At 56.8% G+C, this 112217-nt stretch carries 114 protein-coding genes, 3 tRNA genes and 1 other RNA gene (2 of these 118 cut by a window edge); 46 read left to right on the top strand and 72 right to left on the bottom strand.

Annotation, left to right across the window (positions count from 1 at the left end):
- Positions 1–447, bottom strand: the 5' end (the start) of a protein-coding gene (locus ACR3FC_RS01125) for an aminotransferase-like domain-containing protein (RefSeq protein WP_480472704.1). 957 nt of this gene lie to the left of the window's left edge; the window shows 447 of its 1404 coding nt (coding positions 1–447); the start codon lies at positions 445–447; its stop codon lies beyond the left edge, outside the window.
- Between the two features lie 98 nt (positions 448–545).
- Here ACR3FC_RS01125 and ACR3FC_RS01120 point away from each other — a divergent pair, with 98 nt between their 5' ends.
- Positions 546–773, top strand: coding sequence for a DUF1127 domain-containing protein (locus tag ACR3FC_RS01120; protein ID WP_480472702.1), 228 nt, complete (start codon positions 546–548; stop codon positions 771–773).
- Positions 774–833: 60 nt separating this feature from the next.
- On the opposite strand, the gene ACR3FC_RS01115 is transcribed toward ACR3FC_RS01120, so the two are convergent.
- A complete protein-coding gene (locus tag ACR3FC_RS01115; RefSeq protein WP_480472700.1) occupies positions 834–1277 on the bottom strand; it encodes a PaaI family thioesterase in 444 nt (147 codons plus the stop codon).
- Between the two features lie 58 nt (positions 1278–1335).
- Between ACR3FC_RS01115 and ACR3FC_RS01110 the strand changes: the two genes are divergently transcribed.
- From ACR3FC_RS01110 to gluQRS, 4 genes are all read left to right on the top strand, one after another.
- A complete protein-coding gene (locus ACR3FC_RS01110) occupies positions 1336–2121 on the top strand; it encodes an enoyl-CoA hydratase (RefSeq protein WP_480472698.1) in 786 nt (261 codons plus the stop codon).
- A gap of 255 nt (positions 2122–2376) precedes the next feature.
- Entirely contained in the window at positions 2377–3717 is a 1341-nt protein-coding gene (gene trmFO, locus ACR3FC_RS01105) for a methylenetetrahydrofolate--tRNA-(uracil(54)-C(5))-methyltransferase (FADH(2)-oxidizing) TrmFO (protein ID WP_480472696.1), read from the top strand.
- A gap of 37 nt (positions 3718–3754) precedes the next feature.
- Positions 3755–4369 (top strand): class I SAM-dependent DNA methyltransferase, encoded by a 615-nt coding sequence (locus ACR3FC_RS01100; RefSeq protein WP_480472694.1) that lies wholly within the window; start codon positions 3755–3757, stop codon positions 4367–4369.
- Positions 4366–5247, top strand: coding sequence for a tRNA glutamyl-Q(34) synthetase GluQRS (gene gluQRS / locus ACR3FC_RS01095; RefSeq protein ID WP_480472692.1), 882 nt, complete (start codon positions 4366–4368; stop codon positions 5245–5247). Before ACR3FC_RS01100 ends, gluQRS begins: the two co-directional genes overlap by 4 nt.
- A gap of 3 nt (positions 5248–5250) precedes the next feature.
- Here the strand turns inward: gluQRS and hisI are convergent, their stop codons facing one another.
- A complete protein-coding gene (gene hisI / locus ACR3FC_RS01090; RefSeq protein ID WP_480472690.1) occupies positions 5251–5640 on the bottom strand; it encodes a phosphoribosyl-AMP cyclohydrolase in 390 nt (129 codons plus the stop codon).
- Between the two features lie 48 nt (positions 5641–5688).
- Here hisI and ACR3FC_RS01085 point away from each other — a divergent pair, with 48 nt between their 5' ends.
- Together ACR3FC_RS01085 and ACR3FC_RS01080 are read left to right on the top strand one after the other, a co-directional pair.
- Entirely contained in the window at positions 5689–6141 is a 453-nt protein-coding gene (locus tag ACR3FC_RS01085; protein WP_480472689.1) for an iron-sulfur cluster assembly scaffold protein, read from the top strand.
- Between the two features lie 58 nt (positions 6142–6199).
- Complete coding sequence (locus ACR3FC_RS01080) at positions 6200–6838, top strand: MarC family protein (protein WP_209596212.1); 639 nt, start codon at positions 6200–6202, stop codon at positions 6836–6838.
- Positions 6839–7022: 184 nt separating this feature from the next.
- On the opposite strand, the gene ACR3FC_RS01075 is transcribed toward ACR3FC_RS01080, so the two are convergent.
- From ACR3FC_RS01075 to sciP, 5 genes are all read right to left on the bottom strand, one after another.
- Entirely contained in the window at positions 7023–7145 is a 123-nt protein-coding gene (locus tag ACR3FC_RS01075) for a hypothetical protein (protein ID WP_267366389.1), read from the bottom strand.
- A gap of 112 nt (positions 7146–7257) precedes the next feature.
- Complete coding sequence (gene recG / locus ACR3FC_RS01070; RefSeq protein ID WP_480472687.1) at positions 7258–9348, bottom strand: ATP-dependent DNA helicase RecG; 2091 nt, start codon at positions 9346–9348, stop codon at positions 7258–7260.
- The gene (gene ligA / locus ACR3FC_RS01065) at positions 9345–11597 is read right to left on the bottom strand and encodes an NAD-dependent DNA ligase LigA (RefSeq protein WP_480472685.1); all 2253 of its coding nucleotides are present in this window, start codon (positions 11595–11597) and stop codon (positions 9345–9347) included. The genes recG and ligA overlap by 4 nt, the downstream gene beginning before the upstream one ends.
- A gap of 123 nt (positions 11598–11720) precedes the next feature.
- Positions 11721–12437: a response regulator transcription factor CtrA gene (gene ctrA / locus ACR3FC_RS01060; RefSeq protein ID WP_480472683.1), complete on the bottom strand. Its 717-nt coding sequence runs from the start codon at positions 12435–12437 to the stop codon at positions 11721–11723.
- 91 nt (positions 12438–12528) lie between these two features.
- Complete coding sequence (sciP, locus tag ACR3FC_RS01055; protein WP_480472681.1) at positions 12529–12816, bottom strand: CtrA inhibitor SciP; 288 nt, start codon at positions 12814–12816, stop codon at positions 12529–12531.
- 128 nt (positions 12817–12944) lie between these two features.
- On the opposite strand from sciP, the gene mnmA reads away from it, so the two are divergent.
- Complete coding sequence (gene mnmA, locus ACR3FC_RS01050) at positions 12945–14090, top strand: tRNA 2-thiouridine(34) synthase MnmA (RefSeq protein ID WP_480472679.1); 1146 nt, start codon at positions 12945–12947, stop codon at positions 14088–14090.
- On the opposite strand, the gene ACR3FC_RS01045 is transcribed toward mnmA, so the two are convergent.
- From ACR3FC_RS01045 to ACR3FC_RS00955, 19 genes are all read right to left on the bottom strand, one after another.
- Complete coding sequence (locus tag ACR3FC_RS01045; RefSeq protein ID WP_480472677.1) at positions 14087–14632, bottom strand: carboxymuconolactone decarboxylase family protein; 546 nt, start codon at positions 14630–14632, stop codon at positions 14087–14089. The genes mnmA and ACR3FC_RS01045 overlap by 4 nt on opposite strands.
- Before the next feature lie 97 nt (positions 14633–14729).
- Positions 14730–15305 carry a hypothetical protein gene (locus ACR3FC_RS01040; RefSeq protein WP_480472675.1) on the bottom strand — a complete coding sequence of 192 codons (576 nt, stop codon included), beginning with the start codon at positions 15303–15305 and terminating at the stop codon, positions 14730–14732.
- Positions 15298–16464 (bottom strand): lipid-A-disaccharide synthase, encoded by a 1167-nt coding sequence (gene lpxB / locus ACR3FC_RS01035; RefSeq protein ID WP_480472673.1) that lies wholly within the window; start codon positions 16462–16464, stop codon positions 15298–15300. The genes ACR3FC_RS01040 and lpxB overlap by 8 nt, the downstream gene beginning before the upstream one ends.
- Positions 16464–17258 (bottom strand): LpxI family protein, encoded by a 795-nt coding sequence (locus ACR3FC_RS01030; protein WP_480472671.1) that lies wholly within the window; start codon positions 17256–17258, stop codon positions 16464–16466. The genes lpxB and ACR3FC_RS01030 overlap by 1 nt, the downstream gene beginning before the upstream one ends.
- 4 nt (positions 17259–17262) lie before the next feature.
- On the bottom strand, positions 17263–18048 hold the full coding sequence (gene lpxA, locus ACR3FC_RS01025; RefSeq protein ID WP_267364736.1) for an acyl-ACP--UDP-N-acetylglucosamine O-acyltransferase: 786 nt from the start codon (positions 18046–18048) through the stop codon (positions 17263–17265).
- A complete protein-coding gene (gene fabZ, locus ACR3FC_RS01020) occupies positions 18045–18518 on the bottom strand; it encodes a 3-hydroxyacyl-ACP dehydratase FabZ (protein ID WP_267364735.1) in 474 nt (157 codons plus the stop codon). The genes lpxA and fabZ overlap by 4 nt, the downstream gene beginning before the upstream one ends.
- 73 nt (positions 18519–18591) lie before the next feature.
- Complete coding sequence (locus tag ACR3FC_RS01015; protein ID WP_480472669.1) at positions 18592–19170, bottom strand: OmpH/Skp family outer membrane protein; 579 nt, start codon at positions 19168–19170, stop codon at positions 18592–18594.
- A 6-nt stretch (positions 19171–19176) separates the two neighbouring features.
- Entirely contained in the window at positions 19177–21537 is a 2361-nt protein-coding gene (bamA, locus tag ACR3FC_RS01010) for an outer membrane protein assembly factor BamA (RefSeq protein WP_480472667.1), read from the bottom strand.
- 128 nt (positions 21538–21665) lie between these two features.
- A complete protein-coding gene (locus ACR3FC_RS01005) occupies positions 21666–21794 on the bottom strand; it encodes a hypothetical protein (protein WP_267364732.1) in 129 nt (42 codons plus the stop codon).
- 79 nt (positions 21795–21873) lie between these two features.
- Positions 21874–23226 (bottom strand): RIP metalloprotease RseP, encoded by a 1353-nt coding sequence (rseP, locus tag ACR3FC_RS01000; RefSeq protein WP_480472665.1) that lies wholly within the window; start codon positions 23224–23226, stop codon positions 21874–21876.
- 4 nt (positions 23227–23230) lie between these two features.
- Positions 23231–24403, bottom strand: coding sequence for a 1-deoxy-D-xylulose-5-phosphate reductoisomerase (gene dxr / locus ACR3FC_RS00995; RefSeq protein WP_480472663.1), 1173 nt, complete (start codon positions 24401–24403; stop codon positions 23231–23233).
- Complete coding sequence (locus tag ACR3FC_RS00990) at positions 24403–25185, bottom strand: phosphatidate cytidylyltransferase (RefSeq protein ID WP_480472661.1); 783 nt, start codon at positions 25183–25185, stop codon at positions 24403–24405. The genes dxr and ACR3FC_RS00990 overlap by 1 nt, the downstream gene beginning before the upstream one ends.
- A complete protein-coding gene (locus ACR3FC_RS00985; RefSeq protein WP_480472659.1) occupies positions 25182–25913 on the bottom strand; it encodes an isoprenyl transferase in 732 nt (243 codons plus the stop codon). The genes ACR3FC_RS00990 and ACR3FC_RS00985 overlap by 4 nt, the downstream gene beginning before the upstream one ends.
- Positions 25914–25922: 9 nt before the next feature.
- The gene (gene frr, locus ACR3FC_RS00980; RefSeq protein ID WP_480472657.1) at positions 25923–26486 is read right to left on the bottom strand and encodes a ribosome recycling factor; all 564 of its coding nucleotides are present in this window, start codon (positions 26484–26486) and stop codon (positions 25923–25925) included.
- A 181-nt stretch (positions 26487–26667) separates the two neighbouring features.
- Positions 26668–27663 (bottom strand): acryloyl-CoA reductase, encoded by a 996-nt coding sequence (gene acuI, locus ACR3FC_RS00975; protein ID WP_480472655.1) that lies wholly within the window; start codon positions 27661–27663, stop codon positions 26668–26670.
- Positions 27664–27769: 106 nt separating this feature from the next.
- Positions 27770–28873: a dimethylsulfoniopropionate demethylase gene (locus tag ACR3FC_RS00970; protein ID WP_480472653.1), complete on the bottom strand. Its 1104-nt coding sequence runs from the start codon at positions 28871–28873 to the stop codon at positions 27770–27772.
- Positions 28874–29008 carry a DinB family protein gene (locus tag ACR3FC_RS00965; RefSeq protein ID WP_480472651.1) on the bottom strand — a complete coding sequence of 45 codons (135 nt, stop codon included), beginning with the start codon at positions 29006–29008 and terminating at the stop codon, positions 28874–28876.
- Positions 29009–29161: 153 nt separating this feature from the next.
- Positions 29162–29866: a DUF1326 domain-containing protein gene (locus tag ACR3FC_RS00960; protein WP_480472649.1), complete on the bottom strand. Its 705-nt coding sequence runs from the start codon at positions 29864–29866 to the stop codon at positions 29162–29164.
- A gap of 4 nt (positions 29867–29870) precedes the next feature.
- On the bottom strand, positions 29871–30635 hold the full coding sequence (locus ACR3FC_RS00955) for a DUF2182 domain-containing protein (RefSeq protein ID WP_480476733.1): 765 nt from the start codon (positions 30633–30635) through the stop codon (positions 29871–29873).
- Positions 30636–30750: 115 nt separating this feature from the next.
- Between ACR3FC_RS00955 and ACR3FC_RS00950 the strand changes: the two genes are divergently transcribed.
- From ACR3FC_RS00950 to ACR3FC_RS00915, 8 genes are all read left to right on the top strand, one after another.
- Positions 30751–31482 (top strand): FadR/GntR family transcriptional regulator, encoded by a 732-nt coding sequence (locus ACR3FC_RS00950; RefSeq protein ID WP_480472647.1) that lies wholly within the window; start codon positions 30751–30753, stop codon positions 31480–31482.
- 117 nt (positions 31483–31599) lie between these two features.
- On the top strand, positions 31600–33000 hold the full coding sequence (locus ACR3FC_RS00945; RefSeq protein WP_480472645.1) for a selenium-binding protein SBP56-related protein: 1401 nt from the start codon (positions 31600–31602) through the stop codon (positions 32998–33000).
- 13 nt (positions 33001–33013) lie between these two features.
- On the top strand, positions 33014–33664 hold the full coding sequence (locus ACR3FC_RS00940; protein ID WP_480472643.1) for a hypothetical protein: 651 nt from the start codon (positions 33014–33016) through the stop codon (positions 33662–33664).
- A 217-nt stretch (positions 33665–33881) separates the two neighbouring features.
- Positions 33882–34228: a transfer-messenger RNA gene (gene ssrA / locus ACR3FC_RS00935) on the top strand.
- 99 nt (positions 34229–34327) lie between these two features.
- A complete protein-coding gene (locus ACR3FC_RS00930) occupies positions 34328–34759 on the top strand; it encodes an ester cyclase (protein ID WP_480472641.1) in 432 nt (143 codons plus the stop codon).
- Positions 34760–34890: 131 nt separating this feature from the next.
- Positions 34891–35706, top strand: coding sequence for a chromate resistance protein ChrB domain-containing protein (locus ACR3FC_RS00925; protein ID WP_480472639.1), 816 nt, complete (start codon positions 34891–34893; stop codon positions 35704–35706).
- Positions 35703–36956, top strand: a complete 1254-nt coding sequence (gene chrA / locus ACR3FC_RS00920) for a chromate efflux transporter (RefSeq protein WP_480472637.1) — start codon at positions 35703–35705, stop codon at positions 36954–36956. The genes ACR3FC_RS00925 and chrA overlap by 4 nt, the downstream gene beginning before the upstream one ends.
- A gap of 76 nt (positions 36957–37032) precedes the next feature.
- Positions 37033–37494, top strand: a complete 462-nt coding sequence (locus ACR3FC_RS00915) for an SspB family protein (RefSeq protein WP_480472635.1) — start codon at positions 37033–37035, stop codon at positions 37492–37494.
- 27 nt (positions 37495–37521) lie between these two features.
- On the opposite strand, the gene ACR3FC_RS00910 is transcribed toward ACR3FC_RS00915, so the two are convergent.
- A complete protein-coding gene (locus ACR3FC_RS00910) occupies positions 37522–38085 on the bottom strand; it encodes a hypothetical protein (protein WP_480472633.1) in 564 nt (187 codons plus the stop codon).
- Positions 38086–38291: 206 nt separating this feature from the next.
- Between ACR3FC_RS00910 and fumC the strand changes: the two genes are divergently transcribed.
- The 4 genes from fumC to ACR3FC_RS00890 are packed head-to-tail and all read left to right on the top strand — an operon-like array spanning position 38292 to position 40742.
- Positions 38292–39686 carry a class II fumarate hydratase gene (gene fumC / locus ACR3FC_RS00905; protein WP_480472631.1) on the top strand — a complete coding sequence of 465 codons (1395 nt, stop codon included), beginning with the start codon at positions 38292–38294 and terminating at the stop codon, positions 39684–39686.
- Positions 39686–39862: a DUF4169 family protein gene (locus tag ACR3FC_RS00900; protein ID WP_480472629.1), complete on the top strand. Its 177-nt coding sequence runs from the start codon at positions 39686–39688 to the stop codon at positions 39860–39862. Before fumC ends, ACR3FC_RS00900 begins: the two co-directional genes overlap by 1 nt.
- Entirely contained in the window at positions 39859–40080 is a 222-nt protein-coding gene (locus ACR3FC_RS00895; RefSeq protein ID WP_209504003.1) for a ribbon-helix-helix domain-containing protein, read from the top strand. Before ACR3FC_RS00900 ends, ACR3FC_RS00895 begins: the two co-directional genes overlap by 4 nt.
- A gap of 59 nt (positions 40081–40139) precedes the next feature.
- Positions 40140–40742: a DNA-3-methyladenine glycosylase I gene (locus tag ACR3FC_RS00890; RefSeq protein ID WP_480472627.1), complete on the top strand. Its 603-nt coding sequence runs from the start codon at positions 40140–40142 to the stop codon at positions 40740–40742.
- A 3-nt stretch (positions 40743–40745) separates the two neighbouring features.
- On the opposite strand, the gene ACR3FC_RS00885 is transcribed toward ACR3FC_RS00890, so the two are convergent.
- The 4 genes from ACR3FC_RS00885 to ACR3FC_RS00870 all read right to left on the bottom strand — a co-directional run bounded on the left by ACR3FC_RS00885 (position 40746) and on the right by ACR3FC_RS00870 (position 45064).
- The gene (locus tag ACR3FC_RS00885) at positions 40746–41627 is read right to left on the bottom strand and encodes a fructose bisphosphate aldolase (RefSeq protein ID WP_480472625.1); all 882 of its coding nucleotides are present in this window, start codon (positions 41625–41627) and stop codon (positions 40746–40748) included.
- A gap of 73 nt (positions 41628–41700) precedes the next feature.
- The gene (locus ACR3FC_RS00880; RefSeq protein ID WP_480472623.1) at positions 41701–43050 is read right to left on the bottom strand and encodes a cytochrome P450; all 1350 of its coding nucleotides are present in this window, start codon (positions 43048–43050) and stop codon (positions 41701–41703) included.
- Complete coding sequence (locus ACR3FC_RS00875; protein ID WP_480472621.1) at positions 43047–44249, bottom strand: hypothetical protein; 1203 nt, start codon at positions 44247–44249, stop codon at positions 43047–43049. Before ACR3FC_RS00875 ends, ACR3FC_RS00880 begins: the two co-directional genes overlap by 4 nt.
- Positions 44250–44311: 62 nt before the next feature.
- Positions 44312–45064, bottom strand: a complete 753-nt coding sequence (locus ACR3FC_RS00870; protein WP_480472619.1) for a cytochrome c biogenesis CcdA family protein — start codon at positions 45062–45064, stop codon at positions 44312–44314.
- A gap of 106 nt (positions 45065–45170) precedes the next feature.
- Here ACR3FC_RS00870 and ACR3FC_RS00865 point away from each other — a divergent pair, with 106 nt between their 5' ends.
- Positions 45171–45404: a sulfurtransferase TusA family protein gene (locus ACR3FC_RS00865; RefSeq protein WP_480472617.1), complete on the top strand. Its 234-nt coding sequence runs from the start codon at positions 45171–45173 to the stop codon at positions 45402–45404.
- Positions 45405–45447: 43 nt separating this feature from the next.
- Here ACR3FC_RS00865 and ACR3FC_RS00860 read toward each other — a convergent pair whose 3' ends face one another.
- The 7 genes from ACR3FC_RS00860 to purC form a co-directional block, all read right to left on the bottom strand.
- Positions 45448–48231 (bottom strand): Rne/Rng family ribonuclease, encoded by a 2784-nt coding sequence (locus tag ACR3FC_RS00860; protein ID WP_480472615.1) that lies wholly within the window; start codon positions 48229–48231, stop codon positions 45448–45450.
- A 505-nt stretch (positions 48232–48736) separates the two neighbouring features.
- Complete coding sequence (locus ACR3FC_RS00855) at positions 48737–50071, bottom strand: sigma-54-dependent transcriptional regulator (RefSeq protein WP_480476731.1); 1335 nt, start codon at positions 50069–50071, stop codon at positions 48737–48739.
- Positions 50072–50083: 12 nt separating this feature from the next.
- The gene (locus ACR3FC_RS00850) at positions 50084–51829 is read right to left on the bottom strand and encodes a sensor histidine kinase (RefSeq protein WP_480476729.1); all 1746 of its coding nucleotides are present in this window, start codon (positions 51827–51829) and stop codon (positions 50084–50086) included.
- A gap of 69 nt (positions 51830–51898) precedes the next feature.
- Complete coding sequence (gene purQ, locus ACR3FC_RS00845) at positions 51899–52567, bottom strand: phosphoribosylformylglycinamidine synthase subunit PurQ (RefSeq protein ID WP_480472613.1); 669 nt, start codon at positions 52565–52567, stop codon at positions 51899–51901.
- A gap of 11 nt (positions 52568–52578) precedes the next feature.
- Entirely contained in the window at positions 52579–53622 is a 1044-nt protein-coding gene (locus tag ACR3FC_RS00840) for a zinc-dependent alcohol dehydrogenase family protein (protein ID WP_480472611.1), read from the bottom strand.
- A gap of 3 nt (positions 53623–53625) precedes the next feature.
- Positions 53626–53856 (bottom strand): phosphoribosylformylglycinamidine synthase subunit PurS, encoded by a 231-nt coding sequence (purS, locus tag ACR3FC_RS00835; RefSeq protein WP_117872765.1) that lies wholly within the window; start codon positions 53854–53856, stop codon positions 53626–53628.
- Positions 53857–54141: 285 nt separating this feature from the next.
- Positions 54142–54897, bottom strand: a complete 756-nt coding sequence (gene purC / locus ACR3FC_RS00830) for a phosphoribosylaminoimidazolesuccinocarboxamide synthase (RefSeq protein WP_209504015.1) — start codon at positions 54895–54897, stop codon at positions 54142–54144.
- Between the two features lie 186 nt (positions 54898–55083).
- Here purC and ACR3FC_RS00825 point away from each other — a divergent pair, with 186 nt between their 5' ends.
- Both ACR3FC_RS00825 and bmt read left to right on the top strand, forming a co-directional pair.
- A complete protein-coding gene (locus tag ACR3FC_RS00825; protein ID WP_480472609.1) occupies positions 55084–55404 on the top strand; it encodes a DUF1476 domain-containing protein in 321 nt (106 codons plus the stop codon).
- 124 nt (positions 55405–55528) lie between these two features.
- Complete coding sequence (gene bmt / locus ACR3FC_RS00820) at positions 55529–56542, top strand: betaine--homocysteine S-methyltransferase (RefSeq protein WP_480472607.1); 1014 nt, start codon at positions 55529–55531, stop codon at positions 56540–56542.
- Between the two features lie 6 nt (positions 56543–56548).
- Here the strand turns inward: bmt and ACR3FC_RS00815 are convergent, their stop codons facing one another.
- The 10 genes from ACR3FC_RS00815 to ACR3FC_RS00770 form a co-directional block, all read right to left on the bottom strand.
- Positions 56549–57325, bottom strand: a complete 777-nt coding sequence (locus tag ACR3FC_RS00815) for an enoyl-CoA hydratase-related protein (protein WP_480472605.1) — start codon at positions 57323–57325, stop codon at positions 56549–56551.
- 75 nt (positions 57326–57400) lie between these two features.
- Entirely contained in the window at positions 57401–57856 is a 456-nt protein-coding gene (locus tag ACR3FC_RS00810; RefSeq protein WP_480472603.1) for a cytochrome c-type biogenesis protein, read from the bottom strand.
- On the bottom strand, positions 57853–59817 hold the full coding sequence (locus ACR3FC_RS00805) for a heme lyase CcmF/NrfE family subunit (RefSeq protein WP_480472601.1): 1965 nt from the start codon (positions 59815–59817) through the stop codon (positions 57853–57855). Before ACR3FC_RS00805 ends, ACR3FC_RS00810 begins: the two co-directional genes overlap by 4 nt.
- Before the next feature lie 75 nt (positions 59818–59892).
- Complete coding sequence (locus tag ACR3FC_RS00800; protein WP_480472599.1) at positions 59893–60471, bottom strand: holin family protein; 579 nt, start codon at positions 60469–60471, stop codon at positions 59893–59895.
- Positions 60462–61073 (bottom strand): holin-associated N-acetylmuramidase, encoded by a 612-nt coding sequence (locus ACR3FC_RS00795; protein ID WP_480472597.1) that lies wholly within the window; start codon positions 61071–61073, stop codon positions 60462–60464. The genes ACR3FC_RS00800 and ACR3FC_RS00795 overlap by 10 nt, the downstream gene beginning before the upstream one ends.
- 116 nt (positions 61074–61189) lie before the next feature.
- Positions 61190–61636 carry a cytochrome c maturation protein CcmE gene (gene ccmE / locus ACR3FC_RS00790; RefSeq protein ID WP_209504023.1) on the bottom strand — a complete coding sequence of 149 codons (447 nt, stop codon included), beginning with the start codon at positions 61634–61636 and terminating at the stop codon, positions 61190–61192.
- A 7-nt stretch (positions 61637–61643) separates the two neighbouring features.
- The gene (argC, locus tag ACR3FC_RS00785; protein ID WP_480472595.1) at positions 61644–62672 is read right to left on the bottom strand and encodes an N-acetyl-gamma-glutamyl-phosphate reductase; all 1029 of its coding nucleotides are present in this window, start codon (positions 62670–62672) and stop codon (positions 61644–61646) included.
- A gap of 94 nt (positions 62673–62766) precedes the next feature.
- Positions 62767–63576, bottom strand: coding sequence for a glutamate racemase (locus tag ACR3FC_RS00780; protein ID WP_480472593.1), 810 nt, complete (start codon positions 63574–63576; stop codon positions 62767–62769).
- Positions 63577–63584: 8 nt separating this feature from the next.
- The gene (locus ACR3FC_RS00775; RefSeq protein WP_480472591.1) at positions 63585–64463 is read right to left on the bottom strand and encodes a lysophospholipid acyltransferase family protein; all 879 of its coding nucleotides are present in this window, start codon (positions 64461–64463) and stop codon (positions 63585–63587) included.
- 78 nt (positions 64464–64541) lie between these two features.
- Positions 64542–67961, bottom strand: coding sequence for an indolepyruvate ferredoxin oxidoreductase family protein (locus tag ACR3FC_RS00770; RefSeq protein WP_480472589.1), 3420 nt, complete (start codon positions 67959–67961; stop codon positions 64542–64544).
- 169 nt (positions 67962–68130) lie between these two features.
- Here ACR3FC_RS00770 and ACR3FC_RS00765 point away from each other — a divergent pair, with 169 nt between their 5' ends.
- The 6 genes from ACR3FC_RS00765 to grxD all read left to right on the top strand — a co-directional run bounded on the left by ACR3FC_RS00765 (position 68131) and on the right by grxD (position 75093).
- Entirely contained in the window at positions 68131–69039 is a 909-nt protein-coding gene (locus ACR3FC_RS00765) for a LysR family transcriptional regulator (RefSeq protein ID WP_480472587.1), read from the top strand.
- A 270-nt stretch (positions 69040–69309) separates the two neighbouring features.
- On the top strand, positions 69310–71556 hold the full coding sequence (locus tag ACR3FC_RS00760) for a mechanosensitive ion channel family protein (RefSeq protein ID WP_480472585.1): 2247 nt from the start codon (positions 69310–69312) through the stop codon (positions 71554–71556).
- Positions 71557–71736: 180 nt separating this feature from the next.
- Positions 71737–73896 carry a phosphoribosylformylglycinamidine synthase subunit PurL gene (gene purL, locus ACR3FC_RS00755; RefSeq protein WP_480472583.1) on the top strand — a complete coding sequence of 720 codons (2160 nt, stop codon included), beginning with the start codon at positions 71737–71739 and terminating at the stop codon, positions 73894–73896.
- Between the two features lie 135 nt (positions 73897–74031).
- Positions 74032–74268 carry a BolA/IbaG family iron-sulfur metabolism protein gene (locus ACR3FC_RS00750; protein WP_480472581.1) on the top strand — a complete coding sequence of 79 codons (237 nt, stop codon included), beginning with the start codon at positions 74032–74034 and terminating at the stop codon, positions 74266–74268.
- A gap of 224 nt (positions 74269–74492) precedes the next feature.
- On the top strand, positions 74493–74744 hold the full coding sequence (locus tag ACR3FC_RS00745) for a hypothetical protein (protein WP_480472579.1): 252 nt from the start codon (positions 74493–74495) through the stop codon (positions 74742–74744).
- Positions 74731–75093, top strand: coding sequence for a Grx4 family monothiol glutaredoxin (gene grxD, locus ACR3FC_RS00740; RefSeq protein WP_480472577.1), 363 nt, complete (start codon positions 74731–74733; stop codon positions 75091–75093). Before ACR3FC_RS00745 ends, grxD begins: the two co-directional genes overlap by 14 nt.
- A 6-nt stretch (positions 75094–75099) precedes the next feature.
- Here the strand turns inward: grxD and ACR3FC_RS00735 are convergent, their stop codons facing one another.
- The 3 genes from ACR3FC_RS00735 to ACR3FC_RS00725 are packed head-to-tail and all read right to left on the bottom strand — an operon-like array spanning position 75100 to position 76582.
- Positions 75100–75447: an MliC family protein gene (locus ACR3FC_RS00735; protein ID WP_480472575.1), complete on the bottom strand. Its 348-nt coding sequence runs from the start codon at positions 75445–75447 to the stop codon at positions 75100–75102.
- Positions 75444–75839: a cell division protein ZapA gene (locus tag ACR3FC_RS00730; protein WP_480472573.1), complete on the bottom strand. Its 396-nt coding sequence runs from the start codon at positions 75837–75839 to the stop codon at positions 75444–75446. Before ACR3FC_RS00730 ends, ACR3FC_RS00735 begins: the two co-directional genes overlap by 4 nt.
- Positions 75839–76582 carry a hypothetical protein gene (locus ACR3FC_RS00725; RefSeq protein ID WP_480472571.1) on the bottom strand — a complete coding sequence of 248 codons (744 nt, stop codon included), beginning with the start codon at positions 76580–76582 and terminating at the stop codon, positions 75839–75841. The genes ACR3FC_RS00730 and ACR3FC_RS00725 overlap by 1 nt, the downstream gene beginning before the upstream one ends.
- A gap of 236 nt (positions 76583–76818) precedes the next feature.
- Here ACR3FC_RS00725 and tkt point away from each other — a divergent pair, with 236 nt between their 5' ends.
- On the top strand, positions 76819–78843 hold the full coding sequence (tkt, locus tag ACR3FC_RS00720; RefSeq protein ID WP_480472569.1) for a transketolase: 2025 nt from the start codon (positions 76819–76821) through the stop codon (positions 78841–78843).
- 55 nt (positions 78844–78898) lie between these two features.
- Here the strand turns inward: tkt and ACR3FC_RS00715 are convergent, their stop codons facing one another.
- Positions 78899–79861, bottom strand: coding sequence for a DUF808 domain-containing protein (locus ACR3FC_RS00715; RefSeq protein ID WP_480472567.1), 963 nt, complete (start codon positions 79859–79861; stop codon positions 78899–78901).
- A 181-nt stretch (positions 79862–80042) separates the two neighbouring features.
- Here ACR3FC_RS00715 and gap (ACR3FC_RS00710) point away from each other — a divergent pair, with 181 nt between their 5' ends.
- The 3 genes from gap (ACR3FC_RS00710) to gap (ACR3FC_RS00700) all read left to right on the top strand — a co-directional run bounded on the left by gap (ACR3FC_RS00710) (position 80043) and on the right by gap (ACR3FC_RS00700) (position 82346).
- Positions 80043–81044 (top strand): type I glyceraldehyde-3-phosphate dehydrogenase, encoded by a 1002-nt coding sequence (gap, locus tag ACR3FC_RS00710; RefSeq protein WP_480472565.1) that lies wholly within the window; start codon positions 80043–80045, stop codon positions 81042–81044.
- A gap of 71 nt (positions 81045–81115) precedes the next feature.
- Positions 81116–81259 carry a hypothetical protein gene (locus tag ACR3FC_RS00705; protein WP_480472563.1) on the top strand — a complete coding sequence of 48 codons (144 nt, stop codon included), beginning with the start codon at positions 81116–81118 and terminating at the stop codon, positions 81257–81259.
- 82 nt (positions 81260–81341) lie between these two features.
- A complete protein-coding gene (gene gap, locus ACR3FC_RS00700; protein WP_480472561.1) occupies positions 81342–82346 on the top strand; it encodes a type I glyceraldehyde-3-phosphate dehydrogenase in 1005 nt (334 codons plus the stop codon).
- On the opposite strand, the gene coaD is transcribed toward gap (ACR3FC_RS00700), so the two are convergent.
- The 3 genes from coaD to ACR3FC_RS00685 all read right to left on the bottom strand — a co-directional run bounded on the left by coaD (position 82338) and on the right by ACR3FC_RS00685 (position 84294).
- Complete coding sequence (gene coaD, locus ACR3FC_RS00695) at positions 82338–82829, bottom strand: pantetheine-phosphate adenylyltransferase (RefSeq protein ID WP_209596116.1); 492 nt, start codon at positions 82827–82829, stop codon at positions 82338–82340. The genes gap (ACR3FC_RS00700) and coaD overlap by 9 nt on opposite strands.
- Positions 82830–82914: 85 nt before the next feature.
- Entirely contained in the window at positions 82915–83352 is a 438-nt protein-coding gene (locus ACR3FC_RS00690) for a CBS domain-containing protein (RefSeq protein ID WP_480472559.1), read from the bottom strand.
- 60 nt (positions 83353–83412) lie between these two features.
- A complete protein-coding gene (locus tag ACR3FC_RS00685) occupies positions 83413–84294 on the bottom strand; it encodes a LysR family transcriptional regulator (RefSeq protein WP_480476727.1) in 882 nt (293 codons plus the stop codon).
- Between the two features lie 125 nt (positions 84295–84419).
- On the opposite strand from ACR3FC_RS00685, the gene ACR3FC_RS00680 reads away from it, so the two are divergent.
- Complete coding sequence (locus tag ACR3FC_RS00680) at positions 84420–85919, top strand: CoA-acylating methylmalonate-semialdehyde dehydrogenase (RefSeq protein WP_209596112.1); 1500 nt, start codon at positions 84420–84422, stop codon at positions 85917–85919.
- Positions 85920–86158: 239 nt separating this feature from the next.
- A complete protein-coding gene (locus ACR3FC_RS00675; protein WP_480472557.1) occupies positions 86159–86704 on the top strand; it encodes a L,D-transpeptidase in 546 nt (181 codons plus the stop codon).
- A 68-nt stretch (positions 86705–86772) separates the two neighbouring features.
- Here ACR3FC_RS00675 and ACR3FC_RS00670 read toward each other — a convergent pair whose 3' ends face one another.
- Both ACR3FC_RS00670 and ACR3FC_RS00665 read right to left on the bottom strand, forming a co-directional pair.
- Entirely contained in the window at positions 86773–87249 is a 477-nt protein-coding gene (locus tag ACR3FC_RS00670; protein WP_480472555.1) for a fasciclin domain-containing protein, read from the bottom strand.
- A gap of 71 nt (positions 87250–87320) precedes the next feature.
- Positions 87321–88172 carry a class I SAM-dependent methyltransferase gene (locus ACR3FC_RS00665; protein ID WP_480472553.1) on the bottom strand — a complete coding sequence of 284 codons (852 nt, stop codon included), beginning with the start codon at positions 88170–88172 and terminating at the stop codon, positions 87321–87323.
- Between the two features lie 137 nt (positions 88173–88309).
- Here ACR3FC_RS00665 and ACR3FC_RS00660 point away from each other — a divergent pair, with 137 nt between their 5' ends.
- From ACR3FC_RS00660 to ACR3FC_RS00640, 5 genes are all read left to right on the top strand, one after another.
- Positions 88310–89425 (top strand): carboxylate-amine ligase, encoded by a 1116-nt coding sequence (locus tag ACR3FC_RS00660; protein WP_480472551.1) that lies wholly within the window; start codon positions 88310–88312, stop codon positions 89423–89425.
- Between the two features lie 110 nt (positions 89426–89535).
- Positions 89536–90678, top strand: a complete 1143-nt coding sequence (locus ACR3FC_RS00655) for an acyl-CoA dehydrogenase family protein (RefSeq protein WP_480472549.1) — start codon at positions 89536–89538, stop codon at positions 90676–90678.
- A gap of 7 nt (positions 90679–90685) precedes the next feature.
- On the top strand, positions 90686–91726 hold the full coding sequence (locus ACR3FC_RS00650; protein WP_480472547.1) for a 3-hydroxyisobutyryl-CoA hydrolase: 1041 nt from the start codon (positions 90686–90688) through the stop codon (positions 91724–91726).
- A 3-nt stretch (positions 91727–91729) separates the two neighbouring features.
- Entirely contained in the window at positions 91730–92602 is an 873-nt protein-coding gene (gene mmsB, locus ACR3FC_RS00645) for a 3-hydroxyisobutyrate dehydrogenase (protein ID WP_480472545.1), read from the top strand.
- Between the two features lie 107 nt (positions 92603–92709).
- Complete coding sequence (locus ACR3FC_RS00640) at positions 92710–93033, top strand: hypothetical protein (RefSeq protein WP_480472543.1); 324 nt, start codon at positions 92710–92712, stop codon at positions 93031–93033.
- A gap of 16 nt (positions 93034–93049) precedes the next feature.
- Here ACR3FC_RS00640 and uvrA read toward each other — a convergent pair whose 3' ends face one another.
- The 3 genes from uvrA to ACR3FC_RS00625 all read right to left on the bottom strand — a co-directional run bounded on the left by uvrA (position 93050) and on the right by ACR3FC_RS00625 (position 96284).
- Positions 93050–95908, bottom strand: a complete 2859-nt coding sequence (gene uvrA, locus ACR3FC_RS00635; protein WP_480472541.1) for an excinuclease ABC subunit UvrA — start codon at positions 95906–95908, stop codon at positions 93050–93052.
- A 177-nt stretch (positions 95909–96085) separates the two neighbouring features.
- Positions 96086–96162: transfer RNA gene (locus ACR3FC_RS00630), tRNA-Asp, on the bottom strand.
- Positions 96163–96207: 45 nt separating this feature from the next.
- Positions 96208–96284, bottom strand: a tRNA-Asp gene (locus ACR3FC_RS00625).
- A gap of 181 nt (positions 96285–96465) precedes the next feature.
- On the opposite strand from ACR3FC_RS00625, the gene ACR3FC_RS00620 reads away from it, so the two are divergent.
- Positions 96466–96540 (top strand) — tRNA-Val (locus ACR3FC_RS00620).
- 138 nt (positions 96541–96678) lie between these two features.
- On the opposite strand, the gene lon is transcribed toward ACR3FC_RS00620, so the two are convergent.
- From lon to ACR3FC_RS00605, 3 genes are all read right to left on the bottom strand, one after another.
- Positions 96679–99087: an endopeptidase La gene (gene lon, locus ACR3FC_RS00615; protein ID WP_480472539.1), complete on the bottom strand. Its 2409-nt coding sequence runs from the start codon at positions 99085–99087 to the stop codon at positions 96679–96681.
- Between the two features lie 279 nt (positions 99088–99366).
- Positions 99367–100497: a tRNA guanosine(34) transglycosylase Tgt gene (gene tgt, locus ACR3FC_RS00610; protein ID WP_480472537.1), complete on the bottom strand. Its 1131-nt coding sequence runs from the start codon at positions 100495–100497 to the stop codon at positions 99367–99369.
- Between the two features lie 63 nt (positions 100498–100560).
- Positions 100561–101472 carry a nucleoside hydrolase gene (locus ACR3FC_RS00605; RefSeq protein WP_480472535.1) on the bottom strand — a complete coding sequence of 304 codons (912 nt, stop codon included), beginning with the start codon at positions 101470–101472 and terminating at the stop codon, positions 100561–100563.
- Between the two features lie 175 nt (positions 101473–101647).
- Between ACR3FC_RS00605 and ACR3FC_RS00600 the strand changes: the two genes are divergently transcribed.
- The 3 genes from ACR3FC_RS00600 to ACR3FC_RS00590 all read left to right on the top strand — a co-directional run bounded on the left by ACR3FC_RS00600 (position 101648) and on the right by ACR3FC_RS00590 (position 103273).
- Positions 101648–102538, top strand: coding sequence for an SPFH domain-containing protein (locus ACR3FC_RS00600; protein WP_480472533.1), 891 nt, complete (start codon positions 101648–101650; stop codon positions 102536–102538).
- Positions 102538–102816 carry an NfeD family protein gene (locus ACR3FC_RS00595; RefSeq protein ID WP_267364499.1) on the top strand — a complete coding sequence of 93 codons (279 nt, stop codon included), beginning with the start codon at positions 102538–102540 and terminating at the stop codon, positions 102814–102816. The genes ACR3FC_RS00600 and ACR3FC_RS00595 overlap by 1 nt, the downstream gene beginning before the upstream one ends.
- A gap of 94 nt (positions 102817–102910) precedes the next feature.
- A complete protein-coding gene (locus tag ACR3FC_RS00590) occupies positions 102911–103273 on the top strand; it encodes an SUF system Fe-S cluster assembly protein (protein ID WP_209504059.1) in 363 nt (120 codons plus the stop codon).
- A 230-nt stretch (positions 103274–103503) separates the two neighbouring features.
- Here the strand turns inward: ACR3FC_RS00590 and ACR3FC_RS00585 are convergent, their stop codons facing one another.
- Entirely contained in the window at positions 103504–103920 is a 417-nt protein-coding gene (locus ACR3FC_RS00585) for a hypothetical protein (RefSeq protein WP_480472531.1), read from the bottom strand.
- A 142-nt stretch (positions 103921–104062) separates the two neighbouring features.
- Between ACR3FC_RS00585 and ACR3FC_RS00580 the strand changes: the two genes are divergently transcribed.
- On the top strand, positions 104063–104428 hold the full coding sequence (locus tag ACR3FC_RS00580) for a HesB/IscA family protein (protein ID WP_480476725.1): 366 nt from the start codon (positions 104063–104065) through the stop codon (positions 104426–104428).
- Between the two features lie 148 nt (positions 104429–104576).
- Positions 104577–105326, top strand: coding sequence for a triose-phosphate isomerase (tpiA, locus tag ACR3FC_RS00575; RefSeq protein WP_480472529.1), 750 nt, complete (start codon positions 104577–104579; stop codon positions 105324–105326).
- A 9-nt stretch (positions 105327–105335) separates the two neighbouring features.
- Here the strand turns inward: tpiA and ACR3FC_RS00570 are convergent, their stop codons facing one another.
- The 7 genes from ACR3FC_RS00570 to ACR3FC_RS00540 all read right to left on the bottom strand — a co-directional run.
- Positions 105336–105782 (bottom strand): nucleoside deaminase, encoded by a 447-nt coding sequence (locus ACR3FC_RS00570; RefSeq protein WP_480472527.1) that lies wholly within the window; start codon positions 105780–105782, stop codon positions 105336–105338.
- A 65-nt stretch (positions 105783–105847) separates the two neighbouring features.
- Positions 105848–106159, bottom strand: a complete 312-nt coding sequence (locus ACR3FC_RS00565; protein WP_480472525.1) for a DMT family transporter — start codon at positions 106157–106159, stop codon at positions 105848–105850.
- 152 nt (positions 106160–106311) lie between these two features.
- Positions 106312–107688 (bottom strand): TRAP transporter large permease, encoded by a 1377-nt coding sequence (locus ACR3FC_RS00560; protein ID WP_480472523.1) that lies wholly within the window; start codon positions 107686–107688, stop codon positions 106312–106314.
- The gene (locus tag ACR3FC_RS00555) at positions 107688–108365 is read right to left on the bottom strand and encodes a TRAP transporter small permease (protein WP_480472521.1); all 678 of its coding nucleotides are present in this window, start codon (positions 108363–108365) and stop codon (positions 107688–107690) included. Before ACR3FC_RS00555 ends, ACR3FC_RS00560 begins: the two co-directional genes overlap by 1 nt.
- A 116-nt stretch (positions 108366–108481) precedes the next feature.
- Positions 108482–109483: a DctP family TRAP transporter solute-binding subunit gene (locus ACR3FC_RS00550; protein ID WP_480472519.1), complete on the bottom strand. Its 1002-nt coding sequence runs from the start codon at positions 109481–109483 to the stop codon at positions 108482–108484.
- 287 nt (positions 109484–109770) lie between these two features.
- Positions 109771–111000 (bottom strand): sigma-54-dependent transcriptional regulator, encoded by a 1230-nt coding sequence (locus ACR3FC_RS00545; RefSeq protein WP_480472517.1) that lies wholly within the window; start codon positions 110998–111000, stop codon positions 109771–109773.
- On the bottom strand, positions 110997–112217 hold the 3' portion of the coding sequence (locus ACR3FC_RS00540) for a sensor histidine kinase (RefSeq protein ID WP_480472515.1). The gene runs 513 nt beyond the window's last position; the window shows 1221 of its 1734 coding nt (coding positions 514–1734); its start codon lies beyond the right edge, outside the window; the stop codon is at positions 110997–110999. Before ACR3FC_RS00540 ends, ACR3FC_RS00545 begins: the two co-directional genes overlap by 4 nt.

The following is a 112217-nucleotide window of genomic DNA, read 5'->3' as shown; positions in this document are numbered from 1 at the left end:
CACGGGCTGGTACGCGTCACGCGTCGGGTAATTCAGAAACAAACCCGGATCGGCTTGCGACACTTTTTTCAGACATTCACGGATCAGGGACACCTGCCCCATATCTGCCAACCTAGGGCTGAACAGACTTACATTGGCATTGTATTTGTCGTCCCGAAGATGCAGTTGCCGCGCCCAAACGTCGTCAAGAATGGGCGATTTTGGCGGCGCAACAAATGTACCACGCCCGACTTCGGCTTGTAACAACCCCTCATCTGTCAGGATTGTATAGGCGCGCGCGACTGTACCAGGCGTTATTTGCAGGCGATACGCCAGTTCGCGCACCGGAGGAAGTTTGACGCCCACTTCCAAAGATTTGTTATCTATGGCTTTTCGAATTGTGTCAGCAACCAGAGTGTATTTCGGTCCTTTGGATTTCGGTAGCGCCTCTGGCCAAATTGTATCCACTACAATTCTTCCTTTGCTTTTGACACAATTTCGAATGTATCAGTCACGTGTACCAAGTACAACTGATTTGTGTCAATACAATTGAAAGGAATTCCGAGATGACACGCACAATGCACACCCCCGCCCTTCTGCTGCTGACCGACAGCCCCCGGCTGCCTCTGGCCGCTGCACTGGCCGTGCGGTTTGCGGCAGCGGTCACTCAATGGGAGCGTCGTCGCCGTAGCCGCGTCAATCTTAGTTATCTGGATGACCGCTTGCTGAAAGACGTCGGTCTGACACGCCATGATGCGCGCCGCGAGGTAAAGCGCCATTTTTGGCAGATTTAACTGATCCCCAGTCCCATTATTGGGACCTCTTCCTGGGCCGGGGCTTGTCCCCGGTCTTTTTTATCCGAATTTCGCGGCCGCGGACCCTGCAGGTGGCAGGGAATAGGTCATCGTCGCTCTGGCAACAGGGTCTTCCGCGCCATCGGAATACATAAGTACGTCACCGACGGCCAAAGTCCGGCCCAGTTTCAGCAGGCGACATATAGCAATCATGTCCGTGTTGCCTGCTGGTTTGCGTAGAAAATCCAGGGAACTGTTCGTTGTGACCGCCAGGGATTGACGCCCTTTTCGCGCCAGAACCATCGCGTATACACAAACATCAGCCAGCCCAAACATGGATGGTCCCGAAACCGTACCCCCCGGCCGCAGATGCTGATCCTTCACAACAAGGCGCATGGTGATTGTATCTTCGGTCAGGTCCTCGACGACAAAGTCTTTATGCACCTGCGGGAAAACCTCCTTTAGGTATTGTGACAGTTCGTCCCGGTTCATTGCCAAAGCCATGCTTTCCCTCCTGCTCATACCGACCTAGAGTTGGCCCAACATGGGATCGGAGGGCAAGATGGCAATTCTGGAACGTAACGACACCGGCGCTGTTGCACGGCTTACAATGAACGCCCCAGAGCGGCTGAACGCGCTGAGTGACGAGATGCTGTCGGCGTTTCAGGCTGAACTGGACACGTTGCGTGAAGACACGTCGATCCGGGCAGTGATCCTGGCGGGTCAGGGCAAGGCTTTTTGCGCCGGCCACGACCTGAAACAGATGACGGCCGGACGCCAGTCCGAAGATGGTGGCAAAGCTTATTTCAATGACCTGTTTTCGCGCTGCGCGAAAGTGATGATGTCGATCCAGTCCCTACCCCAGCCCGTCATCGCACAGGTCCACGGCATTGCAACCGCCGCCGGGTGTCAGCTGGTAGCCACCTGTGACATGGCCGTCGCCGCGGAAGGCACAAGGTTTGGGGTGAACGGCGTCAATATCGGTTTGTTCTGCTCGACACCAATGGTGGCCCTCAGCCGCAATATCCCCAGAAAGCAGGCATTTGAAATGCTGACGACTGGTGAATTCATATCAGCCGAACGTGCTGCCGATTTGGGTTTGGTCAACCGCGTTGTCCCCGAGACGCGTCTTGAACACGAAACCAATGCGCTGGCAGAACTGGTTGCTTCCAAGCTGGGATCCGCTGTCAAAATCGGTAAAGAGGCGTTTTATCAACAGCTTCTTATGCCGCTGGATCAGGCTTATGCCTATGCCGGTGACGTAATGGCGCAGAACATGCTGTACCGTGATACAGAAGAAGGCATTTCAGCCTTTATCGAAAAACGTCCCCCAAATTGGTCCCAATAATGCAATTGTTTTGCACATTTTTCGCCACTGTTTTGAATTTTGCACTTTCCAAAAGGGCGACACTGTGGCAAAGCTGGGTCGAGGCCAAGGCCTCAGGACACTTTTGGGTCGCCGTGGGCGGAAGGTCCCTCCAGCTGGTCTCTCTCACCAGCGCTGACAATCCCGCAGCGGCGACCCCAAGACCCCTTCCATAAAATTCGTGAAACCGCTTTGCCTCAGTTGCGCCCGATTGTGGTCTGCCCTATGTGGCATCGCATGACACAAGTTTTGCATATTGTAGGCGGAGGCATGGCCGGGTCAGAGGCGGCCTGGCAAGCTGCTGAAATGGGCGTGGATGTTGTGATTCACGAAATGCGTCCGACCATCGGCACCTTTGCACATCAGACCGGCAATCTGGCGGAAATGGTGTGCTCGAACTCGTTCCGCTCGGATGATGATGAGCAGAACGCAGTGGGTCTGCTGCATTGGGAAATGCGTGCCGCCAATGGGTTGATCATGACAACAGCCGATGAACACCGCCTGCCGGCCGGTGGCGCGCTGGCTGTGGACCGTGACCCGTTTGCAGAAAGTGTGACCGCAAAACTTCGCGCCCACCCACGCGTAATGGTAACCGACGAAGAAGTGACGACCCTGCCCAGCGATGGCCAGTGGATCTTTGCGACCGGCCCCCTGACGTCGCCCGCGCTGGGTCAGTCCATCCAGGCCGAGACAGGGTCTGACGCACTTGCCTTTTTCGACGCCATCGCACCGATCGTCTATGCCGAAAGCATCGACATGAGCAAAGCGTGGATGCAATCACGCTACGACAAGGGCGAGACTGAAGAAGAGCGGACGGCCTATCTGAACTGCCCGATGGATCGGGATCAGTACGAGGCCTTCATAGACGCGCTTCTGGCAGCAGAAAAAACCGAATTTCACGAAGGCGAGGCAGCAGGTTACTTCGACGGCTGTCTACCCATCGAGGTTATGGCCGAACGCGGTCGCGAAACGCTGCGCCATGGTCCGATGAAACCGGTCGGGCTGACCAACCCGCATGAGCCCGGCGTGAAACCACATGCAGTGGTGCAGTTGCGCCGCGATAACGCATTGGGCACCTTGTTTAACATCGTGGGTTTCCAGACAAAGATGAAATACGGCGCCCAGACCGACGTGTTCCGTATGATCCCTGGCTTGGAAAATGCCAGCTTTGCCCGGTTGGGCGGCATTCACCGCAATACGTTCATCAACTCTCCCACGCTTCTGGATTCGCAAATGCGGTTGAAATCCAAACCCAACATTCGGTTTGCTGGACAGATCACGGGTGTGGAAGGCTATGTAGAAAGCGCCGCGATGGGGTTGCTGGCTGGTCGGTTTGCCGCTGCTCAGATTTTGGGGCGTGACCTGCCCGCTGTTCCGCAAGACAGCGCAATGGGTGCTTTGATTCACCACATTACGGGTGGTGCCGAGGCCAAGACCTTTCAGCCGATGAACGTGAATTTCGGCCTGTTTCGCCCCGTGGATGGCCTGAAAGGCGGGCGTCGGGGTCGTAAAGACCGGTACAAGGCCTATACCGACCGGGCCAAAGCTGAATGGAGTACCTGGTTGGAACATTGCTGACTGGACGCGTAATGCGGACTCGGCCTAGCATGCTGGAATGAACGACACGTTTCTGAACAGCACATACAACCTCGGCACGCCTGAAGCGACTGAAGCGCACTATCAGAACTGGGCTGCAACCTATGAAAAGGAAGTTGGTGAACACGGTTACGCCACGCCGGGCCGTGTAGCAGCGGCTTTGTGGTCTTTCGCACCGAAGCCGCAGATCCCAATTCTGGACTACGGCTGCGGCACCGGGTTGTCGGGGCTTGCTCTGCGCGCTGTTGGCTTTGAAGTCATCGATGGGATGGACCCAACAGAGAACATGCTTCAGGAAGCCGCCAGCAAGGGCGTTTATCGAACACTGACCGGATTCGATATCGCCAAGCCCGCGCCGTTGAAGCGTGGGGAGTACACGATGATTACTGCCATAGGAGTGATCGGAAAAGGTGCTGCCCCGCCCGAGACACTGGATTTGTTGATGCACGCGTTGCCCAAGGGTGGTTTGCTTGGCTTTTCGCTGAACGATCATGCGTTGGCGGACCATAAATTCACCTGCCGTCTGACGGATTGGGTCGACATGGGGGCCGCACGTTTGTTATTTCGTGAACACGGCCCCCACCTGCCCGGTATCAACCTTAACTCTGACGTGTATGTATTAGAAAAAGCGTGACTCTCGTAACGCGCTTTGCGCCATCCCCAACAGGCCCCCTTCACCTTGGGCACGCATATTCTGCGTTGGTTGCCAGCGATCGGGCTGTTTCTGAAAGCGGCCGGTTCCTGCTGCGAATTGAGGATATCGATCAATCCCGCTCGCGACGGCTATGGGAGGATCAGATTTACCACGACCTCAGATGGTTGGGGCTGACATGGCCGGAGCCCGTGATGCGCCAATCGGATCGTTTGGGCTTTTACCACAAGGCGCTGGATCAGCTATGGGCGCAGGGTCTTTTGTATCCATGCACGTGTAATCGCAAAGATATCGCCGCTGCAACCAGTGCGCCGCAGGAAGGCGCACCCATGCTTGGACCCGACGGGCTTGTTTACCCTAGGACTTGTCGAAAAAGGTTTGTTGGCAAAGATTTATCGGAACTTCCTCGTCCAACTCAGGACCCATTGCGATTGGACGTGGTCAAGGCGTGTCAGGCGGTCCACAACCCCGACAGGTATCAGTTTCTTGAGCTGGGTTCGGGTCCCGGCGGCGAAACCGGCATTATCACCTTTTCGCCTGATGAGTTGATTACCACCATAGGTGATGTTGTTCTGTCCCGCCGTGACATGGGGACGTCGTATCATTTGTCCGTCGTACTTGACGACGCGGCTCAGGGTATAACACAGGTGGTACGGGGACGGGACTTGTTTGACGCGACCCGCATCCACGTTCTGTTGCAGGTGTTACTGAACCTGCCGACACCCGAGTATTTCCACCACGACCTGATCCGCGATGATGCAGGCAAACGGCTGGCCAAACGCGATGATGCCCGCGCGATCTCAAAATACCGGGCCGAAGGGGCTAGCCCGGGCGACATACGCCGAATGGTTGGGCTTTGACCCCTACTCCATTGGCGCCATCAGTTTAGCCTCGACCCCATCCCGAACGGCGGTAAAAAAACAGGTTCGTCGGTTGGTATGGCAGGCTGCACCGGTTTGACGGACCAGAACCAATAGACAATCCCGGTCGCAATCGATCCGGAAATCCACCAGTTCCTGCACATGGCCCGAGGTTTCGCCCTTGATCCAGAAGGCCTGCCGGGAGCGCGACCAATAGGTTACCCGCCCGGTTTCGAGGGTCTTTTCAACCGCCTGCACGTTCATCCAGGCCATCATCAGAACCTCGCCTGATGCTTCATCCTGCGCAATCGCCGGGATCAGACCCGCCTCATTAAATCTCAATTTAGAGGGGTCAAACACGACTGGGTCAGACATCTGAAAAACCTTTTGCATCCGGTGGGCTGGCCACTATGTATGGGTAACACACGACGAGGGAAAGCCATGAGCGGCGAGAACGACCTGATTAAGCTGTATTCCGGGCGCATTCTGGCGCTGGCTGCGGATATTCCGCATCTTGAGCGACTGGAAGATCCTGATGCAACCGTCAAGAAACGCTCACCTTTATGCGGATCGAGTGTAACTGTCGACATCAAGGTTCGCGACGGTCAGATCAGTGCCTTTGGTCAGGACGTCAAGGCCTGTGCTTTGGGGCAAGCGTCTGCCTCGGTCGTTGGGGATGCAATAATTGGAGCGTCGCGGGCGCAGGTCGAAGCTGCGCGTGATCAGTTGGCGGCCATGCTCAAGAATGGCGGTCCTGCACCCGATGCACCGTTTGACGGGCTTGAGGTGCTGATGCCTGCTCGGGATTATAAGAACCGCCATGCGTCGATCCTGCTGGTACTGGATGCCACGGCTGAGGCCATGGCGAAGGCTGAACAGGCAAACTGCGCCTGATTATAGCTATTTGGCGGAAACCCGTTTACCCTCTGCCAAGATTTCAGGAGGGATGGGTTTGAATAATTTGCTCGAGCATTTCGTGACGCTTTGGGTCGTTATCGACCCGATTGGAACAATTCCCGTTTTCATCGCCGTTACTGCGGGATTGGACGCGGCAGGCCGGCGGCGGACAGCGCTGTTAGCAGCCGTGATAAGTGCTGCCGTATTGCTGTTTTTCCTTGTATTTGGTCAGGTGCTGATCGAAGCGCTGGATATCGGGCTTAATTCGTTTCAGGTCGCTGGCGGCATTATCCTGTTTCTGTTTGCCCTGACGATGATCTTTGGTGAAAGCAAACAAGAGGTCGAACAACGGCAAGCCGAAGAAGATCGTGAAGACGCGTATCACCAGCAGAACCCGGCGATATTCCCGCTGGCCGTGCCTTCACTGGCATCCCCTGGCGCGATGCTGGCAATCGTTATCCTGACCGACAACCACCGTTACAGTATCGCTGATCAGGGTATCACAGCGCTTGTCATGCTTTCTGTATTGCTGGTTGCGTTTGTACTGATGCTATTGGCCGAGCCCATCATTCGGCTGATCGGCCATTCAGGCGCGGCGATCATCAGCCGTGTAATGGGGATGATTTTGGCCTCGGTTGCTGCCAACTCAGTCCTGTCCGCACTGTTGGAAATCTTCAAAACCGGCCAATTGTAAAAAAAGCCGCCGCGCTTTCCGGGCGAAAGGGCGGCGGCAGGTATTGCGTGTCTCGCGTCGGGTCCGGTGTACCGCGCGGGGCCGAGGCATGGCCCCTCAAGGGGTTTGGGACAGGCAGGTCACCCTTGACTGAAATGGGGATGACAGCGCGGATTTTTCGGCACGAGATCGCAGGCAGAAAGGCTTAGAAACCAACCGGCAAGTGAAGGGCCACCATCAGCATCACGACCAAAGACAACACGCCAACGGCATCCTGCAGGATGGTCGATTGCGCGCGGCTGAAAGCGGTCTTGATCTGGGTCAGCATACGGTCACCTCCGGTCAGAGCTTTAATCCTTTGTTGACCTTTTGTTCTCATATTTTTCCGTGTAGGTAAAGAACTTTTTGAGAACATTTGTGAACTTTAGAGAACATTACAGCTAACCCACTGAAATCAAACGAATCGCCTGATCCTGTTTCATCAACCACAACAGTACGCGTGCGGCCCGTCCCCTGTCAGAGGTCAGTTTGGGATCGGTCGTTAGCAGCGCCCGCGCATCGGATTGGGCGACGGCCATCAATCCTGCCTGACGTTCGAGGTCCGCGATATGGAATTTTGGCAACCCGGATTGCGCAGTTCCGATCAGATCGCCCGCGCCTCGCATCTCAAGGTCAGTTTCCGAGATTCGGAAGCCATCTTCTGTCTCGCGCAGAACCTCCAGCCGCTTACGCCCTCCCTCGCTGAGCGGTGGTTGATACATCAGCAAACAAGTGGATTCCGCATCCCCGCGCCCGACGCGCCCTCGCAACTGGTGCAATTGCGCCAGCCCAAAGATCTCGGCCCGTTCAATGACCATGATCGTTGCGTTGGGTACGTTCACGCCGACCTCGATCACCGTCGTGGCAACAAGGACCTTTGTTTGCCCGTTCTGAAACGCGCTCATCGCGGCGTCTTTGTCGGCGGGTGGCATTTGTCCGTGAACCAGTCCCACCACTCCCTCGCCTAAAATGGCCCGCAAACGTTTGAAGCGTTCCTCGGCCGCCGTCAGGTCCGAAACTTCGGATTCGTCGACCAGAGGGCACACCCAGTAACACTGTCGCCCCTCATTAATCGCTCGCCGAAGGTGGGCGATGACTTCGTCCATGCGCTGTGTGTTGACAATCGCCGTTTTGATCGGTTTTCGCCCCGGAGGCTTTTCATCCAGCACCGAAACATCCATGTCGCCATATTGCGCCAGCGCAAGACTGCGTGGGATCGGGGTGGCAGTCATTACCAGAACATCGGCCCCCTTGCCTTTTTCCGACAATTCCATTCTCTGCCGCACGCCAAACCGGTGCTGTTCGTCGACGATGGCCAATCTCAGCGCCTTGAATTCAACATCACTTTGAAACACTGCATGTGTGCCAACCAGAATGTGAATATCGCCTTGTTTAAGTGCCTCAATCTTGGCACGTCGCTCCGCGCCCTTATCACGTCCGGTAAGCAGTTCCAGAACCACTCCGGCCTGCTCGGCCAGTGGGCGCAACCCTTCCAGATGCTGGCGTGCCAGAATTTCGGTCGGGGCCATCATCACGCCCTGCCCGCCTGCCTCAACGGCGATCAGAAGCGCCATGAAGGCCACCAGCGTCTTACCGGCGCCGACGTCGCCCTGTAACAGTCGGTTCATTCGGGCGTCAGACGCCATATCAGCCGAAATCTCATCAATAGCGCGCGTTTGTGCATCAGTCGGGCGATAGGGAAGGCTTGCCAGCACTTTCGATTGCAGTACCCCGGTTCCCACGCTGACGATCCCCCGCGACTTGCGCTCTCGCTGCCGGGCCAGAGCGAGCGTCAACTGATGCGCAAACAATTCGTCATACGCCAATCTCTGACGCGCAGGGGCAAACGGCGCGACATCATCAGCGCCGCGCGGATTGTGACCGGCGTGAATGGCCGCAGACCAGCTCGGCCAGTTTTGCTGTGACACCTGCGCCGGATCGATCCATTCCTCTAGCTTGGGTGTGCGTGTCAACGCGCTGCGGCTGGCCTTGAACGCTGTTTTCTGGGTCAGCCCTTGCGTAAGGTGGTAAACCGGTTCGAATTCCGGGATATCTCCGGCTTGTTCAACGGGCAGCATGTGGTCAGGGTGCACCATCTGCGCCATGCCGTCGAACAGTTCCAACTTGCCGGAAACCACGCGGCGAGATCCTTGCGGCAAAACTTTTTTCAGATATTCACCACGTGCGTGGAAAAAGACCAGCTGGAAATCGGCCTGACTGTCTTCGACATGAACGCGATAAGCCCCTCCCTTGTTGTGAGGCGGCCTGTGCGGGCCGACTGTCACTTCCACGGTCAGAGTGGCTGGCAGGTCCACCCCCTGAATTGTATCCCGCCTGCGCCGATCCACCACGGCATAAGGCAGGCTGAAAAGAACATCGCGCGGGGATTCCACCCCGGTCTGCGCCATGGCCTGTGCCGTCTTGGGACCGACGCCATCCAACGTTTCCAGCCCCGCAAATAGCGGGAAAAGCTGTTCGGGGCGTCCGCTCATGCGCCTTCTATCAGCTGAAGCCAGCCATCCTCGTCCAAAGTTTCGATCCCAAGTTCCGCCGCCTTTTTCGCCTTTGACCCGGCTCCGGGACCCGCGACCAGAATATCGGTTTTCTGGCTGACAGAGCCGGAAACCTTAGCGCCCAAGGCCTCGGCCCGCGCTTTGGCTTCGGCGCGGGTCATCTTTTCCAGCGTTCCGGTGAACACTACGGTTTTACCCGCGACCGGACTGTCCGAGGCTGGCGCGTCAGGGGCGATAACCGTCAATTCGCTGCGCAGCGTGTCGAAAGCCCGTCGTTCCTCTTCATTGGCAAATGCGTCCGACAGTGAAAGGCCAAGCGTTGCGCCAATACCGTCGATGCCGATCAGCTCTGCCCAGGCGGCATTGGCGTCGGCTGCGACATTGGCCTCCGCGGTGGCTGCGTCCCGCACTTCTTTCACGCGCGCGCGACGCCCTTCAAGCTGCGCAGCAGTACGCTCTGTATCTTCCGCCTCATCGGCCTGCCGTTGGGCCAGCGCGGCCGGGCGCGCAGTGTCCAACGCGAGTGCCATCGCATCCCAGTCGCGGTAAAAAAGCGCCAGATCGCGCGCACCCACTTCGCCAACATGCCGAATGCCCAGTGCGAACAACAAGCGCGCAAAGGGAATTTTCCGCTTTTCATCAATGGCTTCGAACAGGTTCCTGGCGGATGTTTCGCCCCACCCGTCCCGGTTTTTTAACCGCGTCAGACTGGCTGCGTCCCGTTGTTCCAGCGTGAAGATATCAGCTGGCGCATTGATCGGAAGGGTTGGATCCCCATAGAACATTTCAATCTGTTTTGCACCCAGCCCTTCTATATCAAAGGCTTTGCGCGACACGAAATGTTTTAGTTTTTCAACGGCCTGCGCGGGACAGATCAGGCCGCCGGTGCACCGTCGAACCGCGTCGCCTTCTTCGCGGATCGCATCACTCCCGCATTCGGGGCAATGTGTCGGAAAGGCAAAAGGGCGTGCATCGGCGGGGCGTTTGGACAAGTCGACATCCGACAGTTTGGGGATCACATCGCCAGCGCGATAAACCTGAACCCAATCGCCCACTCGGATATCTTTTCCTTCACGGATCGCGCCGCCCTTGGCATCGCGCCCTGCGATGTAATCTTCGTTGTGCAATGTGGCATTGGAGACTACCACTCCGCCAACCGTTACAGGATGCAACCGTGCCACGGGGCTAAGCGCCCCTGTTCGACCAACCTGAATGTCGATCGCCTCCAATCTGGTCCAGGCCAGTTCGGCTGGGAACTTATGCGCAATTGCCCATCTTGGCGTCGTTGAGCGGAAACCCAGACGTACCTGCAAAGACAGATCGTTTACCTTGTAGACGACCCCATCGATGTCATACCCCAAAGTCGCACGCTGCGCTTCGATATCCCGGTAATGAGCGATCATGTCCTCAGTCGTGGCACATAGGCGGGTCAAGGGATTCGTGGGGAACCCAAGGGTCGCAAGACGCTCAATTGCTCCAATCTGAGTATCTGCCAAAGGCTCTGACAGTTCACCCCATGCATAGGCGAAGAAGCGCAATGGGCGGGAACGGGTAATTTCCGAATCCAGCTGGCGCAGTGACCCTGCCGCTGCATTGCGCGGGTTGGCAAAGGGTTTGCCCCCCCGTTCAGCCTGCCGCTCATTCAACGCTTCAAAATCGGAATGAGACATGTAAATCTCGCCCCGGACCTCAAGAATTTGGGGCGCGTTCTCGATCAGCTGTGGAATATCAGAGACTGTGCAGGCGTTGGCCGTTACGTTCTCGCCAACTTCACCGTCGCCCCGCGTTGCGGCCTGAACCAGTTGTCCGTTCTCATAGCGTAAGGACAAAGACAGGCCGTCAATCTTGGGTTCAGCTGTGAAAGCCAATGGCGCGCCTGCATCAAGGCCCAGATATTTGCGAATCGAGGTGTCGAAATCGGCAATGTCCCCATCGTCGAACGCATTTCCCAGTGACATCATTCGGACGGCATGAGTAACTTTTAAAAACCCGTCCTCCGGTTTGGCCCCGACTTGCTCTGTCGGGCTGTCAGCACGTTTCAGGTGGGGGAAACGCGCCTCGATCTCGGCGTTTCTGCGTTTGAGGGCATCATAATCCGCATCCGACAACTCGGGCGCATCTTCTGCGTGATACAGAGTGTTGGCTCGCGACAGGATGTCCGCCAACCGCGCCAGTTCGGCACGCGCCTCATCATCCGTCAGGTCTGATATGGGAATGGAATTGCTCATGGCCTCGCCCTGTCACGCGTTCTTGGACCTCAGTGATAGGGCGAGGCCATGGCCAGGTCCAGATGTGCTGAGCCGTGAGTGCAAAGTGCCGCCCTGGACTACCAGCGACACAAACGGTTCAATTCAGAGGCCGACCGCCATTAGCGTCTCGTCCAATGTGTTGCTTTGCGGGTCGCGCAACACGTAACCCCGGCCCCAAACGGTTTCGATATAATTCTCACCACCAGTTGCGTTGCTGAGCTTTTTGCGCAGTTTGCAGATGAAGACGTCGATGATCTTCAGCTCGGGTTCATCCATGCCGCCGTATAGGTGGTTCAGAAACATTTCCTTGGTCAGAGTCGTACCCTTACGCAAGCTGAGCAATTCCAGCATCTGGTACTCTTTTCCGGTCAGGTGCACGGTTTTTCCGTCCACCTCAACGGTCTTGGCGTCCAGATTTACAGCCACGCGACCTGTATGGATGATGGACTGCGAATGCCCTTTCGACCGGCGAATGATGGCATGAATGCGGGCCACCAGTTCTTCGCGGTGGAAGGGTTTGGTCAGATAGTCATCCGCGCCAAACCCGAAACCTTTGATCTTGCTGTCCGTATCATCTGCGCCCGAAAGGATCAGGATCGGTGTTTCCACACGGGCAATCCGTAGCTGGCGCAACACTTCATGCCCGTTCATGTCCGGCAGGTTCAGGTCCAGCAAAATCAGGTCGTAATCGTAGAGCTTTGCCAGATCGATACCTTCTTCGCCAAGATCCGTTGCATAAACGTTTAGGTTCGCATGCGTCAGCATCAGTTCGATGCTTTTAGACGTGGTCGGATCATCCTCGACAAGAAGTATACGCATTTTCACTGCTCCAATTCGGGTCAATAATTCCAATTAAAATTAAACCTGACCAAGAATGGTTAATCTGACGTTACCGTTGAATCATTTATTCCTACTCACCTTTAGGTTGTCGATACTTTTTTAAGGCCGTGGCTTTTAAAGCCTCGACACCGTGTTCCGCGACCAGGGAAACCCAGCCGTTGAATTCTTCGTCGCTGATGCCGTATTTCTGTTTTGCCTCAGACAGGCTGATCAGCCCGTAAAGTACCCCACGCACGACCAGAATCTTGCGTGAGGCTACCCACCGCCTTGTGCTGGTCGGCGGCAGATCGGCGCGCGTCAGTATGGATCCATCCGGCAGAGAAACAGACCTTGGCCCTTCCACTTTGTGCAAATACATCGCTTTACCCTTTTTGCTGCATCAAAGCTGGCACCAGCCTACTTAAGGTCGTATGAAACCGCCCCTTGAGAGTGTGTAGAATTTTCCTATATTCTGCCGGTCTTTCTTAACCCGGACAGGAACCGCCAATGGCCCTCGACACCGAGACCCCGCTGAACTCGCTTGGCTTTGCCAAACCGCCCTCGGAAACGCGGGTGGTTGTTGCCATGTCAGGGGGCGTCGATAGCTCTGTCGTCGCGGCCTACTTGGCCGATCAGGGCTATGATGTGGTGGGGGTGACACTGCAACTCTATGACCATGGCGCGGCTTTGGCCAAGAAAGGGGCGTGCTGTGCCGGGATCGATATCCACGATGCGCGCCGCGTAGCAGAAGAGCGTGGGTTTCCCCACTATGTTCTGGACTATGAAAACATCTTCAAGGACGCGGTGATCGATGAGTTTGCGGAAAGCTATCTGGCAGGCGCAACACCCGTCCCCTGCATTCGCTGCAACGAGCGCGTAAAATTCAAGGACCTTCTGGAAACCGCCAAGGATCTTGAGGCCGACTGTATGGCCACCGGGCACTATATCCAGCGCAAGATGGGGCCAAACGGCCCGGAACTGCACAGCGCCGAAGATGCCAACCGGGACCAATCCTATTTCCTGTTTTCGACGACGCCTGAACAGCTTGATTTCCTGCGCTTCCCGTTGGGTCACCTGCCCTCAAAAGACGCGACCCGCGAAATGGCGGCTCAATATGGGTTGTCTGTGGCGGACAAACCCGACAGTCAGGACATCTGCTTTGTGCCCGACGGCAATTATGCCAGCGTCATTGAAAAGCTGCGCCCCGGTGCTGCGGAACCGGGTGAGATTGTTCATGCCGATGGCCGCGTTCTGGCACAGCATAACGGGGTGATCCATTACACGATCGGCCAAAGGCGCGGCTTGGGCATCGGCGGCCTGAGCGAGCCGCTTTATGTGGTTAAGCTGGACGTGGACAAAAAACAGGTTGTGGTCGGCCCCAAAGAGATGCTGGCAACGCGTGTCGTTCCCGTGCGTGAAATCAACTGGCTGGGCGATGAACCCTTCACTTCGCGCGAAGAATGGCACCTTTCAGTCAAGGTCCGTTCGACCCGCCCCCCGCGCGAGGCCATTATTCGACCGCTGTCCGACACCACTGCTGAGGTTGAATTGCTGACACCCGAAGAAGGCATCTCGCCCGGTCAGGCCTGCGTCTTCTATGCCTCAGAAGGCAGCCGCATCTTTGGCGGTGGCTGGATCTGGCGCGGGTACTAGGCTGAAACGGTTTCAACCTCGGGTTCGATCTGGATCTGAAGCGCATCGTTGAACCGGTTGAATGCACCGCACAATGCGATGCGCCAGGTTAACTCGACAATCTGGGCATCGCTGAACCAGTCCCGCAGGTTGGAAACCTCAGCGTCGCGCATGCGGCCTGATCGTGTCGTTACAGCCTCGGCGTATCGCACGACGGCCTTGTCGCACGCGTCCAGTTCAGGGTGGTTTTCGACATCTGGCAAACGCGCCGCGCCTTCGGGGCTGAGACCTGCAACCGTCAACAGCGGAGTATGATGCGAGACGCAGTAGTCACAGGCGTTCAATTTGGAAACCGTCACCATGGCCAGTTCCAGCGCACGACGCGGCAAGGTTTGCTGTTCCCGCAACGCCGTCAACATGCCCGCGACATGTTCCAGAACCGGTGGACAATGTGCGGCAACCCGGGCCCAATTGTCGAACGGGCCATAAGCACCCAAAGCCGCATGTGACGCGCGTGTCTCGTCTGCCATCTCAGGGTCTGACAAAGGGGGGATGCGGGTCATGATGAAATCTCCTTTTCAGCGAGGATATCTTAAGTCCGCACCGCTGCAACAGACGGTCGCGATAACAAACCCGAGACGGAATGCCGAAACAGATCTGTTACAGGGCATCCGTGGGCGAATTGAAGAGGATGTAAAGCCCGACGCAGACCATGATATATGGGGCGATCCGATCCATACGGGCGACGCGTGGCCCAAGGCTTTTGGCCCGAGGTGCGCCCCAGGCGGCAACTACGACCAGAACTGAAGCGGCCAGTGCTGCGCCGATCAAGGCGGCAACACGGTATGAAGGGGCAGACTCCGCCAATAGCGGTGTCATGACCGCGAAACTGTCAATCGACAGGCTCAGGAACAGGGAAACCACCGATGTTACGGCCCCTTTTACCTCGGTTCCTTCAGAATTGGCCCCGAAAAACTGCCGCCAGATTCCGCGCAAACCAAAGGCCAGTGGTACAAGACCCAGAAACCCGATCCAAAACGGTGCGCCGCTCTGGTCAACACCCAATGCGACGGTCATGGCCAATGTCAGAACAATTGTCTGCGCGACGGCAAAGCCAATGATGGCGCGGCGTTGCTCGATCACCAATATCAAACCCAGTAGGACGGCCAGATTGTCCAGATTGGTGGATATCATGGCAACCCCGGCTGAAGCGGCGAACAGCGTGTGATCAAGCATGCTCAATCTGCATTCTGTCCAGCACAGCTCGTGCCGCCCGCAACCCCGGTGCTTCTCCTCCGCGCCCCAACCGTTCCATTGTCAGGTTCATCGCGAGTTGCTGAGCGTCAGGGGCATTGGTCACATCATGCAGGGCTTTGGCGATCTTGTCTGGCTGGCAATCGTTCAGCAGGCATTCAGGCACGGCGCGTGTTTCAGATACCAGATTGACCAATGTAACAGTGTCCAGCTTGACCATGCGTTCGGCCATTTTCTGGGTCAGCCAATTGAGTTTGTAGGCGATCACCATAGGTGTATTCTGCGCCGCCAGTTCCAAAGAAACCGTACCCGAAGCGGCCAGCGCGATACATGCCGTGCCAAAAGCCGCGCGTTTTTCGACCGTGGCTTGCCCGGCCCCCATTTTTCGCGGGTCGAGCACTATTGGTGCGCCCGGCCAGCTTTGCGTCAGAGCGTTGACCAGGTCAGTTGTCGCACCCACGGTTGGAACCACGACACGATAACTGGGATGGTCCGTCAAAAACAGCCGCAATGCCTCACCGAACGTGTCTGCCAGACGTTCGATCTCACCCCGGCGCGATCCGGGCAGAGCCAGCAGGACTGGTACATCCCCTAGGTCGTACTTGCTCCGGAAGGCCGCAATCTCGGCCTGTGTTGCCGTCGGTTCGCTGGCAACAGGGTGGCCGACAAAGTCGCACTCCATCCCTGCCCGCTCCATGTATGGCGACTCGAACGGAAGCAGTGCCAGCACATGGTCGATGACCTTTGCCATTTTGTCCGCCCGTCCCGGACGCCAGGCCCAGACACTGGGCGCAACGTAATGCACGGTGCGAATACCACTGGCGGCTTTGACGATTTTGGCGACACGCAGGCTGAAATCAGGGCTGTCGATGGTAATCAGAACATCCGGCTGTGTGTCCAAAACTGCGTGCGCGGTCTCCGAGATCCGACGCTTGAGGTGGAAAAACTTCGGCAGAACCTCGATCAAACCCATCACCGAAAGTTCCGACATTGGAAACCGGCTGGTCAGCCCCTGAGCCGCCATCAAAGGTCCGCCCACCCCGTCGAATTCAATATCGGGGATCAGTGTTTTCAGCCCCTCCATCAACGCGCCGCCCAGCCGGTCGCCCGAAGGTTCACCGGCGACCAGAAAGACGCGCATCAGACTGCCCGCTCGCGAATATACAGGAACAGCCCAAGACGGTTACATTCGGCGATGACCTGTTCTTTTTCCAAAACCAGCACACCGCCCTTTTCCAGAACGATGCCAGACAAGCCTGCCGCGACCGCATCCGTGACGGTGTCGGGCCCGATGGCAGGCAGATCAGCACGCCGATCTTGATCGGGCTTTGGGCCTTTGAACAGTATGCCGCCGCCCGCGTCCGGGCGTTGCGTCAGGGATTGAAGCATCCAGGCGGTTCCAAAGATGCCCTCGACTGCCAAAACCTGCCCTTTTGAGACGGCACAGGCCTGACCAATATCCGCAGCCCCCATGGCCCGCAGAATTCCGGCAGCACGGTCCGCATCTGTCATGTCACTTTCGGATGGATGCACTTCGGTAAGACAGCCCAAAGGCGGCAACAGGCTTGGGGCGATTTCATGCGCGGCACGCACCCGCAAACCTGCGCTTTCCAGCAGGCCAATGACAGCCCGCAAAGCTCCGTCATCACCCGACAGCATGGCCTGTTGGATCACCGGAACCAACGGCATCGTTGCCGCGTCAATACGCTTGGGATCAACCTGCGGGCGCCGAACTGCGCCGGCCATACAAATCTCGGTCACGCCCTTCGCCTGAAGCCCGGCAATAAAACTGCCAAGCTGTTCAAGCGGAAACACGATATCTGCGACCAGATCATCCGGCAGGAACCCTTCCATCGCGCAGATCAGCGGACGTTCTGCCAGCTGGGCAACCAATTCGGTCGGCAGCGCCCCGGTTCCCGCAATCACCGCAAGCATGTTCCTATTTCCTCGGTGTCAGGAACGACCGATCGCTGTGTCCGGTGACAAAATCAACGATCCGCTGCACATAGTCGCTGTCGTTACCCTGACCAAGACGGTTGGCGCGATCCATGAACGTTCCATCGCCTTCAGACAGCTCCTTGAACGCGGCACGCAATGCCGAGATGTCTTCGCGCGAAACACCTTTACGCTTGAGACCCACGAGGTTCAGACCTTCAAGCTCGCCCCGGGACGCTTGTACCAAACCGTAGGGAATGACGTCTTTGGGCACCATGGTGAGCGCACCGATAATCGCCCCGCGACCAACGCGCACCCATTGGTGCAGGCCCGAAATGCCACCGACGATCACATCATCCTCGACGATGCAGTGACCTGCTGCCCCTGCGTGGTTCACCATGATAACCCGGTTGCCGATCTGCACGTCATGGGCCACATGAACACCTGCCATCAGCAGGCAATCATCCCCGATCCGGGTTACACCGCCGCCACCTTCGGTCCCGGTATTGATCGTCACGTGCTCGCGAATGCGGTTGCGCTGACCGATTTCAAGGCGCGTGTTTTCACCGCCAAATTTCAGGTCCTGCGGAATCTCACCGATCACCGAAAAATTAAAGATCACGGTGTCTTCGCCAATCGATGTGTCACCGGTCACAACGACATGAGACTTCAGTTCGACCCGATCAGCCAGTTTTACATTGGCGCCCACATAGCTGAAAGGACCGATGACGCAATCCTGCCCGATCTGCGCCCCGTCTTCGATAATCGCGCTGGGGTGGATACCGCTCATGTTGTTTTTTCCATATCCCAATCGACATAGGCCGAGAATTCTGCCTCGGCGGCCACTTCACCATCAACAGTTGCGCGGCCGTTGAATTTGAAAAGCTTGCCACCTTTCTTGCCGCGAACCGTTTCGACATGCATTTCCAGGACGTCGCCAGGAACAACTTTCCTGCGGAATTTGCATTTGTCGATGCTCATGAAATAAATCAGCAACTCGGTGTCGATGACATCCATACCCACGCCCAGCATTACGCCTGCTGTCTGCGCCATCGCCTCGACGATGGTAACACCCGGCATGATCGGTGTTCCCGGGAAATGCCCTTGGAAATGCGGCTCGTTCATGGTGACGTTCTTGATACCTCGGGCTGATTGATAGCCAGAGATGTCCACCACCTTGTCGACCAGCAAAAACGGATAACGATGCGGCAGGATCCTTTGGATCAACTGAATATCGGCGCTTTTGGGTTCCGTTGTCATGATTCAGGTATCCCGTTCTGAATGTTTCTTTTTCAGCGTGGTTAGCAATACAGCCTCGCAAGGGCAAGCGAACCTATTCGCTTGTGTCCTTTTGCAACCCGCTGCCATCGCCAATTGCCGTGTTTACACGGGTTATCGCAGCTTCTGTGATATCTGACGTGCTTACAACGACATTGGAACGTTCGATGATCACGCTGGCCCCAAAGTCGCGCAGCAAATCAACAAGGATCGGACGAACTATTTCAAAGAACGTCTGTTGCGCCTCTTCGCTGCGACGCGCCAACGCGTCAAGCTTTGCTCTTTGCCCATCACGGTGGGACTGCACCTTGACATCGAAAGCTTCGGCCAGAGGTCGAAACTCTTCGGCTGGCATGGTTGCACGCTTTTCAGTCAGGTCTTTTTCCTCGCGGCTGAGTTCCGCGACGATCCGTTCATTTTCTTCCGCAAGCATCGCGCTTTCTTTTTCGATCTCGCGCAAAACACGCTGCCCGAATGCCGAATTCTTGAACAGCTGCTCGCCGGACAATGTGACCACGCTGGCTTGCGGAACACCCAGTTGCTGTGCTTCAGCCGAAGGGGCCTGAAACAGCATCAAAAATGCACACAGGGCCCAAAGCGGGCCCTGTATCAAGGTAAAGAACCTGTTCGTCATCGCAGATCAGAACCGAGCCTGAATGGTCAGGTCAAAGTTCTGTTCCTTGTCGAACGTTTCCTTTTTCAGAGCCTTCGAGAAGTTGAACTGCAAAGGTCCAAACGGTGTTTCCCACAGGACCGAGATGCCGATTACGTGACGAATGGACCCGTCTGCACCAACGATATTTGCCCCTGCGGTGTTCACATCGTTGATGTTGTATAGGTTTCCAACATCATAGAACAGACCGCCCCGCAGGCCCAGCTCCTCGGGCAGACCCAAGGGGAAATCGGTTTCAAAACGCGCGACCCAGTAATAGTTGCCACCGATGGCATCATCCTGGCCATTGGACAAATCACGTGGGCCAATACCGGCCGGTTCAAACCCGCGGAAGGTACGAGGCCCCAAAACAAAGCGGTCAACAGCGCGGCTGAAACCATCGCCAGTCCAATTAAACGCACCCAGTTCCAGTGTTGCACGCAGAACGACTTCTTCGTTCCAGACCCGTGTTTGGGCGATCCCGCGAGCGGTGGTTTTGAAGTATTTGTTATCGCCACCAAGACCCGCCGCGTCGACGCCAACCTCGAACAGAACGCCTGAATTCGGGTCCAGACCACCGATCCGGCTGTCATAGATGTATGACAGTCCCAGCGAGCTGGATGTCCGTTTCCCCTGCGCAATCTCAGACGCAATCACCGCACCGTTGACCTGATCGCTCTGCTGGGTCATCTCGCTGCGGTCCCAGTCATAGCGCAACCGAAGAGCAGAAAGTTCGCCGATTGCATAGGTCAGTTGAGGTGTGAAAAACAACGAGCTCGTGTCGTAACTTGCAAAGCCGGAATTGGTTGCCGACAGACCCAGTCCAAGGTCGAAACGCAGCTTTCGGCCCAGCAAATAGGGCTCGGTAAAGTTAATCGTGTACTGTTCTGAATCCTGTGCTGTCGAGATGGACACACCAAGATTCTGACCGCGTCCCAGGAAGTTCGCCTCGTTCAGGCCGATTGCAATCCCGAAGCCGTCTGTGACCGAGTAGCTGCCGCCAAGGCTCAGAGAGCCTGTAGGCTGTTCTTCGACATCAACATCCAGAATGACCTGGCTGGGTGACGACCCTTCCCGAGGCTCAACTTCCGCAACCGCAAAGAACCCAAGCGCATTGATGCGTTCCGCGGCTTGACGGATTTCACGCGGGTTGAACGGGTCACCTTCGACGGTGTCGAACTGACGGCGGATCACACGGTCCAGCGTGGTGGTGTTGCCTTCGATATCGATCCGCTCAACAAAAATACGCGGACCCTTCGTCAGAACAAATTCGACATCCAGGGTAAGATCTCGGTCATTGCGCGTCACACGCGGTTCAACACGCAGGAAATCAACGCCCTGCTTCAACCCAAGGCGCTCTTGCCGCGCGATCGAGTTTTCCACCAGCGTCGGCGTATAGGTCACGCCAGGTTTGATTTTCAGCGCATCCTGATACGGCGCCGCATCGACACCGGCGATTTCGCTAACCGTCGTTATCTTTCCAAACGAGAACTTTTGGCCTTCGGTGACGTTCATCACCAGAAAGAACGCATCCCGTTCGCGGGTAAATTCGACGTTGGCGCTGTTCACACGGAAATCGATATAGCCCCGCGACAGGTAGAAATCACGAATGACTTGTTTGTCGAATTCGATGCGGTCGCCGATAAACGTGTCGTTGCGGAAGAATGTCCGCAGAAACGTTGCCTGTTTGGTTTCCAGAACCCGGCGCAGCCTCCGGTCCGAAAAGGCGCGGTTGCCGACAAAGCTGACGCGCTCGACCTCGATGGTCGTGCCTTCTGCCACTTCAAAGACCAGATCGACCCGGTTGTCGCTGCGACGGATGATGCGAGGAATGACAGTTGCCGCGACACGACCCTGGGCCGAATACACTTCGGCGATCGTGTCAGCATCCGCTTCGGCAGCCTGAGGCGTAAAAACCCGGCGTGGTTGCGACGAGATCACGTCCAGAAGAACGTCGTCTTTGACGCGAGCATTCCCTTCAATGCTGATCTGGTTGATCGTTGGGTATTCCTGAACCTGAATGACCAGAGTCGTGCCGCGCGGTGTCAGTTCGACTGTTTCAAATACACCACTGTCAAGCAAACGCTGATAGGCATCGTTAAGCTGTCCGGCCGTTACGGTCTGGCCCGGTTCGATTCCGGTACGAGCGATGATTGTCCCGGTTTCGATCCGGCGATTCCCCTCAACATCAAACGAGTTGATCGTGTAGCTTTGCGCCGATGCCGCATGTGGAAACGCCAGTAAGCTTACCGCAACAAAAAGGAAAAAAACCGTTAGCGCCTGCCACAAAATATTGTTTATCGGCTTATGCCCCCCGCAGGATGTGCCTGCGTCTCGCCTGTCAGTCATTTTATGCTCTACCCAGAATTTTGAGACTTTAATGCTGAGTAACGGGATTGAATGAGCTTGTCAAAAGGCGATATCGAAGCAGTCAGGCAGACAGCCACGGGACAACAGACCTACGATTTAACCGAGAATCACATTCCCGCCAGATAGGCGGCCCCAGCCATTGCCAACGCTGTAACGGCAAAGCTCAGCATAACGTCCCAATTCAACATGAACAGGAAGCTAAAGCTTTGATACGATTTTTTCAGCGTTTTGGACATGACTGTTCCCTTTTAACGGGAATACTGTAGCGCTGAAATATGGCGGGAATGCGGCTGGAATTTGCTCCAGCCGCCACATTCAGCAGAACAGGTCGTTGCTGACCGAAAACAGCATCAGCGTCAGAATGATCGCAATCCCAATGCCCATGAGTATGCGCAACGCCCGGTCGCTGGGTGGTTTCCCGGCAATGGCCTCGTAGGCGTAGAAAATCAGATGCCCGCCATCCAGCGCCGGAATGGGAAACAGGTTCAACAACCCGACCGCCGTCGAAAGGACAGCAATGAAGAAGATAAAGTTCTGCGCCCCTTGGCTGGCCATCGCCCCCGAGGTTTCGGCAATTCCGATTGGCCCCGAGATGTTGCAGGTGCTGATTGCGCCCGTCACCATGTGCCACATGCCGGACAAGGACCCTTCGATGATGCGGCCTGTCTGGATGACACCGCCCTTTAGGGAATCGAAAAGACCAGCCGGTACCGTAGCAGGCTCCAGCATCATGCCACCGACGATTCCGATGCGCCAATGGGTGACAAAACCACCATCAGGCTGCGGTTCATCCGTGCGCCGGGGCGCTAGGGCAAATTCCAACTCGGACCCATCCCGCCAGACTTCAAGCAGCAAGACGCGGCCGTCCGATCCTTCGACATGATCCTTTAGCTGTTCGAAGGCAAAGATCGGTTCACCATTGACCGAGGTGATGACATCCCCTTGCTTCAGTTGGATATCCATAGCCGCGCTGCGCGGGGCAACCTGACGGATCAGCGGCGGAAGCATCCAGGGGGCCTGAACCTCAAGGGGGTGGCCATCGCGGATCACGGAATAATCCAGAACCGGTTGAACAGGCAGTTGGTCGATGAATTCCTTCCATGCGACTTCTTCGTCATAGTCCGGTGTCGGACGACCGGCGATAGCCGTAATCACATCTCCCTCGCGCAATTCCTGCACGGTGCCTGGCAAAGGCTGCAACGCGCCAACGGTCAGGGGTTCACGCGAAACGCCCTGTGACCAGAAGATCAGGCCAAAAACCAGAATGGACATGGCGAAATTAAAGACCGGGCCAGCCGCGACAGTTGCTGCCCGTGCCCATAGCGGGGCGCCGTGCATGGTGCGGCGCAACTCCTCAGGACTTTGGGTCGCGATGTCTTCCATCGCCTCTTCATCCTTGCCGGAGGCCGCATTGGCATCGCCCAGAAACTTTACATATCCACCAAAAGGCAATGCTGCGATCTGCCACTTGGTTCCGCGCTTATCCTTGCGGCTCCAGAGCACCGGCCCGAACCCGAGCGAGAAGACTTCGGCATGGATACCCGACCACCTGCCCACAATGTAGTGGCCATATTCATGCACGGCCACAATGACCGACAGCGCAATAACAAAGGCAACAATCGTCCACAGCAGATTGCCGAATTGCGGGATCAGGGAAAGTACGTCCAAAATTCTATCCTGCTCGTTCCATCACAGTGTTATCGACCCACTGACGTGCCAGATGGTCGGTTTGCTGTACGTTATCAAGTGTCATCGGGGCATCAATAAGGCCACCCGTTGCGTCAAACCTGTCCAATACGGCAGAAACGGTGTCCGCCATATCAAGAAAGCCGATCCGGCGCGCAATGAAGTGATCCAGCGCGCGTTCCTTGGCGGCATTGAATACCGCGCCGGCCAGCCCACCGCACTCCATGACGTCCCAAGCAAGTTTTAGGGCTGGATAGCGTGTGAGATCCGGTTCGTTAAAGCGTAGCTGAGCCAGCTTTGCCAGGTCCAGCCGCTGAACCGGCAGCTTCTGCCTTTCCGGCCAGTGCAACGCATACCCTATGGCATGGCGCATGTCGGGGGCGCCCATATGTGCCATCATTGCGCCATCTCGAAACCCGACCATTGCATGGACAATGGATTCAGGATGAACCAAAACTTCGATTTGATCCGGAGATACTCCGAAATATTCTTTTGTTTCTATTACTTCCAACGCCTTGTTGAACATCGAGGCACTGTCGATTGTGATCCGCTGTCCCATATCCCAATTCGGATGGCTGGACGCTTGTTCGACGGTGGCGGTTGCCAGATCCTTCAGCGGCCAGTCGCGGAACGCTCCGCCACTTGCGGTGATAATCACGCGTTCGACCGTTTTGATATCTTCGCCGACCAGCGCCTGAAACACGGCAGAATGCTCACTGTCGACCGGAAGCAAACGCGCGTCATAGTTTTTTGCAGTTTCCAGAACCAGTGATCCGGCGCAGACCAGTGTTTCCTTGTTGGCCAAGGCCAGTGTCGTCCCTTGTTTCAGGGCTTCGATCCCAGGCGCAAGGCCTGCTGCCCCGACGATTGCTGACATGACCCAATCCGCCGGACGCGCGGCAGCCTCGGCAATTGCGCGCGGCCCGGCCGCCACTTCGACCCCACTGCCCGCCAAGGCGACGCGCAGGTCCTCCAACCTGTCTTCGTGTGCCGTGACAGCCAAATCGGCGCGCAACCGACGAGCGTCATCGGCAAGCTGTTGAATATTCGCGCCGCCGGTAAGCGCCACCACATCATAGTCTTCGGGATTACGCGAAATCAGATCAAGCGTGTTTTGCCCGATCGAACCCGTGGCGCCAAGAACGGAAATCCGTCGCATTACATCTCACCCGGCGTGTACAGAAGACCTGCGATCAGAACAAACACCGCAGCCCCCATCATGCCGTCGAACCGATCCAGAAAGCCGCCATGGCCGGGGATCAGGTTCGAACTGTCCTTGACCCCGAACTTACGTTTGATCGCGCTTTCGATTATGTCACCCGCCTGGCTGGCCATTGATGCGAAAACGGAAACAACAACAAAGGCAAATCCGAAACCCGCGTGGCTTGCGAAGGCGATACCGACACAGGCCGCGGCAGCCCATCCGCCTGCCGTTCCCGACCATGTTTTCTTAGGGCTGATCTTTGGCCAGAACTTGGGCCCTCCGACCATTTTGCCCACAAAATAGCCCGCCACATCCGTGGCCACCACCACCGCTATCAGCCAGACCATCCAGCCAAATCCCGAGTTTTCGCGAATGGAAATGAAACCCAAACCAGCCGCGACAATCCAGACCGCGAACAAGCCGTACAAGGTTTTCGAGCGGCTGATCTGTCCCATACCCACCAAAGCTGGCGCAAGCACGACAGGGAGCGTGTATAGCGCCGGCAGGTGGTAGCTGAGGATAACGGCAAACGCACTCAGAACGCCCAACTGCACGGCCACACCCTGGCTTTCAGGGTCAATCATCCGAACCAGTTCCCAGGTCATCAGGCCACAAGCAGCTGCAATGAAGACCTCGAACCAGAGACCGCCAAGCCAGACTTCGATCGCCCCTATCGCAACCAGAACGGCGGCAGAAAGGACCCGGCTCGTCAGATCAGACCACCGGCCATCACTCATGCCAGAACCGCCCCGTACCGGCGCTCTCTGGCCCCATAGTTGCGACATAGCCTTTCGAGTTCTGCCGCGGTGAAATCCGGCCACAACGTATCTATAAATTCATACTCGGAATAGGCCGACTGCCACAGCAGAAAATTTGAAATCCGTGCTTCGCCACTGGTTCGAATGACAAGGTCGGGATCCGGAAGAACGCGTGTATCCAGATACTTAGGCAACGTTTCTTCATCCACATCCTCGGGTTTAAGCCGCCCGTCGGCTACATCCCGCGCGAGACGTTTGGTGGCGCGCGCCACCTCGTCCCGACCGCCATAATTCAGGGCGACCGTCAAATGAACAAGGTCGTTGTCCTTGGTTTCTTCTTCCAGTGAATCCATCAATTCGATCAGTTTTGAATCCAACCTTACCCGATCACCTATGAACCGAACCCGGATGCCATTATCCGCCAGGGTCCGTGTCTCCTTGATGATGTAGCGCCGAAACAGGCTCATCAACCCGGCCACCTCAACCTGCGTTCGCTTCCAGTTCTCGGTCGAGAATGCAAACACAGTCAGGTACTTGATCCCCAGATGTGGGCAGGCCTCGACAACCTCGCGAACACGCCGCGCACCGGCATGGTGCCCAAACAGCCTGGGGCGACCACGCGCCTGCGCCCAACGGCCATTGCCATCCATGATGATAGCGACATGGCGCGGGCCGCAGACCGGATCAGTTTGGGGATCTTTCGGCATCAGACCAGATCAGACCTGCATGATTTCAGTTTGCTTGGTTTCAAGCGCCGCATCTACAGCCTTGATCATCGCATCCGTCAGATCCTGCACTTCGCTTTCCCACAGCTTCTGGTCGTCTTCAGACATACCGTCCGCTTTTGCCTTCTTGATCTGATCCATGCCGTCCCGGCGCACATTGCGGATCGCGATCCGGGCGCTTTCCGCATATTGGCCAGCGACCTTGCCCAGTTCACGGCGACGCTCTTCGTTCAACTCGGGAATCGGCAGCATTATGATTGTGCCGTTCAGCTGCGGGTTGATGCCCAATCCGCTTTCGCGAATGGCTTTTTCAACCTTTCCTACCAATGACTTATCCCACACATTTATAGTGACCATGCGCGGCTCTGGGACGTTGACGGTGCCCACCTGGTTGATCGGTGTCGTCGAGCCGTAAGCGTCTACCATAATAGGCTCAAGCATCGAAGCCGAGGCGCGCCCGGTTCTCAGCGAGGCAAATTCGGTTCTCAGATTGGCCATTGCGCCATCCATGCGGCGTTTCAGGTCATCGGTGTCCAGTTCGAAGTCGTCAGACATGCTGCTCACTCCCCGTATTCAGGTACTCTTTGGATGGGTCTTACGCCATCACATTTGGGATGTATAGCAATCATGAGGCGGTTTTGTACCAATGGCCAGAGGTGTTGCGATCATTTTGTACCAAACGCGCCTTCGCAAAACCCGACACGGCATCGTATCGGGTTTAGGCTGTCATCTGCGCTCAGGCATTCAAATCGACAACAACGCGCCCTTTGACCTGCCCTTTCAGGATATCGGCACCCAGTTGCGGAAGATCAGACAAGGCCGCCGGTTGAACCATCGACTCGAGCTTGTCCATGGGCAGGTCGGTTGCGATCCTTTGCCAGGCACGAACCCGGTTTTCATAGGGTTGCATGACACTGTCGATGCCAAGAAGGTTCACACCGCGCAGCAGGAAAGGAATCACCGTTGCAGGCAACGCCGCACCGCCCGCCAGACCCACGGCCGCGACCGAGCAGCCGTATTTCATTTGCCCAAGCACACGCGCCAGCATCGCACCGCCCACGGCATCCACGCAGCCTGCCCAAGTTTCACTTTCCAACGGGCGCTTGGTAGTCTCATTCAGCTCATCGCGGGGCACTATTGTCGTTGCACCCAGCGATTTCAGATAATCTCCGGTTTCGGGTCGCCCGGTCACGGCAGCCACCTGATAGCCGAGATGACCCAGAATGGCAGTGGCCACCGACCCGACACCACCGGCCGCCCCGGTTACCAGAACCGGGCCGCGATCGGGGGTCAGCCCGTGATCCTCTAGCGCCATCACGGCCAGCATCGCGGTAAACCCGGCGGTACCAACAGCCATCGCCTGCCGGGTATCAAGCCCATCCGGCAGAGGAACCAGCCAGTCCGCCTTGGCACTGGCTTTCTGCGAATAACCACCCCAATGCGCCTCGCCTACCCGCCACCCGGTCAGAACAACCTTGTCACCCGGCTTGTAACGCGCATCGGTCGATGCCTCGACAGTACCGGCATAATCAATTCCGGGGACATGCGGATACGCCCGCACCAAACCACCCCCTTTGGGGGACAGGCACAGACCATCCTTATAGTTCACTGTGGAATATTCAACCGCGACCGTGACGTCGCCGTGCGGCAGATCATCCAGCGAAAGCTGTCTGACCGACGCGCTCGCCAAACCGCTTTCTTCGTCCTTGTCCATCACAAGTGCATTGAACATCTCTCAATTCCTTTCGTGTTTCTGTAACCGGCCCGTTGCTTCACCTGGCCCCAAATATCCCGGGGGAGTCGCGCAGCGACGGGGGCAGCGCCCCCAAAACCCCCCTTTAAATCCAGAAATGCGGCTGCACGGTCGCGCGGCGCATTCCATCTGGTGTTTCTACGTCCAGCTCCGTTCCCGCATCCCAATGGCTCAGGCGTACCATGCCAATGGCGACGTTGGTGTTGAAATCGGGTGACCACGCGGCCGAGGTCACCTGCCCCACACGCTTGCCGTCCGCGTAAAGGCCCCATGGGCGGTCGCAGCCCGGTACAGGATCGCCGGCAATGGCGACGGGGCGGATTTGCTGAACAGGCCCTTCCTTGGCCACACGCAGCAACGCGTCCCGACCGATACAGCCAATCGCGGTATGTGTGTTGCAGAACTTGCCCAAACCGCACTCATGCGGGGTGTTGTCGTCGGTCATGTCATTGCCATAAGACAGCAGACCACCTTCAATCCGTTCGATCACGTTCGGGCATCCGGCGCGCACCTGCAAATCTTCCCCTGCTGCAAACAGGGCGTTCCAAAGGGGCATGCCGATATCGCTGCCTTCCACATAAATCTCGAACCCGCCTTGTTTGGAATAGCCCGATCGCGCCACAGCCAGATCGCGACCTTCAAACTGGAACATATCGAATTTGAAGAACCGGATGTCGCGCACCCGGTCGCCAAAGACACGCGCCATCAGGTCGTCGGCTTTGGGACCCTGAACAGCAAGAGGTGACACATCCGGTTCGTCCACCAGCACATCCAGACTATATCCAACGGCGATTCCCTTGACCCACAACAACAGGTCGCTGTCAGCGATTGAAATCCACCAGCGGTCTTCGGACAGTTTTACCGCAACCGGGTCATTCAGCATGCCTCCGGTTTCGTCCACGATGGGGACATAGAAACATTGCCCCGGCAACATCCCCCGTAAATCGCGCGGGGTCAGCATCTGCATCAAGCGCGCGGCGTCCGGTCCGCGCAGCTCGATCTGCCGCTCGCATGCGACATCCCAGACCTGCACATGGGATTTCAGATGCCGGTAATCGGCTTCGATGCTGTCGAAGACCGTGGGTAACAACATGCGGTTGTAAACCGTGTATCCCTTGACCCCTGCGGCCTCGACCCCTTCTGAAAACGGTGTGCGCCGCAAGCGGCGAGAGGCGGAAATCTGCGGCATTCAAACCTCCTTGGGCATAAAGACGATGTCGCTGACGGGCGTTTGCGAACCAACTTCGGTCAGCATTTTGTGCAATTGATCCCGGTGGTGGGTCTGATGGTTGAAGATATGGATGACACAGTTTTCGTAAGACATTGTGATGTCGACCTCTTTTACGACTAAGCACCTTTTGATTGGCCCAATCAACAGTCAGTTTCTGATGCGACAACTATTGCAGAAACTCGGCCAACTGCGAGTTTTGCCAGTGATTTTACCGCGCCATCTCTTGCGCAAGTGCGCCTGTGATCATCACTTGGGCCCGTGCCAATCGATCGGACAGATTTCAGCGGACTTGCCGCCAAAATCCCAAACGCGCCCGTAGTCGCGCACTTTCGACTTGGTGCCGCGCGCCACGATGATGTCAGGACCCATCCAGTATTTGGAGTTTGAAACCATCACGGGATGTTCGGGGTCTTTGCCCGCCAGCATCTCGATCTCACCCTGAATCTTGCGGCCGATCATGATGCGGCGCTTGGTGCCGTCACGCTCGATCTGAACCGGTGCCCGTTCGGCCCCGATGATTTCGCTGACGAGCATGGTGAACAGACCGGTGGTACCGCCCGCCTGCCCGCTGAAGATTTGCAGCAGCCCGTTATAGGCTTTGCCGCTGGCGCGCTCATCTACGTAAGCCGCCACTTTCCACTGGCCTTCGCCCATCCGGCCGGGAATATCGACCAGCAGGCCGACATTCAGACCCGACAGGTCCTCGCCCTCGTAATGGCCCTCATCAACGACAATACCCATCCAGGCATGACAATGCCCTTCGGTCGGAGGGTGCGCGCCCAGTGAAACGACGCAGGGACAGAACACATCGCACGAGCAGTTCAGGATCAACTCCCCCTTGATGGCCCATTCCGTCGGGCTCATCTCGCGACGTTTGGGATTGGGCATCCGGCTGTCGATACGCTGGCTGACGGGCAACCGGTCGGCATCCGGTTTTCTGTTCTTTGCCATTGGCTTATCCTCCGTAGTTAATAGGGTAAACGAGCAGGACAAGACCGCCCGCAATCAATACAAATCCCACCGGTCGGGTTACAGCATGACCGATCTGGGGAAGTTTCTCCAAAACCATGAATAGGGTCGCGAGGCCCATCCACAAAAGGCTCATGACACCGCCCACAAAACCCAGCGCCATGAAACCCCAGCAGCATCCGACACAGAAGGAAGCAAGGCCCAGCCCCATGCGGACGCCGCCCGCAAATCCAGTTCTCCAATGGCCCAGGAAATAGGCCATCGGGGCGTGGCACACGCCATGGCAGACCTCTTTGGCGCGCGAGAACTGAAACGCGCCAACCGCGATCATCAACCCGCCCGCAACCCAGCCGGACCTGGCAATGCCCAGCATATCAATCACGCCACCAAACAGCAGAGCCCGCTGCGTTCCCGCGATCACAGCCGCAAAGCCGACCCAGACCAATGAATACCCTGCAAGTACACCCAGCCAACCGGCACGGGTGCCATTGGCACCGCGGATCAGGTCGTCATAGCTGCGCAGGGTTGGCACAAGTGTCGGCAGCATCATGGCCGCCATCATGATCGCCCACATCCAGAACAGCGTGCCAAACTCGGCCATCGGCATGTACATATCCATGCGCGGGTCCATCGCAGCCATCGCCTGCCCCATGGGCCCCGGACGACCAATCAGGTCAAGGTCCATGTCGCGGCCCATCGCGAACATGACCCACCACGCCCACAGGATCAGGACATAAAAGCCCAGCCACATTCCGCTGCGCAGCCAAGTACGACTCACTTCGGCCTCCCGACTCAACTCTCTTGCTTTTCAAATGTCAGACTTTTAAATGTCAGACAAATAAAAATTTGCTCAGGGTCTTCTCAACATGAAAACCGCGCCTCGGAAAACCGCCGACCTGTCTGCCCAGATTGCGCAAGCCATCCGGGACGCGATTGTTTCAGGCGAGTTGATCGTGGATGCGCGCCTGCCCTCGGAAGCGGAACTTTCCGAGCAATTTCAGGTCTCGCGCCCAACGGTGCGTGAGGCTTTGAAACGACTGGCGGCGCAGTCCCTGATCCGCACGCAGCGCGGCGCTACCGGAGGTGCGTTCGTGAACCGCCTGAGTTTCGAAGATGCCTATTCGCAGCAGATCACAACCTCGACCCTGCTGCTGTCGATGAACGCGGTCAGCTTTGATACCGCCTGCGAGGCCCGCTATGCGCTGGAGCGCGCCTGTGCCCCCCTGTCTGCCCAAAGACGAACGGCGGATCAGCTTGCCACGATGCGAGCGGAAATATTTCGCCAGTCCCAGCCCGGCCTGACGGATGAGGCATTTTGTGCCTCAGACGTCACGTTCCACAGGGCCCTGGTGGACGGGGCCGACAACCCGGTCCTGTCCTATCAACTGGCTGGCGCGGTCGAGGCGATGCAGCCTTTGATGAACATGATTACCTTCACGGCACGTTCGCGCGAAGAAATCATCGCATTGCACACCAGAATTGCAGACGCGCTTGAGGCCAGAGACGCAGATACCGTCGACGCCGCGCTGGTCGATCTGGAACATTACACACAGCAACTGGCCCACGATGTGGCCGAACGCAAACGGAAACCGGCCTGAGGGCTTAAACGGAAACAACCTTTCAAAGGCAAAGGTACGAGCAGGCAGAATGTCATCCGGCGTCAAGACCGGAACTCTCAATATGAATTGAATGACAATGATTTACGGGAGGACGTTATGAACAAAAGACCGGACCCAACCTTTTATCCGTCAGCCAAGCTGGCAATGGAAGGCCCTGCTGAAACGCTTGCTTTCACGCTGATGCTCAGCCCCGATTTTTCGCAACCTGACGGGCTGGCAGTTGTGAATGTCGATCCATCCTCGGCCGATTTCGGGAAGATCGTGCATCAGGTGATCATGCCCGAAAAAGGCGACGAGTTTCACCATTTCGGTTGGAATGCCTGTTCCTCATCGCTGTCACCGCTCAGCGGTCATGCGTTTCTGGAACGTCGCTATCTGATCATCCCCGGTATCCGTTCCAGCCGGATATACATCATCGATGTAAAGAACCCGCTTGAGGCGAAGATTCACAAGATCATCGAACCCGAGGAAGTCTTTGATAAAACTGGGTATTCACGACCGCACACGATCCATTGCGGGCCGGAAGGCATCTATGTCAGCACGCTGGGCGGCGGCGGCGAGGACGGCACGGATGGTCCTCCGGGTATTTTCATCATGGATTGTGAAAGCTTCGAGATCATCGGGCGCTATGAGATCGAGCGCGGCGTGCAGGACAAGCATTATGATTTCTGGTGGAATCTGCCGCGCGATTACATGGTCAGTTCCGAATGGGGCCTTCCTCCACAATTTGAAAACGGGCTGGTGGCAGAGGATCTGCTTTCGAACAAATACGGTCATCGCATCCATTTCTGGAACCTGCGCAACCGGACCAATATTCAGACCATCGATCTGGGCGAAAACCACCAGATGGCGTTGGAAATCCGGCCCGCGCATGACCCGGTCAAACAACACGGGTTCTGCGGCGTTGTCGTTGATACCACCAACCTTCAAGGCGCAATCTTTACGTGGTGGCGCAATGACGACGGCACGTTCGAAGCCAAGAAAACGATCACCATCGACCCGCAACCCGCTGATCCAGATGATCTTCCTGATCTTCTCAAGGGGTTTGCCGCCGTACCACCACTGGTCACCGATATCGACCTGAGTCTGGATGACAAATACCTCTATGTCGCCTGCTGGGGCACCGGCGAGATGCATCAATATGATGTGTCCGATCCGATGAACCCGACCCTTGCCGGGAAGGTCGAAATCGGAGGGATTGTCAAAAAGACCAAACATCCGAACGGTCAGACTTTTGGCTATGGGCCGCAAATGGTCGAGATCAGCCGCGATGGTAAACGCGTCTATTGGACCAATTCGCTTTATTCCACGTGGGACGATCAGTTCTATCCCGAAGAAGGCGGCGCGGCCATGGTCAAGGCGGATGTGGGCGAGAATGGCGGGCTGGTTTTGGACCCGAAATTCTGGGTCGATTTCCCCAAAGGATATCGCAGCCACCAAATCCGGCTGGAGGGCGGAGATTGTTCAACCGACAGTTTCTGTTACCCCTCGGTCTGAATTGGAAACCCTGATGACATCAACGGCTGGCCTTTGGCTGGCCGTTGTACTGAGCGGCGCGTATCACGGGCTGAACCCCGGGATGGGCTGGCCGCTGGCGGTTTCCTCGGCCCTGATGGAGCAGCGCCAATCCGCCCTGTGGCGCGCACTGGCGGCCTTGGCCGGTGGGCATTTCGTTGCCATGCTGGGTGTCCTTCTGCCCTTTGCGCTGATGGCCGTTCTGGTCGATTATCAAAAGGAAATCCGCATCTGGGCTGCGTTGATTGTCATCGCGATGGGGCTTTACATTGCAATCACCCGCCGCCATCCCCGTTTTCTGTCGCGTATACCACCCAGCAAACTGGCGCTGTGGTCGTTTCTCGTGGCTCTTGCGCACGGGGCCGCCCTTATGCTGGTTCCGATCTATCTGGGCCTGTGCCAGCTGGATGAACTGGATGCCGGTCATCAGGCGATTTCCAAAATCATGACAACAAACGGTCTGCTGGTTCTGGGAGTTGCGGCCTTGCATACCGCCGCCATGGTTCTGGGCGGAGGGTTTCTGGCCTTCGCCGTTTATCGTTGGCTGGGGCTGCGTTTCTTGTCCCGCAGCTGGTTCAACCTTGAACTCATCTGGGCGCTGAGCCTTGTTTTGGTTGGTCTTTTGGGGCTGTGGTCGGCGGTTTAGTCGCTTTCCTTTGGGCCGGAACACACTGTCCTTGGGCGTAATCAATGCCGGTGCCGCGCTAGACCGGTTCCTGCCATTGGCGCTGGATAACCCGCCTTTCTTGAAGGCAGCTACTTTCGGTGGAATCGAACGGGTGCTGGTGATATGGTTGATCGCTGGAAACTTCAATAGGGTCGCGTAACGCTCTGTAATTAAAGACAACAAAGATGTGCAATCCGGGTTTGCATCCGCCGCTCACCTCACCTATATATGAGATGTCCTTCGGGACTATGGACATAAACGCGCTCGTAATAAACGGATCGGACCCGGGGGCGGTACCCGGCGGCTCCACCAAAATCCTTCGTTTGAGGATCATGGGGCCGAAACAGGATCGACGAACGTCTAAAGGGGTAAGCTTTGTCTCGGCTGTCTGCCACCGTTACCGGCGAAAACAGTACAATTGCAAACGACAATCGTGCTCCGGTTGCAGTTGCTGCGTAAGCAGTAACAAGACCGAAACTTAAGTCCTTGCGCCTAGCCGCGTAAGGCGGGGTTCGCAGGTACCTGGCAACAGAAACCTGCACTTCCCCCCAATATGTCTGATATTTATGCTGCCTTTGCGCAGATTCAGAGTTTGTTCATTCCTTTTTGTCATCGTGTTCGCAGTTGGACAGGAGCGTTGGGATGACGAATTCAGAGATACTCAGATCCTGGTATTCTGAGGTTTGGGAAAACGGAAACACCGAGGCGATCGATCAGTTCTTTGCACCCGAAACCATGGCCGAGGGGCTGATCCCCGAAATGCAGGTGGGTGCGGACGATTTTCGGGACCTCGTCACGGCGTTTCGTCATGTCTTGGGGGATATCAAGGTGGATTTGCCCAAGATCATCGAAAACGGCGATTGGGTATCCGCAATCCTGCATGTGCAGACGTGCCGGGCCGATAACGGTGCCCCTTTGGAGGTGACCGGTCAGGTCATGGCCCGGTTCAAAGACAATAAGATGGTCGAAGCGTATAATCATTTCGATTTCATCTCGTTTTTTGAAGAGATGGGTCAGTTTCCCGCCGATACCCTTCCCGTGTGCATGACCGGTCAGCGGCTCGACTGGTCCTGACGGTTCAAAACGCAAACTTGACCCCCTATGTTCTTGCAAGGTAGCACTGGCGCAGGGGGTCAGCTTGCGAACACCCCGTGAGGCGTCAGCCCAAGCTTCGCATGGATCCGAACGACTAAAGGAGACATGCTATGGCTGCTCTTAACGCCATCACACCGACCCAATTGAGCCGGTTAATCGGAACGCCTCGGGCGCCGGTTCTGATCGATATACGCACCGATGCGGATTTCAGCGACGATCCGCGGCTGATTCCGGGGTCAATTCGCTGCCCGCACACGGAAATCGACGCAATAAGCCGTCTGATTGGCAACGACCCTTGCGTAGTAATCTGCCACAAGGGCAAAAAGCTCAGCCAAGGGGTGGCCTCCTGGCTGCGCGGGATGGGCAAAAACGCCGAACATCTGGAAGGCGGGTTTGAAGGGTGGCACGAACAGCGCGAGGCGCCGTTGGTCCCCCAATCGATTTTGCCGGCGCGCATTGACGGCAGCACATTGTGGGTTACGCGCCAAAGGCCTAAAATTGACCGGATCGCCTGCCCCTGGCTGATCCGGCGGTTTGTTGACCGCTATGCACGGTTCCTTTTTGTCGCGTCGGAAGAAGTTCAGGGAGTCGTTGATCACTTTGACGCCACCCCCTTTGACGTTCCGAATACATTTTGGACGCATCAGGGCAGCGGCTGCACATTTGACACGATGATCCGGGCATTTGACCTGCGAACCGAGGCGCTTGAGCGTATGGCCCGGATCATTCGCGCTGCGGATACCGACCAGCATGATCTGGCCCCGGAAGCCGCTGGGTTGCTGGCGTTCTCGGTAGGTTTGTCCCGCCAGTATCGCGATGATCATGCTCAACTTGAAGCCGGATTGCACCTTTATGATGCTCTGTTCCGCTGGGCACGCGACGGGTTTGATGAAAAGCATGACTGGCCATCGGGTCATGGCGCATGAGACCTTCGGCACTGGACCTTTTCAAGGTATTCGGACGGATCGGCCTGTTGTCATTTGGCGGCCCCGCCGCCCAGATCTCGCTGATGCATCAAGAACTGGTCGAGCGCAGGCCCTGGCTGGATGAACAGACCTATCTGCGCGCGCTTTCCTTGTGCATGTTGCTGCCCGGTCCAGAGGCAATGCAATTGGCAACCTATGCAGGCTGGCGCTTGCGCGGTGTCGTGGGCGGGCTGATTGCGGGCAGCCTGTTCGTTTTGCCAGGGGCGTTTGTCATTGCTGTTCTAGTCGCGCTTTATTCAGCATTTGGCGACGTTCCACTGGTGCAATCCGCATTTACCGGCATTAAGGCGACCGTCATCGTGATCGTCCTGCAAGCCCTGCGCAAGCTGTCAGGTAAGGCGCTGACGGATATGGAACATCGTGTCATCGCGGGCCTGTCGTTTCTGTCGATCTTTCTGTTCAACCTGCCCTTCCCGCTGATCATTCTGATCGCGGCCCTGTGGGGGTATTTGCGTCATCAAGGACCCGCTGAGGCAGCCACGGCTCGGGACACGCCGCACCTTGCCCGCTCGGCCCGGACGATAGCGATCTGGTTGCCGCTTTGGCTGGGGCCGCTTGTAGCGTTGACACTCAGCGGGCATCAATTGCTCAGCGATTTGGGGTGGTTCTTTGCCCGTCTGGCCGTTGTGACCTTTGGTGGTGCCTATGCCGTTCTGGCCTATATGTCGCAAACCGTTGTGGATCAGTACCACTGGATCAGTGCAGACCAGATGATCGACGGATTGGGGCTGGCGGAAACCACCCCCGGACCATTGATACTGGTTACACAGTTTGTCGCCATGCTGGCGGGGCAGATCAACGGTGGATTCTCACTGGCGCTTGCTGCGGGCGCTGTCGCACTATGGGCAACGTTCGTGCCCTGCTTTTTGTGGATTTTCCTGACGGCCCCCTATCTTGACCGTTTGGCCACGCGTCCCCGCCTGTCTGCCGCCCTTCACGGCATCACCGCCGCTGTTGTCGGAGTGATTCTCAACCTTTCCGTGTGGTTTGCCCTGAATGTTCTTTTCGAATCGGTGCCAGATATGAATTTGGGTCCGGCGGCAATACCCGTGCCCCGGCTGTCTTCGCTCGATATCCCGGCGCTTGCGTTAACCTTTATTGCTGGAATATTGATATTTAGACTAAAATTGGGGATCGGTACGGTGCTGGTTCTGATGTCACTGGCAGGGCTGGCTGCGCATAATATCTGATCAATCCGATTATACCTGCCCTTTCGTTTCCGAACAAAACCCCTATGCTGAGCTTAACCACTTTTGAGGATGACACATGTCGCAAGGCATCGACTATGGCAACCTGATGCACACCGCCATGCGCGGGCTTATCAAGACTGTGCTGACGGATGTATCGAAATCCGGTCTGCCCGGAGCGCATCACTTTTTCATTACCTTCGACACACGCGAAGATGGCGTGGACATCGCGGATTGGCTGCGCGACCGGTATCCGGAAGAAATGACAATCGTCATGCAGCACTGGTTTGAAAACCTCGAAGTCGGAGAGAACGGATTCGCCATTACTCTCAATTTCGGGGACGCACCGGAACCGCTCTATATTCCTTATGGCGCGATCAAGACCTTTGTCGATCCATCGGTGGAATTTGGACTGCGGTTCGAAAGCCCGGACGACGAAGATGATGACGATTATGTTGCAGATGACTTGATCGAGGTCGAAGAGGAAGAAGAGGCACATCACGACGCCGATGTCGTGTCGCTGGACAGCTTCCGCAAATAAGCCTTTGAGCCCCGCCTTGCGCGGGGTTCAGCGTTTCATCAGAAATGTTTCGACTGATCGGGATTTCTGGCCGTCTATGAAGCGTGAAAATGACAGGTTCAGCCCGTCTTCGGCCAGTGTTCGGTCGAACTGCTGCAATTCATATCCGCCGTCCACGTCGATGAACAACGAAAACACGGTCAGTGTGTCGCCAACGATACGTCCCCATACGAAGGGTTCACCTTTCATCGGGTCCAGCGGAACCTCATGACCGAACACATTGCGTTTCATCGCGGCCGAGAACACATCCGGGCGGTCCGAGGGCACGAAGTCAATCGAGAACTGCTGTTCTTTTACCCGCCCGTCTAGCTTGTAGGTGGTGGTTTGCCAGCTGACGTTGAACCCGTTTTTGGTCTCGAAAATTGAAACGCTCATATCCCTTGGAGTTGAGGTTCCGTCCGCATCCACGACATTTGCCGAGCCCACATAATCCCCCAGGAACGGGGTAATGTCCGCGGCGCGCGCAGATGCGCCCAAAACGGACAGCCACAAAGCACAGACAGCAAATAACACGATCGCTTTTTCAAGCGTAATGCGATGGAAATTCGACATCTTGTCCTCCAAGGCGGCTACTAACCTATTGTAGCTGAGAGGGGGCCGCGCACAATGGCACATTCCCCGACGATAACAATAAAAGTGACGCACCCCGCGCCTATACCTTTGACGCCCTTGGGTTTAAGGTGCGCGCAACTGGCCGATTGCGTCACGGCTTAGCTGCGGCTAAACGGCATACAACAGCATACCAGACGGAGTGACAGATGTCTCAGACCCGCACCGAATCCGACAGCTTTGGCCCGCTCGAGGTTCCTGCCGACAAGTATTGGGGCGCGCAAACGCAGCGTTCGATCATGAACTTTCCGATCGGTTGGGAAAAACAACCCATTGCCATTGTGCGTGCGCTGGGCGTGATCAAGCAAGCCTGCGCGATGGAGAACAAGGCAACCGGCAAGCTGGATGCCAGAATTGCCGATGCCATCATTCAGGCTGCGGGTGAGGTGATCGACGGCCAGTTTGACGACAACTTTCCGCTGGTCGTCTGGCAGACGGGTTCCGGCACCCAATCGAACATGAACTCGAACGAGGTCATCGCGAACCGCGCCATCGAAATTCTGGGCGGTGTCATCGGTTCAAAAGACCCCGTGCATCCGAACGATCATTGCAACATGGGTCAGTCGTCGAATGACACCTTTCCAACTGCGATGCACATTGCCACGGCGATGAGTGTTCGTGACGTCCTTCTGCCCGGGCTTGAAAAGCTGGCCTCTGGTCTTGAGCAGAAGGCTGATGAGTTCAAGGACATCATCAAGATCGGCCGGACCCATACACAGGATGCAACACCTCTGACACTGGGGCAGGAATTCAGCGGTTATGCCCACCAGATCCGTCAGGGGATTGCACGCGTTCACGCAGCGCTTCCCGGCATCTATGAGCTGGCGCAGGGCGGCACCGCCGTAGGCACCGGCCTGAACACCCAAAACGGTTGGAGCGAAGCTGTGGCGGGCCATATGGCGCAGATCACCGGCTTGCCCTTTGTGACCGCGCCAAACAAGTTCGAAGCGCTGGCTGCTCATGACGCCATGGTCTTTATGTCCGGGGCTTTGGCGACCATCGCGGGCAGCTGCTATAAGATCGCCAACGACATCCGTTTTCTGGGCTCTGGCCCGCGTTCGGGGCTTGGCGAACTGATCCTGCCCGAGAACGAGCCCGGCTCGTCCATCATGCCCGGCAAGGTGAACCCGACCCAGGCCGAGGCGCTGACACAGGTTGCTGCGCATGTAATGGGCAACAACGCCGCGATGAATTTTGCAGGCAGTCAGGGCCATTTCGAGCTGAACGTCTATAACCCGATGATGTCCTACAACCTGTTGCAATCGATCCAGCTGCTGGGCGACGCCGCCGACAGCTTTACCGAGCGGATGTTGCTGGGCATCAAGGCCAATGAGCCGCGCATCGACAAGCTGATGAAGGAATCGCTGATGCTGGTGACGGCGCTGGCCCCGACCATCGGCTATGACAACGCCACCACGGTCGCCAAGACCGCGCATAAGAACGGCACAACCCTCAAGGAAGAAGCCATTGCGCTGGGGTTTGTGGACGAGGCAACCTTCGATGCCGTTGTACGCCCCGAACAGATGATCGGCCCGAAAGACTAATGGGCAAGCCGGTCAACCTGAACCGGTATCGAAAAGAAAAGGCGCGGGCCGAGAAGAAGGCCCGCGCAGATGAGAATGCCGTCGCCTTTGGGCGCACCAAGTCCGAGAAAGCAATCGTCAGGCTTCAGCAGGACAAGCAGAAGCGTGAACTCGACAATCACGAGCTGGATGAATGAGCGGTCGCCCGGTAAAACGTTCATTGACCCTCAAGGGCCACCGGACATCTGTCTCGCTTGAAGATGAATTCTGGCGGGCATTTCGCGACATTGCGAAAGAAAAAGATCAGCCAATCAATGCACTGGCCGCGCAAATTGATGTTGACCGCGACCCGGAAACCGGATTGGCCTCGGCTATTCGCGTGTTTATTCTGAACTGGTACCGAGACAAGGTTTAACACTTGTCAGATCTTGGTCGTTGGGTGTAACGTCCCCGAGGAACAAAAGGGGTACATTCATGAGCAACACAGTATTGGGGCCAGACGGTCAACCTCGGTGTTCCTGGTGCCAGGCCGCGCCGGAGTTCTTTGACTATCATGACAACGAATGGGGCTTTCCGGTCTCGGATGATCAGCGGTTATTCGAGAAACTGTGCCTGGAAAGTTTTCAGTCGGGTCTTAGCTGGCGCACGATCCTGAACAAGCGCGAGAATTTCCGAGAAGCGTTTTACGGTTTTGATTTCAACAAGATGGCCGAATTTTCTGAAGTTGATGTTGAACGTCTGCTGCAAAATGATGGGATCATTCGCCACCGGGGCAAGATCGAGGCGGTGATCAATAACGCCCGCCGCGCGCAGGAGCTGGTGGCGTCTGAAGGATCGCTGGCTGCTTATGTCTGGCGGTATGAGGCGGAAACCCCGCCGCCCCCGCAATCGGCATCCACATCGCCCGAGTCGGTGGCGATGTCGAAGGACCTCAAGAAACGGGGCTGGAAATTTGTTGGCCCCACGACGGTGTTTGCGTTCATGCAGGCCATGGGACTGGTCAATGACCATGCCGAGGGCTGTATCAGCAGAAAAAAAGCGGCACAGTTGCGCCGCTCTTTCACGAAACCCGTCTGAGGATCAGACAGAGGCTTTGAAAATCTTGTCGATATTGCCGCCCAAAGCGGCGTTGAATTCGGCGTCCGATTGCTGTTTCGAGAGACCTTCGGTCAGTGCGCGAGAGAAAGACGCGATCATTTTGCCGTTTTGACCCAGCAGGTTACAGGCCTCTTCGGTCGAATACCCGCCTGACAGCGCGACAACGCGCAGAACGCGCGGATGGTCGGCCAGTTCGTCATACAGGTTTGCCTGTGTCGGGATCGTCAGCTTCAGCATGACCTCCTGCCCTTCGACCAGCTGGTCAAGGTTCTTCAGGATTTCAGCTTTCAGAATCTCCTCGGCCTCGGCTTTGGTTTCTGAATGAATGTTGACCTCCGGCTCGACGATTGGAACCATCCCGGCTTCAGTCACTTCACGGGCTACGTCGAATTGCTGGGCGACCACGGCCGCGATGCCTTCGGCATTAGCCTCGTGGATGACCGAACGTTCCTTGGTGCCGAATACGCCTTCTGCCTTTGCCAGCGTGTCGGCCAGACCTGGGATCGGCTTCATCAGCTGAACGCCGTTGGCCTGAACCTCGAGGCCCTTGTCGATTTTCAGAAAAGGCACGATGCCTTTGACCGACCAAAGGTAATCTGCGACCTTGCGGCCCTCGATCTCTTCCCCGAGGGTGCGTTCGAACAGGATCGCACCGATGACTTTGTCCTTGGTGAAGTCATTTGCCAGAATGATCCGCGCGCGCATCTTTTGTATTTCACCGAACATCTCAGCGTCCGAACTGTAGGTCGACGCGTCAACGCCGTACAACGCCAAAGCTTTCGGGGTCGAGCCGCCGCTTTGATCCAATGCCGCGATAAAGCCTGCGCCGTTGATCATCTGCGCGCGCTGTTCTGCTTTGGCCATAGTGTTTTCCCGTTCAATGATGATTCCGATGTCTCCCCCCGCATACATCACAGTCAGGACCGATGGTAGTTTGTTAGCGCTCAATCAGCCGCAACCATATACCATCCCTGGATCGAACGGTCAGGTGGGCCACCGGAACCGGCGTTTTGCCGCTGATTGTTTCGAATTTGAAATTTCGCACCAGCATCGACAGGATCAGCGGCCCTTCGACCATGGCAAACCCGGCCCCGGTACAAACGCGGGGACCTGCGGAGAAAGGGATATATGCTTCGCGCTGGCATGTCTTGCCGTTTTCACTGTTCCAGCGAGTCGGGTCAAAGCCGTCGGGATTGTCCCATAACCGTTCGTGACGGTGCAGATGCCAAGGGCTGATGACGATTTGTGACCCGTTGGGAACGTCCCTGTTTCGGAAACGGTGTGGGCACGTGGCCTCTCGCACCATCATGGGAACTGGTGGGTAAAGGCGCAGTGCCTCGCGAAACACGTCGCGGCTGATCTTGAGTTTGGAAACCGAGGCAAATGTCGGATCGTCCAGAGCGGCAGATTCGTCAGCAATCCTTTCCTGCCATTCGGGATAAAGCGCCAGCAGATACAATGTCCACGCCAGAGCCGATGCGCTGGTCTCATGGCCTGCCAGAAAGAAGATCGCGACCTGATCAACCATCTCCTCGGGCCCGAAAAACTGACCGGTTTCAGGGTCAGCGGTCGTCATGATCTTGGTTGCCAGATCGTCGGGTGCGGTTCCGGCCTTGATCGCCTCAGCCCGCTCATGGGTCAGGTCAGTGATCAGGTTACGAATGTCTTCGGCGTTTTTCCGTGTCGTCCGGGAGTGAAACCGAGGCATCCATTTGGGCAGCGGAACGAAGGCTGCAAGGTTCAGCAGAGGTTGTTCGCGCTGGTAGTTGCGGAACTTTTCAAACACCTTGCTGGCTATGGCGTGGTCAATTGGCACCGAAAACAAGGTGCGAAAAATCACATCCGCTGCGGCGTGGCTTGTTTGTTCTTCGACTTCGATCTGTTTGCCGACATGGGGCCGCAACCGCTCAACACATGCGTCTGCCGCGGCCAGCATGGCGGGAAACGTGTCTTTCAGCCGCCCGCCCTCAAATGCCGGGTCAATGATGCGCCGCTGACGTTTCCACGTCTCTCCATTGGTTAGGAACACCGAATTTCCAAGCAAGGGGCGCAGGCCTTCGCTGATCCGGCCCGATTTAGGGAAATCTTCGGGGCGTTTCCTGAGGACGGTGTCAATCAGGTCTGGTTGATTGATCAGGAAAGATCGAAAGAAGGGTGTCCTAAATTCGGCCATCCACGCGCGGTAAAGGCGCGCTGGCTGTGCAGACAGCAGATCCTGACGAAACAGTTTCAGATAGCGCAGTAGGGAAACCTTGTCTGCGCGCGGCTGGGGCTTGGGCGGGGTCATGGGCGCACCGACGTGTATTTGGACACTGGCGTCTCAATCCGGCTGCGCGAGGGTGTGCGCCCAAGGAACCGCTGTTTCAGCGTCAAAGGGCCTGCCGTTATCCGAAAATAGTCGTACAGACCCGGCTTATCGAAGGCGCAAAGGTACTGAAAATGCAGTCGGAAGAACCGCCAGCGCAGGGCTTTCCAACGTTCAGGCGCTAGGGTTTGGGTAAAGGCGGTTGAAAGGACAAGCGGCCAGCGTTTGTCCGGCCCAGCCACCCCTGTGACGGCCACCGGATCACACAGCGCAAATGCGCAGCCATCCCCGGGGGCCGAGACATCGACCCACGTGATGTCTGAACTGGAGGACAGGAATTGAAGGTCGGACCGAAGGCCCTGCGCATTTGGCAGAAAGGATACCATAGGCATCACCTGCCCAAGGCTGAGAAAGGACAACTCTGCCCCTTGTTGCGGCACCGCCCTGTCGCGGATCAGGTCGGCCAGAACAGACACCCCCATATGCGCGCCCGAACTGTGGCCCACGACCAGTACCTCATCCACACCGGATATCAGAGCGGCTTCAATCGCCTTGCGGAATACGGCCAGTCTGTCCTTCAGTTTAAGCGGAGTTTCCCCCTTCAGCTGCGCGGAATAGGCGTAATCATGCATCAGGTAATAGGCAAACAGCCGGTTGTCGATCTTGCGGAACCACAGCATCAGCGCAACCGCAACGGCGATACCCGGAAACAGACCCCACCAGCCAGCCATCGCCACACATGCCCACACGACTGCAAACGCAACCAGCAGCTGAGACACCAACATCGCCACCGGATAGAGCGCCGCAATCACCGGGCCCTTGCGCAACCGCATCAGGCGCCACAAAGCGCCGGTCGAAATGTATATCCACGCCGTGTGGGCCAACTGCGCGTAGGTTGCAGGGATCGACGCGGACATGCTGTCGCGCACGATGTCTGACCAGACCAGAACTTCGATTTCTGTCTCAACAGACGCACCGTCCTGCAATGATGTCACGGACCAGCCGAACAGACCTTTTGCGGACTTGGGGGCCATGGCGATCTCATATCCCGAGATCCGGGCCTGCGCCTGCGACTCGGTTCGGTAAAGCTCGCGATATCGTCGCGGCGGCATCGGGTCATAACCGGGGATGTAGAACACCCGGCGTTTGCGAACCTGTGACTGATTTCTCTGACTGCTCATGCCTTTACCTTCTGCCGCGCAGGTTAACGCAGGCTTTAGGTCAAGGTAAGGGGGGCAGACGCTCAGCCGAAATTCGCAAGCGCCGGGAAGGTTTCAAGCAACCACCAGCTGAAGCGGGTGAACAGGCCTGTGATCAGCATGATGCCCACGAACAGCAGCAGCCCTCCCATGACCTTTTCGATCACGCCCATATAGGGCTTGATCCGGTTCATCACGGTCATAGAGCGGTTGAGAAACATGGCTGCCAGCAGAAACGGAATACCCAATCCGGCTGCATAAACACCCAGCAACAGCGTGCCGCGCGCCACCGAGGCCTCGGTTGCCGCAAGGGACAGGATCGCGCCCAGCTGGGGGCCGATACAGGGCGTCCAGCCGAAAGCAAAGGCCAACCCAAGAATATAAGCACCAAAGACCGAGCCACCGGAATCGCCGGTTTCGATCCGCGCTTCGCGGTCCAGAAAGGGGATACGGAAGACATTCAGGAAATGCAGGCCAAAGACAATGACAACGGCACCGGACAGTTTGGCAAAAAGCACCTGATTTTGCAGCACGAACACTCCAAAGGCAGATGCGGTAAAGCCCAACAGCAGAAAAACCGTCGACAGGCCCAGCACAAAGAACAGCGCTGACATGGTTGCCTTGCGCCGGGCGCGGGTCTCATCCTGCATTTCGTTGATCGTGACGCCGCTCATATATGCCAGATAGGGCGGCACGATGGGCAGCACACAAGGCGACAGAAAGCTGATCAGGCCACCCAGCAGGGCAACAAACATGGCGGGCAGCAGCCCCGCATCTATGATTTCTATTCCGAACATGTCTAAGCACATAAGTGATGAATGGCGGTCCGTCACGGGGCCAATGAGTCACATCCTCGTGCTTGGAATCTGGACAATATTACAACTTCGCCCTATCCCGAAAATCATGTCAGAGATTACAGATACGCTGGATGCGCTGGGCCTACTGTGCCCCCTGCCCGTCCTCAAGGCCCGCAAACGGCTGAAATCCATGCCGCAAGGTTCTGTGTTGCGTGTGCTGGCTGATGATCCGGCAGCCATCATCGATGTCCCGCATTTTTGCGCCGAGGCTGGCCACACATTGCTGTCTCAGGATTTGGATGGCGAACATCAGGTCTATCTGATCCGAAAAACCGACTGACTTTGTGATATAAAAAAGGCGGGCAAATCTGCCCGCCCTTTCATCAGTTGCCCAGCGACCACCATCCGCGCCGTTTGGGCCTGTCGGATTCTGGCTCAGGTTCATCTGCCACAGTTTCAAGCACCGGTTCAGGTTCTGCTGCCATGGGTGTTTCTTCCACGGGTGCGTCTTCGATCGGCTCATCGGCAGATTGAACTTCAGGTTCTTCCACCGCAACGATCGCTTCAGCTTGTGCGACTTCCTCAGTCTGCTCGGCAAACTCTGTTGCTTCCGGCGCAGCGTCAACAGCCTCAGCGGCTTCGCTTTGCTCGGCGACAGCCGCCTCGGCAGGTTCGGCTTCTGCGTCTGAGGCCGCCTCTTCAACCGCCGGTGCATCGGCCCCGGCATCGGTGTCCGGTGCTTCCGACTGTTCCGCACCCTCTTCTGCTACCGCATCTTTCTTACGACGACGCGGAGCGCGCTTACGCTTGGGCTTGGCGGGTTTTTCCTCTTCCGTTGCTTCGGCTTCGGTTGTCTCGACAGCGGTTTCCGTTTCAGCGGATTCGCCTACGGCATCCTCCTGCTCTGACCCTTCGCCGTCATCCGCGCCCTGTTCCGCCGCGTCACCGTTGCTCGCGCCTTTCTTGCGACGACGACGGCGGCGCTTGCGCTTGGGTTTGGTATCATCTTCAATCGACGCGATATCCTCTTCGGCTTCCTCCTCTTCCGAAGAATCCACCAGATCCATCAGCGAGGCATCGACCGACACGACAGGAGCTGTCGCTTCGGGAACAATGCGGCTGGCGGTCTTGAATTTCTCCATCGAGAAATCCGGGCTGACCAGATGCACATCGCCTTCGATCCGTACAGACAGGCCATAGCGCGATTCGATCTGGGCAATATGCTCGCGCTTCTGGTTCATCAGGAAGTTCGCGATACTGACCGGGCAGCGCACCAGAACCTCGCGCGAGCGGCGGCGTGTGCCTTCTTCTTCGATCTGACGCAGGATCGACAGCGCCATGTTGTCGTCCGAACGGATCAGGCCGGTGCCATGGCATGCCGGGCATGGCTGCGTGGTCGCCTCGATCATACCCGGGCGCAGCCTCTGACGGCTCATCTCGAGCAGGCCAAAACCCGAAATCCGGCCGACCTGAATGCGGGCACGGTCGGTTTTCAGCTTGTCCTTAAGACGCTTTTCAACCGACGCATTGTTCTTGCGCTCGTCCATGTCGATGAAATCGATGACAATCAGACCGGCAAGGTCACGCAGACGCAACTGACGCGCCACTTCTTCCGCGGCTTCCAGATTGGTTTTCAGCGCCGTTTCCTCGATCGAGCCTTCTTTCGTGGCCCGGCCCGAGTTCACGTCGATTGCCACCAGCGCTTCGGTCACGCCGATCACGATATACCCGCCAGATTTCAGCTGAACGGTCGGGTTGAACATCCCCGCCAGATAGCTTTCCACCTGATAGCGCGCAAACAGCGGCAGCGCGTCCTCGTACCGTTTCACATTCTTGGCATGGGACGGCATGATCATCTTCATGAAGTCCTTGGCGATGCGGTATCCGCCCTCGCCCTCGACCAGAACCTCGTCGATATCGCGGTTATAAAGGTCCCGGATCGACCGTTTGATCAGATCGCCTTCTTCATAGATCTTCGCAGGTGCAATGGATTCCAGGGTCAATGCCCGGATCTGCTCCCACAGGCGTTGCAGGTATTCATAGTCGCGCTTGATTTCCGATTTTGTGCGCTTGGCGCCTGCAGTCCGGATAATCAAACCCGCCCCTGTCGGAACATCAATATCCGCGGCGATCTCTTTCAGCTTTTTGCGGTCAACTGCGTTGGTGATCTTGCGGCTGATCCCACCGCCACGCGCGGTGTTCGGCATCAAAACACAATAGCGACCTGCCAGCGACAGATAGGTCGTCAGGGCTGCCCCCTTGTTGCCGCGTTCTTCCTTGACGACCTGCACCAGCAGCACCTGGCGCACTTTGATCACTTCCTGAATCTTATACCGGCGTGGGCGTGGCTTGCGCTGAGGGCGGATGTCCTCGCTGTCGTCTTCCTCGGCTACGGTTTCAATCGTGTCATCTTTCGCGGCTGCGTCAGCGTGTTCCTCATCCGCATCGCCATCATCTACGTCCGGGTCATTCTCAGACAATTCAGACGCTTCATCGCCATCGTCAGAGATTGAAGCATCCGCCGCGTCATCAGAATCCCCTGCTGCATCGTCTTGTGAAGACTCGACCGTTTCAGCCTGAGCCTCGTCTTCCGAAGCCGTTTCCTCAGCAGTGTCATCTGACACAGCTTCTGGCGCTTCGTTGTCCGCAGGCTCCTCAACAGGTGTTTCACCGACGATTTCCATAGGCGATGTCCCCTCGGGCACCTCCATGTCGGCATCGTCAAGGTCGATGGTTTCCATACCGGTCGGCTCGGTCGAAACTTCAATCGTTTCGACCAGATCGTCCGATTTAAGATCCGCGGCCTTTGATCGGGCGCGCGAACGCCGCTTTTTCGGCTTGCCCTCGTCGGCCTCATCCCGCGCCTTCATGGCCTCGGCATAGGCGCGATCTTCCTCCATCAGCGCCTCGCGGTCGGCGATGGGGATCTGGTAATAGTCCGGGTGAATTTCCGAAAACGCGAGGAAGCCGTGCCGGTTCCCGCCATAATCCACAAAGGCCGCCTGAAGCGACGGCTCAACCCGTGTTACTTTTGCAAGATAGATGTTGCCAGCAAGCTGGCGCTTGTTTTCGGATTCAAAATCGAACTCCTCGACCTTGTTTCCGTCGACCACCACGACGCGGGTTTCCTCCGCGTGGGTGGCATCGATAAGCATTTTCTTAGCCATGTGTCCTTGGTGCACCGCGCCAAACGCGTTGTCCTGACCCGTCCAGGTGGACAGGCACATTTGGGGAGGTGTCTTGTCAGGGCGATATCGGACGGCGCGCGGCAGGGTCTGGCGCTGTGGCCCCCTGCCCGGTCACTCAATCGTTGCGCGCGCGTCATCGCGGTTCTTCTCCGACAGGCGCGTTAGCCGCAGCCTGCCCATTTATTCCTTTCGCCCAGACGTTCCGGGCTCAGGTACTACATTGCCCCGAAAGGGGCACAATCGGTCTGCTTTGCGGCGAATAATATGTCATCACCTTCAGCAAAGCAGCGAAACTCAATGATTCGGGGCTTATGGACACAAAACTGGCCCGGCCCGTCCGGACACAATAAAAGCAGTCCTGTGGAAAAGACAATGGGCAAACTGCACCGCCCCCAACCGTGGCATGCGGGATCGCCTTCATCTGGCCAAAAATATCCCGGGGGAGTCGCCAAAGGCGACGGGGGCAGAGCCCCCGTCACCCAGTTTACAGATAGTCCGACCGCTGGAGGCCGTATTTGGCCATCTTTTCATTCAGCGTTCGGCGCGGCAGGCACAGTTCATCCATCACAGACGCGATAGATCCTTTGTGCCGCCGCATCGTGTTGTCGATCAGCATCCGTTCAAAGGCTTCGACATATTCCTTCAGCGGCTTGCCTTCGGTGGTCATGACCGGCTGCATTTCCTCGTGATCCGACATCAACAGCGAGGCGATCGTTCCGGACCCGCGGCGCGATTGCAGTACCGCGCGTTCGGCAATGTTGATCAACTGGCGCACGTTCCCCGGCCAGGGTGCCTGCAACAGCTGCGCGGCTTCCTGAGCGCTTACCTGAGGCGCATCACAGCCGTATTCTTCGGCGAACTGCTCGCTCAGACGGGTAAACAGGGTCAGGATGTCCTCGCCCCTCTGGCGCAGGGGCGGCATGGTGATGCGCAAGGCGGCCAATCGATAGAACAGATCAGGCCGCAAGACATCTTCGGAGGTTTTTCCGGCCTCTTGCAGGTTCGAGATCGCTACGATGCGTGTCTCGGCCGGCGTGCCCTGCTCGTTCATCACGCTGAGCAGCTTGGCTTGCAGGGAATCGTTGAGCGCTTCGACATCTTCCAGAACCAGCGTTCCGCCCCGCGCCTCTTCGATGGCGGGCAATTGGGCGTCTTCAGGCATCATCGGCCCAAACAGACGTTTGGCCAACGCGTCTTCCTCGTGCGCCGCGCAGGACACCAGCACGAATTTCTTGCCGGCACGGCTTCCAACCGCATGCAGGGCGTGTGCGACAAGCGTCTTTCCGGTCCCTGTCTCTCCGTCGATCAACACATGGCCATCCGCCTGACCCAGATCGAGGATATCCTCGCGCAGGCGTTCCATAACCGGGCTGGCACCGATCAGTTTGTTCATGATCTGGGTGCCGCCGGACAATTCCCGGCGCAGCGCGCGGTTGTCCAACGTCAGACGCCGCGCATTGCTGGCCCGTTTGGCCAGTTCAGACATGCGGTCGGGGTTGAAGGGTTTTTCAAGGAAATCGAATGCACCGACACGCATCGCCTCGACAGCCATCGGAACATCGCCGTGACCGGTGATCATGATCACGGGCAAGGTGCTGTCAGCGCCCATCAGCTTTTTGAGAAGCTGAATGCCGTCCATTCCGGGCATTTTGATGTCCGAAATCACTATCCCCGGATAATCCGGACCCAACACCTTGAGCGCATCTTCCGCGCTGGCGAAGGTTTCCGTGTCATAGCCGGACAAAGCGAGCCACTGGCTGATCGACTGGCGCATGTCCTGTTCATCGTCAACAATGGCAATTTTCATGGCTTGTGCCATAGTCATTCCTCGTTATTCCGCGGCTTCAAGGCCGTCTCTTCCCAGTGCAGGCAACTGCATTTCAAACACCGCACCGCCATATTGGCCGTTGCGCGCAGTCAGCCGTCCCCCATGGTCGTTCACGATCCCTGACGAGATGGCAAGCCCCAGACCAACACCGTCTCCGGGCTGTTTGGTCGTGTAGAACGGCTCGAACAGGTTTTCGATATCCTCGATTCCGTGCCCGTTGTCGCGTACGGTCAGCACTGCCATATCACCTGCTGCCAGGATGATTTCCACATCCGGCTCCACCACTGATTTGGTGGCGTCCAGCGCGTTTCGCAAGAGGTTGACCATGACCTGCTCGATACGCATTCGATCCCCCATTACGATCACAGGTTCCTCTGGTACGATCTGCGTGATCTTCACGTGGCGCTGACGCAGCTGAGGCTCCATCATCGACAGGGACGAGGCCAGCGCTTCACCAAGATTTACTGGTGAAAACGCATCCGCGCCCTTGCGTGCATAAGACTTGAGCTGCCGAGTAATTGCGCCCATCCGTTCTATCAGACCATCGATGCGACCAAAGCTGGCAAGGGCCTCTTCCGGGCGGTTGCGGCGCAGCAACAGGCGGGCCCCGGCCAGATAGGTTTTCATCGCCGCCAGTGGCTGGTTCAGCTCGTGACTGACCGCCGCCGACATCTCGCCCAGGGCAGCCAGTTTCGAGCTTTGCGCAAGAGTCTGTTCTGCCAAATCCAGCGTCTTTTCAACCCGTTCACGTTCAGCGATTTCCCGCTGTAGCCGTGCATTCAATGCGCGAAGCTCTGCCGACTCGCGCTGGAACAGGGTCATGCGCAACGTGGCACGGCGGCTCAACGCATAGAACGCAAGCGCCAGAAGAATCGCAAATCCCATGATTTCCAGCGCCAGAACGCTGTTCACCTTTTCCCGGATCGAGGCATAGGTCGTGAACGAGGTCATCTGCCAGCCGCGGAAAGGAATGCGCGTCTCGATCCGCATCACCGCTTCGCCCTGAAGATAGGCATCAGGCGGCAGCGCGGTCCAATCGGTTGTTGCCCGGATGGCGCGCTGGATCGCACCTTGTGGCGGTTGGCGCAGCATCGCCGTGTTCTCATCCAGCCCGCGCCAGCGGGGTTCCGTGGACAAAATGATGTTGCCGGTGCTGTCGGTAACCATCACCGCATCCGAGATACCTGCCCAGGCGCGTTCGAACTTTTGCAGGTCAACCTCGACGACAATTACGCCCAGGAACTCGGCCCCATTCTCCAACCGGCGCGAATACACAAAGCTGTACCCGCCTGCGTCCTTGGGAATAACAGAGAAGATCGTCGCGTTCGAGCGGATCGCATCCACAAAATAAGGCGTGTTCCGATGTCCTTCGCCCAACCTGTTTCGGTCGGTCGCGGCAACTGTGCGCCCGTCGCTGTCCAGCAAAACCAGTGAGGCCGCGCCGATCTCTTCCACGAATGAAATAAGGCGTTGGGTAGACAGGGTGTAATCGCCTGACTGCAATGCCGAAATCAACGTCGGGTCGCGGGCCAGCAATTGTGGAACAATCGAGTTGCGGCGCAATTCACTCAGCAAGTTGCCCGAATACAGCGTCAGTCGCAGCTCTGCCCGGTTGCGCGTGGATTCGGTGAACCTGTCGGTCAACAGCCGGTTCGTGACCCAGACCGTTGCAATTGTCGCGACCAGCAGAACAAGAACCGCCAGCCGCAACCGCCAGCCCAGCGGCGCACCACGAAACGGTTTCAACATATTTGACCAGCCAGATCGAACTTCTGTGTTCATGGCAAAAGGTTACGCCCCGGCGGGCGAGACCTCAAGTCACGCCGCTTCAAACACACCTGACAATGCGCGGAACAACGCCACCCCGTCTGTGCCGCCATGACCCTGATCAGCTGCGCGTTCGGGGTGCGGCATCATGCCAAGAACGCGGCGGTTTTCCGACAGGATTCCGGCGATATCCCCGATCGAGCCGTTCGGGTTTTCGGCATAGGTAAAAGCGATCCGGTCCTGATCTTTTAGCGCGGCCAGCGTCGCGTCATCCGCAAAATAGTTGCCATCGTGGTGCGCAATCGGAATACCGATCACATCGCCTGCGTTGTAGCCGCTGGTAAACGCGCAGTCGCTGGTCTCAACCTTTAGGCCAACGGTCTTGCAGATGTATTTCAGCCCAGCATTGCGCAGCAACGCGCCCGGCAAAATGCCGGTTTCGGTCAGAACCTGAAAACCGTTGCAAATGCCTACGGCATAACCGCCGCGCTGCGTGTGTTCGACGACGGCCTTGCAAATCGGCGATTGGGCCGCGATTGCGCCGCAACGCAGGTAATCTCCATAAGAGAACCCGCCCGGCACACCCACGATATCAATACCTTCGGGCAAAGCCGCGTCTTTGTGCCAGACCATATCGACCTGAAAACCGGCCTGCTCAAAGGCGACGGCAAGATCTCGGTCACAGTTGGATCCGGGGAAAACGATTACGGCTGCACGCATGGCGGGCCCTCCTACGAGACAAAATCTGTGACAACCGCAACACCCGGAGGCGTTGGATGGTCAAAAGCGGCAAGCTCGGCGCTTACCTGGTTCAGGGTTATTTTCCGGGTCACCAGCGGGCTCAGGTCGACCCCTTGACCCGCGATCAGCGACAACAGCGACGGATAGCGCCAGCTTGGCATCCCACGGGTGCCAAATACGGAGAGCTGACCAGAATAGAGCACATCCATCGGCAACGACATCTGTGCATGGTCCCCCGTGGGCATTCCGATTTGCACCATGCGCCCCATTTTGCGCAGGGATCGCATGGCGGAAACGGTCGTGGCTTCGACGCCAAGCGCCTCGATCGCAACATCGGCGCCGCCACCGGTGATGTCTTTCACCGCCTGTGGGGCATCACATGTCGCGGCATTGACCACCGCGTCGGCGCCCAGAGTTTTGGCATAGGCCAGCTTGTCCTCGGCGACATCGACTACGATAACACGCGTGCCGAGCGCCTTGCCAAGAAGAAGCGTTGATATTCCGACACCGCCGCCGCCAAATACAGCAATCCACTCACCACCCTGCACCTGCGCCCGGCCAACAAGCGCCTGCCACGCCGTGGTTACGCGGCACCCCAATGCGGCGGCGATTTCAGGCGCGATGCTGTCGGGCAAGGATGTCAGGTTGGCATCGGCATGAGCCACGGCAACATATTCAGCAAAAGCCCCGTCACAGGTAAAGCCGGGCACGACCTGGTTCGGACAGATTGTCTGATGACCCTTTGCGCAGTCCGGGCAATGCCCACAGGCAAGGATAAAGGACGCAATCACCCGGTCCCCAACACGCCACCGTTTAACGCGCGCACCGACCGAGACCACCTCGCCGCAAAACTCGTGACCGGGTGTCATGGGCAGGACAACGTCCGGGTCTGAGCCCGACCACGCGTGCCAGTCGGACCGGCACACACCGCAGGCCAGCACTCGCACCACAACACCGTCTTCGGCGGGAACCGGATCGGGGATCGTCGACACCTCAAGCGGTTGACGATAGGTGATCAGACGCGCGGCCCGCATCAATCAGACCAGTTCGATCTCGTAGCGTTCGATGACGGTGTTGGCCAAAAGCTTTTCGCACATCTCGGTCACGTCTGCCTCGGTTGCGCCATCGGCAAGCTCAAGATCGATGACTTTGCCCTGACGTACGCCTTCGACCTGATCAAAGCCCATTGCACCTAATGCGTGACGTACTGCTTCGCCCTGCGGGTCCAGCACCCCGTTCTTGAGCATCACATGAACCCGTGCTTTCATTTTGGCAACTCCACCTGAGGGCCGCATACAAGGCCCATTTCGTTGCGCGGGGGATAGCGCGCCTGATGGGTTTCGACAACCCTGTTTCAAACGCAGTTTGCCGCAGGTAGGTGACGATCCTGCGCCGTCAGATGGACCCGAGTAGTTTTGCCGGCACGGCAGCTGGAAGCTTCGGAATGGTCATCCGATCAAACGGCCCGGCCACACGCAAACACCCTGCTCTACCAACAACTTGGCAAAGACAAAACGCCGCCCTGAGGGGGCGGCGCTGCTAAGGCGTGGTATTTAGTTGATCAGCGTCGGCTTGGTGACGTTGCTGGCAGGCAGCACACCCAGTCTTCGGGCGACCTCGGAATAGGCATCTGTCAGGCTGCCCAGATCGCGGCGGAATACATCCTTGTCCAGTTTCTGACCGGTCTTGATATCCCACAGGCGGCAGCTGTCCGGGCTGATTTCATCCGCAACGACCAGCCGCTGATAGTCGCCTTCAAATACGCGCCCGATTTCGATCTTGAAGTCAACCAGACGAATACCCACCGCCAGCATCACGCCGCTCAGGAAATCGTTCACGCGCAGCGCGAGGCTGAGGATGTCGTCCATGTCCTGCTGGCTGGCCCAGCCAAACGCGGCAATATGTTCCTCGGTGACAAGAGGATCGCCCAAAGCATCATCCTTGAAGCAATATTCAACGATCGGACGTGGCAATTGCGTCCCTTCTGCGATGCCAAGACGTTTCGACATCGAACCGGCCGCGTAATTGCGCACGATCACTTCTAGTGGAATGATCTCGCAGTTGCGCACCAGCTGTTCGCGCATATTCAGGCGCCGGATGAAGTGGTTCGGAATACCAATCTGGGTCAGCCCGGTCATGAAGAACTCGGACAAACGGTTGTTCAGCACGCCTTTGCCGTCAATCACGTCTTTCTTCTCGGCATTGAACGCGGTGGCGTCATCCTTGAAATACTGTACGATGGTGCCCGGTTCGGGGCCTTCATACAGAATTTTGGCCTTGCCTTCGTAGATTTTCTTGCGACGCGCCATAAGCGACCTTTCCAGACTGGCGAAAGGGAATGAGTCCCTTCACGTTGGCGTCCTCATAGTGCAAGCCCTGCGTTCCCGCAAGTTCGCTGCCCCGAGGGCCTTTGACGCAGCGCAAATACCTTGCACCCAGAGTGTCCTATTGTCATATCATCAGTGAGAAACGGTAATCCAAGGGGTCCCCAACCAATGACCACATTCGACGAACGTGAAGCCGCGTTTGAAAGCAAATTCGCCCATGACGAAAAGATGCAGTTCATCGCTCGGATGCGCCGCAACCGCTTTATGGCTGTCTGGGCGTCTGCGCTGAAGGGCGAAACTGTTGAACAGGCACGGAAATACGGCCAGGAACTGGTTCATACCGACCTACAGCATGTCGGCGAAGACGATGTTGTCGAGGCGGTCAAAGCCTACTTGGGTGATCTTGCGGATGAAGCCACGATCCGTTCGAAAATGGCCGAGCTTCTGGTTGAAGCCAAAGAACAGGTGATGGTGGAAGGCGAGCACTGATTGCCTGAAATGCAAAATTCATGATCTTCATGAGTTTTATGAAATTGATTTGACGCCCTGGTCATGAGACACGGGGCGTCTCTGTTTTTTTGCAGCGTTTATACGCTTTTTCTGGAATAACCCTATGACAAACGCGCTGAGCAAACTTCTGGACACCAAAGACGCCATCCTTGCGGACGGTGCAACGGGGACCAATTTATTTAACATGGGTCTGCAATCAGGTGACGCGCCTGAGCTGTGGAACGTGGATGCTCCGGACAAGATCAGGGCGCTGTATCAGGGGTCGGTCGATGCGGGCAGCGACCTGTTTCTGACCAACACGTTTGGAGGCACTGCGGCGCGTCTGAAACTGCATGATGCGCAGAACCGCGTGGGCGAGCTGAACCGTATCGGCGCAGAACTTGGACGTGAAATCGCGGACAAAGCCGGGCGCCCTATCGTCGTGGCCGGATCGGTTGGACCCACCGGCGAGATTATGGAACCGGTCGGCAGCCTGTCGCATTCCGACGCGGTTGAAATGTTCCATGAACAGGCCGAGGCTTTGAAAGCGGGCGGAGTTGACGTTCTTTGGGTGGAAACCATCAGCGCGCCAGAGGAATTCCGCGCGGCAGCCGAGGCCTTTGCGCTGGCCGACATGCCCTGGTGCGGCACGATGAGCTTTGACACGGCCGGGCGCACGATGATGGGTGTCACCTCGGCCGATCTTGCGCTTTTGGTCGAAACCTTGCCAAACCCACCGATCGCTTTTGGAGCCAATTGTGGAACCGGCGCGTCGGATATCCTGCGCACGGTTCTGGGTTTTGCAGCGCAAGGCACCGAGCGTCCGCTGATCTCAAAGGGCAATGCGGGCATCCCGAAATACGTGGATGGCCATATCCATTATGACGGGACACCCGAACTGATGGGTCGGTATGCTGCCATGGCACGGGATTCGGGCGCAACAATCATCGGCGGGTGCTGCGGGACCATGCCCGATCATCTGCGCAAAATGCGCGAAGCGCTGGATACCACTTCGCGCGGCGAGCGCCCGACACTGGATCAGATCACCGAGGCACTGGGGCCGTTTTCGTCGGCTTCGGACGGAACCGAGGACGACGCAGGCCCCGAACGCCGCACGCGTCGCCGTCGCCGCGCCTAACGCTTATCAACGCCCTTCGAATTTCGGAGGGCGTTTTTCCATGAACGCCACCACACCTTCTGCAAAATCCCGCGACCGGCCACATTCTCCTTGAAGATGCGCCTCGGTTGCAAGCTGCTGCTGCAATGTGTTTTCGTAGGTCCCGCGGATGGCACGCTTGATCGCGCCATAGGCGGCGGTTGGACCTTTGGCCAGATATTCTGCCCTTTTGTGCCAATGTGCGGCAAACGCATCATCGGGGACAGCTTCCCAGATCATGCCCCATTCTTCGGCCTGCCGGGCGCTGATCTTGTCAGCAAACAAGGCGGCCCCCATTGCTTTGGCCAAGCCCATCTGACGCGGCATGAACCAGGTGCCCCCGGCATCGGGCAGCAAGCCGATACGTGCAAAAGCCTGCAGGAAATACGCACTCTCCGTTGCAATAACCACGTCCGCACACAGCGCAAGGTTGGCCCCTGCCCCCGCAGCAGGTCCGTTTACAGCCGCGATCGTCGGAACAGGACAGCTGTGGATGGCTTCCAGCATCGGCTCGTACTCGTCGCGCAATGATCGTTCCAGATCGATCTTGCCGGTCGATGATGCATCTCCCAGATCCTGCCCGGAACAAAACGCCGGCCCCGCGCCGGTGATAACGATACAGCGCGCTTTAACCGCGGCATCTTTCATCGCGTGGGTAATCTCTGCCCGCATCCGAGTGGTCAGCGCGTTCATCTTGTCCGGTCTGTTCAGGGTCAAAACCGCCAGACCATCCGATATGTCCAATAGAACCGTTTCGTAATTCATGAAAACTTTTCCCTCGCGCCACGTGTTTCAGCACACTTACTTGTCCGGGCAGGATGGGAAAAGCAGAACCAAACGTCAGTCTTCAAGAATTTGGCGAAGGCGTTCCTGTTCTTCCGCACTTAGAGCTTCGGTTTCACCCGAAACCTGCGCCCTTGCGCGTGTGCGAAGAAAGTTCAGCCCGACTGCGGCAGCGATCAGCAGCATGATCGGCCCGGCAAGCCACAACAGCAGGTTCGAACCACTGGTGGTGGGCTTGAGCAGGACATATTCGCCGTAGCGGTCAACGATAAACGAGATGGCCTCTTCGTCGCTGTCACCCGCAACCAAACGTTCGCGCAAAAGCAGACGCAGATCGCGCGCCAGATCGGCGTTGCTTTCGTCAATGCTTTCATTGCGACACACCAGGCACCGCAATCCAACACTCAGGTCGCGCGCCCGCTGCTCCAGAACCGGGTCGTCCAGAACTTCATCAGGTTGTACCGCAAACACGGGTGCTGCAAGCAGCAGCAGGATCAGAACAAGGCGCTTCATTCTGCGGGTACTCCGCCAGCGGGGGATTTACGCGCGCCTGCGGCGACGCGGAAGCGCCTGTCGCTCAGGCTGAGGACACCGCCGAGCGCCATCAGGATACATCCACCCCAGATCCAGTTCGCCAGCGGTTTGATATAGGTTCTCATGACCCAGCCACCGTCTGCCTGCTGATCCCCGATGACGACGTAAAGGTCACCAAGAAAACGATAGTCAATCGCGGCCTCGGTCGTCGGCATGCGTGCGACGGGATAATCCCGTTTCTCGGGATGCAGCGTTCCGATGGCGCGACCGCCCTTTTCCACCAAAACATCAGCCGTGGTTGAAAAATAGTTCGGACCCTGTACCCGTCGCACGTCCTGCAACGTCAGTGTAAACTGACCTACTTCGAACGGCTGGTTCAGCTGCGCCACACGGATATCTTCTGCCTCCCACGCGGTCAGACCGGCAATCGCAAAGATCGTCACGCCAAGGCCGGTATGGGCAACTGCCTTACCCCAATCGGCGCCCGGAAGTCGGATCAGACGTTTGAAGCTGCCATTGCGGCCTGTCCGGCTCCACAAATCAATGGCGGCACCGAAAGTGATCCATGCCCCCAGAAACAGGCCTACGGGCCCTAGCGCGCTGCGACCGGTCTGCATTGCCCAAACCAACAACGCAATCGCCAGCGCCAGACCAAAGGCATAGCGCAGGGACCAGGCCGTTTTGCCCAACCGACCGCGTTTCCACGGCAGCATGGCCCCGATCGGCAGGATCAGACCCAGCAAAACCATGAACGGTGAAAAGGCCGCGTTGAAAAACGGCGCCCCGACCGAGAGTTTGCGGTCGAACATCATCTCGGCCACCATCGGCCACATCGTCCCGACAAAGACAACGAAACAACTGACCGCAAGAAGGACATTGTTCACGATCAGCGCGCTTTCGCGGCTGACCATGCCAAAAACGCCCTTGGCCTCCATCGCCTGCGCCCGCGCGGCAAACAAGGTAAGCGCGCCACCGATGAAGAAGACCAGAATGATCAGGATGAACACACCGCGTTCAGGATCATTGGCAAAAGCATGTACCGAGGTCAGCAGACCTGAACGCACGATAAACGTGCCGATCAGGGAAAATCCAAACGCAATAATTGCCAGCAGAATGGTCCAGCTTTTCAATGCTTCGCGCTTTTCCACGACAATTGCCGAGTGCAACAGCGCCGCCGCTAGCAGCCAGGGCATGAAGGATGCGTTTTCCACCGGGTCCCAGAACCAGAAACCGCCCCAGCCCAGTTCGTAATAAGCCCACCAGGATCCCAACGCGATTCCGATAGTCAGGAAAACCCATGCCGCCAGCGTCCAGGGGCGCACCCACCGGCCCCATGCTGCATCGATACGCCCTTCGATCAGGGCAGCAATCGCAAAGCTGAATGCCATGCTCAGCCCGACATAGCCGAGGTACAAAAACGGCGGGTGGAAGGCCAGCCCGGGATCTTGCAGCAGTGGGTTCAGGTCACGCCCGTCAAACGGAGCGATGGCAAGCCTGTCAAACGGGTTCGACGTGAACAGGATGAAACCGAAAAACGCCACGGCAATGGCCGACTGAACGGCCAGAACACGGGCTTTGAGTGTCGGTGGCAAGCCGCCACCAAAGAAAGCCGCCATCGCTCCAAACAGGGTGACGATCAGCACCCACAGCAGCATGGATCCTTCGTGGTTGCCCCATGTTCCGCTGATCTTGTACAGCATCGGCTTTGCCGTGTGGCTGTTCTCGACCACAATCCTGAGGGAAAAGTCAGACGTTACAAACGCCCAGATCAAAGCACCAAATGCAAACGCCGTCAGCAGGAACTGGACGATCGCGGCGGGCTCTGCAAAGGCCATCCAGCCGGTCCAGCGTTTTGAGGCGCCGATAAGTGGAACAACGCTTTGCACTATGGCGACAAAGAACGCGAGGATCAGGGTGAAGTGGCCAAGTTCTGTAATCATGCCCCGGAATATACGCCGGTGCGGAACCGGGGGCCATGACCTTTAGCTAGTTCTGCACGCACAAAGTGTCGCGGGTCAGATACCGCGAAGCTTTCGCCAATCGTTCAGAGCCTGGTTTTCTTCGGGAAGTACGACATCGCGGGTCAGTACAGCATCCGGACCGGGATCGGCAGCACCGGGGCTGTCGCTCTGCATGGTGCGCAAGGCCTCGATATTGCTCAAGACCGTTGGCAGTTGCGTCATGGTTGAGCGGATATCCCGCTGAAAATCCTGCATTTTACTTTGGTGACGCGCGCCAAAGTAAAACGATACGATCACGCCCAGCAACCACCACAGCGGCTCTGGGACCAAGGCTATGCCCTGCATCCGTGCGGCAAACCATATTGGGTCGACCATGGCGGCAACAAACAAGCCAAGCGTTCCCAATGCCAGCGCCGGGCGCGGTAACCTGTTCACGCCGTCCATGACACGGTCAAAAAGACCCTTCTGAGGTGCCTGAAATTCGCTACCGAACTGCACCATGGCCTGAGTTTGAATCTCATTGGCGCGTACTGCGCCTGCTTCGGTGTTTTCACGATAGAGTTCTGCGGTTTCCTGTAAGACGTTGCGCCCGTTACCAAACAAAAGCGCCAGCACACCTGAAATCAGCCCCATGCCGCGATCCTTCTGGTAAATTCGCTGTCCGAAAGATGATAACGCGGCGAAAGAAATTCTTCGGCCCGTTTTATCCAGCCACCTTTGCCGCCTGATCGGCTACGCGCGTATTTTCTGGATGCAGGCCGCTGATCAGCAAGGCGAAAATAGTAGTTTCGCCGCGCAATCCCGTAGGCGTCGCGCAGGACATCGGGCTCTGGCTGCGCCGCGCTTTGGCAGGCCGCCACGGTTTGCGGGCCTATCACGCCGTCGGCGGTGACGTTAAACCCCATTTCCTGTAGCAGCCGCTGAAGGATCTTCACCGCCTGCGCACCGGCATTCACATACATGTCGAAAACCGAAGCATGCAGGGTTTCGGGAAGCTCCGCAATGTGCGGCTTGTCGAAATAGTGCTGCACAAAGATGTCGACCGCTTGTCGAGCGGACACTGCGCGCACATCCGCCTCGTCAACCCGACCGTCGCCAGTCAGATCCAAACCCAGCCTGCGCAGGGTGTGAATCGTGACCCCGAACTTGGTTGCCCCGCCCGGATCGTCGGGGTCATCAACAAAGCCCCCTTCACGGGCCACAATCTCTTTGGCAATTTGCCGAACCGTTTGCATACCACCCTCGTAACGTTAGGTGGCCACACCGTTTCCGACAGAAATTAATGATTTAAAACGAAACGGAGCGCTGCATGCACCATGCACGCAACGCTCCGTAACAGAGTCAAACGGCTTCAGCTTTCTTCCGCGCCTTTGTAGACACCTTGCTCTTTCAGAGCGTCCATGACCTCTTTCGGCATGTAGGTCTCATCATGTTTGGCAAGAATTTCAGTCGCTTCAAAGACGCCGTTCACGTAACTTCCCGTGCCGATCATTCCCTGATTTTCCGAGAAAAGGTCAGGTAGAACACCTGTGAACGAGACCGGAACGCTTTCGCCGCCATCCGTTACAACAAAACGGATGGTTTCGCCCTGTCCGCGGATGATCGAGCCTTCTTCGACCAAGCCGCCAATCCGAAACACTTCGGTCGGTTTCGGCGGCTCTGCAATCACCTCGCTGGGCGAGCGGAAAAAGTTGATCCCGTCCTGCAATGCCCAACCAATCAACGCAGTTGCCGCCACCAAGGCAACAACTGCCACCAGAATGACTTGTACGCGCCGACGTTTCTTGAGCGTTTTCATACCATCCTCACGGGAAAAGCGGGGCCATCATCAGGCCCAGAGTTTCATCTTCACCTAACATCAGGTTCGCGTTCTGCAAGGCTTGCCCACTGCTACCTTTTGTCAGGTTATCCAGCGCCGCAATCACAATTGCGCGCCGCTCAATCCTATCCGCCACAACACCGATATGACAGAAATTCGACCCCCGCACATGGTGGGTTGAAGGAGTCTCACCCATCGGCAGCATCTGGATGAACGGCTCGTCCGCGTAGGCTTTGGCAAGCGTTTCGTAGATGCTGTGCGGGTCGCCCTTCACATAGGTTGTGGCCAGAATACCCCTGTTTGCAGGGATAAGGTGGGGCGTGAACTGCACATGCACAGCCCGACTGGCAAGTTTCGAAAACTCCTGATCAAACTCGCCAAGATGCCTGTGTGTCCCTCCGACGGAATAGGCGTTGCTGCCTTCGCTCAGTTCAGCGTGCAGCAGGTTTTCCTTCAATGACCGCCCTGCCCCTGACACAGCGCATTTCAGGTCCAGAACGATATCGTCCAGATCAATGACCCCGGCAGATATCAGCGGCCGCAGAACATATTGCCCGGTCGCCGCATTGCACCCGGTGCCCGCAACAAGCCGTGCCCCCTTGATGTCTTCGCGGTAGAACTCGGTCAGACCATAGATCGCCTCTTCCTGCTGTTTTAGCGCGGTATGCGGATTGCCGTACCATTTTTCGTACTCGTCGGGGTCGGCCAGCCGGAAGTCGGCAGACAGGTCAATGATTTTCAGATCTTTCGGCAAGTTCCGGATCACTTCCTGACTGGTTTTGTGCGGCAAAGCGCAAAAACACAGGTCAACCTGCGAAAAGTCGATCTCGGAGATTTTGCACAGATCAGGCAGATCCATGTGGCGCAGATGCGGGAAAACCTGCGCCATGGTCATGCCAGCCTTACGTTCGGCGGCCAGCGCGACGATATCCATGTTCGGGTGCTCGGCGATCAGCCGCACCAGTTCAGCGCCGGTATAGCCCGAAGCGCCCAAAATTGCGATTTTATGGGTCATGTCAGACCTCTTTCACTTGAGTGTCACATGTTTCGACCGCCGATGTGACGGCCTTGAAATAAGGGAAGCAAAGTGGCTGCGTCCTTGACCTAAGTCAGGCAGCCTGGAACGTGATTTGTCGTCGGAGGAACTGCGTCGCCCGGTCGCTGACTACATTGGGTTTGCCAGTTGTCAGAAAACCACTCGGGCCCTCGCCCAACATGTTGGGGTGACGTTGCAGGTAATCTGCCAGACTGTCAGCAACAAGCGCACCCTGGCTGTAAACCTGCACATCGTCACCCAACGCCGCCTGGAATGCTTCGGCCATCAACGGGTAATGCGTGCAGCCCAGAATAGCAGCCTGAGGTTCTGGCATTTTGCGTTTCAGCGCATCCACATGGCTGCGCACCAAGGCTTCGGCCAGGATCATGTCACCGTCTTCTATGGCATCCACAACGCCGCCACATGCCTGTGCCTCGACATCTACTCCGATGGCCCGAAATGCCAGTTCCCGCTGAAAGGCCCTGCTGGACACGGTGGCAGGCGTTGCAAACAACGCCACATGTTTGACGGCCACTTCGCGCGGCGGAGAATTGTCGCCCCATTGCCGTTCGGTCAGTGCTTCGATCAACGGGACAAAAACGCCAAGAACGCGTTTGCCGCTGGGCACGCCTTCTTCCTGCATCCGCCGCAACGCTGCGGCGCTGGCCGTGTTGCAGGCCAGAATCACCAGATTGCAGCCACGCGACCACAGATCTTGAACCGCCTTGCGGGTCAGCTGATAGATATCCTCGGCATCACGCACACCGTATGGCGCGTGTGCACTGTCTGCAAAATACAGGAAATCAACGTCCGGCAGACGTTGCTGTGCGGCACTCAGGACGGTCAGACCGCCCAAACCGGAATCGAAGATACCTACTGCCATTAGATCCTTCAGGCGCGATGCCGTTCCTCAAACTCATAGCCGTAGTCATAAGACTTCAACGGCGTTGGAGACAGCTCATACGTGGCTTTGCGCAGGAAATCCATCATCTTGCGCGTATCCTTGCTGAGCGGGTCCAGAATGTCGCGCCTGATCGGCTCTCCGACTACGACCTTCACCGGTGTATCAACGCGTTTCTTGAACTCTTTGATCAGCAGGCCCATCCGCAAAGTACTGTGCAGATGGCTAGCGATCTGAAACAGACGAGAGGTGTGGCCATCAAAGAAAACCGGAACAACTGTGGCATTCGATTTTGCAACCATCCGCGCGGTAAACCCGCGCCAACCCGGATCCATGGGGTGGGAAAACGGCTTAACCCCGGTGCTGACCGTCCCACCGGGAAAAATGCCGATCGCCCCGCCTTCGCCCAGATATGTGAGTGCGGTTTTGCGGGTCTCAAGGTTCAGCTGCATCGCCTCTTTCGTTTCATCAAACGAAATTGGCAGAATGATGCGATTCAGGTCTTCGGCCTTGCGAAACACCCGATGGGCCAGAATGCGGAAATCACCCCGCGTCTCGGACAGGATATGTCCCATCATCAGGCCATCCAGAATTCCGTAGGGATGATTGGCAATCAGGATCAGAGGACCGTCTTTCGGGATATTCGAAAGCGATCCCCCCGCCACGTCCAGTGTAAGCCCATAGCGTTCGACCATCACAGCCCAAAAGTCGCGCCCATTGGCAACGTCTTTCTCGTACCCGTCCGCGCGTTTGATCAGGCGCATACGGCCCGTCGTGTTCTCCATCAGCTTGATGACCATCCGCCCACCTTTGGTTTCGGCGGAATGCGCATAGGAAATGTCGCGAACGGCATGACGACGGGAAGGCATATGGGTCTCCGGTTTGCTGCCTGCAAAATAAGTGCAAGTAACGATTTTGCCTAGCTATCGTGACACGCTTGTGACGTTTTATTCCGCCGCAGCCTGCAACCCTGTCCCTCCGCCGCGAATGACGGTCAGCAACTCCTCGCGCCGTTTGGCTGCTTTGGCCTCGTTCTCGCGCAATACGGGGCCAAACCCACGGATATCCAGCGGCAAACGAGCCAGGGCGGCAATCGCATCGCGTGTTGTCTGCGATACAAGCGGCAGAACCTCGCGCATGTCCTTTTCATATTGACGGATTAACGCACGTTCCATCCTGCGTTCCGACGAATAGCCGAAAATATCCAGCGGAGTACCGCGCATTGCCTTCAACCGGGTCAAAAGTTTCAGTGGGCCAAGGATGGCTTCGCCAAACGCACGTTTGCGGGGTCTGCCGTTGCTGCCCGATCCCCCCAAAAAGGGTGGGGCCAGATGGAACGTCATCTTGAAATCGCCATCGAACTCGGCAGCCGCTTTGTCACGGCTTGTCAGAAGAAGGCGCGCGACTTCGTATTCATCCTTGTAGGACAAAAGCTTGTGATAGCCTTTTGCCACCGCCTCGCGGATATCCGCATCCTCAACACTGTCGACCAGCTTGCGATACCGTTTGGCCAGCCGCGCACTTTGGTAATCGGTCAGATGGCTTGCGCGGAATTCGATCTTCTGATCCAGCGATCTGGGCATCTCGGTCACGGTCGGAGACAGAATGGACTGCACTTCAGCGGGATGCAGAACCGCCCAACGCCCGATATCGAACGCACGCTTGTTCCGTTCAATCGTAGTTCCGTTCAATTCGATGGCATCAAAGATCGCCTGATGGCGGACGGGCAACAACCCCCGCTGCCACGCCGCGCCAAAGATCATCATGTTGGAATAGATCGAGTCGCCCATCACGGCGCGTGCCAACTCGGTCGCGTCAAACAGCGAGACACCTTCTTTTAACCGTGCCTGGAGGGCCAGTTCCAGCTGATCGGCAGGAATTCGGAACTCGGTATTGCGCGTAAAGTCGCCTGTTACCGTCTCATGGCTGTTCACAACGGCGCCTGTACGGCCTGTGCGCGTCAGGCCCAAAGTTTTGGCTCCAGCGGACACCACCAGATCACCGCCGATCAGCGCATGGGCTTCGCCGGTTGCGACACGGATGGCGCTGATGTCTTCGGGTGCGTTGGCCAGACGGCAATGGATGTGAACCGCGCCGCCCTTCTGCGCCAAGCCCGCCATTTCCATCATGCCCGCGCCTTTGCCGTCAATCTGGGCAGCTTGCGCAAGAATCGCGCCCAGCGTGACAACACCGGTTCCCCCGACACCCGTGATCACCACGTTATGGGTGCCGCTGATCTTGGGCAGCACCGGCATCGGCAGGTCCGGCAAGTCGATTTCGGTCGTTGCCTCTTTGCGGATCTTCGCCCCCTCAAGCGTGACAAAGGATGGGCAAAAGCCGTTCAGGCAGGAATAATCCTTGTTGCAGCTTGACTGATCGATGGCGCGCTTGCGCCCAAGTTCTGTTTCCTTGGGCACAATCGACACACAGTTCGACTGCACCCCGCAATCGCCGCAGCCTTCGCACACATCGGTATTGATAAACACACGCTTGTCCGGGTCCGGGAACGTGCCGCGTTTGCGGCGACGGCGTTTTTCGGCCGCACAGGTCTGAACATAAACGATGACCGAGACGCCCTCGATCTCGCGAAATTTCTCCTGCACCTGCATCAGTTCCGCACGCTCGAACGTCTGAACACTCGACGGCAAAGCCTTGAAGTTCACGTCTTCCTTTTCGTCATAGACCAGAGCAACCTCACGGACACCCATGGCCTTGACCTCGGCAACGATCCGTTCTGCGGTCAGATCGCCTTCATTCTCCTGCCCGCCCGTCATGGCGACGGCATCATTGAACAGGATCTTAAAGGTGATGTTCGTGCCCGCTGACAACGCCGCGCGGATCGCCTGAACGCCCGAGTGGTTATAGGTGCCATCGCCAAGGTTCTGGAACACGTGTTTGGTGGTCGAAAACGGGGCCTCACCGATCCAGTTCGCGCCTTCACCGCCCATCTGGGTAAAGCCGGTGGTGTTCCGGTCCATCCACTGAACCATGTAATGACAACCGATCCCTGCATAGGCTCGGCTGCCATCGGGGACTTTTGTCGAACTGTTATGCGGGCAGCCCGAGCAGAAATACGGAAGCCGCGTTGCAATTTCCTGTGCGTTGTCAGCCCGGCGTGCCTCGGATAATGAGGCCAGACCCGCACGAATACCATCGGTTTCGCGCCCTTCTTCGATCAGGATCTCACCCAGCTTTTCGGCAATCATGATCGGGTCCAGCGCGCCGCGGGTCGGGAACAGTTCATCGCGATGCAACGTACCGGCGCCGCCCTTGTACCACCCATAAACCCGGCGGCCGCGACGGTCGTCAAAGATAGCTTCTTTGACCTGAACTTCGATCAGCTTGCGCTTTTCCTCGACGATCACGATCAGGTCCAGTCCTTCGGCCCAGTCGTGGAACCCGACCATGTCCAGCGGGAAGGTTTGTCCCACCTTGTAGGTCGTGATCCCCAGCCGCTCGGCTTCGGACTCGTCGATGTTCAAAAGCGAGAGCGCATGGGTCAGGTCCAGCCAGTTCTTACCGGCCGCAACAAACCCGATCTTTGCACCCGGTTTGCCCCATATCCGCTTGTCCAGCTTGTTGGCATGTGAAAACGTCTCGGCAGCAAACCTCTTGTAATCGATGACGCGCGTTTCTTGCAGGTGCGGCGTGTCCCCAAGGCGGATATTCAAACCGCCTTCCGGCATATCGAAATCAGGTACGACAACCTGCATTCGGTCGGGGCGACCATCCACAACCGAAGTAACCTCGATTGTGTCCTTCATGGTCTTTAGCCCAACCCAAACCCCGGCAAAACGGCTGAGGGCATAGCCGTAAATTCCGTAGTCGAGGATTTCCTGCACGCCCGCCGGGCTGACGACAGGCATATACATATCCACCAGTGACCATTCGGACTGATGCAACACGGTCGAGCTTTCGCCAGTATGGTCATCACCCATCGCCATAAGCACACCGCCATGCTTGGCGGTACCGGCCATATTCGCGTGGCGCATGACGTCACCGGACCGATCTACGCCCGGCCCCTTGCCGTACCAAAGACCGAAAACCCCATCGAACTTACCGTCGCCGCGCAAGCCGGCCTGTTGGCTGCCCCACAGCGCTGTTGCCGCCAGATCTTCGTTCAATCCAAACTGAAACGTAACATCGCTTTGGGACAACTGCTTTTGCGCCCGCATCATCTGCTGATCAACAGCGCCCAGTGGCGAGCCACGATATCCAGTCACCAGCCCCGCAGTGTTCAGTCCCGCCTGCCGGTCTCTGGCCTTTTGCATCAGCATCAACCGGACAAGCGCCTGTGTTCCGTTCAGAAGAACGGGGCTTTTTTCAAGATCGAACCGGTCGTTTAACGTAATCTGTGGCTGACTCATCAGACGTCTCCCCTCGCCAGATCAGTGTGCATGTACTCAGCGCATTTTAGGTCATAATTTCTGACCTGTATAGGTTTTATGCACTGAACCGTAACGATTTCGGCCTTTGATTGTAGAACTTGTTACCTGTTTCATATAGGCGTTCGAAAAGATAACGAAAGTTGCGGCGATGGATTGGGACAAGCTTAGAATATTTCACGCGGTGGCCGATGCGGGCAGCCTCACACATGCCGGGGACAAGCTCAATTTGTCTCAATCCGCAGTGAGCAGACAGATCCGCGCGCTGGAAGAGTCATTGGATGCCACCCTTTTTCACCGTCACGCCCGGGGGTTGATTCTCACCGAGCAGGGTGAACTGTTGTTCGACGCCACATCCGCCATGTCAAAACGGCTGGACGCAGCAGCCGCGCGCATTCGCGACAGCGAGGAAGAGGTTTTTGGCGTTCTTCGGGTCACGACGACCTTTGGATTTGGCACGCTTTGGCTCGCCCCGCGCCTGCCCAAGCTTTATGAACAATTCCCTGATCTCAACATCGACCTGATGCTGGAAGAACGTGTTCTGGACCTCCCCATGCGAGAAGCGGATGTCGCCATTCGCATGAAGGAACCCAGTCAGGCAGATCTGGTGCGCAAACGCCTGATGACGGTTCAGATGGCGCTTTACGCTACGCAAAACTATATCGAAGCCCATGGTGGAATGCTGAAATCACTGGAGGATATCCAAAATCACCGGCTGATCTGTCAGACACCCGCGGCACCCCAAGTAGGTGCCAGTGCGGCCATGGTACGCCATCTTATGACCTACAATCCTGCTTCGCTGTTGACGGTGAACAACTACTTTGGCGTTCTTCAAGGTGTGTTGCACAATCTCGGGATTGGGGTTCTGCCAGATTACGTCACACAGGATTTCCCGCATCTTGTGCCGGTTCTGTCGGATATCGAAACCGCTGACGTGCCGGTGTATCTGGCCTATCCCGAAGAACTTCGACATTCAAAACGTGTCGGGGCGTTCCGTGACTTTGTGCAGGACGAGATTATCGCACAGCGCAAACAGCTGAAAAAGATGGGGAAACTATAGCTATGCACACACAGCATAGCGGGCATGAGGTCATTTCAGGGTTAATTTCCTTGAACGTTCACAAACTGACCCCTAAATGAGCACTCGAAGACGGTGATGCTGAAACGCTCATCATCTTCATACCTCCCTGTTGGACTATGGCCGAGCTTATTGCTCGGCCTTTTTTTTGCTCAAGGTGTTGCATCAAGTCAGCGAAAGCTCTGGGAAAAATACACGCATAGGCATATGATCCCAAAAAAACGAAACAATTTCGTGTTCGAGGGAAAATCCATGTTCCACCCATTCCGCCTTGTGTTGGCGATTGTCTCCGCTCTATTTTTGGCGGTTCCGCTATATGCGCAAGACACCGGCTCAACATCCACAGTGACCATTCCAGACGATTTGACGCCTGAACAGGTCGACGGTCTTGTTGCCCGCATGTCAGATGATCAGGTGCGCGCAATTCTTTTGGAACGCCTAGATGCGGTTGCCGAAAAACAGGCTGCCGAGAAGGCGAACGTGGAAGACCCGCTAACCGAAATAAGCGAAATATGGGCCGAGATGGTGTCGTCCTGGACACACGTTCTGACCACGCTTCCAAATATCGTCACAGCACAGATAACTGCGTTTGGCAATTTCAGCGACACGTTTGGAACGAACGGTGTCTTTACCCTGTTTGGGCTTATTCTTTCTGTGTTGATTGCTGGTTTAATAGCCGAGAAGCTGTTCATTTTCCTGACCCGTCGCTGGCATGAAGCGACCGAAGTTGGGGAGGAGGCTGATCTCAAGGGAGCTGTCAGTTATCTGTTCCGCAGGTTCTGTCGCGAAATTGCCGGGCTGATCGTGTTCTATGTCGTCATTCGCGCGATTGGTCGCGGGATTCTGACACCCGAACAGATCACCTATGCCGGTCCGTTTGTGTTCTATCTGATCTGGATCCCGCGCCTGGGGGCTGCGGCCTCACGTTTTGTTCTGGCACCGGAGAAGCCCAAATATCGGTTGGTGAGTATTGACGATCATTGGGCAAAGTATCTGCATCGCAATCTGATCGGGCTGTTGATCCTGATCGGGTTCACGCTGTTTGTTGTGCGCTTCAACGCTCTTAATGGCGTGACAGGCGACGATACACGCATTGGCTTCTGGCTGAACGCGGCAACCCATGTCTATATCGCTATCATCGCATGGACCGCGCGCGAAGGGCTGTCTCAGATGATGCTGGGAACAGATCCGGATCACACGAAATTCGATGAAGAAGTTGCGCATTATTATCCCTACTTCGCCATTGGCGTTTCGGTGACAATCTGGCTGCTGGTCGAATTCCTGGTCGCGCAACGCGATCCATCGACGCTGAGATTGTTGGGTCGTGGTGCGCATTTCACAACAATGTTCTGGTTGCTGATTGCCCCTGCTCTCGACACGTTGATCCGCGGGCTGGTACGCCATTTGCAGCCGCCGATGTCTGGCGAAGGCCCGCTGGCCGAACGCGCTCATCGCGCGGCCAAGCGCAGCTACATCCGGATTGGGCGGGTCATTGCCGGGCTGATCATTGTCTTCATGATCGCCCGCACCTGGCATCTTGACCTACGCAATGTCGCCTCGGCCGGTGTCAGTGCCGAAGTTGGCGGCGCTGTCATTGAATTCCTTCTGATCATCGCAGTCGGCTACATCCTGAACGAGGTCGTCTCACTATGGATCAACCGCAGGCTGGCCAAAGAGCAGACCGCGGCTGAAGCGGTCGACGAGGAAGCAAGCGGTGAAGGCGGCGGTGCCGGGGGCTCTCGTCTGGCGACGGTTCTGCCGCTGATGCGGATTACGGCCCAGATCACCATCTCGGTTATCTTCGGTCTGCTGGCCCTGGGTGCGCTGGGTATCAACATCACACCGCTTCTGGCCGGTGCCGGTGTTCTGGGTCTGGCCATCGGCTTTGGTGCTCAGAAACTGGTGGCGGATATCGTCGGTGGTGTTTTCTTCCTGATCGATGATGCCTTCCGCGTCGGCGAATATGTCGATGTGGGCGGAACCACAGGAACGGTCGAAAAAATCTCGATCCGTTCAATGCAACTGCGCCATCACAGGGGGCCTGTGCACACAATCCCTTATGGTGAAATCCAGAAGCTTACGAATTATAGCCGTGACTGGGTGATCATGAAGCTGAAATTCACCGTGCCCTTCGATACCGACCCGAACAAGGTCAAGAAAATCTTCAAGAAGATCGGGGCCGAGATGATGGAGGACGAAACCCACAAAGAAGGCTTTCTGCAACCGTTCAAATCTCAGGGCGTGTTCGACTTCGACGATGTCGGCATGATCATTCGCGGTAAATTCATGGCAAAGCCCGGCAAGCAGTTCACCTTGCGCAAGGAGATCTTTAACAAGGTCAAGGCCGAGTTCAAGGCCAACGGCATTGACTTTGCCCGCCGCGAGGTGCGCGTTGCAATTCCCGGGCTGGAAGAGGTCGAGCATCTGACGCCCGAACAGAAGACTGCTGTTGGCGCCGCAGCTGCTGCCGAGGTCAACAAGGACAAGGGATCGGCGTAATCTTCGCGGTTTACGTCCGCGATTTGCAGCAGGACTGCTGTGCGGTTTATCGGAACCGGCCGTGATGCCGGTTCCGTTTTTCTTTGAAAGACGCGACCTGCGCCGTCTTGACCCTTTCCACACGCGCGCGCTTGCCCTACAAGGCGCGCAATCTCGGCCCACTTGGACACAGGACAGAAGATGCAAGAGCCCGCTATCACACCCGATCTGATTGCAGCACATGGGCTCAAGCCCGAGGAATATGACATGATCCTCGAGATCATCGGGCGTGAACCGACCTTTACCGAGCTTGGTATTTTCTCGGCGATGTGGAACGAACATTGTTCTTACAAGTCGTCGAAGAAATGGTTGCGCACTCTTCCAACCTCGGGGCCTCAGGTCATTTGCGGCCCGGGCGAGAATGCCGGTGTCGTGGATATCGGCGACGGTCAGGCCGTGGTTTTCAAGATGGAAAGCCACAATCACCCGTCCTACATCGAACCCTACCAAGGTGCGGCAACGGGTGTCGGCGGCATCCTTCGGGACGTGTTCACCATGGGCGCGCGCCCGATCGCTTCGATGAACGCGCTGTCCTTCGGTGAACCCGGCCACCACAAAACCCGCCAGCTGGTCAACGGCGTGGTTGAAGGTATTGGCGGCTATGGCAACTGTTTCGGTGTTCCCTGCGTTGGGGGCGAGGTTCGCTTTCACCCCGCTTACAACGGCAATTGCCTTGTGAACGCCTTTGCCGCCGGTTTGGCCGACAGTGACAATATCTTCTACTCTGCCGCGTCGGGCGTGGGCATGCCGGTGGTCTATCTTGGTGCAAAAACTGGTCGCGACGGTGTTGGTGGCGCAACGATGGCCTCGGCCGAATTTGACGACACCATCGAGGAAAAACGCCCCACTGTTCAGGTGGGTGATCCCTTCACCGAAAAGCGCCTGATGGAAGCAACACTGGAGCTGATGCAGACCGGCGCCGTGATCTCGATTCAAGACATGGGTGCTGCGGGCCTGACCTGTTCCGCCGTTGAGATGGGCGACAAGGGTGGTCTGGGCGTGCGCCTGGATCTGGAAAACGTCCCCCAGCGCGAAGAGAATATGACAGCCTATGAGATGATGCTGTCCGAATCTCAGGAACGCATGCTGATGGTTCTCAAGCCCGAGCTTGAGGCCGAAGCCCGCGCCGTGTTCGAGAAATGGGACCTGGACTTTGCCATCGTCGGTGAAACGATTGCCGAGGATCGCTTCCTGATCATGCATAACGGTGAGGTCAAGGCCGATCTCGTCCTGTCCAAACTGTCTTCGACCGCGCCCGAATATGATCGCCCTTGGGTGCCGACGCCCGAAGCCGAAGACCTTGCCGAAGTGCCTCAGATCGACCCGATTGACGGCCTGCGTGCCCTGCTGTCGTCGCCCAACTACGCGGGCAAGCAGTGGGTTTATGAGCAGTACGACACGATGGTGATGGCGGATACAAACCGGACACCGGGCCTGGGTGCGGGTATGGTGCGTGTTCACGGCACCGACAAGGTGCTGGCGTTCACCTCTGACGTGACCCCGCGCTACGTCCGCGCCAACCCGGTTGAAGGCGGCAAACAGGCGGTGGCCGAAGCCTACCGTAACCTGACGGCTGTTGGGGCGAAACCGTTGGCTACCACCGACAACCTGAACTTCGGCAACCCGGAAAAGCCCGAAATCATGGGCCAGTTTGTTGGCGCCGTTCAGGGCATCGGCGCCGCAGTCGGCGCGCTGGATATGCCGATCGTGTCCGGCAACGTGTCGCTGTATAATGAAACCGACGGTCAGGCGATCCTGCCCACCCCAACAATCGGCGCTGTTGGGCTGCTGAACCACAGCGATGAAATCATCGGCAACGAGGTGCGCGAGGGTCACGTGGCTTTGGTGATCGGCGAAACCAAAGGCCATCTGGGTCAGTCAGCCCTTTTGGCCGAAGTCTTCAACCGAGAAGATGGCGACGCGCCGCATGTGAATCTGGACGCTGAAAAACGCAACGGTGATTTCATTCGCGCCAATCGTGGAATGATCAAGGCCTGCACAGACCTGAGTGATGGCGGCCTTGCGCTGGCGGCCTTCGAACTTGCCGAGGCAGCCGGAGTTGGCGTGTGTCTGGATGATGCACCGACGGAGTTTCTGTTCGGGGAAGATCAGGCGCGGTATCTGGTCGCTTGCAACTTTGATCAGGCCGAGGCGTTGATGATCGCGGCGGGTCAGGCAGGTGTACCGCTGGTCTCGGTAGGTCGGTTTACTGGCGATACCGTCAGGATCGGCGGCTCGGAGGCCTCGTTAGAAGACCTGACGGCCGTTTTCCGCAACAGCTTTGCCGACGCCGTCGCCTGATCAGGCTGTTTAAATATCGCTCGAAACCTGCGCCCTGAATAAGCGCAGGTTTCGTCGTTTTGGCACATTCATGTGCCCTTGCGCGCCAGGTTCAAGCGCTCTACATCTTTGGAAAGACCTTCAGGAGTTACCTACATGCCGATGAGCGCCCATCAAATAGAACACCTGCTTCGAGAAGCCTTTCCTGATGCGGTCATTCAGGTTGGCGGCAACGACGGTGTTCATATGTCCGCCATGGTGGTGGACGAAAGCTTTCGCGGCAAAAACCGAGTTCAACAACAGCGCGCCGTCTATGCGGCCCTGAAGGGCAAGATGGATGGCCCGGATGGAGAGCTGCACGCACTGGCATTGACCACGAAAGTGCCTGAATAGCAGACGAACCGATAGGATGGGCTCTACTGAGACTAACCTTTCTGTTCTTAGACGTTATCAGCTCCTTGGCGATCCTGTTTTGTGATCTACCGAAGCTACTGAAATATGGGCCCAGATATTGGCGCGTCACAAGGAATATGAGACGGCGAAAACTCACACAGCGCAAAGGTTGAGAGTGCCCAATTATGAATGGCTTGTTGTTCTGGATAGGTTTATTTGCAGCATTGATAGTTGCCGCCGCGCTGATCGAAGCCTATGTCAAACGCAACCGAAAAAGAAAACTGTCCGATATGCGTCCGGATCCGGGTGAACTCAGCAAAATGGGCGGCCTTGAGAGATATGGGCTTGATCCGGTGAAAATGGCGCAGGCTGAACACCGGCAGCTTGAAACGGAAGGATGGGCACTCAGTTTGCCCAGTGATGGAACAATCCCCGCAGATGCGGATGAAAAGGGAAAACAAGATGACCGACGTTAAGACCCGGATCGACGAAACCGTCAAAGCCAACGATGTGGTGCTGTATATGAAAGGCACCAAGGAAATGCCGCAATGCGGGTTCTCCTCGCGCGTGGCTGGCGTGCTGAACTATATGGGCGTCGAATACACGGATGTGAACGTTCTGGCCGACGAAGAAGTGCGTCAGGGGATCAAGGATTATTCCGACTGGCCAACTGTGCCCCAGCTTTATGTCAAAGGCGAGTTTGTTGGCGGTTGCGATATCATCACCGAGATGACCTTGTCGGGTGAACTGGATGCGTTGTTCGACGAAAATAATGTCGGCTACAACAAGGAAGCAGCCGACAAAATCCGCGAAGCAAACGCGTAATCCGGCCTACCGGCTGGAACAACCCCGATAGATCTCCTGCTCATTGGCGGCGCCCGCCGCCAAATAGCTAACCGACGCGTCCCACCCTTTCGAGCGCAGGATGTAGGTTCCACTTTCACCAAAGGATTCGTAGCGGATACCTGAACCGCTTTCGACCTGACGCATAACAACCAGAGAATTGTCCACCAAGGTTGCCGCGGCCCCTGTACTATCCGGTGCGTTGAAATAGGTAACAGGCAGCGGTATTCCGTTTTCGCAGGTGAAGGTGACAGACAGAATATCGATTTCGGCCAGTGCCGTTGTTGCGGGCATGACCAGCGCCGCAACACAGATGAATTTGCGCAGGACCTTCATCGTGCCTTTTTCTCCTCAACTACTGCGGCCAGCGCTTCGGCTCGTGCGGCCAGTTCGGCCAGCGTATCTGTAACAGATGGCGGAACCACAGCCACTTCGATGCGCTCAGGTTCGGGCGCCGGGGCGCTTCGCAGCGCCTGAAGCTCGGCTTCGGCTTCGGCCAGTTTCCCTTCGAGCGATTTGACCTTGTCCTCTGTTGCCGCAGTCTTGTCGGCCAGCATCAAGCCGGCCATCAGCAACATGCGGGATTCCGGCATACGACCGATCTGATCGGACAGCACCTGTGCCTCGTCGTCCAACACTTTGGCGGCAGCGTGCAGAAAGGGCTCTTCCCCGTCCCGGCAGGATACCTCAAAACCGCGCCCGCCGATATGAATGGTCACTTCGGGCATCACTCTACCTCACCTTCAACAAGTTTCGCCTGCGACAGCAAAGGTTCCAACCTTGCAAGAACTGCCTGCGCTTCGGCGGCGTCTGACGCCTGTGCTGCGCGCGTTGCTTCCAGTTCCGCGACGGTGGCCCGGTTCAGCAGCTCGGCATCTGCGACACCTTCGGCGGCGGCGGCGCGCAATTCCTCTATCGCAGTGCGCAACTGCTCGTTTGCCTTGCGCAACCGTTGCAGATCGTCGTCCAGTCGCGACATTGCAGCGCCGTGACTGGTCCGTTCAGCGCGCAGCATCTCAAGCTCGGCGCTCAGGTCGTCGACGCGGACTGTATCTGACAGTTCGTCCTTTAGACGGCTGTTTTCCGCTTTCAGCGCCTCCAGCTCGGTGCTGTTGTCCAATGCGGCCTTGGCTTCGGCCAATTCAGCGCGCGCGGCTTCGACCGTCGCGATTTTCGCACGGGCTTCTTCCAGCTCGGATCGCAGAGCGTCTGTTTCGGCTGTATTGGCCGGAGCGGTTCGCAACTCCTCAAGATCGGCTCTCAGCCCATCCACTTCCTGTTCGTGCTGTTCCTTTAGGGTTCTCAGACGTTCCTGAAGCTGCGCGTTCGCAACTTTTTCATCTTCAAGCGCTGCCTGGAGGCCGTCATCCGGCCGGGCATCCACGGACGCGCCGCCCAATGCGTCGACGCCCGCTCCGATACGGTCCATCGCCGCAATAATGCGGTGCTGTAATTCCTCAAGTTGGCTCATGCCCCTGTCACCTCTTTATCAAGGTTCATTCTGTTGCGAAGCGATCCGAATCAAAATCGAATCCCGCCTGCCGCCAGTCTAACGGAATGCGACAGAAAATACCCACTGTTTGCTTTCAACCACTTGGACCACGCAGTTCACGCAATCCAAGCGGATAAACCCCGGTTCTGCTTGCACTTTGAGTGCTGAGTGGTATTGAGCCCGCAATCTGCTTTTTATCCAAAGGAACAACGCCCGTGGACCTGACTGCGCTGCGCAATGCCAACCCCGAACACTGGGACAAAGCTGCGGCCATCCGCACATTGACCCTTGATGCCGTCGCCGCTGCAAACTCCGGACATTCCGGTATGCCCATGGGCATGGCGGATGTCGCGACTGTCCTGTTCGAAAAGCATCTGAAGTTTGACGCCTCGGCCCCGAACTGGCCGGATCGTGACCGCTTCATCCTGTCCGCAGGCCATGGTTCGATGCTAGTCTATTCGTTGCTGTACCTCACCGGATATGCAGATGTAACGCTGGAGGAGATCAAGAATTTCCGCCAGCTGGGCGCAAAAACCGCAGGCCACCCAGAAAACTTTCTGGTCGCCGGTGTTGAAACCACGACCGGACCGCTGGGTCAGGGTATCTCGAACGCCGTGGGCTTTGCGATGGCCGAGGAAATCCAGCGCGCACATTATGGCAAGAAGGTTGTTGACCACTATACCTATGTCATCGCGGGCGACGGCTGCATTATGGAAGGCGTAAGCCAGGAGGCAATCACCCTGGCCGGTCGTCACGAGCTGAGCAAGCTGATCGTCTTCTGGGACAACAACAACATCACCATCGACGGCACCGTCGACATCGCCGACCGCACCGATCAGGTTCGCCGCTTTGCGGCCTCGGGCTGGCATGTGATTGAAATCGACGGTCATGACCCCAAGGCCATCGACGCGGCCATCGTTCAGGCGAAGAAGTCGAACAAGCCGACAATGATCGCGTGTAAAACCCACATTGCTCTGGGCCACGCGGCGCAGGACACGTCAAAGGGGCACGGTGCGCTGACCGATGCGGATCAGCTGAAGGCCGCCAAGAAGGCTTATGGCTGGGCGCATGACGCGTTTGACGTGCCTGCCAGTGTCAAATCCGCATGGGAAGCTATCGGTGCGCGTGGCGCTGCCGAGCGTTCGGAATGGGAAGAGCGTTTCGCACAACTGTCCGAGCGTAAGCAGGCTGAGTTCACCCGCGCATATGCATTCGAGGCCCCCAAGCGTCTGGCCGGAGCCATTCGCGCCTTCAAAAAGCAGATGTCCGAAGACCAGCCGAAACTGGCCACCCGTTCGTCGTCGGAGAAGGTCCTGAACGTTGTAAACCCGATCATGACCGAAACCGTTGGCGGTTCGGCGGACCTGACCGGGTCAAATAACACAAAATCGGCCGATATGGGCGTGTTCCTTCCGGAAAACCGCAAGGGTCGCTATATCCATTATGGTATCCGTGAACACGGCATGGCGGCGGCGATGAACGGCATGGCGCTGCATGGTGGTATCCGCCCCTATGGCGGTACATTCATGGCCTTCACCGATTATGCCCGCCCGTCCATGCGTCTGGCGGCGCTGATGAAGATCCCTTCGGTTTTCGTGATGACCCATGACTCGATCGGTCTGGGCGAAGACGGCCCGACCCACCAGCCTGTCGAGCATCTGGCGATCTCGCGTGCAACCCCCAACACTTTTGTCTTCCGCCCGGCTGACACCATTGAAACGGCCGAGGCATGGGAACTGGCGCTGACCTTCAAGGACAGCCCCTCGGTCCTGTCGCTGACCCGTCAGGGTGTTCCAACGGTACGTGCCGAGCACAAGACCAAGAACCTGACCGCACAAGGTGCTTACGTTCTGGCCGAAGCAGAAGGTAAGCGTCAGGCAATCCTGATCGCCACAGGTTCCGAAGTGTCGCTGGCCATGGAAGCCAAAGCGATGCTCGAGGCCGAGGGCATCGGCACCCGCGTCGTCTCGATGCCCTGCATGGAGCTGTTCGCACAGCAGGACGAAGCCTACCGCAAGCGCGTCCTTCCGGCGGGTCCGGTCCGCGTTGGTATCGAAGCCGCGGTTCGCGCTGGTGGCTGGGATCGTTGGTTGCTGGGTGAACGTGGCCGCGAAGCCAAAGCCGGGTTCATCGGCATGTCCAGCTTTGGTGCCTCGGCCCCTGCGGGAGAACTGTACAAGCATTTCGGCATCACCGCCGAAGCGACCGTCGCAAAGGTCAAGGAATTGTTGGGGCTGTAAATCAGTCCCACCTGATCGAGCAAAGGGCGGCCTTGGCCGCCCTTTTCATTTGGGTTCAATGTGTTTTAGTATTCTTTGAAAGCAACGGGGCAACCAGCTTGGTTGCCAACGGGATCAGAACAAACCCCCATGCCAAGCCAAAAACACCGTCCATGGTTGCTTTGGCGATCCACTCGACAACATTCGTCCATTCCTCAGAAACCGTATGCCCAATAGCATAGGCCCAGTCATGGATGTGATGCGCCAGCCAGCCAAAGCCAAGAACTTCCAACCCGTGGATGACGATCGAGCCCCCCACCCACAGCATCGCCGCTGTTCCGACAATGGACAGTGTTTTCATCACCCCGGGCATTGCCTTGACCAACCCTCGGCCCAGACCGCGACCGATAGGTGTCGGCGCGTTCTGCGCCAGATAAAGCCCAACATCATCCATTTTCACGATCAGAGCCACCGACCCATAGACGGCCACCGTCACGCCGATCCCCACAACGGCCAGCGTCGCGGCCTGCATCCATAGGTTCGGGGCTTCGATCGCCGCCAGTGCAATGGTCATAATCTCGGCAGACAGAATAAAATCGGTCTTGATTGCGCCCTTGACCTTCTGCTCTTCCAGATGGCCCGGGTCCCGGTTTTTCATATCCTCTTCAATTACATGGCTACCATGAGGAAACAGGACGTGAAAAATTTTCTCGGCGCCTTCAAAACACAAATATGATCCACCCAGCATCAACAGTGGGGTGATCAGCCACGGGGCGAAATTGGCCAGCAACAAGGCCACCGGCAACAGGAGTATGATTTTGTTGAAAACCGAACCGCGCGCGATACGCCAGATGATCGGCAATTCGCGCGCCGGGGCAAAGCCCTGAACGTATTTTGGTGTTACCGCAGCGTCGTCAATGATTACGCCTGCAGTCTTGGCCCCTGCCTTGCCTGCCGCTGCCACGACATCATCCACCGATGTCGCTGCAACCTTGGCGATCCCGGCCACATCGTCCAACAAGGCCAAAAGACCACTCATCGCGTTTCCTCTCCCGTTCGCTGCCGCATCCGGACCCTACCTGATCCAACGGCTAGCGCAAGCGTTAGCGCAACCGTCGCAGGTTTGCGCTAACACCTTAAAAATATGCCGTTTTTGCCCTTTTGAGATTCCCATTTCGCCGCTATATGGCCCTCAACGCAAGCGCATCAGGAGACGTCACATGACCATCAAGGTCGGTATCAATGGTTTTGGCCGTATTGGCCGCTGCACCCTGTCGCACATCGCCGCGTCGGGGCGTAACGACATCGAAGTGATCAAAGTCAACGCAACCGGCCCATTGGAAACCTCTGCGCATCTGCTGAAATATGACAGCGTTCATGGGCGTTTCCCGCGCGAAGTTTCAATCGAAGGCAACACGATGGATCTGGGTCGTGGCCCAATGCAGATGTTTTCGACCTACGATATGAATGAACTGGACTGGGAAGGTTGTGACGTCGTTCTGGAGTGCACCGGTAAATTCAATGACGGCACCAAGGCCAAAACACATCTGGATCGCGGTGCGGGCAAGGTGCTGCTGTCCGCCCCCGGCAAAAACGTGAACAAGACCATCGTTTTTGGTGTGAACCACAACACCCTGACCGCGAATGACAACATGGTGTCGAACGGCTCCTGCACCACCAACTGCCTGGCCCCGCTGGCCAAGGTTCTGGACGAGGGTGTCGGCATTGAACATGGCATCATGACCACCATTCACGCCTATACCGGAGACCAGCCCACGCTGGACCGTCGCCACAGTGATCTCTATCGCGCCCGCGCTGCCGCAATGTCGATGATCCCGACCTCAACCGGTGCTGCCAAAGCTTTGGGTGAAGTTCTGCCAAACCTGAAAGGCCGTCTGGACGGGTCTGCCATCCGGGTCCCTACCCCGAATGTTTCTGCGGTTGACCTGACATTCCGTGCGTCGCGTGACACCTCGGTGACCGAAATCAACGCTATCGTCGAAGAAGCAGCCAAAGGCCCGATGCAGCGTGTTCTGGGATATGAGCCCGCGCCGCTGGTATCAACCGATTTCAACCACACCGAAGAAAGCTCGATCTTCGCACCCGACCAGACCCGCGTCGTCAATGATCGCATGGTGCGCGTGCTGGCCTGGTATGACAACGAGTGGGGCTTTTCGGTTCGCATGGCAGACGTAGCCGTCGCCATGGGCCGCCTTAACTGACCCTTCGGACTTCGCTTGTACGTTGGTGCCCGCTCAGGTTATCTGAGCGGGCATTTTCATTCGGAACCGACATGAACAATCAAATTGCTATGTGGCTTGGCGTCCTATTGCTTGGGGGCATGATGCTGGACGTGGCCTTGTATGGTACCGAGCACATTTTGTTCCTCGGTAAGAAGCTTTACGACTTTCTGGACTGGCTCGCTTTTTGGCGATGACAGAGGTTTTTCTTGACATTTCTCTTGATCTGTAATTGTTAGCGCTAACTCATATAACTGAGATATTTTTACGGAGCGAACCATGACCCTGAAACTAGCGATCAACGGATTTGGACGGATCGGGCGCGGGGTTCTGCGCGCGGTGATGGAAAGCGGACGTACAGACGTTGAGATCGTCGCGATCAACGACTTGGGCAAACCCGACATGAACGCGCATCTATTCGAGTTTGACAGTGTTCATGGCCGTTATCCCAACCCTGTCACGCTTACAGACGCCGGCATGGATGTGGGGCGCGGCCCGATCCGCCTGAGCAGTGAGCGTGATCCCGAAGACCTGCCTTGGTCTGATATCGACGTTGTTCTGGAATGCACCGGGGTTTTCCGCACCCGCGAAGCAGCGGAACGTCACTTCAAGAACGGATCGCGGAAAGTCCTGATCTCAGCCCCTGCACGGGGTGACGGCGGTGTGAAAACCATCGTCTTTGGTGTCAACGATAACGAACTGACCGCCGACGATCTGATCGTTTCGAACGCATCCTGCACCACGAATTGCCTTTCTCCGGTTGCCGCAGCTTTGGACGCTGGTCTTGGCATCAAACATGGCAACATGACCACCGTTCACGCCTATACCGCCAGCCAGCCGGTGCATGACACGGTTGGAAAAGACCCCTACCTGTCGCGCGCCGCAGCCCTGTCGATGATCCCCACCACAACCGGTGCCGCCGCCGCCGTGGGGCTGGTACTGCCGCAACTCAAGGGCAAATTGACCGGTCAGGCCATCCGGGTACCCACCCCGAACGTTTCGGTCGTTGATCTGGTTGCCGAGGTTTCGCGCCCAACGACCGAAGATGAGGTCAATCAACTTTTCATTGACGCCGCAGCAAAGATCCCTGGTGTTCTGGCGGCGGAAAGCCGTCCTCTGGTCTCGGTCGATTTCAACCACGACTCGCACAGCTCGACGGTGTCACTGGCAGAAACCAAAGTCACCGACGGCACGCTGGTTCGCGTGCTGGCCTGGTATGACAACGAATGGGGCTTTTCGAACCGGATGCTGGATACGGCCGCCTCGATGGGTGCCCTAGCCTAACCGCTCGCGCAGTGCGGCATTGACACGGGGCGTGACAAACTTTGACACGTCCCCGTTCAAGCGGGCAATTTCTTTCACCAGTTTTGAAGCAATCGCCTGATGGCGTGCTTCGGCCATCAAAAAAACAGTCTCGATCGAGTCGTCCAGTGCGCGGTTCATACCAACCATCTGGAACTCATACTCGAAATCCGCGACAGCGCGCAAACCGCGTACAATGATCTGCGCACCGACATCCCTTGCGCAATCGATCAAGAGATTTTCGAAGGGATGAGCGATGATTTCCGTGCCGGTTTGTTCGGTCAGTTCGGCGCATTCGGCCTCGATCATGGCGACGCGCTCTTCCAGCGAGAACAACGGGCCTTTGTCCCGGTTGATGGCGACGCCAATGACCAGTTTATCCACCAATGCCGCCGCCCGGCGAATGATATCGATGTGCCCTATGGTGATAGGGTCAAAGGTTCCCGGATACAAACCAACCCGCATCGCGCCCTCCTGCGCAACAAAATTTCTGCGCAAGCAAACACAACTTTGCTGCAGGTGCAAGTGATTGCTTTGGCACCCCTTGCTGTTAGTGCCCCATTATCATGCCTTCCAGAGCGTCTTTTTCCATCGCCAGTTCGGCCAGTTGGGCCTTTACCACGTCACCAAGTGTGACGATGCCGATCAGTTTACCGTCTTCGACAACCGGCATATGGCGAAAGCGCCCTTCTGTCATGCGGGCCATGATATCCTGAACTGAGGCCTGACGCGTCGTCGTGATCAGATCCTGCGTCATGTAGGATTTTACAGGCTGGTCGAGACAGCCGCTACCGCTGGCGGCAAGCTCGCGGACGATGTCGCGTTCAGACAGAATTCCAATAGCGGTTTCTCCGCCATCGTCCGAAATAACAACCGTCCCGATCCGCTTTTCCGCAAGAATTTTCGAGGCTTCTGAAACTGTCGCCGTTGGCGCCACCGTTACAACGCCGTTTGTCGCTTTGGACGTCAGGATAGCCTGTACCAACATGAAGAATTCCTCCGGAATAATAACACTTATTCCAAAGCGTTGCGCGATTGTGGCGACCTGTCAAGCACCGGCATCTGCTTCCAATCGAAGCACTTCCTCGCGAATGCCGCGCGTTAGGGCATCGGCAAAGCGGTTCAACCGTTCATTGCGCTGATCTCCTTCATGCCGGACCAGATAGAAACTTCGTGTCAGACTCACTTGATCCGTCAGGATTTTCCGTAGCCCCGGATGGAACGGCAACGTAAAGTCATGTGCCACGCAAACGCCTGTTCCCAAACTGACCTGCCGCAATTGCACCGAGACCGAGTTCGATGCAAGCGCGACACGGTCAACCCCAATATCGTTCAGGTAATCCAGTTCGCGGTCAAAGATCATGTCAGGGATGTAACCGATCAACCGGTGCCCCTTGAGGTCAGCGACCGAGTGGATTGGTTCGTGACGTTTCAAATATTCATCGGTCGCGACCATGTGCAGTTTGTAGTCACTGACTTTCTTGACCAAAAGCTGCCCTGCGGTTGGCGCGCTGACGGTCACGGCCATATCGGCCTCGCGACGGGACAAGTTGATAACCCTCGGCAGAGCCAGAATCTGAATATCCAGTTCCGGATTTGAATCACTGATCCTGGCGCAGACCTGGGGCAACAGGTAATTTGCGCTGCCATCTGGCGCGCCGATCCGGATTTGCCCGCTGAGTGATTTCGTGGATCCTGCCACGGCTCCGGCCGCTGCGCGCATCGCCTCTTCTGCATGCAACCCATGCTCCAACAGGCGCTGCCCTGCCGGTGTCAGGACATATCCCTGCTGCGACTTTGTGAACAACGCAGAATCCAGCGTCGTTTCCAATCGCGCAACACGTCGCCCCACCGTAGCGGGATCGATTTTCAGGATACGACCAGCGGAGGAAAGACTTTCCTCTCGCGCCACGGCCAGAAAGATCCGCATATCGTCCCAGTTTGGGGTCACACCGTTAACCTTTGCATTTTTGCAAAACTCTTTTGAGACATTGCCTCTGTTCGCGGGATTTCTGCAAGCCTATTGTGCGCACAAATCTATCGGAGGAGTTATTGATGCAAGATCTGACCCATTTCCTGAACGGCGAAATGGTCGCCGGTACATCCGGTCGTTTCGACAACGTCTACAACCCGGCAACGGGCGAGGTTCAATACAAGTGCCCGATGGCCAGTGCAGCGGAAACCACGGCGGCGATTGAGGCCGCAGCCGCTGCCCAGCCCGAATGGGGCGCAACCAACCCTCAGAAACGTGCACGTGTCATGATGGCAATGGTCGGCCTGATGAACCGCGACATGGACAAACTGGCCGAGGCACTTAGCCGCGAGCACGGCAAGACCATCCCCGATGCCAAGGGCGACTTGCAGCGTGGTCTGGAAGTGATCGAATACTGCATCGGTGCACCGCAGATGCTGAAGGGTGAGTTTACAGACAGCGCAGGCCCCGGCATCGACATGTATTCCATGCGCCAACCACTAGGTGTCGTGGGGTCGATCATGCCCTTTAACTTCCCTGCGATGATGCCCCTGTGGCATGTCGGTCCTGCACTGGCCTGCGGTAACGCCGTTGTTCTGAAACCGTCCGAGCGTGACCCCTCGGTTCCGCTGATGCTGGCCGAACTGTTTGTCGAAGCCGGTCTGCCCAAAGGCGTGTTCCAGGTCGTGAATGGCGACAAAGAGGCCGTTGATACGATCCTCGACAGCGAGATCATTCAGGGCGTCAGCTTTGTGGGGTCTACCCCGATCGCGCAGTATATCTATAGCCGCGCCACAGCAAACGGCAAACGCGCCCAGTGTTTTGGTGGTGCCAAGAACCACATGATCGTCATGCCGGACGCCGATCTGGATCAGGCCGCCGACGCGCTGGTCGGTGCCGGGTTTGGCGCAGCTGGCGAACGCTGCATGGCAATCTCTGTTGCGGTTCCCGTTGGTGAAGAAACCGCGGACAAGCTGATCGAAAAGCTGATCCCACGCGTCGAAAAGCTGAAAGTAGGCCCCTACACCGCTGGTGACGATGTCGACATGGGCCCTGTTGTAACCGCCGCCGCGAAAGAACGTATCCTTGGCCTGATCAATTCGGGTGTCGAGCAAGGCGCAAAGTTGGTTGTCGATAACCGCGACTTCAGCCTGCAAGGTTATGAGGACGGTTTCTTTGTCGGCCCGCACCTGTTTGACCATGTCACTCCGGACATGGACATCTACAAACAAGAGATCTTTGGCCCGGTTCTGTCGACCGTCCGTGCTGGTTCCTACGAAGAGGCGATTGGCCTGGCGATGGACCACGAATACGGCAACGGCACAGCGATCTTTACCCGCGACGGTGACACAGCGCGCGACTTTGCAAGCCGGATCAATATCGGCATGGTGGGCATCAACGTTCCGATCCCCGTTCCGCTGGCTTATCACACTTTTGGTGGTTGGAAAAAATCCATGTTTGGTGATCTGAACCAGCATGGCCCGGACAGCTTCAAGTTCTACACCCGCACTAAAACAGTGACCGCACGTTGGCCGTCCGGCATCAAGGAAGGTGGCGAGTTCAACTTCAAAGCCATGGACTGATTTCAGCCTGCACGACCATGGAACCCGGCCCCATTCAGGGCCGGGTTTTCGCATCTTTCCGCCGACCAGCGTTCAAATTCCCCACGCTCACAAGAAATTCAGGTGCGTCGCTCTGGAAAATTGCGTCCAATGGAAATATCTTGCCGCCAAATACACAGCGAGCAGTGAACTTACCGGAGGCAACCTTGTCCCAATCCCGAATAACCCGTCGTTCCGCCCTACTGGGCGTTGCATCTCTGATGGCGACCCCCGCCCTTGTTCGGGCACAAAGCACTGATGCTTTCCCGCAAACCGAAGACGCGATCAGCACACAGTTGCCGGTACGGCGCAATGTGTCGTCCTTCTCGCAGCAAAACTGGCAGGACCATTTTGATGAGCTGGGCGTAGGCTGCCTGTTGGCCGACATTACCAGCCGCGCGGTTCACTATTGGGCGCCGGATGGCACCTATAAGCTGTACCCCAGCTCTGTGCCCATGAGCGAAGAGCTTACAAAACGCGGCTACACAAAAGTTGTGCGCAAGACCGAGTTTCCAAGCTGGACACCGACTGCCTCGATGCGCGAGCGTGACCCCAACCTGCCTATTCGGATGGAAGGTGGCGATCCAGGCAACCCGCTGGGAACGCGCGCCATGTATCTGGACTGGCCTGCTTATCTCGTCCACGGCACGCACGACACGCGCAAGATCGGTCGTCAGAGCTCGTCAGGATGCATTGGCCTGTACAACCAGCATGTCGAAGAACTGTATCCGCTGGTTAAGGTCGGCACACAGGTTCGTTTGATCTAATCTACCAGCTCAGAAAAGCAAAAGCCCCGGTCATACGCCGGGGCTTTGATCTCTTTAGGAACAGAGCGTCATTCCGGCAGGATAACAGCGTCGACCACGTGGATCACGCCATTGCTGGCTTCAATGTCTGCCTGTATGACCTTGGCGTCATTCACTTTGACGCCGTTTTTGGCATTCACGCTAAGCCGATCACCCTGAACAGTCAGAACCTTGGCGCGCTTGCCAGCAATGTCGCCGGACATCACTTTGGCTGGTACTACATGGTATGTCAGGATCGATACGAGTTGATCCTTGTTCTCCGGCAACAACAACGTTTCCACCGTGCCTTCGGGTAGTGCGGCAAAGGCTTCGTCTGTCGGGGCAAAGACGGTGAATGGACCTTTTCCTTTCAAGGTATCTACCAAACCTGCGGCTTGAACTGCGGCCACCAACGTGTTGAACGATCCGGCTGCTACAGCGGTATCAACGATATCTGCAGCCTGCGCTTTGAGCGGCATGGCAAATGCAAATGCGGCGACGGCACCCATAAAAGTACGACGAAACATGGCTGTCTTCTCCTCTCCAGCTTGTTATGGAAAGGGATACGGGGCTTTCGTCACGCCGGATCAGTCTGAGATCATTTTTCTTTTAGCTGCACCCAGATGCTTTGCGCGCGCCCTTCAGCCAAAAAGGGCAAATCGGCGACGGCATCGAGTCGATCCTGTTGCAGGTAATATCCCGGCCAAAGCATTGAATACGCGCCAGATTGCAGCAAAGCGTGCAGCATGTATTGCTCACCCCAACCCGGGCAGTCATAGAAGAACCGCTTGGGGTATTCGTAGGGCAGAAAAACATCGTGCACATGGATCACCACTCCGGGCTTCAGTGTTGGAATGATGCGGCAAAAAAGATGAGCGACGTCGTTGCTCATCCGCACGACGTGGCTGGAATCAATAAACAGGATGTCGCCGGCTTCCAGCTCTGAAAACAGCGCCGGATCGGCCTCCTCCAGCCGTTTTTGTTCGAACCGATCAACAACATGGACAATGTCAGCGCGGGGATACGGATCGATGGCCGTAATTGTGGTGTTAAACCCGCCATCGATGACCGCCTGCCGGGTTACTCGGGTCGAGTTACCGCATCCAACCTCGATCACCCGCCGGGGCTGAAAGCGGCGGATCATCAGATACAAGGCATCCGCGTCCGGGCTGTCGTAATAGCCGTTTCCGGTACGATAGCCAGTCTGATTGCGCTCTGGATCCTTTAGCGCCTCTAGCGCATTCTTGTGCATGGCGTATTCACTGGCCAGCTGCGAAATATCAAACCCATCCATCCCCGGGGACAAAGCATAGACGGGGCGCGTCAGACCTCCGGCAGCCTCAAAAGCTTCCAACCGTGTGCGCTCATCCTGTTCGGTGACCTTGTCGACCAGTTTCACACCCAGCTCATCCAGGGCGGCGTTGATCTGCGGGAATTTTCTGGGTTTCAAGTCGCTGGCTCCGTAGTCTTTGCTGCGATGTTCCTTACCTTTGCTAGTCGTTCCTCTGCAAGGACAAGCCGGGCAAACCCTTGGCAAAAAGAAAATTTCCGTATTCACTGATCGAAATAACTACCGCGAGGGCCGCCATGCAGCAGGAATTCACGATCGGGATCGAAGAAGAATACCTTCTTGTAGACCGCGACAGCCTCCAATTGTCCGAAGCCCCCGAAGCGCTGATGGAAGCCTGTCAGAATGATTTCGAAGGTCAGGTCAGCCCCGAATTCCTGCAATGCCAGATTGAAGTCGGCACCCGCCCGCATGCAACCGTTGCTTCGGCGCGCGAGGACCTGAAACGCCTGCGGTCCTGTGTATCAGAACGGGCAGCGGATTATAATCTGTCGCCAATTGCCGTGTCGTGCCACCCTTTCGCAAACTGGAAGGATCAGCATCACACCCGAAAGGAACGCTATGATGCGCTGCAACATGCGCTGGGGGGCGTGGCCCGCCGGATGCTGATCTGCGGAATGCATGTTCATGTCGGGGTTGAAAGCCAAGCATTGCGTTCTGATCTGATGCCGCAATTGTCTTACTTCCTGCCGCATCTTCTGGCGTTGTCCACGTCCTCGCCTTTCTGGAATGGCGAGGATACGGGCCTGTCTTCGTACCGCCTGACTGTCTTTGACAATTTGCCGCGCACTGGTCTGCCGCCGGTCTTTGCAAGCTGGGGCGAATATGAACGCACGACAGGTATTTTGATTGAACTGGGGGTCATTGAAGATACCACTAAGATCTGGTGGGACCTGCGCCCCTCGCATCGCTTTCCAACGCTTGAAACGCGGATTATGGATGTCCAGCCAAGGTTGGAGCACACGCTTTCACTTGCCGCCCTTATTCAGGCGTTGACCAGAATGTTGTGCCGCTTGAAAGATCGCAACTTGCGCTGGCGGCAATATGATCGCTTTCTTATAGGTGAAAACCGCTGGCGCGCGCAGCGATATGGTGTGGGCGAAGGATTGATCGACTTCGGCGATCGCTCGATCAAACCCATGTCCGATTTGATCGGTGATCTGATGGGATTGCTGGCCGAAGATGCCGAGGCACTGGGCACAATGTCGGAACTTGCCCGCCTGCGGCAGATTGCCGAAAACGGCACCTCGGCCACACGCCAGCGCCGCGTTCACGCCGAGGCTGCCGCACGAGGAGAAGATCCCGGCAAGGCCGTCGTACGCCACCTGATCGAAGAGTTCCATGCGGATCTTTAGGCACTAACGACAACAGCCCCGTGCCCAGAGCCATTGTTGAACCTGCAAAATTTCTGTAAGAATTCAGAAATAAACAACTGTTCAATTCATTGCCGATGGGAGGGAGCGCCATGGATTTCGCACTCAGCGAGGAACAAACAGCCATTTTCGACATGGCACATGCCTTTGGGCAGGAACATATCGCCCCTTTTGCCCGGCAATGGGAGGCTGATGGAACGATCCCCAAAACCTTGTGGCCCCAAATCGGAGAGCTTGGCTTCGGTGCCCTTTACGTGTCAGAGGCTAGCGGTGGGTCAAACCTGACCCGTCTGGATGCAACCCTGGTTTTTGAGGCCTTATCGATGGCCTGCCCGTCGGTCGCAGCCTTCCTGTCGATCCATAACATGTGCGCCAAGATGCTCGACAATTTTGCCGACGATGACCTCAAGGCGCGCATTATGCCCGATGTTCTGAGCTTGAAAACTGTGCTGAGTTATTGCTTGACCGAGCCCGGCTCTGGATCGGATGCGGCGGCGCTGAAAACACGTGCTGAACGAACCAATGAAGGCTATACGCTGAACGGAACAAAAGCCTTCATTTCAGGCGGCGGATATTCCGACGCTTACGTCTGCATGGTGCGTACCGGTCAGGATGGACCCAAAGGGATATCGACCGTTTACGTTGAAGACGGCACTCCCGGCCTCAGCTTTGGCGCGCTCGAGCAGAAGATGGGCTGGAAAAGCCAACCCACCGCGCAAGTTCAGTTCGACGATTGCAAGATACCGGCCGGAAACCTTGTGGGCACGGAAGGTGACGGGTTCAAATATGCGATGATGGGGCTGGATGGCGGGCGGCTTAACATTTCGGCCTGTTCCCTTGGGGCCGCTCAGGCGGGGCTGGACATGACGCTGCAATACATGTCTGAACGTAAGGCTTTTGGCCAATCCATCGACCAGTTTCAGGCCCTTCAGTTCCGTCTGGCGGATATGGAGATCGAATTGCAGGCCGCGCGCACGTTCCTTCGGCAGGCAGCCTGGAAGCTGGATCAGGGCGCACCCGATGCCACGAAGTTCTGCGCCATGGCCAAGAAATTCGTCACTGAGACCGGATCGAAAGTGGTGGATCAGTGCCTGCAAATGCATGGTGGTTATGGCTACCTTGCTGATTACGGCATCGAAAAGCTTGTGCGTGATCTTCGTGTGCACCAGATATTGGAAGGCACGAATGAGATCATGCGTGTGATCGTATCGCGCCAGTTGCTTGCCAATCGCTGAGGCATCCATGTCAGATATCGATATCCGCACCACAGGCCGTGCCGGGCGTATCACCCTGACCCGTCCTCATGCGCTGAACGCGATGACCTATGACATGTGCATGGCCATCGACACAGCGCTGCGCAACTGGCGCGAGGACGATGAGATCGACCTGATCATCCTGGACGCCGAAGGGGAAAAAGCCTTCTGCTCGGGCGGTGATATTGCTGAACTTTATGAAACCGGCACCAAGGGCGATTTCTCTTACGGTCAGAAATTCTGGCGTGACGAATACCGTCTGAATGCCCTGATCTTCGAATATCCAAAGCCGGTCATCAGCTTTCTTCAGGGGTTCGCGATGGGCGGCGGTGTTGGCATCGGATGCCATGGCAGCCATCGCGTTGTAGGTGAAAGTGCAAAGATAGCCATGCCAGAATGCTCCATCGCACTGGTGCCGGATGTCGGCGGCTCTTTGATGCTGGCCCTTGCACCCGGACGCACGGGTGAGTTTCTGGGGACAACGGGCTATCGGATGGGGCCTGCGGATGCGATCTATGCAGGGTTTGCCGATCTTTTCATCCCACAATCACAATGGTCCGATCTGATCGAGCTGCTCGAAGCCTCTGGAAACGCTGAACTATTGGCTGACCATGCTGATACACCGCCTGTTGGTGAATTGGCGAACTTGCAGGCCCAGATCGATCAGCATTTTTCCGGTGAAACCCTTGGCGACGTTCTGAACAGTCTGCGCAGCGACGACAGTGAGTTTTCGGAAAAAACTCTGGGCATACTGAGGAAGAACGCGCCGCTTTCCGTGGCCTGCACGATCGAGATTCTTCACCGCCTGCGCACCCCTTCTCTGACCATACGCCGAGCTCTGGAGATGGAGTATCGTTTCACCTACCGCGCGATGGAGCATGGAGATTTTCTGGAAGGTATCCGCGCGCAGATCATCGACAAGGATCGCAATCCGAACTGGCAGTTTCCTGACATGAACGTCCCTCTGGTTGCCGTGTCGAAAATGCTTCAGCCCCTGGGTGCGGACGCCCTGACTTTCGAAGAGGATTAAGAGATGCAAATCGGTTTCATCGGACTGGGAAACATGGGCGCGCCAATGGCGGCCAATTTGGCAAAAGCCGGTCATAAGGTACTTGGCTTTGACACAGCGGGCGTGACGGTTGACGGGGTCACTCCGGCCGAAACCGCTTCGGTAGCCGTCGCAGCGGCCGATGCTGTCATCACGATGCTGCCAAACGGTGCGATTCTGAGGGCCGTTGCCGATCAAATCATTCCCGCAATGGCGCAAGGTGCCGTGTTAATCGATTGCTCGACGGTTGATGTGGAAAGCGCGCGGGCAGTTGCGGATCAGGCCATCAACGCCGGACTGTTGTCCGTAGACGCGCCGGTTTCAGGCGGCATCGGTGGTGCTGCGGCTGGCACGCTGACCTTCATGGCTGGCGGATCAGAGGCCGCGTTTGCCAAGGCATCCCCCCTGTTCGACATCATGGGGCAGAAAGCTGTTCACTGTGGTGAGGCCGGTGCCGGCCAGGCCGCCAAAATCTGCAATAACATGATCCTTGGTGTCACCATGATCGCAACCTGTGAAGCCTTCGCCCTAGCCGACAAGCTTGGTCTGGACCGGCAGAAGATGTTTGACGTGGTAAGTACGTCGTCCGGATACAGTTGGACGATGAACGCCTATTGCCCTGCCCCCGGTGTCGGTCCGCAAAGCCCGGCGGACAATGGGTACGCCCCCGGATTCGCGGCCGAGCTTATGTTGAAGGACCTGCGCCTGAGCCAGCAGGCGGCAGAGAGTGCAGATGCAGATACACCGATGGGTCAGGTTGCCACCGCGCTTTATGAGCAATTTGTCGAGAATGAAGATGGCAAGGGACGCGATTTCAGTGCCATGCTGCCACGGTTCGAAAAGCGCGGGCGTGAATAAGACAACTGGCGGCATCTTGCCCAACGATTTGACAGATGTTGGGCAAGCGACCATCTAGGCAGTCATGAACAAAAGGCCCGGCTGGCCAAATCGCAAAGGACGGCGACATGACGAGATTTTTGGTGACGACGGCAACTCTGACGGCTTTGGCCCTTTCCCCGGTTGCCGCGGTTGCAAAGAATAAGGCCGGTCATTGCCCTCCGGGTCTGGCCAAGAAATCCGTTCCCTGCGTGCCGCCTGGTCAGGCAAAGAAAATCTATCGCGATGGTGACTTCATTACCAACGACTACCGTTGGATCAATGACCCCTATCGCTATGGGTTGAACCGAAACTACTCATATGTCCGTGCGGGTGATTACGTGTACCGGGTCGACCCCGAGACACGCAAAGTCCTGAACCTGATCGGCGCGATCGCAGATATCCTGAACTGAGGCCGCGTCTAGGCACTTATTCTGCCGCGACGCGCGCCCCTTTCAGCATCGGCTTCAGGTATCGCCCGGTGTGGCTGCGTTCAACATCGGCTATGTCTTCTGGTGTTCCGGTGGCGACTATTTCGCCACCGCCATCACCACCTTCAGGTCCAATGTCGATGATATGATCCGCAGTTTTGACCACATCCAGATTATGTTCAATCACCACCACAGTATTGCCCTGATCGACAAGTTCGTGCAGCACTTCCAACAGCTTGCGCACATCTTCGAAATGCAGACCTGTTGTCGGTTCGTCGAGAATATAGAGCGTTCGCCCGGTTGAACGCTTCGACAGTTCCTTAGACAGCTTTACCCGCTGCGCCTCGCCACCTGACAACGTTGTGGCTTGTTGACCCACCTTGATATAGCCAAGACCCACACGAGCAAGGGCGTCCATCCTGTCCCGGATTGACGGCACGGCCTTGAAGAACTCCTGCGCATCTTCCACTGTCATATCAAGCACATCCGCGATGGATTTGCCCTTGAACTTGATCTCAAGCGTCTCGCGGTTATACCGCGCGCCTTTGCAGGTTTCGCAAGTCACGTAGACATCCGGCAGAAAGTGCATCTCGATCTTGATGACACCGTCACCTTGACAAGCCTCACACCGCCCGCCTTTGACGTTAAAGCTGAAGCGACCGGGTTTGTACCCGCGTGCCTTAGCCTCAGGTAACCCGGCAAACCAATCTCGGATCGGGGTGAAGGCCCCGGTATAAGTCGCCGGGTTTGATCGCGGCGTTCGCCCAATGGGGCGCTGGTCGATGTCGATGACCTTATCGAGGTGTTCCAGCCCCTTGATGGTTTCACAGGGTGCTGGTGTCTGACGCGCCCCGTTCAGCCGCATTGACGCGGTTTTGAACAATGTCTCAATCGTGAGGGTGGATTTACCACCTCCCGACACACCTGTGACGCAAACGAATTTGCCCAAGGGGAAGTCGGCTGTGACATTCTTCAGGTTGTTGCCCGTGGCTTTGACCACCGTGACTTTCTGCTTTTTGCCTTTACGGCGCTGCACCGGAACCGCGATTTCACGCGTTCCCGCGAGGTACTGCCCAGTAATAGAGGCCGCATCTGCCGCAATTTCCGCAGGCGTTCCGTGACTGACCACCTGCCCGCCATGTACGCCTGCCCCCGGACCGATGTCGAAAACATAGTCAGCTTCGCGGATGGCTTCTTCGTCATGTTCTACAACGATCACCGTATTGCCCTGATCCCTTAGGTTCTTGAGCGTGCCTAAAAGTCGGTCATTGTCACGCTGATGCAGTCCGATCGAAGGCTCATCCAGCACATAGAGGACCCCGGTCAGCCCCGAGCCGATCTGACTGGCCAGACGAATACGCTGGCTTTCGCCACCCGACAGTGTTCCGCTTGAACGGGACAGCGTAAGGTATTCCAAACCAACGTTATTCAGGAAACCAAGTCGCTCGCGAATTTCCTTGAGGATGGCGCGGGCAATTTCGTTTTTCTGGGCGCTCAGGTGGTTGGGCGCATCTTCTATCCACGCCAAAGCCTCACGGATCGACATCTGCACCACCTGCCCCACATGCAGCCCGGCGATCTTTACCGCCAGCGCTTCGGCCCGCAGCCTGTAGCCTTCGCAGGCGCCGCAGGGGCGATTGTTTTGATATCGTTCAAATTCCTCACGAATCCACGCGCTGTCAGTTTCGCGGTACCGGCGTTCCATATTCGGGATCACGCCTTCAAAACTTCGGGTCACCTGATAGACGCGCCCACCTTCGTCGTACCGGAACTGAATTTCATCATCCCCGGACCCTCGCAGAAAGACCTCCTGCACATTTTTAGGCAGATCTTTCCAGGGCGTGTTCTTGTCAAACTCGTAATGGCGCGCGATGGCCTCGATGGTTTGCAGGAAATATGGTGATTTACCCTTGCGCCATGGGGCCAAAGCACCATCGTAGAGTTTCAGCGTCTGGTCCGGCACCACCAAGCGTTCATCGAAAAACAACTCGACCCCAAGACCGTCACAATCCGGGCAGGCACCGAACGGCGCGTTGAACGAAAACAGGCGTGGTTCGATTTCGGGAATGGTAAAACCGCTGACCGGGCAGGCAAAATTCTCGCTGAATGTGATGCGTTCCGGATCACCTTCACGCGGGGCAGTTTCCAAAATGGCAATCCCGTCCGCCAAGTCCAGAGCGGTGCGCAGGCTGTCGGCCAGGCGCGTTTCCATTCCTTCCCGCACAACCAGTCTATCAACAACCACATCGATATCGTGACGGAATTTCTTATCCAATACAGGCGGTTGATCCAGTTCGTAGAACTCTCCGTCCACCTTGACGCGTTGGAAACCCTGTTTGCGCAGCTCCAGGAATTCTTTTTTGTACTCACCCTTCCGGTCGCGCACGATGGGGGCCAGAAGATAGCCGCGTGTGCCGTCTTCCATTGCCATGATCCGGTCGACCATGTCCTGCACTTGCTGCGCCTCAATCGGTTGCCCGGTGGCTGGGCTGTAGGGCGTTCCGGCGCGGGCAAACAGCAGACGCAGATAGTCATAGATTTCGGTTACCGTGCCCACAGTTGAACGCGGGTTCTTCGACGTCGTCTTTTGTTCAATCGAAATTGCCGGAGACAGGCCGCTGATATGATCGACATCCGGTTTTTCCATCATATCCAGGAACTGCCGGGCATAGGCCGAAAGGCTTTCGACATACCGGCGCTGGCCTTCTGCATAGATGGTGTCAAACGCCAATGAGGACTTCCCCGAACCCGACAATCCAGTTATGACCACCAACTGATCCCGAGGGATATCAACGTCTATACCTTTGAGGTTATGTTCGCGCGCGCCGCGCACCTCGATATTCTTCAGCTCAGCCATATGCGGCCCCCAACAAACAAGTGGTTAAGAGATAGGCGAGCCAGACCAAGACTCCAACAGAAAAGTTAGAACATTTAGTGAACAGTCGAATTTTCGCCGATCAAAACCTGCAATGAACACAGGATTGACTAAAGGTGCCTAAAAAGGCGCAACCCTTGATCTGTTAGAGGAGGAAAATGGCGCGGTTGACGGGGCTCGAACCCGCGACCCCCGGCGTGACAGGCCGGTACTCTAACCAACTGAGCTACAACCGCGCATCTATTTTCGTGGCCTTTAACCTGGACCAAGGATGGCAGCGATGGCGCGGTTGACGGGGCTCGAACCCGCGACCCCCGGCGTGACAGGCCGGTACTCTAACCAACTGAGCTACAACCGCCCGCTGCAAGTTCATTGCTGAACGTTTGGGTGTATTATGGCTACGCTCGGGCAGCGTCAAGCGGCGTTTTCAAGTTTTTTGTCAGATTCCAGATTTTTGTATACGGCGCGATTTTTTGCGGATGCCGCGGGTTCTATTTCCCTTGCAGCCAACCTTCGGGAAAGATATCACCCCGTCCCATGGGTGATTAGCTCAGTGGTAGAGCGCTTCGTTCACATCGAAGATGTCAGCGGTTCAAATCCGTTATCACCCACCATTTTCAAAGCTCGCCGATGCCCAAAATGATACACTGGTTTCATCCAGCGTTTTGGCGCTGCATGTTACAGTTTTCACTACATCCCTCGACAAATAAAGGCGAAGCTATTGCTTCGCCTTTATTTGATTTTCCAAAGACTTAATGCGCGGTTGCGGAAGGTCCGGTATTACCGGTCGACGCGGCCGCCGCTGCTGCGGCCTCTTCCGCGGCTTCATCCCACTCGATCGGTTCAGGTTTGCGCACCAATGCGTGTTCCAGAACTTCCGAGACATGTTTGACCGGGATGATCTTCAGCCCTTCTTTGACGTTGTCCGGGATATCCGCGAGATCCTTTTCATTCTCTTCCGGGATCAGAACGGTCTTTATCCCACCACGCAGCGCGGCCAGTAGTTTTTCTTTCAATCCACCAATCGGCATCGCATTCCCGCGCAGTGAGACTTCGCCGGTCATGGCGATGTCTTTCCGAACCGGAATACCGGTCAGAACCGAGACAATCGACGTGACCATGGCCAGACCTGCCGATGGGCCATCCTTGGGTGTCGCGCCATCCGGCACGTGAACGTGAATGTCGATCTTGTCAAACTGCGGCGGCTTTACCCCGATCTGAGGTGAAATCGAACGCACATAGGACGAAGCGGCGTCAATGGATTCCTTCATCACATCGCCCAGCTTACCGGTCGTCTTCATCCGCCCTTTGCCGGGCAGTTTCAACGCTTCGATATGCAGCAGGTCGCCACCCACTGACGTCCAGGCAAGACCGGTGACAACACCAACCTGATCGTCCTGCTCGGCCAGACCGTAACGGAATTTCGGCACGCCCAGGAAATCTTGCAGGTTTTCGGGTGTAACCTTAACGGTTTCTGCATCCTTCTTGATGATCTTGGTCAGCGACTTGCGCGCGACCTTGGCGATTTCACGTTCAAGGTTCCGTACACCCGCCTCGCGGGTATAGGTGCGGATGATCTTTTGCAGCGCCTCATCGGTCAGTTCGAATTCCTTGGCTTTCAAACCATGGTTCTTGACCTGTTTGCTGATCAGGTGCTGCTTGGCGATCTCACGCTTTTCGTCCTCTGTGTAACCGGCCAACGGGATGATCTCCATCCGGTCAAGCAAAGGACCGGGCATGTTGTAGCTGTTCGACGTGGTCAGGAACATCACGTTGGACAGGTCATATTCAACCTCAAGATAATGGTCCATGAACGTGTTGTTCTGTTCCGGGTCCAGCACCTCAAGCATCGCGGATGCTGGGTCGCCCCGGAAATCTTGTCCCATCTTGTCGATTTCATCCAACAAAATCAGCGGGTTCGTGGTCTTCGCCTTTTTCAACGCCTGAATGATTTTGCCGGGCATGGAGCCGATATAGGTCCGACGATGGCCCCGGATCTCGGATTCGTCTCGAACACCACCCAGTGAGATGCGAATGAACTCACGCCCGGTAGCTTTGGCAACCGACTTACCCAGCGAGGTCTTGCCCACGCCCGGAGGGCCGACAAGGCAAAGAATCGGCCCTTTCAGCTTTTTCGAGCGCTGCTGAACCGCGAGGTATTCAACGATCCGTTCCTTGACCTTCTCAAGCCCATAATGGTCCGCGTCCAGAATCTCCTGCGCGCGGCCCAGATCCTTTTTGACACGGGATTTAGTGCCCCAAGGCAGAGCAAGAATCCAATCCAGATAGTTGCGCACAACTGTGGCTTCGGCCGACATAGGTGACATGTTCTTGAGCTTCTTAAGCTCACCCTCGGCCTTTTCCCGCGCTTCTTTCGACAGCTTGGTTTCGGCGATTTTGGCTTCCAGTTCAGCAACTTCGTTGCTGCCGTCCTCGCCATCGCCAAGTTCCCTCTGAATGGCCTTCATCTGCTCATTCAGATAATACTCACGCTGCGTCTTCTCCATCTGGGATTTGACACGGGTCTTGATCTTCTTCTCGACCTGCAGAACAGACATCTCGCCCTGCATCAGGCCATAGACCTTCTCAAGCCGCTCGCTGACGCTGAGGGTTTCCAGAAGCTCCTGCTTTTGTTCGACTTCTATGCCCAGATGCCCGGACACAAGGTCGGCCAGCTTCGCAGGCTCGGTGGTATCGCCTACTGCGGTCAGTGCCTCTTCGGGGATGTTCTTGCGCACTTTGGCGTAACGCTCGAACTCATCCGCGACAGTGCGCAACAGCGCTTCGGTCGTGGTGACGTCGCCGGGAATTTCGGTCAGGTATTCCGCGCGGGCTTCGAAAAACTCTTCGTTTTCAAGAAACTCGGTGATCTGAACGCGCGCCTGCCCTTCGACCAGCACCTTTACTGTGCCATCGGGCAGCTTCAAAAGTTGCAGCACATTGGCCAGAACGCCGGTGCGGTAGATGCCTTCTTCATCCGGATCGTCAACACCGGGATCGATCTGGCTGGACAACAGAATTTGCTTGTCATCCTGCATCACCTCTTCCAGCGCGCGGACCGATTTGTCACGGCCTACGAAAAGCGGCACGATCATATGTGGGAACACCACAATATCGCGCAGCGGCAGGACGGGGTAGGAGGAATTCAGAGGCTCTTGCATGCTCTATCCTTATCGTTGGCAAGACGGAACTTGTCCCTCATCGAGGCAACATTTGTCCGTCTCCTGTCTTGGACGATAAAGGTGGGGCCTCATCGCCCATTTTCAACCTTACCGCCATGTATCACCAATCAGAATGAACCGAGGTTTGGCGGACTGCAAGGCGTGCCGGGAACATATCCACCAAAATAGTAGAATACGCCCCGGTCTTGCGCGATCAGTCGCCAGAAAACAGCCCGGCTGTGCAGAATTGCCCGTTTTCGCCTTGGAGGGGGCAAAACATCACAGCGGTTCGATATCCCCCTGCGCGCGCTGCGCGTGGAAATCGGCTTGCCAGACTTCGAACGCACCCGCGGCAATCGCGTCGCGCATGCCGGCCATGATCTCCTGAAAATAATGCAGGTTATGCCATGTCAGCAACATGCCGGAAATCATCTCATTCGCACGGAACACGTGGTGCAGGTAAGCGCGGGAATAATTAGAACAGGCTGGGCAAGTGCACTGCTCGTCCAGCGGCCGCGGATCGTCTACGTGACGGGCATTCTTGATGTTCACCACGCCGTAGCGGGTGAAAACCTGCCCTGTACGCCCGGACCGCGAGGGCAACACACAGTCCATCATGTCGATCCCGCGGGCAACAGCACCGACGATATCGTCGGGCTTGCCGACGCCCATCAGATAGCGCGGCTTGTCCGATGGCAGGAAATCGGGGGCATAGTCGAGGCAAGAGAACATGGCCTCCTGCCCTTCGCCGACGGCCAGGCCACCAACCGCATAGCCTTCGAAACCAATAGATTTCAAAGCCTTGGCGCTTTCTTCTCGCAGGTCTTTTTCCAGCCCACCTTGCATGATGCCAAACAGCGCATGCCCCGGACGATCGCCAAACGCATCGCGCGACCGTTCCGCCCAACGCATCGACAGGCGCATCGACTCGGCAATGCGGTCACGATCCGCTGGCAGCGCAGGGCATTCATCGAAACACATGACAATGTCCGAGCCCAACAGGCGCTGGATCTCCATCGACCGTTCCGGCGTCAATTCGTGCTTTGACCCGTCAATATGGGATTTGAAGGTCACGCCCTTTTCAGTCAGCTTGCGCAATCCGGCCAGCGACATGACCTGAAATCCGCCGGAATCTGTCAGAATGGGCCGATCCCAGTTCATGAACTTGTGCAGTCCACCCAGTCGATCAATACGCTCAGCGGTCGGACGCAGCATCAGGTGATAGGTGTTCCCCAGCAGGATGTCTGCCCCCGTCGCGCGAACGCTTTCCGGCATCATCGCCTTGACCGTTGCCGCAGTGCCAACCGGCATAAAGGCAGGCGTTCTCACGTCGCCGCGTGGTGTGCTGATCACACCGGTCCGGGCTTTGCCGTCTGTGGCTTTCAGATCAAAAGAAAACTGTTGGGTCATGTCATCGCCTCGGGTCGCCGAACCGGGCAGGCTTTGCCCGATCCGGTCGGTCTTTGCAACCCGTCAGGGTAGCGAGGCAACACGGTCTGTAAACAGTTGAACAACCCCTGCCCCATCCACGTCGCGGCAGACCCGAACTGCGGGACGTTCCGGATCAGGTCGCGTCGCACCCTTCTGGTCGCCTTCGGTGACAACCCGCAGACCCGTTTCGACCATGTCAAACATAGCACCATGAGAACAAGCAATCACAGCCGTCGAATCGTGCAGGCCGCAGCCCTCCAGACCACCGACGTCCTTGTAGAACTTCAGGTAAAAGCGAGAGATATCTCGCAGAAAGGACCCCATGTCAGGTGATCGCATTGCCAGGCTTTCGAAATCTGCAGTCTCGTAGAGCGTTTTCAGCGTGACATCCAAGCCGACCAGTACGGTTTCCGGCGGTGTGGCAAAGACCTCTTCAGCGGCAATCGCATCATGATAGATGTTGGCCTCGGCATGTACTGTAATATTACCAGGGCAGTACACCGCCCCGCCCATAATCACCAAACGCCCCAGATTGTCGGCGAATTCCGGATCCAGACGAATGGCGTTGGCGATGTTGGTCAGGGGGCCCACGGCGCACACCACCAGCTCTTTCTTGTGGGTTCGCGCCATATCAACCAGAAATTCAGCAGCCGGCAGGGCGTGGTTGCTTCCAATTTCGGGAATGTCAGTCAGGTCACCGAATCCTTCGGGACCATGCACATGTTCGGAGGGCGAATGCGTATCGGCACCCAAGGCAACCGCAGCCCCTTCCGCGACAGGCAGATCCAGACCCAGCTTATCAAGCAGGAACCGGGCATTGCGGCTGGATTGGTGAACATGCGTGTTTCCGAACACGGTGGTCAGGCCGATCAGCTCGATCTCGGGCGCTGCGGCGGCATAGGCGATTGCCATGGCATCATCGATGCCAGGATCTGTATCGATTATCAGTTTCATCCAAGCCCGATACCGCAAACAATTAGGGATGCAAAGCGGTCACAGCACTATTTTTCGATACAGCGTTTTACTATTGGAGCATTTGCATGGGGCTGCTTTCCACTCATACCAGAGTTGAAATCGGGCGACTCAATCGCCACATGTATACTATAGTACACAAAAACAAGAGGACAGTATGACCGAAGACCAAATCATCGGATTGCTTTCGTCAAACATCATTTACCTGCTGGCTGCGGTGCTGGTAATTGTTATCATTTTCAAAGGCATCAAGATTGTGCCTCAGTCCGAAAAATACGTAGTTGAACGGTTTGGGCGCCTGCATTCCGTGCTTGGCCCCGGCATCAACTTTATTGTTCCGCTACTGGACATTGCGCGTCACAAGATCTCGATCCTGGAACGCCAGCTGCCAAACGCGACGCAGGACGCAATCACCAAGGACAACGTTCTGGTGCAGATCGATACATCGGTCTTCTACCGTATTCTCGAACCTGAAAAGACGGTCTACCGAATTCGCGACGTAGATGGCGCGATTGCCACCACTGTCGCCGGGATCGTTCGCGCCGAGATTGGTAAGATGGATCTGGATGAGGTTCAGTCGAACCGGTCCCAACTGATCACGCGTATTCAGGAAAGCGTTGAAACAGCTGTCGATGACTGGGGTATCGAAGTCACCCGCGCCGAGATTCTGGACGTAAATCTGGATCAGGCCACCCGTGACGCCATGCTGCAACAGCTGAACGCCGAACGAGCCCGCCGCGCACAGGTGACAGAAGCCGAGGGCAAGAAACGCGCAGTCGAGCTGCATGCCGACGCCGAGCTTTATGCGGCGGAACAAACCGCCAAGGCGCGGCGCATTCAGGCCGAAGCCGAAGCTTATGCCACTGGTGTGGTCGCCAAGGCCATTCAGGATAACGGCATTGAAGCGGCCCAGTATCAGGTTGCCTTGAAACAGGTTGAAGCCCTGAACGCGCTTGGAAACGGTACTGGCAAGCAAACCATTGTTGTGCCTGCCAACGCACTGGAAGCCTTTGGTGACGCGTTCAAAATGTTAAAAGGAGGAAAGTGATGGCTGACCCCTTCTGGTTGACCTGGTGGATCTGGCTGGCCGCCGCATTGGCGCTGGGTATCCTTGAGATTTTCCTGCCCGGTTTCATCTTTCTGGGCTTTGCAATCGGAGCCGCAGTCACGGGGCTTATCCTTGCCGTACCCGGAATGGCTCTGTCTTTGAATGTATTGGCGCTGATCTTTGCAGTGATGTCACTGATTGCATGGCTTGTTTTGCGGAAACTGTTTGCGTTGCCGAACGGTCAGGTCAAAACTTTCAACCACGACATCAACGACTAAATTGCCGCGGCGCCCCAATCGGCGCCGCCGCCCTACTGGACGCTGTTGCGGCTATTCCCTATATAATCACTCAGGCAACTGACCCGAGGCAAAGATGACCCACCCGAGCGAACAGTTTGAAGGCACGCCGCTGATTGCGCCGTCAACCATTGAGCACCCCCTGTACGAGCCCGTGGTCGAGGCGTGCCGCACGGTCTATGACCCGGAAATCCCCGTGAATATCTATGACCTCGGCCTGATCTACACGATCGACATTTCCACGGACAACGCGGTGAAGGTGATCATGACGCTGACAGCCCCCGGATGCCCGGTTGCCGGCGACATGCCCGGATGGATCATGGAAGCGATCGAGCCTGTTGCAGGCGTCAAAGAGGTCGACGTGGAACTGACCTGGGAACCGCCCTGGGGTATGGAAATGATGTCAGACGAAGCGCGTCTGGAACTAGGATTTATGTAGGCACCTGCCACAGTTTCCCGGGTATTTGTCACAAAACATTGGCGTTTTTGTTACCTGCTCGTGCTGTCCCTGTCACAATGATGCGGGAAAAGACCTGCGGACGGCACCAATCGGTATCGTACTTCGGGCCAGACATGATTTGACCGCCCCCCGAGTTCCGGCCCAGAAACACGGACCGTTCTTGCCCGAGAACGGTCCTTTTCTTATCCAGATCACCAAACGACGGGTGATCAGTTCAAGTTGCAGGTCTTTTTGATTTCCGCAGATCTGGCATCCAGTTGATTGATGTAGTCCCCCGATAGCATTTGCAGCCTTTTGTGTTCCGTTCCTGTGACCAGCCCCAAAAGTGCCCCGGCAGGAGTAATGGCGGCAACACTTTCCAACTGTTGGTCCTGCGCGTGCTTTTTCTCAGTCGCGATGGCGCGCAAATCGCCCTCGGCGGTCGCGCAGTTTACCGGATGCCTCTCTCCATCATTGGCGGCCACCGCATCATCCGGAACAAACAAAAGAACTGCAATGGTAAGTACCGCTCCCAACAAGACTGGATTAAAAATTGCCTTTAATCTCTTCACAATATTATCCTTTCCGATGTTTCCATAATGCGAACCGTTTTGGAGATTGACCAGCTTAAACCTATTCAGCTCCACGGTTTAACGGTCGGGTGTTTTCAGCGAACCCATACTGTATGCCGGGTTGTTTCATCCTGATAAAACTCTTTATAACACACCGTCTTGAGCCTTGGCCCCCTGAGCCCTAGATTAAATGCAACGCGCGACAACGGAGACTTACATGTTCGGCATTCCCGGCAAACAGGCTGTGACCATGACGCCCAAAGCCGCAGAGCAAATTACCCGCCTGATGAACTCGGGTGGCCACGTCGGCTTGCGCATTGGCGTAAAGAAAGGCGGCTGTGCGGGCATGGAATATACCATGGAATATGTCGATCAGGCCGATCCACACGACGAAGTCGTTGAACAGGATGGTGCACGCGTCATGATCGCACCAATGGCGCAGATGTTTCTGTTCGGGACTGAAATCGATTACGAGGTGTCGTTGCTGGAATCAGGTTTCAAGTTCAGGAACCCGAATGTCGTCGACGCTTGCGGTTGCGGTGAATCCATCAAATTCGATGAGAGCATCGTGCAGAAATCCTAGTTTGCGCCGGGTAATCCTGTGACTCGGGCCCGACCGAACGCCGTGCGTCGATCAAAGCGCGCGAACCCACCCGATCAGTGGAATTGTAAGATCGTGCCGACAATGCTATCCGCATCTTAAATCATCGAATGATCAGGGAGATACGGGTATGCGGCGCAAGCTTGCGGCAGGAAACTGGAAAATGAACGGAACCGGTGCTGCGCTGAGCGAGCTTGAAGCACTGTGCAAGTCCCACCCAGACGCTTCTGTCGATATCCTGATCTGCCCTCCGGCAACATTGCTCAGCCGCGCGGCAGACACCGTACGCGGGTCAGCAGTTACTGTTGGCGGGCAGGATTGCCACGCGGCAAGCGCAGGCGCGTATACAGGCGATATCAGCGCTGAGATGCTGCTGGACGCGGGCGCGACATCAGTCATCCTGGGTCATTCCGAACGGCGCGTGGACCATGAAGAGCATGACGAGGATATACGCGCCAAGGCCCGTGCAGCGATGGACGCGGGGTTAAAAGCGATCATTTGCGTTGGCGAAAGCCTGGAACAGCGCGAGGCGGCCAATACGCTCGACATAATCGGCGGTCAGATGTCGGGGTCGATCCCGGATCAGGCAACCGGCGAGAACCTGATTATTGCCTATGAACCGATCTGGGCCATAGGCACTGGCAAGGTTCCAACGCTTGATGAGATCGGAGAGGTTCACGACTTCATCCGCGCCCGGCTAGAGCGTCGCTTTGGCGAAGGAGTGGGTCGCTCTGTCCGTCTTCTGTATGGCGGGTCGGTCAAACCCTCCAACGCGGCGGAGATCTTTGCGGTTTCAAATGTCGATGGTGCGCTTGTGGGCGGCGCCAGCCTGAAGGCCGGGGATTTCACGGGCATTATTCAGGCGCTGGAGAGCGTCTAGGTTTCGCCTTTACTCGGCAATATCTTCCGCCCAAAGCTCTGGCTTTTCTTCGATAAACCGCCGCATCAGTGCGATGCAGTCGGGATCGTTGGCTATCACCACCTCGACGCCGCGGTCGCGCAGGAAGTCTTCGTTGCCACCAAAGTTCTGGGTATCGCCGATCACCACGCGCGGGATACCAAACTGAACGATAGTGCCGGAACACATCATGCAAGGTGACAAAGACGTGTAAAGAACCGTATCCCGATAGGTTTTCTGACGTCCGGCTTTGCGCAAAGCATCCATTTCCCCATGTGCGATCGGATCGCCGCCCTGCACACGTTGATTGCGCCCTTGTGAAACAATATCGCCACCCCGCGCCAGAACTGACCCGATTGGGCATCCACCTTCATCAAACCCGGCTTTGGCCTCGTAATAAGCCACGCGCAGCAGGCGCTTGTCGGTCTCGGTCAGCATTCCGGTCTCCATTTCCCGTGTTTTCCGAACCCTGCCCAAGCAAAATGGCTTGGTCAATAAAACGCTCACGCTAGCTTCATCAGGATAAGACCTGACACGATCAGAAGAGCCGCCAGAATCCGCGCAGGGCTAAGGGCTTCGCCCAGAAACAGGATACCTACACAGAACGCCCCCACAGCCCCGATACCGGTCCAGATGGTATAAGCCGTGCCCAACGGCAGGTCGCGCATCGCCAGCGCCAACAGGCCGAAAGAGCCGATCATCGAAAGACCCATCAAGGCAGTAGGCCACAATCGGGTGAAACCAGCCGATTGCTTCATGGCTACAGCCCAGACGATTTCCAACAGGCCAGCAAAAAGAAGAAAGATCCAGGGCATATTACGACCTCGTATTCGTTCGGGTCGTCCCGAAAGATGTCCCATTGTGGGGAGGTCGTCCTCTGAACCCTAGTTAAGCTCCTGATGCCGGGGTTCAAGATACGAAAAGCCGGGCGGTCGGAACCGCCCGGCTGCGTACATTGTCAAACCACTTAATTGGTTATGATTTCCGGCCCCATGAAGGTGTTGGGCAGGAAGGTCGATATCCACGGAATATACGTCACCATAATCAGGAAGACGAAGAGAACGGCAAGGAACGGCAGCGCCGCCCTCACAACGCTCATCATCGGCATTCCCGCAACGCCCGAAGTTACGAACAGGTTCAGACCGACCGGAGGCGTGATCATTCCGATTTCCATATTCACCACCATGATAATGCCCAGATGGATCGGATCGATGCCCAACTCGATGGCAATCGGGAACACCAGCGGTGCAACGATCACCAGCAGGCCCGACGGCTCCATAAACTGACCACCGATCAGCAGGATCACGTTCACAACGATCAGGAACGCCACCGGCCCTAACCCTGCGGTCAGCATCGCCTCGGCGATGTGCTGCGGCACCTGTTCGTCCGTTAGAACATGTTTGAGGATCAGCGCGTTGGCGATCACGAACAACAGCGTCACCGTCAGCTTTCCTGCCTCGAACAGAGTATGCTTGGTGTCGGGGTGAAAGAACGCCGTGACCAAAGCGTAGGGCTTTTTCAGCAGTGGCAGGTTCTGTGCCTCCCCTTCCGTACTCAGCGGACCCATGTCCTTGTAGACGAAACTGGCGATGAAGAAGGCATAGACGGCAGCAACCGCGGCAGCCTCGGTCGGGGTAAAGATACCCCCATAAATGCCACCCAGAATGATAACGATCAGGAACAGGCCCCAACCGGCCTCGCGGGCCGAGGTAAAGACCTCACCCCACCCCTTCCATTCACCCTTGGGCAGGTTCTTGACCTTTGCCATGACATAGATGGTGATCATCAGCATGAAGCCAGCCATCAGACCGGGAATAACGCCAGCCAGGAACATGCGCCCAACTGAAACTTCGACGGCGGCGGCATACACAACCATCACGATGGACGGTGGGATCAGGATGCCCAGCGTACCCGCGTTACAGATCACACCGGCGGCAAACTCTTTGGAATACCCAACCTGGCGCATACCTGCGATGACGATCGAACCGATAGCTACAACCGTGGCCGGGGACGATCCTGAAAGCGCGGCAAACAGCATACAAGCAAACACACCCGCAATCGCCAGACCGCCGGGCAGATGCCCCACGCAAGCAATCGAGAATCGGATGATCCGACGCGCTACGCCGCCTGTCGTCATGAAGGACGAGGCGAGAATAAAGAACGGGATCGCCAAAAGGGTGAAATGCCCCTCGAACGCCTCGAACAGCGTGCCTGCGACAGAAGCCAGCGAACTGTCGGAATAGATCAGCAGGAACAGGGTCGAGCTGAGGCCAAGTGCAACCGCAATCGGAACCCCGATCAGCAGCAGGCCGATGACCATCGAGAAAAGAAGGATAACGTCCATCAGTCATGCACCCCTTGTTGTGCGCGGACTTCCTCAATCTCGTCCTCGACTTCGTGGCTGGCGACAAGGCGATCGGTCTCACCACGCCAGATTTGAACGGCGACCTGCGTAAACCGGATCACCAGCAGCAGCATGGATACAGGCAGAACCAGGTAAGGTACGACCTTGGGCAGTTTTTCATACCCCTCGCCATAGTTGATCAGGTCTTCCAGAAAGCGCAGCGGCGCAACCATGGGGATGTCGTCCACCTCGTAGAAACTCTGGCTGCGTGCGCCGAAATCAAACCCAGTCGGGAACCAGCGGCCCGATGTTGGCGGTAGATCTGCAAAGACGGCCCAATAATCATATGCCCCCTTGAGCATCAGCAGCGAAAACACCAGGCAGCATCCGACCGAGACTAACGCCAATAGACGCCTCGGTGCTGGCGCTAGCATGTTTAGGATTGCATCCACGCCCAGATGAGCATGTTTCTTGACCGCGTAAGACGCGCCCAGCAGCACCAGCCAGCCAAACGTGAACACTGTCAACTCAAGCGCCCATAGGATATTGGAATTAAAGACAAACCGCGCGATCACGTTGGCAAATGTAACGACCGTCATAAGGCCCAAAAGCAACGCGATCAGGGTTTCTTCGATATGGTCGATCAGCCCGCCCTGGCCGGAGTTCGCACCAGACATCTTTCCGTCCCCGCATTTTATTGAAGAGAGAGTTGAGAATGGGGCGGGCCATTTCAGCCCGCCCGGCCTGCGCGTCGAATACTCCCCAGTCCCCGGACGCGCGGCCTTTGACCGGATCAGAACCCGGCGTTGATGGCCTGTGCCGCGTCGATCTTGTCCTGACCCACGTCACCGGCGAATTTGTCCCAAACCGGTTTCATCGCGTCGACCCAGGCCTGACGCTGTTCAGGGGTCAGTTCACGGATGACGCCGCCTGCATCGATGATCGAGGCTTTGGCCGCTTCGTTCACAGCAAAGGCTTCTTTGTTCCGGGTGTCAGTAACTTCGGCCAGAATAGTCAGGAACTGATCCCGCACCGCTGGATCAAGACTGTCCAGCCAGTCCACCGATGTTACGACCAGATAGTCGATGATGCCGTGGTTGGTTTCGGTGATACCGTCCTGCACCTCAAAGAACTTCTTGCCGTAGATGTTCGACCAGGTGTTCTCCTGCCCGTCCACAACGCCTTGTTGCAGCGCGCCATACACTTCCGAGAATGCCATTTTTTGCGGGCTGCCACCAATGGCCTCCATCTGAGCCACCAGCACATCTGACGACTGCACGCGGAATTTCAAACCGTTTGCATCCGACGGATCAACCAAAGCCTTGTTGGCCGACATCTGCTTCATGCCGTTGTGCCAGAACGCCAGCCCTTGCAGGCCGCGGCGCTGCATGCTGTCTTTCATCGCCTGCCCCTCGGCCGAGGCCTGGAACGCGTCTACAGCGTCGACGTTCTTGAACATGAACGGCAGGTCAAACAGGCGGAACTGTTTGGTGAACTTCTCGAACTTCGACAGCGAGGGCGCTGCCAGTTGCACGTCGCCCTGCAACATCGCTTCGAGAACTTTGTCGTCGTTGTAGAGCGTCGAGTTCGGGTAGACCTCGACACACATCGTGCCGTTCATTTCGTCGTTGACCCGCTGCTCCAGCAGCGATGCCGCGATGCCCTTGGGGTGTTTGTCGGTGTTCGTCACATGCGCGAACTTAACGACGATTTCACCTTCGTCGCATGCAGCCATACCAGCCGTTGCGGTTACAGTCAGAGCAAGCGCAGTTGCTGCCGTTGTCAGAAGCTTCATCTGATATCCTCCCAGAGTTCCTTGAAACTTGCAGTCGACGCCGGGTAAGCGCCGTATGGCGTGCAGTGAAGCGACTCAGGGTAAAGCACACAACTTTTGACTGCGATTGCGGAAAGTGCCTGATTACCTGTTTAATACCAAAGTGTTACGTCGTTACTGGTTCGGGTTCTGCGCTTCACAGTCCCGAGCCGTGCGAAAACTCGCACATCCTCAGTGCGGCTTGTGCGGAATTCCGCACATATTCCGAATCACTTCATTCGAATCAGAAGTGCCAATCCGGTTCCCGCTCATCTGCGGTAATCCTCGGGACGAATCTGATAGCGCGCCAGCTTGTCGTAAAAGGTCTTGCGCGGCAGCTTCAGCGCCTTGGCCGCATCTGACGCTTTTCCATTGTGGCGGCCCAAAGCTGCAATCAATAGTGACCGCTCGACCCGCGCCATCTGTTCGCTCAACCCCAGATCCGTTGCTTGTGTAACCTCCTCGGGCATTCCAAGAACAAACCGCATCGCTGCTGACATCAGCGAACGGGCGTTGCCCGGCCAGTCGCTGGCCATCAAGGCCGCGAGATGTTCGGACGAAATCTCGGGAATTGCGATGCCAGCCTGTTCGGCCGCTTGCGCCACATAGTGGCGAAAAATCACCGGAATGTCGTCGGGGCGTTCCGCCAATGATGGAACACGCACCCGCATCACATCCAAACGATAGAACAGATCTGCGTTAAACCGCCCTTCAGAACATAAAGCGGACAGATCAGCGGTTGTCCCTGCAATAATACGCCCCCCCGGACCGCGCTCGATGATCTCCAACGCCGCAAACTGCGTGGCTTGGGGCATGGCGGACACTTCGTCCAGAAACAGGGAACCACCCACGGCATCGCCGCAGCTTTGGGCAAGATTATCGGGGCTTAGGCTTGAAGCCGGGCGTTTGACAAAAGGCCCCTGACCAGCGGGCGACATCAGGTGAACCACTTCGGCAACTTTGGATATGCCGCTGCCCGGCGGGCCGGTAACAAGAACTTCGGCCCCAGTCGGTGCAACAGTTCGCACACGATCCCGCAGTGCCTCGGCTTGCGGAGACAGACCAAACAGCAAACGTGCGGCCGGATCCCCCCTTTCAAGTTCAGATTTCAGGTCGCGCTGTTCCAAAACCTGAGTGCGGGCCGCGAATGCGCGTTCAAGAACGTCCATCAGGTCAGACGCAGCGCATGGTTTCTCCAGAAAATCGAACGCGCCTTTTCCCATGGCTTCCACGGCCATTGGGATATCGCCTTCTCCGGTCAAAAGGATCACCGGAAGTTCGGGGTCGATATCCCGAGCATAGGTCAGAAGATGGAAACCATCCCGCCCGGGCATTCGGATGTCCGAAATAATCACACCGGGGAAATCCCGCCGAATATGATCCTTGGCCGCCACAAAAGATCCGGCTGTTGTCGGTGCATAGTCCGCCAGTTCAATGGTTTGCGCCAGTGCCTCGCGAACAGCTGCGTCATCATCGACCAACAGAACCCTGCGCATCATGCTGCCTCTTCTTTTCCATAGGGTTCCAGTTCGACGGTAAACACTGCGCCATCAGCAGTGTTTGCCCCGCGAATTTCACCCCCAAAGCTTTGAACCAGACCATATGATATTGAAAGGCCGAGCCCCAGACCTTCAGAGGATCCTACGCTTTTTGTCGAATAAAACGGCTCGAAAACACGGTCGGGGTCTTCAATCCCCGGGCCGGTATCCCGCACAGAAACGCGCAACCGGTCTTCTTCGTGCATCACAATCGAAATGTGCCGTTTGGGTCGCCCCAGCATCGCATCCGCCGCGTTATTGATCAGATTAACAAAGACCTGCACCAATCGGACTTCACCCCCCCAAACATAAACCGCAGACTGTCCCGGCTCCCATTCCAGCGTCACATCATCGTCACGCAAACGGGTTTCGGTCAACTCGACGGCGGTTTTCAGAACCTGCACCAGATCGACCCGGCCCATTGGTTCGCTTTCGTTGCGGGCAAACGCGCGCAGATTCTTGATGATCCGGGCCATGCGGGCGGCCATTTCCGAAATACGCCCAAGGTTTTCGCTGGCCCTGTCGCCTTTGCCGCGTTCAAGAAAGGCCGTGCCATTGTCGGCGAATTGCTGGATTGCCATCAAGGGTTGGTTGAGTTCGTGGCTGATCCCCGCCGACATTTGCCCCAATGCGCTGAGTTTACCTGCCTGCACCAGTTCGGCCTGCGCTTTTTTCAGGGCTGCTTCGGCCTCCTGACGTTCTGCAACTTCGCGGCGTAGCGCAGTGTTCGCTTGGGTCAATGCACGGGTACGCTGCGCTACCCGGCTTTCCAGAACCATGTTGGCATTAGCCAGCGTCCGTCGCCGCTCCATGGCAAGATACAGCATGGCACCAAACGCCAGACAGATCGCTGCGACCGCCGCCGCCTGCAACCCCGCAAGTCGCCGGGCCGGAGCCACGTCCACCAAAACCTCGGCGGTCATATCGATCACAGGCAATTCAAGCGTTAGGTGCAACGCGTCGCGTGGCAAATACCGCCCCCAGTTCAGCCGCCACAATTCATGCTGGCCGACCCGCGTCGCTGCAAAATCCACCGACGCACCTTCTGGCGGTGTCAGCCCGGACTGGCCAGCCTCGCGGCTCCAGAACAGCAAGTCTGATCGGTTCGAGATGAAGACGAAACCGTCAGAATCAACAAAGAACACGGCTTCGGTACTGCCCCGCCAGGTTTGTTCAAT

It is taken from the genome of Ruegeria sp. AF3 (assembly GCF_056536285.1).
The sequence above is the reverse complement of the archived record's forward strand: the minus strand, read 5'-3'. Positions and strand labels throughout refer to the sequence as shown.

Excerpts from the sequence above, each read along its gene's own strand:
- tpiA (WP_480472529.1), top strand. The coding sequence starts at position 104,577 with ATGCGGCGCAAGCTTGCGGCAGGAAACTGGAAAATGAACGGAACCGGT.
- ACR3FC_RS00590 (WP_209504059.1), top strand. The coding sequence starts at position 102,911 with ATGACCCACCCGAGCGAACAGTTTGAAGGCACGCCGCTGATTGCGCCG.
- ACR3FC_RS00795 (WP_480472597.1), bottom strand. The coding sequence starts at position 61,073 with ATGCAAACGGTTCGGCAAATTGCCAAAGAGATTGTGGCCCGTGAAGGG.
- chrA (WP_480472637.1), top strand. The coding sequence starts at position 35,703 with ATGAGACCTTCGGCACTGGACCTTTTCAAGGTATTCGGACGGATCGGC.
- ACR3FC_RS00600 (WP_480472533.1), top strand. The coding sequence starts at position 101,648 with ATGACCGAAGACCAAATCATCGGATTGCTTTCGTCAAACATCATTTAC.
- bmt (WP_480472607.1), top strand. The coding sequence starts at position 55,529 with ATGACAAACGCGCTGAGCAAACTTCTGGACACCAAAGACGCCATCCTT.
- ACR3FC_RS00725 (WP_480472571.1), bottom strand. The coding sequence starts at position 76,582 with ATGAGCCAACTTGAGGAATTACAGCACCGCATTATTGCGGCGATGGAC.
- ACR3FC_RS00880 (WP_480472623.1), bottom strand. The coding sequence starts at position 43,050 with ATGACCCCGCCCAAGCCCCAGCCGCGCGCAGACAAGGTTTCCCTACTG.
- ACR3FC_RS00950 (WP_480472647.1), top strand. The coding sequence starts at position 30,751 with ATGAAAACCGCGCCTCGGAAAACCGCCGACCTGTCTGCCCAGATTGCG.
- ACR3FC_RS00940 (WP_480472643.1), top strand. The coding sequence starts at position 33,014 with ATGACATCAACGGCTGGCCTTTGGCTGGCCGTTGTACTGAGCGGCGCG.
- purS (WP_117872765.1), bottom strand. The coding sequence starts at position 53,856 with ATGAAAGCACGGGTTCATGTGATGCTCAAGAACGGGGTGCTGGACCCG.
- ACR3FC_RS01040 (WP_480472675.1), bottom strand. The coding sequence starts at position 15,305 with ATGCTTGATCACACGCTGTTCGCCGCTTCAGCCGGGGTTGCCATGATA.
- tgt (WP_480472537.1), bottom strand. The coding sequence starts at position 100,497 with ATGACCCAACAGTTTTCTTTTGATCTGAAAGCCACAGACGGCAAAGCC.
- ACR3FC_RS00895 (WP_209504003.1), top strand. The coding sequence starts at position 39,859 with ATGAGCGGTCGCCCGGTAAAACGTTCATTGACCCTCAAGGGCCACCGG.
- ACR3FC_RS00875 (WP_480472621.1), bottom strand. The coding sequence starts at position 44,249 with ATGAGCAGTCAGAGAAATCAGTCACAGGTTCGCAAACGCCGGGTGTTC.
- ACR3FC_RS01120 (WP_480472702.1), top strand. The coding sequence starts at position 546 with ATGACACGCACAATGCACACCCCCGCCCTTCTGCTGCTGACCGACAGC.
- ACR3FC_RS00730 (WP_480472573.1), bottom strand. The coding sequence starts at position 75,839 with ATGCCCGAAGTGACCATTCATATCGGCGGGCGCGGTTTTGAGGTATCC.
- gap (WP_480472565.1), top strand. The coding sequence starts at position 80,043 with ATGACCATCAAGGTCGGTATCAATGGTTTTGGCCGTATTGGCCGCTGC.
- ACR3FC_RS00705 (WP_480472563.1), top strand. The coding sequence starts at position 81,116 with ATGAACAATCAAATTGCTATGTGGCTTGGCGTCCTATTGCTTGGGGGC.
- mmsB (WP_480472545.1), top strand. The coding sequence starts at position 91,730 with ATGCAAATCGGTTTCATCGGACTGGGAAACATGGGCGCGCCAATGGCG.
- ACR3FC_RS01030 (WP_480472671.1), bottom strand. The coding sequence starts at position 17,258 with ATGCTTGCGGTGATTGCGGGAACCGGGGCGCTGCCGACCGAATTGGTT.
- ACR3FC_RS00915 (WP_480472635.1), top strand. The coding sequence starts at position 37,033 with ATGTCGCAAGGCATCGACTATGGCAACCTGATGCACACCGCCATGCGC.
- ligA (WP_480472685.1), bottom strand. The coding sequence starts at position 11,597 with ATGAGCAATTCCATTCCCATATCAGACCTGACGGATGATGAGGCGCGT.
- purL (WP_480472583.1), top strand. The coding sequence starts at position 71,737 with ATGCAAGAGCCCGCTATCACACCCGATCTGATTGCAGCACATGGGCTC.
- ACR3FC_RS00815 (WP_480472605.1), bottom strand. The coding sequence starts at position 57,325 with ATGAATTACGAAACGGTTCTATTGGACATATCGGATGGTCTGGCGGTT.
- lpxB (WP_480472673.1), bottom strand. The coding sequence starts at position 16,464 with ATGCGCGTCTTTCTGGTCGCCGGTGAACCTTCGGGCGACCGGCTGGGC.
- ACR3FC_RS00690 (WP_480472559.1), bottom strand. The coding sequence starts at position 83,352 with ATGTTGGTACAGGCTATCCTGACGTCCAAAGCGACAAACGGCGTTGTA.
- ACR3FC_RS00680 (WP_209596112.1), top strand. The coding sequence starts at position 84,420 with ATGCAAGATCTGACCCATTTCCTGAACGGCGAAATGGTCGCCGGTACA.
- ACR3FC_RS00850 (WP_480476729.1), bottom strand. The coding sequence starts at position 51,829 with ATGTTGAAACCGTTTCGTGGTGCGCCGCTGGGCTGGCGGTTGCGGCTG.
- ACR3FC_RS00560 (WP_480472523.1), bottom strand. The coding sequence starts at position 107,688 with ATGGACGTTATCCTTCTTTTCTCGATGGTCATCGGCCTGCTGCTGATC.
- ACR3FC_RS00925 (WP_480472639.1), top strand. The coding sequence starts at position 34,891 with ATGGCTGCTCTTAACGCCATCACACCGACCCAATTGAGCCGGTTAATC.
- ACR3FC_RS00555 (WP_480472521.1), bottom strand. The coding sequence starts at position 108,365 with ATGTCTGGTGCGAACTCCGGCCAGGGCGGGCTGATCGACCATATCGAA.
- ACR3FC_RS00775 (WP_480472591.1), bottom strand. The coding sequence starts at position 64,463 with ATGCCTTCCCGTCGTCATGCCGTTCGCGACATTTCCTATGCGCATTCC.
- fumC (WP_480472631.1), top strand. The coding sequence starts at position 38,292 with ATGTCTCAGACCCGCACCGAATCCGACAGCTTTGGCCCGCTCGAGGTT.
- hisI (WP_480472690.1), bottom strand. The coding sequence starts at position 5,640 with ATGCAAAAGGTTTTTCAGATGTCTGACCCAGTCGTGTTTGACCCCTCT.
- ACR3FC_RS00550 (WP_480472519.1), bottom strand. The coding sequence starts at position 109,483 with ATGAAGCTTCTGACAACGGCAGCAACTGCGCTTGCTCTGACTGTAACC.
- acuI (WP_480472655.1), bottom strand. The coding sequence starts at position 27,663 with ATGTTCAATGCACTTGTGATGGACAAGGACGAAGAAAGCGGTTTGGCG.
- ACR3FC_RS00870 (WP_480472619.1), bottom strand. The coding sequence starts at position 45,064 with ATGTTCGGAATAGAAATCATAGATGCGGGGCTGCTGCCCGCCATGTTT.
- ACR3FC_RS00545 (WP_480472517.1), bottom strand. The coding sequence starts at position 111,000 with ATGATGCGCAGGGTTCTGTTGGTCGATGATGACGCAGCTGTTCGCGAG.
- ACR3FC_RS01100 (WP_480472694.1), top strand. The coding sequence starts at position 3,755 with ATGAACGACACGTTTCTGAACAGCACATACAACCTCGGCACGCCTGAA.
- ACR3FC_RS01005 (WP_267364732.1), bottom strand. The coding sequence starts at position 21,794 with ATGTCCAAAACGCTGAAAAAATCGTATCAAAGCTTTAGCTTCCTGTTC.
- ACR3FC_RS00860 (WP_480472615.1), bottom strand. The coding sequence starts at position 48,231 with ATGGCTAAGAAAATGCTTATCGATGCCACCCACGCGGAGGAAACCCGC.
- ACR3FC_RS00865 (WP_480472617.1), top strand. The coding sequence starts at position 45,171 with ATGTCAGAGATTACAGATACGCTGGATGCGCTGGGCCTACTGTGCCCC.
- ACR3FC_RS00955 (WP_480476733.1), bottom strand. The coding sequence starts at position 30,635 with ATGTGGCTGGGCTTTTATGTCCTGATCCTGTGGGCGTGGTGGGTCATG.
- ACR3FC_RS00960 (WP_480472649.1), bottom strand. The coding sequence starts at position 29,866 with ATGGCAAAGAACAGAAAACCGGATGCCGACCGGTTGCCCGTCAGCCAG.
- ACR3FC_RS00825 (WP_480472609.1), top strand. The coding sequence starts at position 55,084 with ATGACCACATTCGACGAACGTGAAGCCGCGTTTGAAAGCAAATTCGCC.
- ACR3FC_RS00660 (WP_480472551.1), top strand. The coding sequence starts at position 88,310 with ATGCAGCAGGAATTCACGATCGGGATCGAAGAAGAATACCTTCTTGTA.
- ACR3FC_RS00655 (WP_480472549.1), top strand. The coding sequence starts at position 89,536 with ATGGATTTCGCACTCAGCGAGGAACAAACAGCCATTTTCGACATGGCA.
- ACR3FC_RS00580 (WP_480476725.1), top strand. The coding sequence starts at position 104,063 with ATGTTCGGCATTCCCGGCAAACAGGCTGTGACCATGACGCCCAAAGCC.
- ACR3FC_RS00650 (WP_480472547.1), top strand. The coding sequence starts at position 90,686 with ATGTCAGATATCGATATCCGCACCACAGGCCGTGCCGGGCGTATCACC.
- ACR3FC_RS00770 (WP_480472589.1), bottom strand. The coding sequence starts at position 67,961 with ATGAGTCAGCCACAGATTACGTTAAACGACCGGTTCGATCTTGAAAAA.
- trmFO (WP_480472696.1), top strand. The coding sequence starts at position 2,377 with ATGACACAAGTTTTGCATATTGTAGGCGGAGGCATGGCCGGGTCAGAG.
- ACR3FC_RS00565 (WP_480472525.1), bottom strand. The coding sequence starts at position 106,159 with ATGCCCTGGATCTTTCTTCTTTTTGCTGGCCTGTTGGAAATCGTCTGG.
- coaD (WP_209596116.1), bottom strand. The coding sequence starts at position 82,829 with ATGCGGGTTGGTTTGTATCCGGGAACCTTTGACCCTATCACCATAGGG.
- ACR3FC_RS01110 (WP_480472698.1), top strand. The coding sequence starts at position 1,336 with ATGGCAATTCTGGAACGTAACGACACCGGCGCTGTTGCACGGCTTACA.
- ACR3FC_RS00595 (WP_267364499.1), top strand. The coding sequence starts at position 102,538 with ATGGCTGACCCCTTCTGGTTGACCTGGTGGATCTGGCTGGCCGCCGCA.
- ACR3FC_RS00670 (WP_480472555.1), bottom strand. The coding sequence starts at position 87,249 with ATGTTTCGTCGTACTTTTATGGGTGCCGTCGCCGCATTTGCATTTGCC.
- ACR3FC_RS00805 (WP_480472601.1), bottom strand. The coding sequence starts at position 59,817 with ATGATTACAGAACTTGGCCACTTCACCCTGATCCTCGCGTTCTTTGTC.
- ACR3FC_RS00715 (WP_480472567.1), bottom strand. The coding sequence starts at position 79,861 with ATGAGTGGTCTTTTGGCCTTGTTGGACGATGTGGCCGGGATCGCCAAG.
- ACR3FC_RS00765 (WP_480472587.1), top strand. The coding sequence starts at position 68,131 with ATGGATTGGGACAAGCTTAGAATATTTCACGCGGTGGCCGATGCGGGC.
- ACR3FC_RS00900 (WP_480472629.1), top strand. The coding sequence starts at position 39,686 with ATGGGCAAGCCGGTCAACCTGAACCGGTATCGAAAAGAAAAGGCGCGG.
- purQ (WP_480472613.1), bottom strand. The coding sequence starts at position 52,567 with ATGCGTGCAGCCGTAATCGTTTTCCCCGGATCCAACTGTGACCGAGAT.
- frr (WP_480472657.1), bottom strand. The coding sequence starts at position 26,486 with ATGTCTGACGACTTCGAACTGGACACCGATGACCTGAAACGCCGCATG.
- ACR3FC_RS00890 (WP_480472627.1), top strand. The coding sequence starts at position 40,140 with ATGAGCAACACAGTATTGGGGCCAGACGGTCAACCTCGGTGTTCCTGG.
- lon (WP_480472539.1), bottom strand. The coding sequence starts at position 99,087 with ATGCAAGAGCCTCTGAATTCCTCCTACCCCGTCCTGCCGCTGCGCGAT.
- ACR3FC_RS00640 (WP_480472543.1), top strand. The coding sequence starts at position 92,710 with ATGACGAGATTTTTGGTGACGACGGCAACTCTGACGGCTTTGGCCCTT.
- uvrA (WP_480472541.1), bottom strand. The coding sequence starts at position 95,908 with ATGGCTGAGCTGAAGAATATCGAGGTGCGCGGCGCGCGCGAACATAAC.
- ACR3FC_RS00930 (WP_480472641.1), top strand. The coding sequence starts at position 34,328 with ATGACGAATTCAGAGATACTCAGATCCTGGTATTCTGAGGTTTGGGAA.
- ACR3FC_RS00840 (WP_480472611.1), bottom strand. The coding sequence starts at position 53,622 with ATGCGGGCCGCGCGTCTGATCACCTATCGTCAACCGCTTGAGGTGTCG.
- ACR3FC_RS01045 (WP_480472677.1), bottom strand. The coding sequence starts at position 14,632 with ATGACCCGCATCCCCCCTTTGTCAGACCCTGAGATGGCAGACGAGACA.
- ACR3FC_RS00780 (WP_480472593.1), bottom strand. The coding sequence starts at position 63,576 with ATGGCAGTAGGTATCTTCGATTCCGGTTTGGGCGGTCTGACCGTCCTG.
- bamA (WP_480472667.1), bottom strand. The coding sequence starts at position 21,537 with ATGACTGACAGGCGAGACGCAGGCACATCCTGCGGGGGGCATAAGCCG.
- fabZ (WP_267364735.1), bottom strand. The coding sequence starts at position 18,518 with ATGACAACGGAACCCAAAAGCGCCGATATTCAGTTGATCCAAAGGATC.
- ACR3FC_RS00910 (WP_480472633.1), bottom strand. The coding sequence starts at position 38,085 with ATGTCGAATTTCCATCGCATTACGCTTGAAAAAGCGATCGTGTTATTT.
- mnmA (WP_480472679.1), top strand. The coding sequence starts at position 12,945 with ATGGCCCTCGACACCGAGACCCCGCTGAACTCGCTTGGCTTTGCCAAA.
- ACR3FC_RS00885 (WP_480472625.1), bottom strand. The coding sequence starts at position 41,627 with ATGGCCAAAGCAGAACAGCGCGCGCAGATGATCAACGGCGCAGGCTTT.
- ACR3FC_RS00990 (WP_480472661.1), bottom strand. The coding sequence starts at position 25,185 with ATGAGTGATGGCCGGTGGTCTGATCTGACGAGCCGGGTCCTTTCTGCC.
- ACR3FC_RS00605 (WP_480472535.1), bottom strand. The coding sequence starts at position 101,472 with ATGAAACTGATAATCGATACAGATCCTGGCATCGATGATGCCATGGCA.
- ACR3FC_RS01015 (WP_480472669.1), bottom strand. The coding sequence starts at position 19,170 with ATGACGAACAGGTTCTTTACCTTGATACAGGGCCCGCTTTGGGCCCTG.
- purC (WP_209504015.1), bottom strand. The coding sequence starts at position 54,897 with ATGGCGCGTCGCAAGAAAATCTACGAAGGCAAGGCCAAAATTCTGTAT.
- ACR3FC_RS00735 (WP_480472575.1), bottom strand. The coding sequence starts at position 75,447 with ATGAAGGTCCTGCGCAAATTCATCTGTGTTGCGGCGCTGGTCATGCCC.
- grxD (WP_480472577.1), top strand. The coding sequence starts at position 74,731 with ATGACCGACGTTAAGACCCGGATCGACGAAACCGTCAAAGCCAACGAT.
- argC (WP_480472595.1), bottom strand. The coding sequence starts at position 62,672 with ATGACCCATAAAATCGCAATTTTGGGCGCTTCGGGCTATACCGGCGCT.
- lpxA (WP_267364736.1), bottom strand. The coding sequence starts at position 18,048 with ATGAGCGGTATCCACCCCAGCGCGATTATCGAAGACGGGGCGCAGATC.
- ACR3FC_RS00945 (WP_480472645.1), top strand. The coding sequence starts at position 31,600 with ATGAACAAAAGACCGGACCCAACCTTTTATCCGTCAGCCAAGCTGGCA.
- ACR3FC_RS00685 (WP_480476727.1), bottom strand. The coding sequence starts at position 84,294 with ATGCGGATCTTTCTGGCCGTGGCGCGAGAGGAAAGTCTTTCCTCCGCT.
- ACR3FC_RS00965 (WP_480472651.1), bottom strand. The coding sequence starts at position 29,008 with ATGTCTTACGAAAACTGTGTCATCCATATCTTCAACCATCAGACCCAC.
- ACR3FC_RS00810 (WP_480472603.1), bottom strand. The coding sequence starts at position 57,856 with ATGAAGCGCCTTGTTCTGATCCTGCTGCTGCTTGCAGCACCCGTGTTT.
- ACR3FC_RS00570 (WP_480472527.1), bottom strand. The coding sequence starts at position 105,782 with ATGCTGACCGAGACCGACAAGCGCCTGCTGCGCGTGGCTTATTACGAG.
- ACR3FC_RS00970 (WP_480472653.1), bottom strand. The coding sequence starts at position 28,873 with ATGCCGCAGATTTCCGCCTCTCGCCGCTTGCGGCGCACACCGTTTTCA.
- ACR3FC_RS00985 (WP_480472659.1), bottom strand. The coding sequence starts at position 25,913 with ATGCCGAAAGATCCCCAAACTGATCCGGTCTGCGGCCCGCGCCATGTC.
- recG (WP_480472687.1), bottom strand. The coding sequence starts at position 9,348 with ATGAGCGGACGCCCCGAACAGCTTTTCCCGCTATTTGCGGGGCTGGAA.
- ACR3FC_RS00800 (WP_480472599.1), bottom strand. The coding sequence starts at position 60,471 with ATGGGGCTGATTTCAGGTGTGCTGGCGCTTTTGTTTGGTAACGGGCGC.
- ACR3FC_RS01075 (WP_267366389.1), bottom strand. The coding sequence starts at position 7,145 with ATGCTGACCCAGATCAAGACCGCTTTCAGCCGCGCGCAATCGACCATC.
- ACR3FC_RS00855 (WP_480476731.1), bottom strand. The coding sequence starts at position 50,071 with ATGGCACAAGCCATGAAAATTGCCATTGTTGACGATGAACAGGACATG.
- ccmE (WP_209504023.1), bottom strand. The coding sequence starts at position 61,636 with ATGAAAACGCTCAAGAAACGTCGGCGCGTACAAGTCATTCTGGTGGCA.
- sciP (WP_480472681.1), bottom strand. The coding sequence starts at position 12,816 with ATGTATTTGCACAAAGTGGAAGGGCCAAGGTCTGTTTCTCTGCCGGAT.
- ACR3FC_RS01115 (WP_480472700.1), bottom strand. The coding sequence starts at position 1,277 with ATGGCTTTGGCAATGAACCGGGACGAACTGTCACAATACCTAAAGGAG.
- ACR3FC_RS00675 (WP_480472557.1), top strand. The coding sequence starts at position 86,159 with ATGGCGACCCCCGCCCTTGTTCGGGCACAAAGCACTGATGCTTTCCCG.
- ACR3FC_RS00760 (WP_480472585.1), top strand. The coding sequence starts at position 69,310 with ATGTTCCACCCATTCCGCCTTGTGTTGGCGATTGTCTCCGCTCTATTT.
- ctrA (WP_480472683.1), bottom strand. The coding sequence starts at position 12,437 with ATGCGTATACTTCTTGTCGAGGATGATCCGACCACGTCTAAAAGCATC.
- gap (WP_480472561.1), top strand. The coding sequence starts at position 81,342 with ATGACCCTGAAACTAGCGATCAACGGATTTGGACGGATCGGGCGCGGG.
- ACR3FC_RS00750 (WP_480472581.1), top strand. The coding sequence starts at position 74,032 with ATGCCGATGAGCGCCCATCAAATAGAACACCTGCTTCGAGAAGCCTTT.
- ACR3FC_RS01085 (WP_480472689.1), top strand. The coding sequence starts at position 5,689 with ATGAGCGGCGAGAACGACCTGATTAAGCTGTATTCCGGGCGCATTCTG.
- dxr (WP_480472663.1), bottom strand. The coding sequence starts at position 24,403 with ATGCGACGGATTTCCGTTCTTGGCGCCACGGGTTCGATCGGGCAAAAC.